Origin of the sequence: Saccharopolyspora elongata (assembly GCF_004348985.1) — a bacterium.
In the GTDB taxonomy this organism is placed as follows: Bacteria; Actinomycetota; Actinomycetes; order Mycobacteriales; family Pseudonocardiaceae; genus Saccharopolyspora; species Saccharopolyspora elongata.
This window is the reverse complement of sequence record NZ_SMKW01000015.1, coordinates 1-113995: the sequence shown is the minus strand read 5'-3', so window position 1 is coordinate 113995 and position 113995 is coordinate 1. Positions and strand designations below refer to the sequence as shown.

Below are 113995 nucleotides of genomic sequence, written 5' to 3'. Positions count from 1 at the left end.
GCCGAGTCCCGCGAGCTCGCGGAACACGTGCTCGCGGCGCTGCGCCAGGTGGCTTCGGCGTTGGGGGAAGCGGAGAACGAGTTGGGTGCCATCGACGCCGTGGCGGGCGACGGCGACCACGGCCGCGGCATGGTCCGCGGCATCGGCGCCGCGCTGGCCGCCGCCGAGGAGGCCCAGTGGGCCGGGGCGGGAGCGGGGGACTGCCTCGCCGCCGCCGGGGACGGCTGGGCGGCGCGCGCGGGCGGCACGTCCGGCGTCCTGTGGGGCGCCGGGCTGCGCGCCGCTGGGGAGGCCATCGGCGACCGCGGCGGCAGTGCGGAAGTCGCGGCCGAGGCGGTAGACGCCCTGACCACCCGCATTACAACGCTCGGCGGCGCGGCGGTCGGAGACAAGACGCTGGTGGACGCACTGGAACCGTTCCGGGCCGAACTGCTGTCCGCCGTCGCTGCCGGTGCTCCGGCGGCCGTCGCGTGGCCGAGCGCAGCTGAGGCCGCCGACAAGGCGGCCCGGAACACCGCGGAACTGGTGCCGCGCAAGGGACGGGCCCGGCCGCTGGCCGAGCGCAGCATCGGCACGCCCGATCCCGGCGCGGTGTCCACTGCCCTGATCGCCCGGACGATCGCCGACCACCTGACGGGAGAACTCCGATGACCTACCGGATCGCGATCGGCTGCGACGACGCCGGACTGGACTACAAGGAACGCCTCGCCGCCGACCTGCGCGCCGATCCCCGGGTGACCGAGGTGATCGACTTCGGCGTGCATCGCGACGCCGACGACGTGCACCGCCCGTACCCGGAGATCGGGCTGGCCGCGGGCGAGGCCGTGCGCGCTGGCACCGCCGACCGGGCCGTGCTCGTCTGCGGCACCGGCATCGGGATGGCGTTGTCGGCCAACAAGGTGCCCGGCGTGCGGGCCACCACCGCCCACGACTCGTACTCGGTGGAGCGGTCCGTGCTGTCCAACAACTGCCAGGTGCTGGCCCTCGGGCAGCGGGTGGTGGGGCTCGAACTGGCCCGCCGGCTGGTGCGCGAATGGCTCGGTTACGAGTTCGACCACCGATCGCCCAGCGCGGCGAAGGTAGAGTTGATTGCCGAGTACGAACGGTGCTGAGCGCCGTCGGTGGCGCGGAACCGAGGAGGCTGCGAGTGGTGAGCCGTCAGGCGCAGGCAGGCCGGAACCTCCGGCAGATGGCCGTCGACGCCCTGCGGAAGGCGATCACCACCGGCACGTTCCCGCCGGGCACCCACCTCGGCGAGGTGCAGGTGTCCGACCAGCTCGGCATCAGCCGCGGCACGCTGCGCGAGGCGCTGCGCGAACTGCAGCAGGAGGGCCTGGTCTCCTACGGCGATCGCGGCCGGGTCGCGGTCCGGCAGATCGACGAGAAGGACATCATCAACACCTTCACCGTCCGGGCCGCGCTGGAGGCGGTGGCCGGTGAGACGCTGGCCTCCAGCTACTACCGGGAACAGCACTGCCAGAGCCTGCGCGCCGCCGTCGACGACATGGCGGCGGCCGCGCAGGTCTCGCTGGAGGCGCAGATCGAGGCGGACCTGGCCTTCCACGAGCTGCTGTGCGAGCTCACCGGGAACGACGCGCTGCTGCGGTCGTGGAAGCTGCTGGAAGGCTCGATCCGCATGTGCATCATGTACCGCGGCCTGGAGCGAGCGCTGAGCAACATGAGCGCCGACCGCCACCTGGAGATCGTCACGGCGATCGAATCGGGCGACCCCGTCAAGACGCAAACGGTGATCCAGGACCACATGGTGGCAACGGCGCAGGCACTGCTGTTCGGGACCGTCCGCAGCCGCAGGCCGATCAACATCCTGGGCGAGGCCCCGCCGACCGGCCAGGAAGAACGACCGGAGAAGCACGCCTGACGAACGCCCGGCCCCGGCCGGGCGTTCGCCGTTCCGGCGATGTCCACTGTGGATTCGATCCGCCGGCGGCCCGAAAGCGCGCCACGGCACAGGGTTCCCCCCGTCGCTCGGCCGCGATGATCGAAGTCGTCGTCTGGGCAGGAGGTTGGGCTGATGTGGCCTACCTGCTCGACGGAGACGTGACCAGCCTCTGCCCGGAGTTCCAGGACGTCGACGGCGCCTACGCCGCCGTGGTGAAGAACGTCGCGGACTTCCTCGCCTGAGACCTGCGCAATCAGCTGGTGACCGACGCCAGGACGGTGGGTTGCGGGATGCTCCGCGCAGCTGGAACCGGCGCGTCGAAGGTATTGCGGTCCCGCGGGCGGGGTACCAGGGGTGTGATGGGCGCGTCGAGGGGGCGGCGCGATCGGAGCTCACTTGCTCGTCCCTCCCCGGTGCCCGTTGCCGCGTGGAGGTGGTCGATGGCAGCGCCGTCCTCGAAGTCCCAGGTCACCCGGCGCGTTTACGCGCTGGGGTCGCCGGCGGCGATCCTCTTCGGTTACGACAACGGGATCATCTCGGCCGCCATCCTGTTCATCCCACACGAGCTGCCGCTCACCCCGCTGCTCAAGGGCGCCGTCGTCAGCTCGACCGCCGTCGGGGCGATGGTGGGGGCCTTGGGCAGCGGGCCGGCGGCCGACCGGCTCGGGCGGCAGCGCGTCCTGCTCGCCGCCGGGGTCGTGTTCACCGGCTACGCCGCCGCGGGCGTGATCGTCTGGTGGTGCGTGCCGGAGACCAAGCAGCGGAGCCTGGAATCGCTGGAGCGGGCCTTCCGGCGAGGCGCCCGCTTCCGGCCGGAGGGATGACGTGGACCGGCGCGAGTTCGTCAAGCTCTCGCTCGCGGGTGCGGGCGCGGTGCTCCTCGGCGGCGTGCCGCGCGCGGGCGAGGCGCAAGGCCTGACCGTCGCCGATCCGGCCAGCACGTTCTTCGCGACCGCGTTCAGCGAGTACGCCGCCACCGTCACCACCGACAGCACCGGTGACCTGTGGCCGACCTGCTGGGCGGACGACGATTACGTCTACACGGCCAACGGAGACGGCCAGGGCTTCGGCGACGATCCGATGGCGGCCATCGTGGTGAACCGGATCGCCGGAACGCCCGAGACCGGCCTGCGCGGCGAACGGCTGGCCGCCGGCGACGCGGTCGCCAAGCCCCACGCCGATCCCAAGCTGTACAACGCGAAACCCACCGGCATCGTCGCCGTCGACGGCAACGGCGACGGCCGGGACGAGCTGTACCTGGCGGTGCAGGACCTGCGCTTCGCGCCCGCGTCCACCGCGTTCGACGACGCCGTGGACGCCACCGTCGTCAAGTCGGAGGACTACGGGCTCACCTGGCAGCAGTCGTCCGAACCGATGTTCACCGGCCACGTCTTCACCACCGTGATGTTCCTCGACTTCGGCCGCAGCCAGGAGCACGCCCGGTCGCTAGGCCCGGAGAACGCCGGGTACGTGTACGCCTACGGCCTGGACGGCAACTGGCGCGATTCCTACAGCAACGAGGTGACTTCGCCGACGAGCCTGTACCTGGCCCGGGTTCCCCGGAACTCGATCCAGCAGCGGGACACCTGGCGGTTCTACGCCGGGGCGGGGAGCGACGGCAGTCCACAGTGGAGCGCAAGCATCGGCGAGAAGGCGCCGGTGCTCACCGACGAACGGCGGCTGTACGCCGACCTGCACGGCGAAGGCCGCCGCGATCTGACCGTGGTCTCCCAGGGCGGCGTCCTCTACAACGCCCCGCTGCGCCGGTTCATCTACACCTCGTGGACCGAGTACACCTTCGAGTTCTACGAGGCACCGGCGCCGTGGGGGCCTTGGCGGCTGTTCATGTCGAAGGACTTCGGCGCCCAGCCCTGGTTCGGCCGCCCCGGCCGCGCCCGGCTGCTCCCCGTGCCGGGCGGCCACGACGTGCCGACGCCGGAGACCGGCGAACCGAAGCCGGCCTGCGCCGGGCCGAAGAACGGCGGCTACGCGCCCACCATCCCGGCCAAGTTCGTCTCGGCGGACGGGACGCGGATGTGGTTGCAGTCCAACTGGTTCCTGAACGTGGCGTGCGGGCTGCCCAACTACGAGTTCTCGCTGCGCCGGTTCCACGTTTCCCCGCGCAGGCCCGGCGATCCGGGGCAGAACCCGCCCGACCCGGCGGACAACCTCGCCGCTCCCGGGAGGAGGCCGTTCCCCATCGAGAAGTCGGCCCACTACGGCCACGGCGACTACCTCAACAACGGCGTCCGGGGGGAGAGCGAGGACAGCTTCGACGGCGCCCGCAAGCAGGCCGACTTCTGGGGGTACGTCTGGCAGGACGAGTACTGGATCGACCGCGTCGTCTACACGACCGGCAGCATGTTCTCGGATGGCGGCTGGTTCGCCCGCGACCTGACCGTGCAGGTCCGCCAGGGCGCGAACTGGGTGGGCGTCAGCGGCCTGACGACCGCTCCCGCGTACCCCTACGACAGCACCGCGGGCCCGAACAAGACCTACGTGCTCGCGTTCGACCCGATCGCCGGGGACGGCGTCCGGATCACCGGAATCCCCGGCGGCACGGCGACGTTCACGTCGATCGCCGAGCTGGAGGTGTACTTCGACGGCCGGTGACCTAGCGCTGCGGGGCGAACTGGGCGAGCAGGCCCCCGACCGGGTCGGCGCCGTCGTCGGGCATGTGCAGGTGGACGGCACCGTGGTTGTCGAGGAGCCGCGTCCCTTCGCCGACGGGGTTCTCGAAGAGCATCGCGGTGTAGGCGGTGAACAGCTGCTCCAGGCGCTCGCGCCAGTCGCCGCCGGACGGGCGGATCGATGCTGCCCAGGACCTCGTCCAGGATCGCCGCGTGCAGCTCGGCTCGTGAGTGGTTTGGGTCGCTATGGCGCTCCAAAATGCTCACGACCGAGGTACTGGTCTCTTCCGGTAACCGAGGCACTGAAGGTGAGTACGCTTCGTGGAGTAGGAACGCGTTTCCGGGCGAAGGGGGAACTTCGTGGGTTCGGAGCAGGCCGGGCGGGCGCCCGAGGACGCTGATGCGGTGCGTGCCGACTCCCTCGCCCGCGAGATCTTCACGGGCGTGGCCAGCAAGTGGTCGCTCCTGATCATCGAGGTCCTGCGGGACCGCACCCTCCGCTTCAGCGAACTGCGGGACGAGGTGGAGGGCATCAGCCACAAGATGCTCACCCAGACCCTGCGAAGGCTCGAACGCGACGGCGTGGTGCACCGCACGGTGCACCCCACCGTGCCGCCGCGCGTCGAGTACCGCCTCACCGATGCGGGCCGGTCGCTCCGCGACACGGTCAACGGCATGTGCGCGTGGAGCCGCATGCACCTCGACGAGATCGAGGCGTCCCGCCACCGCTTCGACGCGCAGCAGCACGCCTGACCCAGTCGCCGGGCGACTTCAACGGGTGAGGAGTTCGCGCAGGGCCTTGGTGACCTCCGCCGGGGCTTCTTCGGCCATGAAGTGGCCGCAGGAGACCGGGACGTGGCGGAGGTCGGGCGCCCATTCGCGCCAGAGGGCGGCGGCGTCGAAGCCGAGCACGGCGCCCCAGTCTTGCTGCAGGACGGTCACCGGCATCCGCAGCCGGTTCCCCGACTTCCGGTCGGCCTCGTCGTGCTCGACGTCGACGTGAGCCGAAGCGCGGTAGTCGGCGACGATCGAGGTGACCGCTTCGCGAGAGGCCGTCAGGTAGGCGGCGCGGACGTCGGCGGGGATGGCGCCGGGGTCCTGGGCCCAGATGTCGAGGAAGTGGCCGAAGAACGCGTCGGCGCTGGCGCTGATCATCTGTTCCGGCAGGCCGGGCGGCTGGGCCATCAGGTAGAGGTGGAAGCCCACCGCGGCCGAGGTGCCGTGCATGACGTTCCACATGTCCAGCGTCGGCAGGACGTCGAGCGAGGCGAGGTGGGTGATCGTCTCGGGGTGGTCGAGGCCGGCGCGGATGGCGACCAGGGCTCCTCGGTCGTGCCCGGCCAGCGCGAAGCGCTCGTGGCCGAAGGCACGGGCGAGGGCGACGACGTCGGCGGCCATGGTGCGCTTGGAGTAGGTCCGGCCGGCGGTGTCGGCGGGCTTGTCGCTGTCGCCGTATCCGCGCAGGTCGGGGCAGATGACGGTGTGGTCGGCGGCGAGGTCGGCGGCGACGTGCCGCCACATCAGGTGGGTCTGCGGGAAGCCGTGCAGCAGCACGATCGGGCTGCCCGAGCCGCCCACGGCCGCGTTGAGCGTCACGCCGTCGGCGACGGTGACGCGCTGGTAGTCGAATCCGGTGATCGTCGGTGCCATGGTGGGCCTTCCTCGTATCGCGTTGACCCGTCGAGCCTGCGCGCGGCCGATCAACAACCGGTCAACGGCGGCTCAGCGCCCGGGTTCGCGCGGCGGCTTATACAGTGCGTGGCGTGTCTGTGCAGGTGAGTGCGTCGAGGGTGACCTTCGGTGTGCTCGGTCCGCTGGAAGCGGTCGGTGCGAGCGGCCCGGTCGACCTCAAGGGACCGCTGCACCGCGCCGTGCTGGCCCGGCTGCTGATCGCCAGGGGCCGGGTCGTGCCTCTCACCCGGCTCATCGACGACCTGTGGGACGACCCGCCGGAGAGCGCGGTCGGCACCGTCCGGACCGTCGTCTCCAGCTTGCGCCGAGCTCTCGAACCGGACCGGCCGCCCCGCTCGCCCGCCCGGCTGCTGGTGACCGCGGCGCCGGGCTATGCGCTGCGCGCGGCATCCGGATCGGTGGACGCCCAGCGGTTCGAGGCGGCGGTGGGCGACTCCGCGTCCATGCTCGCGGCGGGGCGGGCCGATACTGCGCTGTCCACTTTGGACGAGGTCCTGGCGCTGTGGCGGGGGCCCGCGCTCGCTGAGTTCGACGACCGGGCCTGGGCGCGTCACGAGATCTCGAGGCTCGACGAGCTGCGGCTGCTGGCCGTGGAGCGGCGGGCGCAGGCGGCCTTGGCGCTGGGGCGGGCCGCCGAGGCGGTGCCCGATCTGGAAGGCCAGGTCGCCGAACACCCCTGGCGCGAGACGGCCTGGCAGCTGCTGGCGCTCGCGCTCTACCGCAGCGGTCGGCAAGGCGACGCCCTGGGCGTGCTCCGCGAGGCGCGGAAGGTCCTGGCGACCGAGCTGGGCGTGGATCCCGGCCGGGACCTGCAACGGCTGGAGGCGGACATCCTCAGCCAGGCGCCGCACCTGTCCGCGGCGCCCGTCCCGGCCGAGGCACCGGCCAGCGCCGACCAGCCGGTCGAGCCGCCGATCGTCGGCCGCGCGGCCGAGCTCGCGCAGCTCGCGGCCGCCGGCGCACGCGGCCGCCTGGGGCTGGCGCTGATCTCCGGCGAAGCCGGGGCAGGCAAGACCGCGCTCGCCGAAGCCCTGACCGACGAGCTCGCGGCAGCCGGCTGGATCACCGCCTGGGGGCGCAGCCCGGAGCAGGACGGCGCACCCGCCGGGTGGCCCTGGACGGAGATCACCACCGCCCTCGCGGCCGCGGGGCATCCGCCGCCCGTGCCACCGGCGGCGGGCGAAGACCCTGCTGCGGCGCGGTTCCGGATGCACCGGGCGGCCGCCTCCTACCTGTCCGCCGTCGCCGAGCGCGCACCCGTGCTGCTGGTCTTCGACGACCTGCACCGGGCCGGCGAGGAAACCCTTTCCCTGCTGGCATTCCTGGCGACGACGCCCGTCGACCGGCGGGTGCTGGTCGTGGCGACCTACCGCAGCACCGAGATCTCCGCAGCGCTCACCGACGCGCTCGGCCGCTTCGCCCCGGCCGAACCGACCCGGGTCTACCTGGGCGGCCTGGCGGAAACCGAAGTGGACGAGCTCGCCCGCGCGGTCACCGGCCGGGAACTGGATGCCGCGACCACCCGCGCGATCCACCGGCGCAGCGGCGGCAACCCGTTCTTCGTCCGGGAGCTCACGCGGCTGTTCGACGCGGAGGGGAGCAAGGCGCTCTCCGGGGTTCCGGCGGGCGTGCGGGACGTCATCCGCCGTCGCCTGGCCGGGCTGCCGCAGCCGGCGCGCACGGTCCTGCGCCAGGCCGCGGTCGTCGGCCGCGACGTCGATCTCGATCTGCTCGTCCCGCTGGCCGGCGACGAGGACCTGGTGCTCGACGTGGTCGAATCGGCGCTGCTCATGGGATTCGTGGCCGAACCGGGCCCGAACCGGCTGCGGTTCACCCACGAGCTGATCCGCGACACGCTCTACGAGGAAGCGCCGCGCCTGCGCCGGGCCCGCTGGCACGCCGCCATCGCGGAGACGATCGAGCAGCTGCGGCCCGGCGAGGTGGAATCCCTGGCGCACCACTACTTCCACGCCGACGACCGCCGGACGGCGGGCCGGGCCGCCCGCTACGCCAAGGCGGCGGCCGAGGCGGCCGAGCGGCGGTTCGCCCCGCACGAGGCGGCGCGGCTGTGGCGGCAAGCGATCGCGGCCCACGACCATTCCGGGAGCGGCGACGCGCGCGCCCGGCTCGGGCTGATCACGGGCCTGGTGCGAGCCCTCGCGGTCGCGGGCGGGCTCGACGAGGCCCGGCGGCACCGCGCCGAAGCGATCGCCGCGGCCGACGAGCTCGGCGATCCCGATCTGACGGCGCGGGTGATCGGCGCGTTCGACGTGCCCGCGATCTGGACCCGCAACGATGACGAGGACGTTGCGCGGCAAGTCATCGAGGCCACCGAGCGCACCCTGGCGGCCCTGCCGGACGGCCGGGCCGAAGCACGCAGCCAGCTGCTCAGTACACTCGCGCTGGAACTGCGCGGCACGCGGGCGCAACGCGGGCACGAGGCCGCCGCCGAGGCCGAGGCGATCGCCCGCGAGCTGGACGATCCGGCGTTGATCGCGTTCGCCCTCAACGGCCGGTTCATGCAGTGCTTCCAGCGCGCCGGGCTCGCCCCGCAGCGCGCCCGCATCGGCGCGGAGCTGGTCGAGCTGGCGGAACGCCACGGCCTGGTGACCTTCGAGGTGCTCGGCCGCCTGATCCTGATCCAGGCCCACTGCGCGCTGGCCGAGTTCGCCGCCGCCGACGAGCACGCGGCGGCAGCCGACCGGCTGGCCCAGCGCCACGAGATTCCCCTGGTGGGTGTATTCACCGAGTGGTACGCCGCGCTGCGGCTGGCGGTTTCCGGCGAATCGGCGGGGGCGGAGGCCGCTTACCGCGCGGCCACGATCCGGTTGCGGGGCACCGGGATGCGGGGTGTGGAGCAGGGCGCCCTCCCGCTCGCCCTGCTGGGCCTGCGCCTGCCGGATCTGTCCGAAGTGGACTGGAATGCGGACTGGGGCCCGTACGAGGACTGGGTGCGCCCGCTGGGCCTGCTCGCCGCCGGTCACCGCGAGCAGGCCCGGGACGCGGCGCGGGCGCTGCCAGACTCGCCCCGTGATCTGCTCTACGAGGCACGCCTGTGCCTGGAAGCCGTGCTGGCCATCGGGCTCGCGGACCGGCCGATGATGGCGCGGGTCTACGAGCTGCTGCAGCCCGCCGCGGGCGAACTCGCAGGTGCGGGCAGCGGCCTGCTCGTGCTCGGCCCCGTCGCGCAGTACCTGGGCGACCTCGCCGCCGCGCTGGACCGGCGCGAAGCGGCCGGGAACCACTACCGGCAAGCGGCGGCCGTCGCGCGGCAAGCCGGGGCGCCGCACTGGATCGCCGCCGCTCGCGCCCGCCTGACCTGAGGAGTCGTTTCCGAGTGGTGTGCGGGCACGTGTGGACGTGGCCGCCCGGTGAGCAGGGCGCCGGTTTCGCGCGAAACCGGCGCCCTGCCCCACGTGGAATGGCGGTTTCGCGCGAAACCGCCATCGGCGCCGAGGGCCTTCGCGGTGAGTCGGCGTGGCCATTCCGAAACGGCCTCTGAGTCAGGCCAGCGCGGCCGGTGGCGTGTCGGCGCGTCGCCCGGCCTGCACGGCCGCGAAAGCCTCGGCGATGCCGTCGATCCCCGCCGTCATCGCCGCGGCGTCCAGCGAGTAGGGCAGTCGCACGAAGCTCTCGAACGCGCCGCCGATCCCGAACCGCGGCCCGGCCGCCAGGCGCACGCCGAACTCCGGGGCCACGGCGGCCAGCGCCGAGCTCGCCGGCTGGGGGAGCCGCGCCCACACCGACAAGCCGCCCGCGGACGGGCTGGTCGTCCAGTCGGGCAGGCGCGCGGCCAGCAGGTCCAGCAGCAGGCCACGGCGCAGCCGGAGGTCGGCAAGCCGGTCCGGCAGGAGCCTGTCGATCTCGCCCAGCAGCTCGGCGCACGCGAGCTGTTCCACCACCGGCGTGCCGAGGTCGATCCCGGACCGCGCCTGCCCGAGCCGCTGGACGAGATCGGCGTCGGCGCGGATCCACCCGACCCGCAGGCCGCCCCAGAAGGTCTTGGCCGCCGAGCCGATCGAGATGACGCCGTTGCGGTGCGCGGCCAGCGGAACCGGCGGATCGACGTCGAGGGCGAGCTCCGCCATCGTCTCGTCCACCACCACCGGACAGCCCGGCCGCAGCTCCGCCCGGTCCCGCTCGGGCAGGCAGAGGCCGGTCGGGTTGTGGAAGTCCGGCAGGAGGTAGGCCATCGCGGCGCCGCGGGTGGCCGCGGACAGGCTCTCGACGTCCCACCCGGTGTCGGTGACCGGGACCGGAACGACCCGGCACCCGGTCGCGCGGAAGACCTGCAGCGCATGCGGATAGGTGGGGTGCTCGACGACGACCCGGTCTCGCAGCAGCGTGCGCGCGATCAGCCCGAGGGCGTGCTGCGCGCCGCTGGTGATCAGGACCTGGTCCGGGGTCGTCGACAGCCCGCGGTCGGTGTACCGCCGGGCGATGGCGGTGCGCAGCTCGGGCAGCCCGAGCTGCGAATAGCCGTGGCGCGGCAGGTGGCGGGGGAGCTGGTCCAGCGCCCGGCGGTACGCCTGGTGCAGGGCCTCGCCGGGAGCGGGCGGGGCCGCGTGGGAGAAGTCGATCAGGTCCCGGCCGGTGGTGTCCGGCTCCGGTCGGTCCCCGCCCGGCGGAACCCGGGTCCGGCTGCGCGAGCGAGCGCGAGCGCTGAGATAGCCCTGCTCGCGCAGCGCGGCGTAGGCCGTGGCCACCGTGGTGCGGCTGATCCCGAGCACCGCGGCCAGATCTCGCTCGCCCGGCATCGTGGTGGCCAGCGGGAGGCGGCCGTCGAGGATCAGCAGGCGGATCAGGTCGGAGAGCCGGCGATGCGCGGGCCCCGGGCCCGCGGACCAGTCGCCCAACAGCCGGGCGAGCGCGTGGCTGCTCGTGTGCATGAGGCCAGAGTCTACGATCTGGCCCTTTCATCCGATGCCAGATGGCGGGCACGATCGTCGGCGTTGATCCAGAACCGACGTTGAGGACACCCGTGGCTTCGATCTCGCAACCGAAAAGCCGCCGCCATTCGGTGGCCCGCCGGATGACGGCCGCCGAGCAGCTCCGCGCCGAGAAGAAGGCGTGGCGGTTCCCGCAGCTGGTCGTGGGGCTGATCGGGTACGGCACGTCCCTCACGTTCCTGGTCCAGTCGTCGCTGGGGGCTTCGAGCTGGAGCGTTCTGGCGGAGGGCATCTCGCTGCGCTCGGGGATGACGTTCGGCTGGGCGACGAACCTGACGGCCGTCGCCGTGCTGCTCTGCTGGATCCCGCTCCGGGAACTGCCGGGGGTCGGCACCTTCCTGAACGTCGTCCTGGTCGGAACGTCCGCGGACGTCGCGGCTTCCTTCTTGCCGATGCCCGCTTCGCTGCCGCAGCAGCTCGGCTACTTCGTCCTCGGGCTGCTGATGCTGACCTTCTTCGACGCCGTCTACCTGGGGGCCAGGTTCGGTTCGGGGCCGCGGGACGGGCTGATGACCGGCGCGGTGCGCATCACCGGCAGGCCGATCTGGATGGTCCGCACCGGGATCGAGGTGGTCGTCCTGGCCGCCGGCTGGATCCTGGGCGGCACGGTCGGCTTCGGCACGCTGCTGATCGCGTTCTGCATGGGCCCGATGGTGCAGAACTTCCTGCGCTTCACGACCGTTCGCCTCGCCGGCGACCACGAGTGACCACAGTGGGCGGACCCGAGAGTCTTCGGATCCGCCCACTGTGGACGTTCCTACTGCTGTGCGAGCGAGTGCGCCGGGGCGTCGATCCGGCGGAGTGAGCGCTCCTTCGTTTCCGGCAGCAGCAGGCCGCAGACGATGCTCAGCACGTCGTACACCCCTAGCATCACCCCGATGGCGTTGCTGCCGTACGCGGCGGCCAGGCCCGCGGCGAGGACGGGCGGCACACCGCCGCCGATGATGGTCGCCACGTTGTAGCTCATGCCCGCCGCGGTGTAGCGGTGCCCGGTGGCGAACAGCTCGGCTAGGTAGGCGGCCGCCGGGCCGAGGACGATCCCGCCCCCGATCATCAGCAGGCACAGGCCGATCCCGACGAGCGCGGTGTTCGCGGTGTCGATGACCGGGAAGGCGATCAGCCCGCAGGCGAAGGTGACCACGTTCCCGACGAGGACCACGCGGCGCCTGCCGAACCGGTCCGATGCGGCCGCACCGGCCGCCGTGGCCGCGGCCAGCACGATCCCGCCGACCACGCCGAGCGCGAGCATGGTCGGGCGCGGGATCGCCAGCACCGTGCTGCCGTAGGTGGTGAGGTAAACGGTGCCCATGTAGTTCAGCGCGAACGCCGCGGCCACGGTGCCCCCGGCGAGCAGGATCAGCCGGGTGTCGCGGCCGAACGCGGCGCGCAGCGGCGCGGCGTCCCGGATCCGGCGTTCCCGCTCGGCGTGCAGCTCGCGGAAGACCGGGGTCTCCTCAATCCGCAGCCGCACGTAGAGGCCGATGCCGACCAGCAGGGCGCTGAGCAGGAACGGGATTCGCCAGCCCCAGGCCAGGAACGCGTCCGGGCTCAGCACCAGCTCGACCGCCAGGAAGGTCGCGCTGCTCAGGCCGAAGGCCGTGCCGGGACCGAGCTGCGGGAACATCCCGAAGCGGCCGTGCTTGCCGGGCGGGGCGTACTCCACCGCCAGCAGGGCCGCGCCGCCCCATTCGCCACCCACCGCGACGCCCTGCATGAACCGCAGGACCATGAGGATGACCGGCGCGGCGATTCCGAGCGTCGCCGAGCCCGGCAGCGCGCCGATGGCTACGGTCGAAAACCCCATCAGCAGCAGCGTGTAGACCAGGGTCCGCTTGCGCCCCAACCGGTCTCCGAGGTGGCCGAACAGCGCGGAGCCCAGTGGGCGGGCGACGAACGCCACCGCGACCGAGGCGAGCGAGGCGATCGTGCCCGCCGCGGTGCCGAGCGCGGGGAAGAAGACCTTGGGGAACACCAGCGCGGCCGCGGTGCCGTAGATGAAGAAGTCGTAGAACTCGATCGTCGTGCCGGCGAAGGAAGCGAGCGCGATCCGGCGCGTCGGTAACGCGGCTTCGCCGTCGTGGGTGGTCATCGGCAGTCCTCACGTGTCGGGATGGCAACGGGGCCGGAGCAAGATCATCGCCGGTCGCCCCGGAGGACCTCAAGCCGGAGTGCGTCGCCGTACCCGCTCGAGACCCTGCCGGGCCATCCTGCACCAGAGGTGCGACAGGCGGCGCCGCGGCCGCCTGTGCCGGGCGCTGATTTCGCGCGAAATCGGCATTTCACGTGGGGGAGGGATGGCGATTTCGCGCGAAATCGCCACCGGCGTCTTCAGCAGGCGGATCCGGTTTCGCCTGAAATTGGGCGTTTCCGGCCGACGGAAGTCACGGGTCGATCACGAGAGCTCCGGCTGGGCTAGGGAGTTCCGGCAGTGTCGCGCGGTCGGATTTCGCCCGTGAGATCGACCGAATCTCCCTTTTCGGCCAGGGCGGGTTCGCGCGCGGCCATCCACTGTGGTCAGCGGGGAACCACCGCGACCGGGCACGGCGCGCGGTGCAGGACGCCTCTCGCCACCGAACCCAGCCGCAGCGCGGTGAATCCTCCGCGCCCGCGCTGGCCGACCACCAGCAGCTGCGCGTGCTGGGCGGCGTCGCACAGGGCCGTCACCGGCGGGACGTTCGACACGATCCGGCGCACGGCGACCTCCGGGTAGGCGTCGCTCCAGGCCGACACCTGCTCGGCGAGGCGCAGTTCGGCCTGGGTGAACAGCTTGTCGCGGTCCGGGCCGTCGTGGGGTCCGGGGGTGAAGTAGCTGTTCGGCAGCGCCTGCACGGCGACCAGTTCGCTGCTCCGCCGGTTGGCGGCGTCGAAGGCGTAGTGCAGGGCGGTCCGGCTGCCCGGCGAGTCGTCGACCCCGACGACGACCGGGCCGGACTTCGCCGGGCCCACACCGCGCACCACGACGACCGGCGACGTGGCGTGCGCGGCCACCGCAGCGCTTATCGAACCGAGCAGCGCGCCTCGGAGGGCGCCGTGCCCGTGGGAACCCACCACCAGCAGCCGGGCGGATTCCGACCGGTGCACCAGCTCCGCGGCGGGATGGCCGTAGGCGACCTCGTCGACGATGTCCAGCTCGCCGGCGGCGTGCCGGCAGCGGGCGTCGATGTCGTGGACCAGCTCCTTGGCGTAGGGCTCCCGCGCCGGATCGTCGCTGACCAGCACGAGCCGCAGCGGAACCGACAACCGAACGGCTTCCGCGGCCGCCCAGAGCGCCGCCCGCGCCGATGCGCCGGAGCCGTCCACTCCGACCACGACGGACTGTTCTTCTCGAGCCATGCTCCGCGCCCCCACGAGGTTCCTGCGCGACCGTGCCAGCAGGACGGGCGTGCCGCTAGGGCCGATCGGCCCTACCGGCGCGTACGGGAGCGCGCCCCTGGTGACCATCTCCTCTGGACGGGGCGGCGCGGCGGGCGCAACCGTCGATCCGGGAGGCGACCGCGGCGATGACGGGTCTGTGCACCGATCTCTACGAGATCAGGATGGCGGCCGGCTATCTGCGCCGGGGCATGACGTTGCCCGCGACGTTCAGCCTGTTCGTGCGGGAACTGCCGCGCGAGCGCGGATTCCTGGTGGCCGCGGGGCTCGCCGACTGCCTGGACTTCCTGGAACGGCTGCATTTCGCCGCCGAAGACCTGGCCTACCTCGGCGACGTCGTGCACCTGCCGGAAGGCGATCTGGCCGCGCTGGCGGAACTGCGCTTCACCGGCGACGTGCTGGCCGTGCCCGAGGGCCGGGTGGTCTTCGCCGGTGAACCCCTCCTGGAGGTCACGGCGCCGCTGCCGCAGGCGCAGCTGGTGGAGACGGCGCTGCTGAACTTCGCGACGTTCCAGACGGCGGTGGCGGCCAAGGCGGCCCGCTGCCGGATCGCCGCGCCGCACGCGGACCTGGTCGACTTCGCCGCCCGCCGCACGCACGGGCTGGGGGCGGCCCGGGCGGTCGCTCGTGCCTCGGCCATCGCCGGGTTCGCGGGCACCAGCTACGTCGCGGCAGCACGCGAGTTCGGGCTGTGGGCGGCCGGGACGATGGCGCACTCCTACGTCGAGGCGTTCCCCGACGAGCGCACCGCGTTCCGCGCGTTCGCCGCCGATTTCCCTGATGCCGTGGTGTTCCTGGTCGACACCTACGACACCCTGCACGGCGTGCGCGCCGCGATCGACGTCGCGAGGGAGCTTCCCGCCGGCAGCCGCATCGGGATCCGCCTGGATTCCGGCGACCTCGGCGCGCTGGCGGTGCAGGCGCGACGGTTGCTGGATGACGCGGGATTCCCGGGTGCCCGGATCATGGCCAGCGGCGGGCTCGACGAACACGCGCTCGCCGAACTCGCCGCCGCACCGATCGACATGTTCGGCGTGGGCACCAAGATGGGCGTTTCCGCCGACGCGCCGTCCCTGGACAGCGCCTACAAGCTGGTCGAATACGGCGGGACGCCGGTGATGAAGCTGTCCGTGGGCAAGCTGACCGCGCCTGGCGCGAAACAGGTCTACCGCGGCGAGCCCGGACAGCCCGACCTGCTCGCACTGCGCACCGAGGACCCGCCAGCGGGCCGTGAACCGCTCCTGGAGCCCGCCATGCGCGGTGGCGCGCGGGTGGATCAGCCGGAGGCGGTCCGGGCGGCGCAGCGCCGGTTCGAGCACGACCTCCGGTGGCTGCCCGAACCGGCCCGTCGGCTCGTCGGCCCCGAGCCGGTCGAGGTGCACGCGACGCCGATGCTGCTGCGGTCCGCCGAATCCGTCCGGCACCGGCTGGAACAGGCGTTGTGAGCGGTCAGCGCGGCCGGCCGGGATACCACCAGTTCGGCGGCGGGGCCTGCCGGTTCGCTTCGCGTTCCACCGTCGCGGGCAGGATGACGTGGACGCCGCGCGCCGCGACGGCGCGGTCGATGTCCGACGGCGCGACGATGCCCACCAGCCGGCCGGCGTCAAAGATCAGGACGTGCCCGTCGGTGGACTCCGACAGCCGGGGCAGGACCGCCGCCAGCGGCTCGTCCGGTGCCGCGGTGGGCACGTGGGCCATCGGGCAGGCGGCGTCGCGCAGCGTGGCGGGTGGCTGGCCGCAGGCGGTCAGCGAGCGGATCCGGCGGAGGGAGACCAGTCCGTCGACCCCGCCGTCCTCGCGCACCACGGGGAAGCTGGCGTGCGCGGGGCGGCGGTCCAGGAACTCGCCGGTCGTCGAACGGCCGTCGACGGTCTCGACCGGATGCGACATCACGTCCCGCATCAGCACCCCGGACAGCGCCATCCCCGCGCGGGCCTGGCGCTCCTCGGCGAAGGCGATGCTCGCGATGAAGAGCCCCAGCAGGATCCACCACATCCCCTCGGGTCCCTGGAGGATCGACTGCGCGAATCCGGCGGCGACCAGCAGGCCACCGAGCCCGAGCCCGGCGCGGGCCGACCACGCGGCCGCCTCGAACCGGTCGCCGCGCCATCGCCACAGCGCGGCGCGCAGCACGCGGCCGCCGTCCAGCGGAGCGGCCGGAACGAGGTTGAACACCGCCAGCACGAGGTTCAGCAACGCCAGGTAGGTCAGCACGCCCACGACGAGGCCGCCCGCACCCACCCGGGCCGCGCCCCAGGCCAGCACCCCGAATGCCACGCCCACCACGGCGCTGGCGACGGGCCCGACGATCGATATGCGCAGGTCGGCGCCGGGACTGCGCGCCTCGTCCCGCAACTGGGCGATCCCGCCCAGCAGCCACAGCGTGATGCCCTCGACCGCGACACCGTTGCGGCGGGCCACGATCGCGTGCGCGAGTTCGTGCGCCAGCAGCGAACCGACCAGGAGGACCGCGGCGGCCAGCCCGGCCAGCGCGTAGCCGACGGCGGAGTGCCCGGGGAACGCCAGCGGCAGCTGGTAGCCCGCCAGCCCGATGGCGACCAGCACGACGATGCCGAGCACGCTCCAGTGCAGCCCGATCCGCACCCCAGCCACTCGTCCCACCGGGACCGTTCCGCGCATGACCGCACCTCTGCCGGATTGAGCCTCACCTCCAGTGTGCCTCCCCGCTCCCAGGATCACGCCGAGCCGGAGCGGCGGTGCGAGAGCGCGACGAACCGCGATCCAGGTGGGGAGGGTGTCTCCTGGATCACGTGTTCGACGAAGTCCTCACGTCTTCTGGGGTGTGATCGCTAGCCTGTCCGGTCATGGCTCGCACCCGCGTGTACCGCAACGGCATCCTCGACGCCGAAGACTTCCCCGTAGCCGACGTTTCCGACCACCTCGCCGACACCGCCGCGACGGTGTGGCTGGACTTCTGCGCACCCACGGCCGAGGACCTGGCCGCCATCAGCGAAGAGCTCGGGCTGCACGAACTGGCGGTGGAGGGTGCGATCCACACCCAGGAGCGGGCCAAGCTGGAGTGCTTCCGCGCCCACTCGCTGCTCACCGCCTACGCGGTGCGGATGAACCCGCAGACCGGGCACCTGCGCACCTCGGAGCTGGCGGCCTTCATCACCGACCGCGCGCTGGTCACGGTCCGCAAGGACGAGCACTTCGACATCGACGCCGTCGTGCACCGCTGGGACACCGCGCCGGAGGGGTTGGCCAAGAGCGGAGCCGGTTTCCTGCTGCACGGGCTGCTGGACTACATCGTCGATGGCCACTTCGAGGCCGCGCAGGTGCTGGACGACCAGATCGAAGCGCTGGAAGATCTGGTGTTCAACGACAAACCGGACCACGACGCCCTGCAACGGCGCTCGCTGCACCTGCGCAAGAGCCTGGTGCGGATGCGGCGCGCGGTCGTGCCGATGCGGGAGGTGCTGAACACGGTCGCGCGGCCGGACATGCGGCTGGTCGACGAGACCCTGGCGCCGTACTTCCACGACGTCCAGGACCACGTGCTGCGGGCCTCGGAGTGGACCGAGTCGCTGCGGGACCTGATCACGACGGTGCGGGAAACCCAGCTCAACCTGCAGGGCCACCGGCTGAACATGATCATGAAGAAGGTCACCGGCTGGGCCGCGATCATCGCCGTGCCCACGGCGATCACCGGCTTCTACGGGCAGAACGTGCCGTACCCGGGTGCCCAGCAGCCGTGGGGTTTCTGGGTCTCGGCGTCGGCGACCGTGGTGCTGTGCATCGCGATCTACGCCCTGTTCAAGAAGCGGGACTGGCTGTAGCGCAAGGCGAACCGGCGCGGTCCGCCGTCGCTTACCTCGAGCCACTGTCCCTTGTGGATGGTGCTGATGATTCCGGGTGATCGCGGCACGGGCTGTCCCGGAGCGATGAAGCGAAGCTCCTCCGAGGGATCGATGTAGTCGATATCTTCAGTATTGAATGAAATTTATCCTTTGGGTACGGCCAGCCTTCGCGGATGCGACCGAGTCCCGGCGCGGCAAGGCCCCGGTCGCCGTGGGCGGCCGGGGCCTGCGGCTCCTCGCGCGGGGCTGTCAGCTCTTCGGGTCGTCGCGCTGCTTGTCGTCGACCTGCTGCGGGCTGGGCTTGCCGGAGTCCAGCTTGTCCTGGTCGCGCTCGGCTGCGGCCTTCTCGTCGTCCTTCAGGCCGCGCGCTTCGGCTTTGAGCACGCGGGCGGACTGGCCGAGCGAGCGGGCCATCTTCGGCAGCTTCGCCGATCCGAACAGCAGCAGGACCGCGGCGAGCACGATCAGCCAGTGCCAGGCACTGAGCGAACCCATGGGCGTACTTCCATTCGCTGTCGTGGAAACCTGGGCCCCGCGACGCCGCCGTCGTCCGGTGCGGGAGTCCGTGGCGTGCCGGTTCCCGTGGGACCAGGTGACCCGTCGTTTCCCAATGGCTCGGAGTATACGCGGACCCGGCGCATCCCCGGCCGAGCGCCCGATTCCTGACCAGGGCGAATCCACTTCGGCGCGACCGGATCGAACACGTGGCGGCAGCCCGGAATCCAGGTGAACACCCGGCATCTTCTTGTCTACTGTGGATGATCATCCTGCGGGCAGGGGTGCAGCAGCTCGGCCCGGCCCCGGTCTTGCGGCTGGACGGCACCGCGTGCCCGGCTCCCGCGACGCCGGGTGACGACGCCATCACCGCAGGTCCCGGCGAGACGCCGCCCTTCGACGTCGAGGCCACCCGTGAACCCGCACCTCCGGGTCGGTGACAGAACTTCCACAACTTCCGATAGGTGCTAAAGCGAGACGCCGCGTGGTGCCGTGCGGCACCATCACCCACCACCCGGTCCAGGAGACCGGTGTCACAGTGAGGTGATGATGCGGAAGTTGAAAGTGGTCCTGGCGGTGCTGGGCGCGGCGCTGCTGGTGTTGCTGGTGCCGCCCCTGGTCAGTTCGGGGGGCGATGCCCCGGGCTCGCAGATCCGCGGCCTGCGGGTCATGGTGCCCAACACACCGGGTGGCGGTTACGACATCACGGCGCGCACCGCGGTGAAGGCGATCGAGGACACCGGGCTGAACGGGCCGACCGAGGTGTTCAACCTGCCCGGCGCGGGCGGCACGGTCGGGCTGGGCCGGCTGGTCAACGAGTCGGGCAACGGCGCGATGGTGATGTCGATGGGCCTGGGCGTGGTGGGCTCGGTCTACACCAACCACTCGCCGGTGTCGCTGCAGAACACCACGCCGATCGCGAAGCTCACCGAGGAATCCGACGTCATCGTGGTGGCCAAGGACTCCCCGTACCAGAACATCGCCCAGCTGATCGCGGCGTGGAAGGCCGACCCCGGCGCGGTTCCGGTCGGCGGCGGCTCGTCGCCCGGCGGCCCGGACCACCTGGCGCCGATGCTGACCGCGAAGGCCATCGGCCTGTCCGCGAAGCAGGTCAACTACGTGCCGTTCGACGGTGGCGGCGAGCTGATGGCCTCCGTGCTCGGCAGCAAGGTCGCCTTCGGCGTCTCCGGGATCGGCGAGACGCGCGACCAGATCGCGGCCGGCGAGCTGCGGGCGCTGGCGGTGACCAGCCCGGAGCGGGTGCCCGGCATCGACGCGCCGACCCTGCGGGAGTCCGGTGTGGACGTCAGCTTCACCAACTGGCGGGGCATCGTCGCGCCCCCGGGCATCACCGAGCAGGAGCGCGAGAAGCTGATCTCGCTGTTCACCGAGCTGCACGCCAGCGAGCAGTGGCAGCAGGCCATGAAGCTCAACGGGTGGTCCGACGCCTTCCAGACCGGCGATGACTTCGGTGCGTTCCTGGCCTCCGAGAACGACCGCGTCGCGTCGGTGCTGAAGGAGTTGGGGGCGGCATGAGTTCCACTGTGGACAAGACGGAGTCGCCGGCGGAGCCGGTGCGCGAGAGCTGGTGGCGCACGCACTCCGAGCTCGGCATCTGCGTGCTGCTGCTCGCGGTGGGCGCGCTCGTGCTCGTCGACGCGGCCCTGATCCCGACCGATTTCGCGCAGCGCGGCCCGGTCGGGCCGAAGGCGGTGCCGGTCGTGGTCGGTTCGCTGCTGGTGCTGGTGTCATTGCTGCTGGCGCGGGACGTGCTGCACGGCGGCCGCGGCGAGGCCGAGGCCGGCGAAGACGTCGACCTCGACGCGCCGACCGACTGGCGCACGCTGCTGTTGCTGTCCGGGTTCTTCCTGCTCAACGCGGCGCTGATCAACATCATCGGGTTCCCGGCCTCGGCCGCGATCATGTTCTGGGGTGCGGCCTACGCGCTGGGCAGCCGCAACCTGGTGCGGGACCCGCTCATCGCGGCCGCCATCTCGGTGCTGACGTGGCTGGCGTTCAACGAACTGCTCGGCGTTCCGCTGCCCGGTGGCCCGCTCATGGGGGTGCTGTAACCGATGGACCTGACGAACCTCCTGGGCGGTTTCGCCACCGCCCTGACCCCGCAGCACCTGCTGTTCGCCGCGATCGGCGTGGTGCTGGGCACCGCCGTCGGCGTGCTGCCGGGCATCGGCCCGGCGATGGCGGTGGCCCTGCTGCTGCCGGTGACCTACGCGTTGGATCCCACCGGCGCGTTCATCATGTTCGCCGGCATCTACTTCGGCGGCATGTTCGGCGGATCGACCACGTCGATCCTGCTCAACACCCCCGGCGAGAGCGCCGCGGTGGTGGTGGCCATCGAAGGCAACAAGATGGCCAAGAACGGCCGGGGCGCGCAAGCGCTGGCGGCGGCGGCCGTCGGGCACTTCGTCGGCGGCCTGGTCGGCCTCATCCTGCTGGTGCTGCTGGCACCGGTCATCGCGGGCTACGCGGTCGACATCGGCGCGCCGGACTACTTCGCGTTCATGGTGCTGGCGTTCGTGGCGACCTCGACGGTGCTGGGCAGCTCGCGGATCCGCGGCTTCGCCTCGCTGCTGATCGGGTTGACCATCGGGCTGGTCGGGCTCGACCAGATGAGCGGGCAGGCCCGGCTGACGTTCGGTTCGCTGCAGCTGGTCGACGGCATCGACGTGGTGCTCGTCGCGGTCGGCCTCTTCGCGGTCGGCGAGTCGCTGTGGGTCGCCGCGCACCTGCGCCACACCCAGGAGAAGCCGATCCCGGTCGGCCGGCCGTGGATGTCCCGGCAGGACCTCGGGCGGGCGTGGAAGCCCTGGCTGCGCGGCCCGCTGATCGGTTTCCCGTTCGGCGCGATCCCGGTCGGGGGCGCCGAGGTGCCGACCTTCCTGTCCTACACCGTCGAGCGGCAGCTGGGCCGCCGCAAGGGCACGTGGGGCAGCAAGGGCGCGATCGAGGGCGTCGCCGGCCCGGAGGCCACCTCGACGTCCAGCGCGGCGGGCACCATGGTCACGATGCTCACCCTCGGCCTGCCGACCACCTCGGTGGCCGCGGTGATGCTGGCGGCGTTCCAGCAGTACGGCATCCAGCCCGGTCCGCTGCTGTTCCAGCGCGAATCGGACCTGGTGTGGGCGCTGATCGCGAGCATGTTCGTCGGCCTGGCGCTGCTGCTGGTGATCAACCTGCCGCTGGCGCCGGTGTGGGCGAAGCTGCTGCAGATCCCGCGGCCGTACCTGTACGCGGGCATCCTGTTCTTCGCCAGCGTCGGTGCGTACGCGATCGGTGGCGAGGCAATGGATCTGGTGCTGCTGTTCATCATCGGGGCGATCGGCTTCGCGATGCGCCGCTTCGGCCTGCCGGTGCTGCCGGCGATCATCGGCGTCATCCTGGGCCCGACCGCGGAGCTGCAGATGCGCCGGGCGCTGCAGATCAGCGACGGTGACCTGACGGGCCTGGTGAACTCGCCGCTGGCGATCGTGGTCTACGTGATCATCGCGATCCTGCTCACGTACCCGCTGTGGGGCCGCCTCGTCCGCCGCACGCCGAAACCGGCGGAACCGGCGGACCGGGTCGACGCCTGACCTACCCGGACGAAGGGCGTCTTCGGGCACATCCGCCCGAAGACGCCCTTCGCGCATGTTCAGGAGCTCATCGCCGGGGCTTCCTCCGCCCCGTCGACCAGGGGGTGGCGCGTCGTGCCGAGCCACTGGGTCTGATCCGTTCTCGGTGCTCCGCAATTTCCATTGAAATTGAACCTTCGATTTCAATGGAAATTGCGGACTGATGCACTCCGGCGCCGCGTTCGGGTGGGGGGCTCAGCTCCGGGGCTTGCCGAAGATCAGGCGGTAGCCGACGAGCAGGATCAGTGCTCCCAGCACCGCAAGTCCCCAGGTGCGCAGGTCGAAGAACGTGCCGAGCTCGACGTGGAAGAGGGTCTTGCCGACCCAGCCGCCCACGAAGGCGCCCGCGACGCCGAGCAGGATCGTGACGATGCAGCCGCCCGGGTCCCGTCCCGGCATGAGCGCCTTGGCGATCCCGCCCGCGATCAGTCCCAGCACGATCCAGCTGATGATGCCCATCGGCGTCCTCCCTGACGTTTCGTCCTACGGCGGGCGCAGCATTCCAGATCACCGGATCGGGGTCCGCCCCCGATCGGACCGTCGTGACGTTGATCTCAGAAATCCGCACGATCCATTGTGGACCCGATGCGGCGTCCGGCCGAAAGTCGCGTTGTCGCGGTGGCCAATCGGCTACGGTGCGTGTGGATCACTTGGTTCGACAGCGATGGAGAGCACGCCGTGCCGGGCAGACCGTGGGACAACGGTGGACCGCAGACCGCCGCCGAGCGGCGCTTCGACGAGCTGCTCAGGCCCAGCAGGGCGCCGGCTCAGCCCGCCGACGAGCCCGTGCCGGGCGAGGGAAACGGCCAGGTCGAACCCGCGGAGCGGGTGATCCGCGGCGAGTACTTCACCCGTCGGCTGATCGACTCCCTGGAGGAGGGCGGCTGGCGGTTGTTCAACCGGCGCGGCGCCCAGCCGCTGGTGATCGCGGTCGAGAACGCGCTGCTCACCGGCCGGGTCGAGCTGCGCAACGCCGACCTGCCCTACCTGCTGGAGTTCGTCGGCTGCCGGTTCGAGACGGCCCCGGACCTGCGGCAGGCCCGGCTGGCCGGGCTGGTGATGTGGAACTGCCGGTTCCCCGGGATCAACGCGCGCAACCTCTCGGTCAGCAACGACACCGTGCTCCGCCGGTGCCGGAGCATCGGCGGCATCGTGGACCTGGCCGACGCCGATCTCGGCGGCTCGCTGCTGCTCAACGACAGCGAGCTGCGCAATCCCGGGCGGCGCGCGATCTACGGCGACCGGCTCAAGGTCTCCGGCGCGCTGCTGGGCATCCGCCTGCAGGTCGCGGGCGAGATCCGCATCCCCGGCGCGCAGGTGGGCGGGAACCTGACGCTCTCCGGCGGAACCCTGCGCAACCGCGGCCGGAACGCGCTCAACGCCACCGGCATCCAGATCGGCGGCTCGCTGCGGTTCGACGTCGACCGGAACACCGACCGGGCGTTCACCGCCGCCGGCCGGCTCATGCTGCCGAGCGCGCGCATCGCCGGTGACCTGCGGCTCCGGAACGCGCTGCTCGAACCGGGCGTTCAGCCGCCGCGCCGCGGCGACTCCCAGCACGACGACCCGGCCGCCACCCTGGTCGCCGACCGCGCCGACATCCGCGGTGACATCCAGTTCGACCAGAACTTCCGCAGCGGCGGAACCCTCCGGCTGGTCAGCGCCACAGTCGGCGGCGACCTGCGGATGGCGGGCGCGCAGATCGATCTGCGCTGGCTGCGCCCGCCCGCCGCCTCGGTGGAGCAGCCGCTGCGCGCGGCGCACCTCGACGGCATGCAGATCTTCGGCAACCTCGACGCCCGCAACGTCGTCGTGCGAGGCCAGTTCCGGATGACCGACGTCACGGTCAACGGCAGCATCCAGTTCAACAACGCGAAGCTGGTTGGGCCGCGCACCGACGTCCTGCGGGCCAGCCGGGCGGTGGTGGGCAGCAACCTGGAATGCCGCGAGGCCGAGATCATCGGGTCGCTGCAGCTGCAGGGCGTGCGGGTCGGCGCGAACGTCGACCTGCGGTCGGCGCGGCTGACCAAGCCCGCCTGGCACCAGCACCGCAAGGGCTACAAGGCGTCGCTGGACCTGCGCGCGGCCCAGATCGAACGCGACCTGGTGTGCGCCGAGGGCTCGCGAACGTTCCGCGCGGAGGGCGCGGTGGAGCTGCGCTGGGCCACGATCGGCCGGCACCTCAACTTCTGGGGCTGCGAGCTCGGCGACGGCTTCTCCCCGGCGGCGCTCAACGCCTTCGGCGTGGTGGCGCAGGAGCTGACGCTGCTCCCGCACAGCGCGCCGCAGGGGCGGATCACGTTGCGGCAGGCGCGGTGCGAGCTGCTCGCCGACAACGCCGTGCTCTGGTCGGCCAGGGGAGGGCTCGACTTCGAGGACTTCGGCTACGAGAACTTCTCCGAGTCCTTCGAGCTCACCGACCAGGACCGGGTGCAGGAGCGGCTGGGCTGGCTGCGGGCCACCTCCGGCGGCGCCTACCAGCCGGGTCCGTACGACCAGATCGCCAAGGTGTTCCGCGCCAACGGCCTGGAAGAGCACGCCGTCACGGCGCTCATCGAGAAGCAGCGCCACCGCTACGCGGCGACCAGCGCCACCACCCGGCCCGGGCTGCGGTGGACGGTGCGGTTGTGGAGCCTGCTGCAGCGGATCACCGTCGGCTACGGCTACCGCCCGCTGCGGGCGCTGGCCTGGATGCTGCTGTTCGCGACCGCCGGCACGGCCTGGTTCGCCGTCCACCCGCTGATCCCGATCAACGAACAGGACCATCCGGTGTGGAACCCGCTGCTGTACACATTGGACCAAATGCTGCCGGTGGTGACCCTCGGCCAGGACGACATGTGGCAGGCCCGCGGCGCTTCGCAGTGGGTGACCGTCGTCCTCGTGGCCGTCGGCTGGACGCTGGCGACGACCGTCGCGGCGGGCATCAGCAGGGGCCTGCACCGGGAACGCTGACCGGCGGACCGGACGACGGACGCCGCAAGAGCAGGAAACCGGAGGAGAGCCAGTGAGACGATATCGGGTTGGCCGCCGCATCGCGGCGATCGGGACGGTGGCGCTGGTCGCCGCGGCGTTGCCGGTGGCGGCGAACGCCCAGCCGGAGCCCACGACGGAGGTCCGGCTGATCGCGTTCAACGACCTGCACGGCAACCTGGAGCCGCCGGCCGGTTCGTCCGGGAAGGTGACGTTGCCCGACGGCGGCACGGTCGACGCCGGTGGCGCCGCGTTCCTGGCCACCCACGTCGCCCGGCTGCGCGCCGAGAAGAGCAACTCGCTGGTGCTCTCGGCGGGCGACAACATCGGCGCGTCGCCGGTGAACTCGGCGCTGTTCCACGACGAGCCGACCGTCGAGTTCCTCAACGAGCTCGGGGTCGCCGCGGCGGTCGTCGGCAACCACGAGTTCGACGAGGGCTACGCCGAGCTCCAGCGCGTCCAGTCCGGCGGCTGCCACCCGGCCGACGGGTGCCAGTTCCGCGATTCCTACGGCGGGGCCGACTTCCCGTACCTCGGCGCGAACGTCGCCTTCGACGACGGCCGGCCCGCCCTGGCACCGTTCAGCGTCGAACGCGTCGGCGGGGTGCTGATCGGGATCATCGGCGTGACGCTGGAAGACCTGCCGGCGATGGTCACGCCCGAGGCGATCAAGGGCCTGAAGTTCGGCGACGAGGTCGAGGCCATCGACCGCACGGCGGACCTGCTGGACAGCGCCGGGGTGAAGGCCCAGGTGGTGCTGCTGCACCAGGGCGACAACACCGAGGGCGGCGGACCGGACGACTGCCGGGTGCCGCCGGGTCCAGCGACGGAAATCGCCGCCAACGCCTCGCCGAAGGTCGACCTGATCTTCACCGGGCACAGCCACCAGCAGTACAACTGCGTGGTCGACGACCCGGCGGGCAACCCGCGCACCGTGCTGCAGGGCGGCTCCTACGGCCGGCTGCTGTCGGTGGCGGACCTGAGCGTCGACCGGCGGACCAAGGACGTCGTGCGACCGGCGACGAAGGCGCACAACGAGATCGTCACCCGCGACGTGCCGCCGGACCCCGCCGCGCAGAAGCTGATCGACGAGGCCGCCGGGAAGGCCAAGCCCATCGCGAACCGCCAGGTCGGCACGATCACCGCGGATCTGCTGCGGGAGCCCGTGCCCTCCGGCGAGTCCGCGCTCGGCGACGTGCTCGCCGACGCGCAGCTGGAGGCCACCACCGGCAACGGCGCGCAGGTGGCGATCACCAACCCGGGCGGGATCAGGACGGACCTGGTGCACGCCTCCTCGCCGGAGGGCGAGGGTGACGGGGTGGTCACCTACGGAGAGGCCTACGCGGTGCAGCCCTTCGGCAACGTCATGCAGACGATGACGCTGACCGGGGCGCAGCTGAAGAACGTCCTGGAACAGCAGTGGCAGCCGAACGCGACGCGGATCCTGCAGGTCTCCTCGACGCTGCGCTACACCTACTCCGCGTCCGCGCCCGTCGGTTCGAAGGTCTCCGGCATCACCATCGCGGGCAAGCCGGTCGACCCGAACGCGCCCTACCGGGTGTCGGTGAACAACTTCCTCGCCTCCGGCGGGGACGGGTTCACCGAGTTCGCCGGGGGAACGGAAATCGCCGGTGGACCGATGGACCTCGACGCGCTCGTCGGCTACCTGGGCGCGCACGCCGGGCTGGCGCCGCCGCCGGCGGATCGCATCGCGGTCGCCCCGTAACGCGGCCCGTGGGGCCCGTGCACCGCGGGCCCCACGGAGTCGTTCAGGGACAACGCGTTTCGGCCCCCGATGTCCGAATTCTCCGGCTGCTTGGCCGGATCGTGATCTTCGCCGACCCGTCGCCGCGCGAACCGGCGCGATAATGGGCTTGATGATCATGAGCCGACCACTGGGGGTGGGCCTGTCGTGGGAACCCGATCGGATGCGCCGCGCGAAGACCTCCGCGCCGGGACGCCGTGCTGGATCGAACTGATCACCACCAACGTCGAAAAAGCCTGCGAGTTCTACTCCGGGCTGTTCGGCTGGGAGTACGAGACGCACCGCGATCCGCGGGCCGGGCTGCACGTGATCGCCCTGCAGGAGGGCTTCCCGGTGGCCAGCATCCGCGAATCCGCCGACGACCGCTCGCAGTGGCGGTTGTTCCTCGCCACCGACAACAGCTCGGCCACCGCCGCCGCTGCCGGGAAGCTGGGCGCGCAGATCATCGTGCCGCGCAGCCGGGTGCCGGAGCTGGGCGTGAAGCTGGTGCTGTCCAGCCCCGCGGACGACGAATTCGGCCTGCTGGAGCCGGACGAGGCCTGGCAGTTCGACGTCGGCCTGCCGGGCACCCTGGTGTGGGCGGAGCTGGTGACCATCAAGGCCCAGACCGCGGACCACTTCTACGGCGAGCTGTTCGGCTACAGCGCGGAGCAGTTCGGCACGGAACACCGCACCGGGTACGCGGTCTGGTACCTCGACGACGAGTCGATGCTCGCCCGCGTCAGCATGATCCGCGAGCTCATGAGCACCCAGGCCCGGCCGCACTGGCTGCTCTACCTCGGCGTCGACGAAGCCGTCGGGACCGACGACGTGGTGCACCGGGCGATCGCCCTGGGCGGCCGGGTCCGGGTCGATCCCTACGATTCGAGCCTCGGCCGCGCGGCCGTCCTGCGGGATCCGACCGGGGCGCGCTTCGCGCTCGTCGACCCCAGCCAGGCCAGCGAGTACGGCACCGCGGCCAACGACGATCCCTACGACGACTGAGACCGGGTCAGCGGTTGAGGCGCTTTCGCCCGGTGACCTTGTTGTAGACGACCAGGACGATGACGGCGCCGATGATCGAGCCGATCCAGCCGGCGGGCTGGAAGCCGCGGAAGCCGACGGTGAGCAGGCCGAACAGGAAGCCGCCGACGACCGATCCGGCGACGCCGATCACGATCGTCATCAGCAGGCCGATGTTGTCCTTGCCCGGCACCACGGCACGGGCGATGAAGCCCGCGATCAGCCCGAACACGATCCACCCGATGATCGTCCAGAACATCGCACTCACCCCATCGTCGGTGGTCCATCTCTGCCGGATCAACGCTACCGGATCGCGCAACCACGAGGCGCCGCCGCGACCGCCGACCGTCCTGTTTCGACAGTGGCGATCCGGCGCGCGCCCGGTGATTTCCCACGTCAAACGGCCATTCGCGGACGAACGTGGGGGAGGTAACAGCCCTTGTCCAGCTGTTCATCTCGCCGTCCCCGCGGCGTTGGGCGGCCGTCGCCCCGCGCAAATCCGGCCGGGTGTGAATGGGTCGGTCCTGTGGCGAGCGGCCGGTCGAATTCCCGCTTTCGCCGGTCTTCGGGCGGGTGGGCCTGGCACGATGGCTCGACTTCGTCGAAGGAGGAGCATGGACCTACCGTCGGTTCCCGCCAGCGTCACCGCCCTGATCGGCTCCGGGAAGCTGCCGCCGGAGATCGCCGCGTTCTTCACCGCTTCCGGCGGACTGGCCGAGGAAACGGGTTGGGGGCACGTCTCGTCGGCCGTGGAGGAGCTGCTGGCGGCCGGGGACGTGGCGGAGGACGTTCGAGGTGTGCTGGCGCTCGCCGGCGCGTACGGCCGCCTGGACGAGCTGGAAGACTGCGTGGACCCGGACGAGATGGACGAGGACAACGACCGGGCCGTGGAGCTGTTGCAGGCAGCCGAAGCCGGCGGCGTCGACGAGGACGAGACCGCCGAGCTGTGGTGGTACTCCGACCACCTGCGGGCGTCCGCGGACCGCATGCGCGACTACATCGAGGAGATGGAAGCCTACGTCGCCAAGCACGGGGCGACTCCGCGCGGGCGGCTGGAAGCGAAGCTGGGGCCGGCCAACGACCTCTACGCCGCCGGCGATCGCGCCGCGGCGGTCGCGTTGTTCCGCGAGGTCGCGGAAACCTCCCCCTGGGACTCCGATTTCAGCGGCTGCTCCGACCTGATCGGCGTCGGCTGGTGCCGTCTGCTGCACGACGCGGCCCACACCGACGGCCCGGAGGCGGCGCGGAAGACGTGGCAGGAAGCCAGAACCCACTTCCGGGCGGCGCGGTTTCCCCAGGAGGTGCACGCCTGGCCGTTGGTCGAGATGCTGTTGGGCACCGGAGTGCCGGACATCATCGAGGTGATCATCCGCAGGTGGATCGAGGCGGCCGAGAAGGCAGGCGAGGCGGACGTGCCGGTGACCGAGGAGCAGCAGCGCATCTTCGAGCTCGCCCTGGCCGAGATCGAGGCTGCTACCGGGACGGCCTAGCGGATCCCGTTGCAGGTCAACGGGATTGCCGCCCGGCCTGCGCGATGGCTTCCGCGGTGGTGGTGACGGCGGGGGAGGCCCACCTGCGCTGGTTCGTCACCAGGTGCAGCGGGGTTTCGGACAGTTCCGGGCCGTTCACGCGGCACAGCGATCCGTTCGCCAGCTGGTCGACGACGGCGAGGCGGGGCAGCACGGACAGGCCGAGTCCGGCGGCCACGCAGGAGCGGGCCGCTTCGATGCTGCCGAAGCGGGTGATCCGCGGCCGCGCCGCCGACGCCGCCGTGAGATCGCGCAGGAACCGGTCCGTGTAGGAACAGCCTTCCTCCAGCAGGAAGTACTGGTACGCGGCGAGGTCCTGCCAGTCGTGGTGTCCGCCGGCGGCCGGGTGCCCCGCGGCGGCGACGAGCTCGATGGCCTGCCCGCCGATCGTCCGTGCGGCGTACTCGATGGCGACGTCGTCGTCGAGCAGCAGCGCGATGTCCAGGCCGCCTTCCGGGCGCCCCAAGCCCTGCAACGCGTTCGCGGTGCTCAGTGGTTTCAGGTGCACCTGGATGTCGGGGTGCGTGGTGGCCAGCGCCGAGATCACCTGTGGAAGCAGGTACGCGCACAGCGATTCGGTGGCCCCGATGACGACCTCGCCGGCGATGGTGCCGCCGCTGCTCGCCGAATCGTGCAGCCGTCGCTCGACGTCCAGTAGATCTCGGGCGTGCGTCGCGACGCGCCGACCCGCGTCGGTCAGGCGCGCCCCCTGCGGGAGGCGGTCGAACAGCCGCACGTCGAGCTCGCCCTCCAGTGCTTTGATGTGGCTGGTGACGGTGGATTGGACGACGTGCAGCTCCGCGGCGGCGGCGGTGAAGCTTCCGGTGCGGGCCAGGGCCATGAAGGTCTGCAGGAGGCGGGTGTCCACGGGTGGGAGTCTATCGAGTTTTGAAATAGGGTCAATCGAAATCAATCGTTGGACGCGATAACTCCCTGGTGGCAGAGTTCTTGGCATGACCGATGTGCAGCGCTTCTCCGCATTCACCACCGACCCCAGCGGCGGCAACCCCGCCGGTGTCGTGCTCGACGCCCGTGAGCTCGACGACGCCACCATGCAGCGGATCGCGGCCGACGTCGGCTACTCCGAAACCGCCTTCCTCGCTCCGATCGAGGCCGCCGAGCGCCGCTACCGGCTCCGCTTCTTCAGCCCGCTGGCCGAGGTCGCGTTCTGCGGTCACGCCACGATCGCCACCGCCGTCGCGCTGGCCGAGCGCGACGGGATCGGCGACATCGTCTTCGAAACGCCCGCGGGCACCATCGGGGTGAGCACCGACGAGCGGGAATCGATCGTCGCCAGCCTCACCAGCGTGCCCGCCCACTCGCGGCCGGCGACCGCCGACGAGCTCGGCCGCGCCCTGGAGGCCCTGCGCTGGTCGGCCGACGACCTCGACCCGGCCTGGCCGTCGCACGTCGCGTTCGGCGGCAACAACCACCTCGTGCTCGCCGCGCGGTCGCGCGAGCGCCTGGCCGATCTCGACTACGACTTCGACGCGCTCGCCGACCTGATGCGCGAGTACGACTGGACCACGGTGCACCTGTTCTGGCAGGACGAGGCGGGAGTCGTGCACGCCCGCGACCCGTTCGCGATCGGTGGCGTGGTCGAGGACGCGGCGACCGGCGCCGCGGCGGCCGCCTTCGGCGGCTACCTCCGGACCCTGGGGAAGGTCTCCGAGCCGGAGCGGATCACCATCGTGCAGGGGCAGGACATGGGGCGGCGCAGCGAGCTCATCGTCGGCATCGACCCCGAGGACCCGCGGGTGACCGTCACCGGCGCCGCCGTGCCGATCGTGCAGTAGCCGCATCAGCCGCCGAGGTTGTCCGCGCATCTGGCGAGCAGGGCCGACAGGCGGTCCTGCTCACCGGCGGAGAGTCCGGCGAGCATCCGCGTCTCGGTCTCGGTGACCACGATTTCGGCCGTGCGCAAGCGCTTTCGGCCTTCGACGGTGAGCGCGACCGGCCGGGCGCGTCCGGTCGTCGCGCGCTCGGCGACCGACACCAGGCCGGCCTTGCGGAGTCCGTTGAGGACGTCCCGCAGCGACTGGCGGGTGACGAAGCAGAGTCGCGCCAGCTCCGCGGCCGGGATGTCCGGGTGGTCGGCCAGGGCGCGCAGCACCGCGTACTGCGACATGGACAGCTCGACCGGGCGGAGTCCTTCGTCGCAGGCCTGGCGGAGCAGCTGCTGGACCCGTTTGACCAGGTAACCGGGCCGGTTCTGGGTGGGGGCTTGACTCATGTCAGGAACCTTACACATACTGGTTGATGTAAGGAACCTGACACAGGGGAGTGCGCATGACCACCACGACGATCGACCCGAACGCCGACGTCGCCACGCTGATCAACACCTTCACCGTGGTGCCGGAGCGGCAGCGCGAGCTGGTGGACCTGCTGGTGCGCGCGACCGAAGAAGTCATGCAGCACCGGCCGGGATTCGTCGCGGCCAACATCCACACGAGCCTCGACGGCACCCGCGTGACGAACTACGCGCAGTGGGAGAGCGTGCAGGCGTTCCAGGAGATGCTCGCCGACCCGGTGTGCCAGGAGCACATGTCGGCGGCGCGCGAGATCGCCGACGCGGAACCGTTCCTCTACGAGGTGGCGTCGGTGCACCACAGCTAAAGCCTGTTTCCAGGCTCGTTTTGCGTGGCGGTGCGGGTGGTGGCCCCTCAGGCGTCTTCTCGCTGTGGGAGCCCCGACATCATGAATGACCAATTCACCACGTCGGGGCTGTCCTCGCTGGGAGAACCCCGCAGGGGTGGGCGCCGTGAACCCGCGGCGGTGCCGGTTGCGAGGGTGGGCTAAGCACCTTCGGCGCTTCAAAGACAATGACCTGCGCTACCACAGCCCACGCTCGGCGTATCCAGACAGCCTCTGCAGGCACCCGTGCGCTGAACTGCTTCCCGTTCGCGCCACGGGTGCCCTTCCGCCTTTGGTCAGATGCGTTCGAAGACGGCGGCGAGGCCCTGGCCGCCGCCGATGCACATCGTTTCCAGGCCGTAGCGGGCCTCGCGGCGGTGCATCTCGCGCGAGAGCGTCGCGAGGATGCGGCCGCCGGTGGCGCCCAGCGGGTGGCCCAGCGAGATCCCCGAGCCGTTGACGTTGAGCCGCTCGAAGTCGGCGGGCTTGAACTCCCACTCGCGGGTGCAGGCCAGCACCTGCGCGGCGAACGCCTCGTTGAGCTCGATCAGGTCGACATCGGCCAGCCCGATTCCGGCGCGCTGCAAGGCCTTCGCGGTCGCCGGCACCGGTCCGATGCCCATCGTGCGCGGCGGCACCCCGGCCCGCGCCCAGGACACCAGCCGCACCAGCGGCCGCAGCCCGAGCTCGGCCGCGCGCTCCGGCGTCGTCACCACGCACACCGCGGCCGCGTCGTTCTGCCCGCTGGCGTTGCCCGCGGTGACCGTCGCCTCCGGATCGGCCTTGCCCAGCACCGGCTTCAGCGCCGACAGGGTGTCCATTGTGGTCTCCGGGCGAGGGTGCTCGTCGACGTCGACCACGGTGTCGCCCTTGCGGGAGCGCACCGTCACCGGCACGATCTCGTCGGCGAAGAGCCCGGCCTGCTGCGCGGCACCGGCGCGCTGCTGCGAGCGGACCGACAGCTCGTCCTGCTCGGTGCGCGAGATTCCGTATTCGCGGCGCAGGTTTTCGGCCGTTTCGAGCATTCCGCCCGGCACCGGGAAGTTCTTGCCGCCCGCGGTCACTCGGCCGCGAGCCAGCGCGTCGTGCAGTTCCAGCCCGCTGCCGCGGATTCCCCACCGGGCCTCGGTGGTGTAGAACGGCGCGCTGCTCATGCTCTCCGCGCCGCCGGCCAGCACCACGTCGCTGACGCCGGTCTGCACCTGCATCGCGGCGTCCAGCACGGCCTGCAGGCCGGAGCCGCAGCGGCGGTCCACCTGGGTGCCGCCGACCTCGACGGGCAGGCCCGCGTCCAGCGCGGCGACGCGGCCGATCGCCGGGGCGTCGGAGTTCGGGTAGCACTGGCCGAGGATCACCTCGTCGACCGCATCGCCGGGCAGCCCGGTGCGCGCCAGCAGCGCCTCGATCACCGTCGCCGCCAGCTCTACGGCCGGCACGGTCTTGAACACCCCGCCGAACCGGCCGATCGGGGTCCGCAGCGGTTCGCAGATCACCGCTTCGCGCATCGCTTGCTCCTTCGAGTCCCGGTGGCGGCCGCTCCGCCGCCGTTTCGTTCGTAGCACAGCGCCGGGGTGTGCCGAAACGCTCGGCGATTAAGTCCGATCACGTCTTACTGATAGGTCAATTCAGTATTGGACGGTATTGGCAAGCCGTGCGATGGTGCGTCGGAGGAAACCTTGGGAGGTCGGCCATGCAGTGGGCGCAGCGGGTCAACACCGTGCGGGTGATCGGCACCGGCGTGATGGGGCGCGGCATCGCGCAGCTGGCCGCGGCCGCCGGGCTGACCGTGGAGCTCGCCGACGCCCGCCCCGAGGCCGTGTCCGCCGCGGTCGACCAGATCGGGCAGATGTTCGACAAGCTCGCCGGCAAGGGCCGGATGACCGGTGCCGACGCCGCCGCGGCGCGGAACCGGCTGCAGCCGGTCGACAGCCCGCTGGCGCCCACCGGGTGCGACCTGGTGATCGAGGCGGTCCGCGAGGACCTGCCGACCAAGCGCGAGCTGTTCGCCGAGCTGGAGAAGATCTGCCCGGCGCACACCGTGTTCGCCACCAACACCAGCTCGCTGTCGGTGACCTCGATCGCCACCGCGCTCGCCGACCCCGGCCGGCTGGCCGGCCTGCACTTCTTCAACCCCGTCCCGCTGATGCCCCTGGTCGAGGTGATCCCCGGCGCCCGGACCGCCGAGTGGATCCCGGGCGCGCTCGTCGACCTGGTGCACCGGCTGGGCCACCAGCCGGTGCGGGCCACCGACACGCCGGGCTTCCTGGTCAACCACGCCGGCCGCGGCCTGATCACCGAGGCGCTGCAGATCCTGGGCGAGGGCCTGGCCGCGCCCGCCGACGTCGACCGGATCTGCCGCGACGTGCTGGGCCTGCGGATGGGTCCGTTCGAGCTGATGGACCTCACCGCGCTGGACGTCACGCACCCGGCGACGGAGAGCATCTGGTCCGGCTACTACGGCGATCCCCGGCTGCGGCCGTCGCCGATCACCCGCTCCCGCCTGGAAGCGGGGCTGCTTGGCCGCAAGGTCGGCGAAGGCTTCTACCCCTACACCGACGGCGCGAAGCAGGAGCCGCCCGAACCGCAGGCTCCGCAGGCGGAGACGCACCCGATCTGGTCGGACAACGCGGAGCTGCTCGACGCGCTGGGCGCGGCGGGCGTGCCGGTGGAGCGTGGCGACGAGCCCTCCGAAGCCGCCGTCATCCTCCTCGCCCCGTACGGTCACAGCGCCGCGACGGCCGCGCTCTCGGCCGGGCTGCCTCCGGCGCGGGTGTGCGGCGTGGATCCGCTCAGCACGGAGAAGCGGTTCACGCTGACCGTGCACCCGGCGACCGATCCGGCGCTCGCGCGCTCGGCCTGGGCGGCGCTGGCCGCGACCGGCCGGGCGGTGACCGTCGTCCGCGACGGCGCGGGCATGATCGCGCAGCGGCTGCTGGCGTCGATCGTGAACACCAGCTGCTTCATCGCCGAACAACGCCTCGCCACGCCCGGCGATATCGACACGGCGGTGCGCCTCGCGCTCGGCTACCCGCGCGGTCCCCTGAAATGGGGACAGCACGTCGGCCCGCGCCGCGTGCTGGCGGTGCTGCGCGCCCTGCAGTCGGCCACCGGCGACCCGCGCTACCGGCCCAGCCGCTGGCTTGTCGAACGAGCCGGACTCGGCCTCGACCTCACCGAAACCGGCACCACGCCGCAAGACCTGCTCTCGTGAGCGCTCGTTCCGGCAAGTAGCTGAAGCGAACGGCCTGTTCACCTCGTAGATCGAGACAAACGGTCCGTTCACCTCGAACCTGCAGGCGGTTCCCTTGGAGGGGGCGGCCTGCCGGGGTCGTTGGAGTGAACGGCCTGTTCGCCTCGTCTAGCGGGATGAACGGTCCGTTCACCTCGAACCTGCAGGCGGTTCCCTTGGAGGGGGCGGCCTGCCGGGGTCGTTGGAGTGAACGGCCTGTTCGCCTCGTCTAGCGGGATGAACGGTCCGTTCACCTCGGAGCGGTAGACGGGCGTGTGGCCGGACAACATGAAGCGCGAGATGTAAGAGGACACTGTGGACTTTGAACTGACCGACACCCAGGTCGCCTTCCGGGAGATGGCGGCCCAGTTCGTTGACGCGGAGATCGTGCCGCACGTGCGCGAGTGGGACCGCCGCGAGGAGGTCGACCTCGGGATCGTGCGCAAGCTCGGCGAACTCGGCTTCCTCGGGCTGACGCTCCCGGAGGAGTACGGCGGAGTCGAGGCCGACATGGTCAGCTACGCGCTGGTCATCGAGGAGCTCGGCCGCGGCGATTCCTCGGTGCGCGGCATCGTCTCGGTGTCGCTGGGACTGGTGAGCAAGTCCATCGCCACCTACGGCACCGAGGAGCAGAAGCAGCGCTGGCTGCCGATGCTGACCAGCGGCGAGGGCCTGGGCTGCTTCGCGCTGACCGAGCCGGACGCCGGCTCCGACCCCGGCTCGCTGACCACCCGCGCCCGCCGCGACGGCGAAGACTGGGTGATCACTGGCCAGAAGATGTTCATCACCAACGGGACCTGGGCCAAGGTCGCGCTGCTGTTCGCGCGCACCAGCGACGACGGCGGCCGCGGCATCACCGCGTTCCTGGTGCCCACCGACTCGCCCGGCTTCACCGCGAACACCGTGCACGGCAAGCTCGGCCTGCGCGGGCAGGCCACCGCGGAGCTGGTGCTCGACGAGGTGCGGGTGCCGGATTCGGCGCGGCTCGGCGAGGTCGGCAAGGGCCTGGGCATCGCCCTGGGCGCGCTGACGAAGGGCCGGATCTCGGTCGCGGCCGGTGCGGTCGGCGTGGCGCAGGCCGCGTTGTCCGCTGCGACCCGGTACGCGGGGGAGCGCGTGCAGTTCGGCAAGCCCATCGCGGCCCGGCAGCTGGTGCAGGAACTGCTCGCCGATTCCGCCGTCGAGGTCGAGGCCGCCCGGCTGCTGACCTTGCGGGCCGCGTCGCTGGCCGAGCGCGGGGTGTCCCGCCAGGAGCTGACCACCGCGTCGTCGATGGCGAAGCTGCACGCCAGCGAAACGGCCGTGCGGGTGTCCAACAACGCGTTGCAGGTCTTCGGCGGGTACGGCTTCATCGACGAGTACCCGGTGGGCAAGTACGTCCGCGACGCGCGCGTGCTGACCCTCTACGAGGGCACCAGCCAGGTCCAGAAGCTGATCATCGGCCGCGCCCTCACCGGCGTCGACGCACTCATCTGATCCGCGTTCACGCATCTGAACGAAGGGCACCCCCGCTCGGCATCGCCGACTGGGGGTGCCCTTTTCGCATGGGTGGCAAGTCCCTGTTCCGGGGTATTGACGGTGTTTTGCCGGTATCGCTATCGTGACGCGAACTGGAAACTAAGTTTCCTGTTTCCCGCCGCCAGGATCGGGAGCCGCCACCGCGGCTCTGCTCTTCGACCGAGGAGATTTCGATGAGGTGGCAGAACTCCGCACGCGCCGTCACGATCGCCGCGGCCCTGCTGTTGACCAGCACCGCGGCCCAGGCCACAACCCAAGAGCCGGAACTGGATCCCGTTGTCACCAACGGGATTTTGTCTGTCTGCGGCAAGACGCTGTGCAACGACAGCGGAGCTCCGGTGCAGCTGCGCGGCATGAGCACGCACGGCCTGCAGTGGTACAGCCAGTGCGTCAACGACGCGTCGCTGGACGCGCTGGCCGACGACTGGCAGGCCGATGTGCTGCGGATTTCCATGTACATCCAGGAAGGCGGCTACGAGGACGACCCGGCCAAGTTCACCGAGCTGGTCGACAAGTACGTCGAGGCGGCCAGTCAGCGCGGCATGTACGCGATCATCGACTGGCACATGCTCGATCCCGGTGACCCGAACTACAACCTGGACCGCGCCAAGACGTTCTTCACCGAGATGGCCAAGCGGCACAAGGACAAGACCAACGTCCTCTACGAGATCGCCAACGAGCCCAGCGGCGTCGAGTGGTCGCAGATCAAGAGCTACGCCGAGGAGCTCATCCCGGTGATCCGCGAGCAGGACCCGGACTCGGTGGTGCTGGTCGGCACCCGCGCCTGGTCGTCGCTGGGGGTTTCGGAGGACTCCAACGAGCAGGAGATCGTCGACAACCCCGTCAACGCCGACAACATCATGTACACGTTCCACTTCTACGCGGCGTCGCACGGCCAGGAGTACCTGGACACGTTGTCGCGCGCGGCCGACAAGCTGCCGATGTTCGTCACCGAGTTCGGCACGCAGGAGGCCACCGGCGACGGCGGGAACGACTTCGACATGGCCCAGAAGTACATCGACCTGATGGCGTCGAAGAACATCAGCTGGACCAACTGGAACTACTCCGACGACTCCCGCTCCGGCGCGGTGTTCAAGGAGGGCACCTGCGAGAACGGGCCGTACCCGGGCACCGGCCAGCTCAAGCCCGCGGGCGAGTGGGTCCGCGAGCGGGTCAAGTGAGGTGATCCCGGTGCGGAAACTGCTCCGCGCGGGCACGGCGCTCGCCGCGGTGCTGGGGCTGGCGTTCACCGCGACGGATGAGCTGCGGGTGCCGGAACCGGCGCCGGCCGTGGCGGCGGACCCGCAGGTCCAGGCGCCCGTCTGGACCGCCGAAACCGACCGCGGCACTTCGGTCTTCGAGGGGATCGAGACCAAGCCCGGCAGCGTCGAGGTGGTGGCCGATCCGCAGGGCGAGCACGACGACGTGTACCGGCTGCACACCTCCGGCGTGCCCGAGGGCTCGGAGCGGGTGCGGGTGGAGTCACGCGGCCACAAGACGCCGGACGGCGGCCGGCTGCGGTTCACCGAGGGCGACACCTACTACATCGGGTGGCGTTCGATGTGGGAACCGCTGCCGACGAAGACCGGGGAATGGGTGGCGTTGTGGCAGCTCAAGGACTACGGGTCGGGTGCTGGCACGCCGCCGCTGTCGCTGCGGGCCCGCGGCGACGTGCTCGACCTGGAGTACTGCGACCCGGACATGAAGACCACGCAGCTGTGGAAGATCCCGCTGCCCAGGGACAGCTGGAACAGCTTCGTCGTCGGGGTGCACGTCTCCAGCGATCCGGGCAAGGGCTGGGTCAAGTTCTGGCACAACGGCGAAGAACAGGTCCTCAATGGACAGAATCAGTTCCCGGCGGCGACGCTGCGCGCCGACTTCGTGACCGACAAGTGGGGCGTGTACCGCTCCGACGGCATCACCGGGGAGGCCACGGCCTACCTCGCCGACGCCAAGGTCGGGAGGTCGTACGCGGACGTGGCCGGGTGACGTCCGGGCAAAAGGGGCCGTGCGTGTTTTGTGTTGCTGTAGAGCCTGTTTCCAAACTCATCTTGAGTGGCGGTGCGGGTGGCGGAACCTCAGGCGCCTTCTCGCTGTGGGATCCCCGACATCATGAATGACCAATTCACCACGTCGGGGCTGTCCTCGCGAGAAAGCACCTGAGAACCCGCGGCGGTGCAAGCTGCGAGGGTGGGCTAAGCGGCTGCGCCGCTTCAAAGACAAGACCCCGCGTTACCGTGCCTCACACCACGACAATCAAAACAGCCTCTATAGCAGCACAAACACGCACGGCCCGCTTTGATCTGGCTGCCGCACGGGTTCGATGGGAGTCCACATCGGTCGGCCGAACTCAGCCGTGCATGTGAGTGAAAGCGCTGGTGCATAGGGGTTTCTGCCGTCGGTGGCGGGGTCTTCACGCCGGAACCGAGGCGGTAGGTGGTCGGGTGGGGGTTCGCTCCCGCCGCCAGACATGAACGAACCCCCGGCTGGTGGACGCGGATTCCGCGTCACCTCCGACCTTGGTGTCAAAAGTAGGGCAGTCGATCGGGTCGCGTCAAGTATGTGACGCACATTCAAGAATGTGAATTCTGTGAAATACTTGGGAAATCCGGTCAGAAGTATGTCTACTGTGGACGCATCGTCGCATGATGAGTCGCGCGTGGTCCGATTGTCAGCGTCGGTTGAGGGCACTCGGCCGGAGTCGCCAGGGCGGATTCCGGGATCCGCTCGACCGCGTCGGCAGCAGCGGCGCAGCGCGCATGCTCGCCGGCCTCCCCGGCTACGTTCGGCGACACCTTCCGCGGCAGGACACCGGCGGTGCGGCTCCGGCCGTGGGTCCAGCCCGGCCGACCGCTTGCGCTGCGGAGCAGTTCTCGTCGACGCTCGACCAGGTAGTCCATCGGTGCCCTGAGCTGGCCTTCGCGTGGTCGTCGCCGGTTGGATAGGATTGCGCGGGAAGTGCGATCGGCAAGGCGGCGGATGAGCGTGGAAGACAACCGAGGATCCTCGGTTTCGGGGGCCCAGACCCTCGACAGGGGAATCCGGGTCCTGTGGCACCTCGCCCGACGGCCGGACGGCGAGACGCTGACCGAAATGGCGCGCTCGTTGGGGCTCAACCGCAATGCGCTGCACCGGATGCTGGAGGCGCTCACCGCGCACAACCTGGTCCGGCGGACCGAGGACAAGCGGTACCACCTGGCCTACGGTCTCGTGGAGTTGGCATCGGCGGTGGACAGTGATCTGCGCGGCTTGGCCTACCCGATCATGGCGGGGCTCGCCGACGCCGTCGATGCGACGGTGCACCTGATGGTGCCGGTCAGCGATGCCGAGGTACAAGCGGTGCTGGTGGTCGAGCCGAGGCTCGCCGCGGCGCACATCGCCTTCCGGACAGGTCAGCGCCACGCGATAGACCGCGGCTCAGGCGGTATTGCGATCTTGGCGGGCCGCCCACCCCGTGATGACGACCCGGCCGAGGTGGTGGCGGCCCGCGAGCAGGGCTACGCCGTTTCCACCGGTCACGTGATCCCAGGAGTCATCGGGGTTTCGGTGCCGGTGGAGACACCTCCGACGATGTCGGACGTCAGCATCGGTGTGTCGCTGGTCGATCCCGCTGCGGTCGAGCAGGTGGCGCCGCGGGTGGTGGAGGCAGCCCGCGAGGTGAGCGCGCAGCTGTTCGCCTCACGCTCGCGGGTGCGCTGACGCCGCGGACCATCACTGCCGGTAGACCGGATCAGTGGCGTCCCTCCTGGAGCGGACCCAGCCGGGGTCGAGGCTGTCGGTGATGGCCTGTGCGCGGAACTCGTCGAAGACGACGACCCGGTCGGCGATGCGCCACTGGCCGCTGCGCCGTTCGAACCGGTCCACGTAGCGGCATCGGATGATGGCCAGTTCCTGCTCGGTCGCGCCGTCGACCGGCGCCTGTCTGAGGTAGCAGAGGCAGTAGGACTCGACCTCGGCCGCGTCGTCGCCGGTGAAGTCGATGAGCACGTTGCTGATGAAGTGCTGGGACGAGTCGATCGTGGTGTGCCGCCGACGGATGTCCTCGATCAGGCCGCTCACCGGCCCGTGGTAGCCGCCGTGGTTGTCGATGGCGTCGGGGAAGTAGCAGTCCCGGATGCCGTCGTAGTCGAGCCGGTCCACCGCCCTCGCGTAGCGGTAGAGCACCTGCTCGATGGCGACCCGATCGTCCGATGTGGTCATTCGCCGCTCCCTGCGTCGTTGAGCCGTTGTGCTGCTTCCTGCCCGGCGAGCCGACCGAGCACCAGGGCGTGAGCCACGGAATTCCCGCCGCCCACGTAGCGTTCCCCGAGGATTCCCCCGGCCGCTTCGCCCGCCGCGTACAACCCCGGAACGACGTGGCCGCCGATGTCGAGCACGCGGGCGCGGCTGTCGATGCGCAGGCCGGTGTGCGTGCACACCAGCTCCGCGGGGAGCATCCGGACCGCGTAGAACGGACCGGTTCCCACCGGTGGCAGCCGGGGGTCGACCTGCTTGGCGGCCAGCGACTCGTGCCGGAGGAAGTCCTCGTCGTGACCCCGCTCGAACAGCGCGTTGAACCGCTCGACGCTCCGGATGAGGTTGGCGGCCGGCACGCCGATCCGCGCGGCGAGTTCGGGCAGCGTGTCGGCGCACCGGACGACGCCTTTGCCGACCTCTTCGAGGACCCGGCCCGCCGCCCAGTCGGCGTAACCGGTCGGCAGGCCGGTGCGGGCCGCTTCGTCGAAGACCGCCCAGACGAATCCGCCGTGGTCCTTGAGGATTCCGGGACTGACCGCATAAGGGGCGTCCTCGTCCATGCACCGGTGGCCGTCGGCGTTGACGTGGATCCGGGACGCCGGCGGGAATCCGCTCTGCCAGTGGTGGAACCGCTGGAACTCGGCGGTGACCAGCAGCAGACCCCAGCCGTGTCCGAACAGCGACAGGTCGTGCCGCTCGGCCAGCGCGATGTGATCGCCCCGGCTGCCGGGGGCGGCGACGACGAACAGGCTGTCGCCGGCGATGCCGGCGTCCGGGAAGTACTCCCGCACCAGCTCGGGGTTCTGCGCCAGCCCACCGCAGGCCACGACGACGGAAGGCGCGGTGACCTCCGCGCCGTCGACGACCACCCCGCGCACCGCCGGCCCGTCGCGGAGCAGGTCGGTGGCGCGGCTGCCGAGCGCAAGATCGACCTTGAGCCGTCGGCGGGCGCGGTCCAGGGCCTGGACGAGCCCGTACCCCTGGTCCTTCGGCACGTGGCCGCGCCAGACGTCCTCGACGCCGGCGCGGGTCAACCCAGGCATGTGCGCGTTGCGGGACAGCTGGGCGGGGATCTCGACGCCGAGGTCGAGCAGCCAGTCGATGAGCGCGCTCGACTGCTCGCAGAACATCCGCGTCGGGCCGGGCAGCACGCGCCACTGGTTGAGGTCCATGTAGTGCTGGAACATGCGTTCCGGCGAGTCCTCGACACCCAGCGCCCGCTGCACGCCGGTGGCCGCGGCGGTCAGCATCCCGGCGGAGAGCTGCGTCGACCCGCCGATCTCGGCCTCGGATTCCAGCACCAGCACCCGCAGCCCGTGCTGCGCCGCCGATACCGCCGCCGCCAGCCCGGCGCCCCCGGCGCCGATGACGACGAGGTCGTAGTCGTAACCCATGGATCTACCTCAGATGTGTTGGGAGCCGCCGTCGACCGGGATCACCGCGCCGGTGATGTACCGCGCGCTGTCGGACAGCAGGAAGTACAGGGCGCCGAAGACCTCGATGGGCGCGCCGACCCGGTGCAGCGGCACGGTGCTGAGCGCGCGGTCGAGCGCCGCCGGGTCCTCCCGCACCCATCGCGTCATCTCGGTGTCGACGAAGCCGGGCGCGATCGCGTTGACCCGGATGTTGTCCGAGCCCAGTTCCACGGCCATGCAGCTGGTCAGGTGCCGCACGGCGGCCTTGGACGAGTTGTAGGCCGCGCGGGTGGCGCGCACCCGGACTCCGGCCACCGAGGCCATGTTGACGATCGCGCCGCCGCCGTGTTCGCGCATGTGCCTGGCGGCGGTCTGCGCGCCGTAGACGACGCCGTTGACGTTGACCTGGTAGGTGGAGGTGAGCTGCTCCGGCGGGATCTCGGTGAACTCGGCCTGCGGGAAGATCCCCGCGTTGTTGACCCAGAAGTCGACTCGACCGAACTCGTCGAGCCCGGCGCGCAGCAGGCCGTCGTGGCCGGCGGGGTCGGTGACGTCGGCGCGGTGGCCGACGACCCGCCCGCCGTCGGTGATCTGCCGGTTGACCTGCTCGGCGACCTCGGGCGCACCGGTGAGGTCACCGGCCACGACGTTGATGCCGCGCCGGGCGAGCTCGGTGGCGAAGACCGCGCCCATGCCGCGACCCGCACCGGTCACGACGGCGACCTTGCCGACGAGTTCGGGGTAGCTCGCGGCGATGGGGCTGTCGTCCGCGCGCGTCGGGTTGGCCTGGTCGTTCGGTGCCGTCATCGGGGATTCTCCAGGTGTTCGCAGGAAGAGGTGGTTCAGTCGCGGGTGACGACCCGCTCGGCGATCCGCCAGAGCCCGCCGTGGCGGACGAAGCTGTCGTCGATGGTGGTGACCCGGTCGATGGCCACCGCGTCGGAGCTCGTGGTCCGCACGATGAGCAGGTTGGCCTTGACGTGGCACTCGTCCGCGCTGATCTCGCGGTCGATGCAGACGTTGGTGACGATGTGGTGGGCTCGGGGGTTGTTCGCGGCGAAGGCGGCGGCGAACTCGGTGAGCGCTTCCCGTCCGCGGACGGGTTCGGGATAGGTGGGGGAGCGGAACACACCGTCGGGGGTGAAGGTCTCGGCCCACTGCCGGGCCGCGCCGCCGTCGATGGCGTGGGCCTGTTTTCCCAGCAGGTTCAGGATTTCGAGGAGTGCGCCGGTCATGAGGCGTCCTCGGCGAGCGCGGTGGTGATGCGGTGGTAGGTGCCGCCGGACACCAGGCCGCCGTCGACGACGAGCTCGGTGCCGTTGATGTAGGACGCCTCGTCGGAGAGCAGGAAGGCGACCGCCCCGGCGATCTCCTCGGGCGCGGCCACCCGGCCGGCGGGCACGGATCGGAGGCTCTCGTCGACGAACCGGTGGTCACCGGAATGCAGCAGGGGAGTGTCGACCAGCCCCGGGTGGACGGAGTTCACCCGGACGCCCTTGGCGGCGAATTCCAGGGAGCCCACTTTGGACAGCCCGCGCACACCCCACTTGCTCGCCCCGTAGGAAGCGGAGAAGTAGCCGACCATCCCGGCGATCGAGGACACGTTGACCACCGACGCGCCCCCGGCTCGCGCCAGCGAGCCCGAGAGGAACTTCATCCCGAAGAAGACGCTGGACAGGTTGATGTCTACGACCCGGCGCCAGTCGTCGACCGACGTCTCGGCGATGCCTTTCCGGAAGCTCACACCGGCGTTGTTCACCAAGCCGTGCAACGCCTTCCCGTCGAGCGCCGTCGCGAGTCCTCGCCACGCATCGGGATCGGCCACGTCGAGGTGGTGAGCCCGGCCGGTGCCTCCCGCCGCGGTGATTTCGTCGGCGACGGTGCGGGCGGCGGCCAGATCGATGTCGGCGAGCAGCACATCGGCGCCTTCCCGGGCGAGGCAGAGGGCCTCCGCCCGGCCCATGCCGCTTCCGGCGCCGGTCACCACGATCCGGCGATCGCGAAACCTGGCTGTCATAGTGCGAGTTCCCTTCCCTTGGTCTCCTTGAGGAAGAAGGAGGTGACGAGGCTGATCAGGGCGCAGGCGACGAAGTACCCGGCTGGGGCGAGTTTGTTGCCGGTCGAACTCACCAGCAGCGTCGCGACGAACGGCGCAGTGCCGCCGAGCAGCATGTTGGTCACGTTGTTGCCCAACGCGATTCCGCTGTACCGGAAGCGGGCCCGCAGCATCTCGGCGTACGTGGCGAACGAGACGCCGTTGACCACCGAGACGCAGATGAACAGCACGGCCGGGCCCAGGATCGCCAGCGGCGCCGGGCCGTCGGCCATCAGCATGAACATCGGCACCCCGAGCAGCACCCCGGCCGCGGATCCGCCGATGAACACCGGTTTGCGCCCGATCCGGTCACCGAGGTAGCCCGAGATCGGCAGGGTGATCACGCCCAGGACCATCGCGATGCAGGTCGCGGCGAAGGCGAACTGGGGCGAGCGCTGCCCGGCGGTCTGCAGGTAGGTCGCGGCGTAGACCGAGGCGATGTAGTAGCCGCCGGTGATCACCGCGCCGAGCAGGATGATGGTGAGGACCTGCCGCCACGCGGTCGAAAGCACCGCGAACAGCGGGACCTTCACGACCTCGCTCTGCTGCTGGACGTCCTCGAACTGCTCGGTCTCATCCAGCGAGTTGCGGATCCACAGCCCGACCACGCCGATGACCAGGCTCAGCAGGAACGGGATTCGCCAGCCCCAGGCCGCGATCTGCTCGGCCGACAGCCCCGTGGTCAGCGCGAGCGCCATCAGGGATGCGCACAGCGACCCGATGTAGGTGCCGGAGTTGACCATCGATGTCTGAAAGGCGCGCCACTTGGGCGGAGCGTGCTCGGAGACGAACGAGTTGGCGCCGCCGAGCTCACCACCGGCGGCGAAACCCTGCAAGCAGCGCGAGAGCGTCAGCAGCGCGGTCGCCCAGACGCCGAGCGTGGCGTAGGTGGGCAGCAGGCCCATCAGCGCGGTGGCCACCGCCATCAGCAGGATCGTCCAGGTCAGCGCCTTCTTGCGGCCGTACTTGTCGCCGATGTGGCCGAAGAAGATCCCGCCCGGCACGCGGAGGAAGAACGCCACGGCGAACGCGGCGAAGGTGCCGAGCAGCGCCGCGGTCGGATCGTCCTGGACGAAGAAGTGGGCGCTGACCATGGTCGCCATGTAGCCGTAGATGCCGAAGTCGTAGTACTCGACGACGGTGCCCAGGATGGCGGCGCGGATAACTTTGGCGTGCGACTGCGCAGGTCGCGCGCCCGCTTGGTCGGTGGCTGTGACGCCGTCGGTGGTGGAATTCGCCATTGAATGTCCTTCGGTGCGGCTCGTCCGGGACGAATGAGCGCAGTATGCTCAAATAGTGAGCGCGATGCTCACTAAATGGGAGTATATGGATCCGTCCCGTTCCTTGGCAACGGTCAACAGGCGCAACCGCGGGGCAGCACGAAGGTGGCCGCTCCAACTGCGTGCAGCGGCCCGGCGTCACGACCAGGACATCTGCCGTACGACAACACCAATCCGCTGGTGGTTCTCAGCATGATCGTCAACGGGGGATGTCGCGGAATCAGCAGACCGGGCCGATCGGTGAGCTGATCAGCGGGCTGACGGTGAAGGATCCAGCGAGTCGGACGCCGCTGGAGAGGTGCGCCGTCTCGTGCGCCCGCTCTTGCCGGAGGTCGGCACGAACCCGTTCGCGCACCTGCTGGATCCGCGCGCGAAACGGCGCTCTGCGTGAGGGCGGGGTGGCGATTTCGCGAAACCGCCACCCCGTCAGGCGCCGGGCGCATCCGGGGGAGCCTGTCCTCGGAGATTTTCTGGCGCGACCCCGCTGGCGGGATCGGGCTCGGTTCAGTCCGGCGCGTTGGCGGCGCGGAGGGTGCGCATGGCCTCGGCGAGGGCCGCCGAGTCGGCATTGCCGAGCGGGGCCAGGACCCGCTTGCGCAGGATCTCGGCGCACGCCGCGCGGGAGCGCTCGGCGATGTCGCGGCCGTGGTCGGTGAGGACCGCGTAGGTGACCCGGCGGTCGGCCTCGCACGGCTCGCGGCGGATCAGGTCGGCCTTGGCGAGGCGGTCGGCGACCTTGGTGAAGCCGCCGCTGCTCAGCGCCGCCTCGCGGGCGAGCTTGGTCATGGGCATCCGGTGGTCGGGCGTACGGACCAGGCGGAGCAGGATCTCGAAGGAGGCCGGTGGGAGCCCGAAGCGCTCGCCGATCTCGGCGTCGATGTGCTCCTGCGTGACGTGGTAGCCCTCGATCACCAGTCCCCACCAGGTGATGATCTCGTCGTCATCGGTGCACGGATCCGGGCCGGTCTTGCTGTTCACCGGGATGCTCCCTCCTGCGATTGCGGCCCCGCCAGTCTACCTGAAACAGCTCGCAAGGAAATCTCTTGCGGAGAAGATGCAGCACGAGTATTGTCTTCCATGGAAGAGATGAGCGACTGGTTCCGACGCAGCCGCCCAGCCCCTTGAACAGGAGTCAGACAGTGAGCACCCCCGTGAAGGTCAGCGTCATCTACTACTCGGCCACCGGAACCGGCACCGAGATCGCCAGCACCCTGGCCGCCGAGGCCGAGGCGGCCGGCGCAGAGGTGCGGGTGCGGCGTGCCCCGGAGCTGGCGCCCGACGCGGCGATCGACAGCAACCCGGCGTGGCGCGCCAACGTCGAGGCCACCAAGTCCATCCCCGAGGCCACCCCGGACGACGTGGTGTGGGCCGACGCGGTGCTGTTCGGCTCGCCGACCCGCTTCGGCAACATCGCCTCGCAGCTCAAGCAGTTCATCGACACCCTCGGCGGCCAGTGGGCGCAGGGGCAGCTGGCGGACAAGGTCTACAGCGGCTTCACCTCCAGCTCGACCGCGCACGGCGGCCAGGAGTCGACGCTGCTGGCGCTGTACAACACGTTCCACCACTTCGGCGGCATCGTGGTCGCCCCGGGCTACACCGATGGCGCGAAGTTCGCCGACGGCAACCCGTACGGCACCAGCCACGTCGACGCCCAGGGCGCGAACAAGGTCGACGACGTCACCCGCGCGGCGGCTGCCGTCCAGGCCAAGCGGGTCGTGACGGTCGCCAAGGCCCTCAAGGCCGGTGCCGACGCCTGATCGACCTCAGGCCCAGGAGTGAAGGGCGTCTCCCGTCGGGAGGCGCCCTTCACGCGTTCGACCGGGTCGCGGCGATGGCGGAGACGACGAGGCCGTCGCGGACCAGCCAGCGGCCGGTGAACGCCGTCAGCGGGCGGCCCGCCAGTTCCGCGCCCTCCTTGCGCAGGTGCGCGGTGAACGTTCCGGTGCCGAGTTCGAGCCGGGCGTCTTCGAAGCCGAGCCAGCGGCGGGTGATCGGATACCACGCCTTGTACACGGTTTCCTTGCAGCTGAACAGGATCCGGTCCCAATGCATGTCGGGTCGCGCCGCGGACAGCCGGACCAGTTCGGCGCGTTCCGCTTCCAGGGACACGACGTTGAGCACGCCGTCGGGCAGCGGGGCGTGCGGCTCGGCATCGATGCCGACGGTGTGCACCTGCTCGGCGCGCGCCACGACGGCGGCCCGGTAGCCGGCGCAGTGCGTGATGCTGCCGAGGATCCCGGCCGGCCACTGCGGCGCTCCGCGCTCGCCGCGCAGCAGGGGAGCGGGCGGCACGCCGAGCCGGCTCAGTGCCTGGCGCGCGCACCACCGCCCGGTAGTGAACTCCCGGCGGCGCTTGTCCCGGGCGCGCGCGATCAGCGCTTCCTCTTCAGGGAACAGGACCACGCCCGGTGGATCGGCGAAGGCTTCGGCGGAGCTGACCCCGGCGGGCAGCAGTTCCTCGATCACGAACGGCCTCCAGGACGCCTGCCCGCTCGCATCTCGGTGACGGGTCGGCCCGACCCGCTGGAAAGTTCCGGCTGCACCGGTCCACGGTAGCGCCGGGCGAACCGCCCGAGGCGCCCGCGGGTCGCGCGAAGGACCTCCGCCGGTGCGGATCCGATCACAATCCCAATCCGTGGAGTTGGGTTTACACGATCCGGGCGTCCGGTTACGGTCTTGGGCATGATCCGGACAGCGGCCCTGACGACACGAGGTTACGTGGACTTCGTGCGCGTGTCCTCCGCACTCTGTTGCCGGTAACGGTTTTCTCCGCTTCTTCGCGCGCGTCGTAGCGCGACCACCTACAGCTCCGCCGGAGCTCCCCCGCACAGCGTCTCCGCTGGTCGGCACCCGTGCGTGGTTTTTGTCGCCATAGCAGCAAAAAGTACGCACGGCACCTGAGCAGCGGAACCGGGGCTCCGGTGATCCTCCAGCACGGCCCATCCGTCGTGGCCGTGCTGCGCCCTCATGCCCTCCGGAGAGTGCAGATGACTGTATCCACCGAGCGCGCGCCCACCGGCGCGCCGACCGATCGAGACCCGATCCCCGTCGCCACCGTGCAAACGCGCACCGCGCGGCGCGAAAACCGCGTGCCCCGTTGGGTTTTCAAGCTGATCAGCCCCATCGCGCTGGTGGCGCTCTGGCAGGTCCTCAGCAGCACCGGGGTGCTCAGCGACGACACCCTCGCCTCGCCCGCCACGGTCGCCGGGACCGCCGTGGAGATGTGGGACGAAGGGCGGCTGCAGGAGGCGATCGCCGCCTCGCTGCAACGCGTCGGCGCAGGCCTGGTGGTCGGCGTCGTCGTCGCGATCGTGCTGGCGACCCTTTCCGGCCTGTTCCGCCGCGGCGAGGACCTCATCGACGCGCCGATGCAAATGCTGCGCACGGTGCCGGTGATCGGGCTCATCCCGCTGCTGATCATCTGGTTCGGCATCGGCGAGCAGCCCAAGATCGTGCTGATCGCGCTGGCCGTGACCTTCCCGCTGTACATGAACATCTACGGCGGCATCCGCAACGTCGACGCGGGCCTGGTGGAGGCGGCCAAGACGCTCGGGCTCGGCTGGTTCGCCCAGGTGCGGCACATCATCCTGCCCGCCGCGATGCCCAACGCGCTGGTGGGGCTGCGGTACTCGCTGGGTTCGGCCTGGCTGGCGCTGGTCTTCGGCGAGACGATCAACGCCACCGCGGGCATCGGCTACGAGATGAACATGGCCCGCGAGTTCTTCCAGACCGACGTGATCGTGGTCTGCCTGGTGCTGTACGCACTGCTCGGCCTCGTCGCCGACTTCATCGTCCGACTGCTGGAAAGGACCCTGCTGGCATGGCGACCGGCGTTCAGCGGAGCGTAGTGAAACCCGCCTCGGTGCGCGGCCTGAGCCGCCGCTTCGGCGACCGCACCGTGCTCGAAGACCTAGACCTGGACATCGAGCCCGGCCAGTTCGTGGCGTTGCTCGGCCCGAGCGGCTGCGGCAAGAGCACGCTGCTGCGGATCCTGGCCGACCTCGACCGCGAAGTGACCGGCGAGGTCGAGGTGGCCGTGCGGCGCGCGGTGGCGTTCCAGGCGCCGCGGCTGATGCCGTGGAAACGCGTGTGGCGCAACGTGATCCTCGGCCTGCCCGGCCGCCCGGATAAGAAGCGGGCGGTGGCCGCGCTGGAGGAGGTCGGCCTCGGCCACCGGGTGGACGTCTGGCCGAAGGTGCTTTCCGGCGGCGAGGCGCAGCGGGCGTCGCTGGCGCGTGCGCTGGTGCGCGAACCGGACCTGTTGCTGCTGGACGAGCCGTTCTCGGCGCTGGACGCGCTGACCCGCATCAAGGCGCAGCAGCTGGTCGGCGAGCTGTGGCAGCGCCACGGCTGCGCGATCTTGCTCGTCACGCACGACGTGGAGGAGGCGCTGCTGCTGGCCGACCGGGTGCTGGTGATGCGCGACGGCCGCATCGGCTACGACCAGGTGCTGGACCTGGACCGCCCGCGCGATGTCACCGACCCGGCCTTCCTGGCGCTGCGCGCGGAGTTGCTGTCCTGGCTGGGTGTCGGGACCGGAGAGGGGAGTTCGTCATGACCGTCGAGTTCATCGGGATGATCGGGGCGCAGCACGTCTCGGAGATCCACGCCGCGGACGGACCGGCGGTCAACCCGGCGTTCCTGCGGAAGTTCGCGCAGGCGCACGAGACGGCCGGGTTCGACCGGGTGCTGATCGGTTATGGGTCGAGCAGCCCGGAGAACACCCAGCTCGCCGCCTACGCCGCCGCGCACACCGAGCGGCTGGGCTTCCTGATCGCGCACCGCCCGGGCTTCGTGGCGCCGACGCTGGCGGCCCGCACCTTCGCCACCGCCGACCACCTCACCGGCGGCCGGATCGCGGTGCACATCATCACCGGCGGCAACGACGCGGACCAGCGCCGCGACGGCGACTACCTGGGCAAGGACGAGCGCTACGCACGCACCGACGAGTACCTGGACGTCCTCCGCCGGGTGTGGGCCGCCGAGGAACCGGTGAGCCACGAGGGCGCGCACTACCGCTTCGAGGACTACAACGCCGCCGTCCGCCCGGTGCGGCAGTCCGGGATCCCGCTGTACTTCGGCGGTTCGTCGGAGGCCGCTCTGCGGGTCGGCGGCAAGCACGCCGACGTCTTCGCGATGTGGGGCGAGCCGCTGGCAGAGACTGCGGAGCAGATCGCCGCGGTCCGGAAGGCTGCCGCAGAAGCGGGGCGGGCGGAACCGCCGCGGATCAGCGTGTCGTTCCGGCCGATCCTGGGCGCGACCGAGGAGCAGGCGTGGGAGCGGGCCCACCGCATCCTCGACCGGATCAACGCATCGCGCGGTGGCCTGGCGTCATTCACCGGGCCCAAGACGCTGAACCCGGGCCAGCAGGTCGCCAACGTCGGTTCGCAGCGACTCCTCGCCGCCGCAGCGGCGGGGGAGCTGCACGACCGTGCACTGTGGACACCCACGGCGGCGGCCACCAACGCGGCGGGCAACTCCACGGCGCTGGTGGGCACCCCGGAGACGGTGGCGGCGGCACTGCTGGACTACGTCGACATCGGCGTGACGACGCTGCTCATCCGCGGCTACGACCCGTTCGACGATGCGGTGGACTACGGCCGCGAGCTGATCCCGCTGGTCCGCCAGGAAGTCGCCCGCCGCGCCGCCGCGTGACCCTCGTCGATTTCGCGCGAAATCGACGCCTGCCAGGCGTGCCGAACGGCGATTTCGCGCGAAATCGCCATCAGCCAGTGCGCGGAGACACCAAGAGGAGAACACCATGACCACTGTCGCACCCGGGCGATCCGAGTTCGCCCGGTCGCTTTCCCCACGGCAGAACAGCTTCCCCGCCCGCCCGGTCTTCGACGACGTCGAGGACGAACGCCGGTTCCGCAAGCAGCGGCTGGCCGCGGCGCTGCGGATCTTCGGCAAGCTCGGCTACAGCGAGGGCGCCGCCGGGCACATCACGGTCCGCGATCCCGAACTGCCGGACCACTTCTGGGTCAACCCGCTGGGCCGGGCCTTCAGCCGGATCAAGGCGTCCGAGCTGCTGCTGGTCAACCACGAAGGCGAGATCGTGCACGGGGACCTCCCGGTCAACCAGGCCGCGTTCGCCATCCACTCGCAGATCCACCAGGCCCGCCCGGACGTCGACGCGGCCGCGCACAGCCACTCCATCTGGGGCAAGGCGCTCGCCGCGCTGGGCACCGAACTGCTGCCCATCTCGCAGGACAGCGCCCAGTTCTACGAGGACAACGTGATCGTGCCGGACTTCTCCGGGGTCGTGCTCGACCTGGAGGAGGGCCGCCGGATCGCCGCGACGCTCGGGCAGCGCAGGCTGGCGATCCTGGCCAACCACGGGCTGCTCACCGTCGGCCGCAGCCTGGAGGAGGCGGTGTCGCTGTACGTGGCCGCCGAGCGGAATTCGAAGGTGCAGGTCGTCGCCCAGGCGGCCGGGCAGCTGCAGCTGATCCCGCACGAGATCGCGCGGCACACCAGGCAGCAGTACCAGCAGCACCGAGACCCGGGCTGGGTGACCTTCGCCCCGCTCTTCGAAGAAATCGTGCACGAGCAGCCGGATCTGCTCGACTGAGACTGGAGACAACGGAGTGCGTACGACCAGAATCCTGGTGTCGGTGCTGGCCGCTGTGCTGCTCGCCGTGGCGGGCTGCGCCGGGAGCAGCGAGCCCAAGTCGCTGTCCGACGTGACCCTGGTGCTCGGCGACCAGGCCGGCGGGCTGCGAGCCAGGGTAGAAGCGTCCGGGGCGTTCGAGGACGCCCCGTACAAGATCCGCTGGGCCAACTTCCAAGGCGCGGCACCGCTTTTCGAGGCCATGCGCTCCGGAGACGTGGACACCGCGACCGCCGCGGACGCGCCCACCGTGCAGGCCATCGCCGGCGGCGTGCCGGCGCGACCGGCCGTCGCGACCGCGGCGTCCCCGTCATCGACGGCGATCATCGTGCCGCCGGGCTCGCCGATCCGCACCGTGGCCGACCTGCGCGGCAAGCACCTCGTGGTGTCCACCGCGCCGGGCAGCGTCTCGCACTACACCGCGCTCGGCGCGCTGGAGGAAGCCGGGCTGACGCAGCAGGACGTGCAGATCACCTTCAGCCTGCCGACCGACGCTCAGGCGGGCTTCAGCGCCGGGCACATCGACGCCTGGTCGACCTTCGACCCGTACCTGTCGATCGCGGAGCACGCCGGGGCCCGGGTGATCCGCGACGGCCAGGGCATCAACGGCCGCAACGGCATCCTGTCGGTGTCCACGGCGTCGGCTGCCGACCCGCTCAAGCGCGAGGCGCTGGCCGACGCGATGCGGCGGTTCGAGGCGGCGTGGCGGTGGAGCGACGAGAATCCCGAGGAGTACCAGCGCGTCTACGAGAAGCTGACGTCGCTGGAGCCGCCGGTGGCGCACCAGATCCTGACCCGGACCAAGCAGGAGGTCCGGCCGTTGACCGATGATGTGGTCGCCGATCTGCAGGCCGTGGCGGATCGCTATCTCCAGGCGGGCGTGCTGCGCGAGAAGGTGGACGTGGCGAAGGCCTGCGAGCGGGATCTGTACCCCGGCAAGTGAATCCTTGTTCTGTGCGAGAAGGTGGACGTGGCGAAGGCCTGCGAGCGGGATCTGTACCCCGGCAAGTGAATCCTTGTTCTGTTAAGAAGCGGCGGCAGCCGCTTGCGGTGTGAAACTCAACTTGCACCGCTGCGGGTTCTCAGGCGTCTTCTCGGGAGGACAGCCCCGGCGTGGTGTATTGGTCATACATGAGTCGGGGATCCCGGACCGAGAAGGCGTCTGAGGTTCCGCTACCTGCACCGCCACGCAAGCCGCTTTCGAAACAGTTCAGTGAGAGGAGCCTGAGATGACCCGGAACTGGGTGCCGGACGGGCCTTGCCGCGGCACCGTGGTGGTGCTGCCGGGCAGGGGCGAGAACCCCGCCGTCTACCAGCGCTTCGGCCGGCGGCTGTCCGCGGACGGCTACGCCGTGGTGGTGCCGGACCCGGACAGCGGTCCCGAGACGTGGTTCCGGCCCGGGGCGGCGCGATTCCTGGCCGGCACCGATGTCGGGGCGCTGCGCGCCTGGGCGCTCGCGCTGGAGGTCGAGGTGGACGGCCTGATCCTGGCGGGCACCCCGCTCGCGCAGGGGCAGCAGCCTGCCGACCGGGACGAAGAGATCGGGGTGCGCACGTCGTGCCCGGTGCACCGCGAACTGCTGGAGAACGACCCGGAGTTCCAGTGGGGCCGGTTGACCGGCGACGTCCCCGAGCCGCCGAAGCGGCTTCCGGACGTGCCGACCCTGCTGCTGCACGGCGACGCGGACACGCTCGCGCCGGTCGCCCCGGTGACCTCGCTGGCGGCCAAGCACCCGCAGAGCTCGGTGGCGGTGTTCAAGGACGGCGTGCACGACATCCTCAACGACAAGTTCCACCGGAGCGTGGCCGCGCGCATCGTGCTGTTCTGCGAGGAGGTCGCCAAGGGTGCGGTGCTGCTGCCCGAGACGCCGGCAGCGCCGCGGGCCCGCCGGTCGGCCCCGGTGCACATCTCGGCGCGCACCGACTATTCGGTGCGGGCGCTGCGCGACCTGGCGGGCAGCGGCCCCGAGCAGGTCAAGTGCGAGGTCATCGCCCGGCGGCAGGGCATCCCGCTGAACTCGCTGGTCAACCTGATGATCGAGCTGCGGCGGGCCGGGCTGGTCACCAGCCAGCGCGGATGCGACGGGGGCTACTCGCTGGCGCGACCGGCCGGCGAAATCACGATCGGCGAGGTTGTGCGCGCGGTGGAGGGTGGGGTTACCTCGGTGCACAACGATTCACCCGGCGCCGAGGTGTGGCGCGAACTCGGCCGGCAGGTCGGCGAGTTCCTCGACGGGGTGCCGCTGGTCGGCGATCGGTGAACAAGGAAGGATTCTGATGACCCAGCACGACGCGTTCCACCCCGATCTCTCGACCCGGGTGTCCGAGGAGCAGCGCCGCTCGCTGCGCACCCGGCTGCACCACGTCCGGGCCGCCGATCTGGACAACAAGACGGCGCAGACGGAAGGCATGCGGCGGCTCGCGGCGATCAGCGGCGACCTGGTCGGCTCGGAGCGGATCTGGATGGGCGAGACGCACGTCGGCCCGTCGACGGCCTCGGACAACCACCACCACGGCGAGTCGGAGACGGCGATCTACGTGGTCAGCGGTCACCCGGAGTTCGTCTTCCACGACGGCACCGAGGAGGTGCGGATCAAGACGGAGCCGGGCGACTACATCTTCGTGCCGCCGTTCGTCCCGCACCGCGAGGAGAACCCGGACCCGAACGACCCGGCGGAGGTGGTGATCGCCCGCAGCACGCAGGAGGCGATCGTGGTTAACCTCCCGGAGCTCTACCACCTGGAGCCGGGGGAGAGCTGACGCACGCGGGTGCTCGGGGCCGGCCCCGAGCACCCGCTCAGGACGCCGTCGTCACCTCGGTTCCGCGATGGCCGGGCTCCTCGCGGGCGACCAGCGCCGCTCCTGAATCGCCCCGGTGTTGACACCCGCCTGGTTCTTCACGAGGCTGGGCTCCGGGAACCGACTGGTCGGTATGCGTCGGTCCGGCAGGCGCAGTGCGGCGCGTAGGAGGCGTGGATGGGCATCGGGGAGCCGTTCGGGACGTTGCTGGTCGCGAACCGGGGCGAGATCGCATTGCGGGTCTTCCGCGCCGCGGCGGTGCTGGGCACCGGCACGGTCGGCGTGCACGCGGCGGATGACGCCGACTCGCTGCACGTGGCCCGCTGCGACGAGGCCGTGCCGCTGCCCGAGAATGGTGCCGCCGCCTACCTCGACGTCGCCGCGATCATCGAAGCGGCCCGCAAGACCGGCGCCCAGGCCATCCACCCCGGATACGGGTTCCTCTCGGAGAACCCCGCCCTGGCCAGGGCCTGTGCCGACGCGGGCATCGCGTTCGTCGGCCCGGACCCGAACGCGCTGGAACTCTTCGGCGACAAGGCGAAGGCCCGCGCGCTCGCCGGCGAACTGGAGATCCCGACGCTGCCCGGCACGGCGGTGGCGACGCTCGCCGACATGGAACGCTTCCTGGACACCCTCGAACCGGACCTCTCGCACGGGCGCAGCGCGGCGGTGATCAAGGCCGTCGCCGGTGGCGGCGGCCGGGGCATGCGCGTGGTGCGCGGCCGGGACGAGCTCGCCGAGGCGTACCGGGCCTGCGAGGCGGAGGCGCTCGCCGCGTTCGGCTCCGGAGAGCTCTACATCGAACGGCTGCTCACCGACGCGCGGCACATCGAGGTCCAGGTGATCGGCGACGGCCAGCGGGTCGCGCACCTCTGGGACCGCGACTGCAGCGTGCAGCGGCGGCACCAGAAGCTGATCGAGGTCGCGCCCGCCCAAGGACTCGACCGGCAGCTGCGGCAGAGCGTGCTGCAGGCCGCGACCCGGCTGGTCGGCGCCGCCGGCTACCGGGGCGTGGCGACCGTGGAATTCCTGGTCGGCGGCCAGGAGTTCTTCTTCATGGAGGTCAATCCGCGGCTGCAGGTGGAGCACACCGTCACCGAGGAGGTGCTCGGCCTGGACCTGGTGCGCAGTCAGCTGGAGATCGCCGCCGGCGCGAGTCTCGCCGACCTCGGTCTCGACCAGGATCGAGTGCCGTGCCCGCGCGGCAGCGCGATCCAGATCCGGCTCAACGCCGAGACGATGACCGCCGACGGGCAGGTCCTGCCGCAGTCGGGCGTCCTCGATCGCTTCGGGATGCCCGCGGGGCGCGGCATCCGCGTCGACACGGCCGGCTATCCGGGATACCGCACCAACCCGGGTTTCGACTCCCTGCTGGCCAAGGTCGTGGTGCACGACGCGGCGGGGTTCACGGCGGCCCGCAGGCTGGCGGTCCAGGCGCTCGACGAGCTGCAGATCACCGGCGTCGCCACGAACCTCCCGCTGCAGCAGGCGATCCTGCGCTCCGACGAGTTCGCCGCCGGACGCTGCTCGACGTCCTATGTGGATGGCAATCGAGCCGCGTTGCTGGAGGCCGCGCCGAACGCCGTGCCGGACGCGCCCCTCGGCGCCACCGTCGCGCCGATGAGCGGCTCGGTCGTCGCGGTGGAGGTGTCCCTCGGCGACGTGGTCGCGCGCGGGCAGGTCGTGATGGTGCTGGAAGCGATGAAGATGCAGCACGTCATCCGCGCGGAAAGCGGCGGCGCGGTGACGCAGGTCCGCTTCCGGGAAGGCGACGTGGTCGACGCCGGGGAACCGGTGGTGATCGTCTCCGGCAACGACGAGATCGGCGTCGCCGACCTCGCGGACGAGCGCATCGACCCCGACCACATCCGGCCCGACCTGGCCCGCGTGCTGGAGCGAAAGAGCCTGTGGGCCGATGAGAGCCGGCCCGAAGCGGTGCGCAAACGCCACTCGCGAGGCATGCGCACCGCGCGCGAGAACGTGGCCGACCTGGTCGACGAGGGTACTTTCACCGAGTACGGCGGCTTCGCCATCGCGGCGCAGCGCAAGCGCCGCGAGCTCGACGACCTGCTGCGCAACACGCCCGCCGACGGCATGATCACCGGCGTCGGCCAGGTCAACGGCGCGCAGTTCGGGCCGGAGCGCAGCACCTGCGCGGTGCTCGCCTACGACTACACCGTGCTGGCGGGCACGCAGGGCTACTTCAACCACCGCAAGACCGACCGGATCCTGGAGGTCGCGCGGCAGCGGCAGTACCCGGTGGTGCTGTTCGCCGAGGGCGGCGGCGGCCGGCCGGGCGACGTCGACATCCCCAAGGGCGGCGGACTGATCACCCCGTCGTTCCTGGCGCTGGGCGAGCTCAGCGGCAGGGTTCCGACGGTCGGCATCGCGGCGGGCCGCTGCTACGCGGGCAATGCCGCGCTGCTGGGCACCTGCGACGTGGTGATCGCGACCCGCGACGCCAACATCGGCATGGGCGGCCCGGCGATGATCGAGGGCGGCGGGCTCGGCGTGTTCGCCCCCGAGGAGATCGGCCCGATCGACGTGCAGACGGCCAACGGCGTGGTCGACGTGGCGGTCGACGACGAGGCGGAAGCGGTCGCGGTGGCCAAGCGCTACCTGTCCTACTTCCAGGGCGATGTCACGGACTACTCCGAGCCGGACCAGCGCGGACTGCGCCACGTGGTGCCGGAGAACCGCAAGCGCGCCTACGACGTGCACGCCGCGATCGACATCCTCTGCGACGAGGGCTCGATGCTGGAGCTGCGGCCGGAGTTCGGGCGCTGCACGATCACCGCGCTGGTGCGCATCGCGGGCCGGCCGATGGGGCTTATCGCGAACAACCCGATGGTGCTCGGCGGTGCGATCGACGCCGATGGCGCCGACAAGCTGGCGCGGATGCTGCAACTGTGCGAGGTGTTCGGGCTGCCGGTGGTTTCGCTCTGCGACACACCGGGATTCATGGTCGGCCCGGAGTCGGAGAAGACGGCGACGGTGCGGCACTTCGGCCGGATGTTCGTGCACGGTGCGCGCCTGACGGTGCCGATGGCGACGGTGGTGCTGCGCAAGAGCTACGGTCTCGGCGCGATGGCCATGGCAGGCGGCACGATGACTAAACCGGCGCTGACGGTGGCGTGGCCGAGCGGCGAGGTCGGCGGCATGGGTCTGGAAGGCGCGGTGCGCCTGGGCTTCCGCCGCGAGCTGGAGGCGATCGCCGACCCGGAGCAGCGCCAGCAGCGCTACGAAGAGCTGGTGGCCCAGATGTACGAAACGGGCAGCGCGATCAACACGGCGATGCACCTGGAGATCGACGACGTCATCGACCCGGCCGACACCCGGGACCTCCTGCTCCGAGCCCTCCCACCGGTCGCGCGAGCGGGCTGGACCAACCCCCAGGCCCGAGCCATCGTCGACGCCTGGTAACGGCTTTGGACGGGTGCCGTGAGTGCTTTGGTCGCTGTAGAGGCTGTTTTGAAGGTCTGGCTGAAGCGAACGGACCGTTCGTCTCGCCTATCGAGGTGAACAGTCCGTTCGCTCCACCCCATCAGCCTGGGGCCTGCGCATGCTGAATGGAGTGAACGGACCGTTTATCCCGTCTATCGAGGTGAACGGTCCGTTCACTTGACCCCGGCTGGCGGGGCGGAACCAGGTCGCTCGCTGGGGCTGCCCGCGGAAACCTCCAGGTAGGCCGAGTTCCCAAACAGCCTCTATAGCACCGAAAAGCACTCACGGCACCCGACCTGGCCACACAATCCGCTAGCCGTAGCCTTCGGCTACTGCTCCTCTTGCGTCCTGAGCTCGCGGAGTTCCCGAAGGGCGTCGGTCGCCTTGGCGACGAGTTTTGCGAGGCCCGCCTCGGTGGTGAAGAGATCGAAGCCGGACTGACCGCCGATCTCGAACTCGACTTCGTCCTGGCAGACCGTATAGCTGGTCGAGCACTCGTGCATGCTGACCCAGGTGCCTACCTTGGTTCCGCTCATGGTCCGCTCCTTCGCTTCTGCGGCTCGCTGACACCGCCGCGACCTGGCCTTGTATCGTCGAGCCCTGCTTTGACCGGCGGATCCGACGTTGCCCTTGAAATCAAACAGTTCGGAATCGATACGGGCAACGCGACGGGCAGGGCACTTCTTGGGCTCTGATGACGTTTCCGCCATCGTTGCAGGGCCATCCGGGCCTGGTTTATCCCGACCTGTTGGGAGAAGCTCGCTACGTGGACGACCGGGACGCCGTCGACACGTTTCGCCGCACGTGGCGTCACGTGCTCGGCGCTGCGGCGTCGGCCGACCGGTCATTGCAACTGATCCGTGAGGCGAGGAAGAAACAAGGTGGCAAACAGTAGTCAGTTCACAGGTTGGCGGAAGTCGAGCCGCAGCAACGAAACGCACAACTGCGTTGAGATCGGATTTGCGCCGGGCCTCGTCGGAGTTCGCGACACCAAGGATCGTGATGGTGGAACGTTGGCCTTCGGCCAGTCTGCCTGGCTCGACTTCGGCGCCAAGCTCCGCTCCGGTGCGTTCGACGAGCGTTGATGCGGGTGTGCGGGGCGTCGGCAGAGGACGCCCCGCACACCTGAGGCTCACTCTGCGGAGACGACGGCGATGAGGTCGCCTTCGTTGACCGCGTCGCCTTCGGCGACCGCCACGCGGGTCACCACCCCGTCGGTTTCGCTGAGCACCGGGATCTCCATCTTCATCGACTCCAGGACGGCCAGCTCCTGGTCGGCTTTGACCGCCGTGCCCTCGGTCACCAGCACCTTCCAGACGTTGGCGACCATTTCGGCCTTGATCTCCATGTTGTTCCCTTCAGATCAGCGGGCGGCGATGATCCGGTCGACCACGCCGGTGTCGTAGTTCCCGGCGACGAACTCCGGGGCGTCCAGCACTTCGGCCAGGAACGGCAGGTTGCACTTCGGGCCCCGCACGACGAACTCCTCGACCGCCCGCCGCGCCCGTGCCAGGGCGTCCGCGCGGTCGGCGCCGTGCACCACGATCTTCGCCAGCAGCGGGTCGAAGTGCGGGCTCACCTCGGTGTTCGCCGCGTAGCCCGACTCGACCCGCACCCCGGCCGGCTCGGTCCAGCCGGTGATCCGCCCGGGCCGGGGCAGGAAGCGGACCGGGTCCTCGGCGTAGAGCCGCAGCTCGACGGCATGCCCGCGCGGTGCGGGGAAGTCCGCCGGAACGTCCGCCCCCGCGGCGATCCGCAGCTGGAGCTCCACCAGGTCCACGCCGTGCACCTCCTCGGTGATCGGGTGTTCGACCTGCAGCCTGGTGTTCACCTCCAGGAAGAAGAACTCCCCGGTGCCGGGATCGAGCAGGAACTCCACGGTGCCCGCGTTGCGGTACCCGACGCTCTCGGCCGCCCGGACCGCAGCCGCGCACAGCCGGGCGCGCAGCGAATCATCCACGGCCGGGGAAGGGCATTCCTCCACGACCTTCTGGTGCCGCCGCTGCACCGAGCAGTCCCGCTCGCCGAACGCGCGCACCGAGCCGTCGGGCATGCCGACGACCTGCACCTCCACGTGCCGGGCGCGCGGCACGTACCGCTCCAGCAGGATCCGGGCGTCGCCGAACGCGCTCCCGCCCCGCGACAGCGCGGTCCGCACCGCGCGTTCCAGGGACGCGGCATCGCGAGCGACGCCCATCCCGATACCGCCGCCACCCGAAACCGCCTTGACCATCAACGGAAAACCCAGCTCCGAAGCGGCGGCGTCGGCTTCGGCGGCCGACGCGATCCCGGAACTGCCCGGCAGCACCGGAACCCCGGCCGATGCCATGTGCGCCCGCGCCGCCGCTTTGTCGGCGAGCAGCTCCATCGCCTCCGGCGACGGACCGACCCAGACCAGGCCCGCTGCCGCGCAGCGGCGCGCGAAATCCGGATTCTCCGACAGGAAGCCGTAGCCCGGATGCACCGCCGTCGCCCCGGTCTTCCGCGCCACCGCGAGGATCGCCTCCGCCGAGAGGAAGTCGCGCGGCGCGTCCAGCGGGACCGCCTCGTCGGCTTCGGCGACGTAGGGCAGCCCGGTGTCCACTTCGGAATGGATCGCGATGGTCCGCACCCCGAGCCGGCGGGCGGTCCGGATGATCCGCCGCGCGATCTCGCCCCGGTTGGCCACCAGCAGGCCGTCGATCACGAGGCCCTCCCCGTGACGTCGTCCCGGCGCAGCGCGCTGATCCGCTCCGCCGAGTACCCGAGTTGCGCCAGCACCTCGTCGGTGTGCTCGCCCAGCCCCGGCGGGCGTTCGGGGGAGCGGGCCGGGGTGTCGGCCAGCCGCAGCGCCGGGCCGGGCAACGTCGCGTGCACGCCGTCGCGCAACGGCACCTCCACCGCGATGCCCCGGGCCTGGACCTGCGGATCCGACACCAGATCGGCCACCGACTGCACCGGCCCGCACACCACCCCGTCGGCCTGCAGCGCCGCCACGACCTCGGCCTTCGTGCGGCCGCGGGTCCACGCGACGACCTGCGCGTCGATCCGCTCGCGCTCCCGCACCCGCCAGCCGCTGTCGGCCGCCTCCTGCTCCGCCCACTCCGGGTGGCCGAGAAGGGTGCTGAAGGACTCCCACATCTTCGGCGTGATCGGCGCGATGTACACCCAGCCGTCGCCGGCCGGGTACAGCCCGGAGTAGTTCGTCGGCAGCGCCGAACCCCACCGCGTCGGCTCGCCGATGCCCGCCGCCGCGACCGAGAGGTGGTGCGCCAGCAGCGGGACCATCGAATCCAGCATGCCCACGTCGATCAGCTGGCCCCGGCCGGTGCGTTCCCGCGCCAGCAGGCCGAGCATGGCCGCCATCGCCGCCTGCATGCCGGTGACGTTGTCGGCGACGAACGGCCCGGCGATGGTCGGCGCGCCCTCGGGCTCGCCGGTCATGTCGGCCAGCCCGCTCATCGCCTGGATGATGCCGTCGTAGGCCACCCACGACGAATACGGCCCGGTGCGGCCGAATCCGGTGATGTGCACCATCACGGTCCGCGGGTTGATCCGGTGCACCTCGTCGAAACCGAAACCGAGCCGGTCCGGTACGCCGTTGGCGTAGTTGGTCACCAGCACGTCGGCCCGGCCGATCAGCTCGTGCAGGACCTCCTTGCCCTGCTCGCTGCGCAGGTCGAGGGCGATGGCGCGCTTGTTGCGGTTGTTCGCGGCGAAGTAGAGGCTGTCGCCGTCGTGGACCGGCTGGGCGCGGCGGCCCATCTCGCCGTCCGGCGGCTCGACCTTGATCACCTCGGCCCCGTGGTCGGCGAGGATCTGGCAGCACTGCGGTCCGGCGATGTAGTGCGCGATCTCCAGCACGCGCACCCCGCTCATGGCGCTGATCATCACGTCACCCCCGGAAATGCCAGGTCGAAGGGCCTGCGGCGCGCAGCGGTGCGGCCAGTTCGGCGAACTCGCACAGGAGCGGTCTCGTGTCGCGGGGATCGATGATCTCCTCGATGTTGAACGCCTCCGCCGTGCGGAACGGGGAGCGGATCGCGTTCATCTTCTCGGTGATCTCGTCCAGCAGCGCCTGCCGGTCCTCGGCGGCGTCCAGGTCGGCCCGGTACGCGGCCTCGACGCCGCCCTCGATGGGCAGGGAGCCCCAGTCCGCCGACGGCCACGCGTAGCGGTAGTGCACCCGCGCGGCGTTGGTGTGCGCGGCACCCGCGACGCCGAAGACCTTGCGCAGGATCACCGACGCCCACGGCACCTTCGCCTGGTAGACGGCGTTGAGCGCGCGCACGCCGTAGCGCATGGTGCCCGCCTTCTCGGCCTCCACGCCGATGACGAAGCCGGGCTGGTCCACCAGGTGCACCACCGGCAGGTGGAACGTCTCGGCGAGGTCCACCAGCCACTCGATCTTGCGGCTGGAGTCGGCGGTCATGCCGCCGCCGTAGACCATCGGGTCGCTGGCCAGCACCGCCACCGGCCAGCCGTTCAGCCGCGCCAGGCCGCCGACCGCCGACCGGCCGAAACCCCTGCCCAGCTCCAGGAACGAGCCCTGGTCGACCACGGCGTTGATGATCGGGCGGATGCGGTAGGGGCGGCGCCGGTCGCGGGGGATGGCCTCGATCAGCCAGTCCTCGCGGCGCTCTGTGTCGTCGCCGCACTCCGCGCGCGGCGGCAGTTGGTGCACCGACGGCGGCAGGTAGGACAGGAAGCGGCGGGTGCGGTCGAAGGCCTCCTTCTCGGAGTCGACCACGTCGAACACCACGCCGTTGCGGCCGTGGATGTCGCTGCCGCCCAGCTCTTCCTTTGTGACGGCCTGTCCCAGCCGCGCCACCAGCGGTGGCCCGGCGGCGAAGACCTGCGAGATGCCGCGCACCATCACCGAGTAGTGGCTGGCGGCCACCCGCGCGGCGCCGAGCCCGGCGACCGAGCCCAGGGCCAGCGCAACCACCGGGATGGTGCCCAGGTTCGCCGCGACCCACTCCCAGCCCGGGTTGGCCGGGACGTAGGTGCGGCCGATGGTCTCCAGCGAGCGGATCGACCCGCCGCCGCCGGTGCCGTCGACCAGCCGCACCAGCGGGATCTGCAGCTCGTTGGCCAGCTGCTCGGCCATGATCTGCTTCTCCCGGATCGAGGCGTCCGACGCGCCGCCGCGCACCGTGAAGTCGTCGCCGCCGACCACGACCGGCCTGGCGTCCAGCCGCCCGCGGCCGAACACGAAGTTCGCGGGCTGGAACGCGCCGTCCGGCTGGAACTTCCCGGCGATGCCGCCGATCTCGTGGAAGCTGCCGGGATCCAGCAGCTCGTCGATGCGTTCCCGGACGGTCAGCTTGCCGTGGTCGTGCTGCCGCTTGACCTTCTCCGGCCCGCCCATGCGCTGCGCGAGCTCCTCGCGCCGCCGCAGTTCGTCGATTTCCGGCTGCCAGGACAATGTCCCTCCAAAGTGGTCACGTGGATCGGTCGGTGGAGGCGCGTCAGCTCGCGGCACGCGGGCCGAGGGGGGCGACGTTTTCGCGCGAAATCGGCGTTCCGCACGCGTGGCATGCGACGTTTTCGCGCGAAAACGCCAACTCGCGAGCGGGTATGAGGACGGGTGGACGGCGTGGTGTTGGAAGCGTTGCGCGACGCATTCGGGTTAGCTCCTAGCGGTTCCGGCGTGGATCGAGGGCCTGTTGCGCGACATCGCCGAGGACGTTGAACGCCAGCGCCGTCGCCGCGATCGCGATGCCGGGCACCAGCATCTGCAGCGGCGCCTGGTAGAGGAACGTGTAGGCGCGGGCCAGCATGGAGCCCCAGCTCGGGTCGGGTGGCTGCACGCCGAGGCCGAGGAAGCTCAGGCTGGCCTCGGCGATCAGCGCGTGCGCCAGCAGCAGGCTGGACTGCACGAGCACCGGCTGGATCGAGTTCGGCACCAGGTGCCGCAGCACGAGGTGCCGGCCCCGGCTGCCGAAGCTGCGCGCCGCCTCGACGTAGGTCTCCTCCTTCACCGCGAGGACCTGCGCGCGCATCAAGCGGGCCACCGAAGGCGCGAACACGATGCCGACCGAGATCATCGAGTTGACCAGGCTCGGCTGCAGGGCCGCCGTGATCGCGATCGCGAGGATGATCGCCGGGAACGACAGCAGCGTGTCCACCACGCGCATCACCGCGCTGTCGACGATGCCGCCGAGGTAGCCCGCGGCCAGCCCGAGCGGGATGCCGATCAGCAGCGCCACCCCGACCGCCAGGAAGCTCGCCAGCAGCGACGCCTGCGCGCCGTGGATCAGCCTGCTGAGCACGTCCCGGCCGAGGTCGTCGCTGCCCAGCAGGTAGCCGGGCGTGCCGGCCGGGGCGAGGATGGCGTCGAAGTTCTGCGCGTTGGGTTCGTGCGCGGTCACCACCGGCGCCAGCAGCGCCAGCGCCACCAGCACCGCGAGGTAGCCGGCGGACGCCAGGCCGCGCCAGTCCCGCACGACCAGCCACAGCCGGTTCTCCCGGCGCGGTGGGGAAAGCGTGGTCATGGCATCACTCCGAGATACGCGGGTCGATGAACCGGTAGGCCAGGTCGACCACCAGGTTCGTGAGCAGCACCAGCAGCGCGGTGATCAGCACGACGCCCTGGATCACCGGGTAGTCGCGCTGGGTGGTCGCCTCCACGACGAGCGTGCCGAGGCCGGGAATCGCGAACAGCGTCTCCACCACGACGCTCGCGCCGAGCACCCGGCTGACCAGCAGCCCGATGATCGTCGCCAGCGGTAGGCCGGCGTTCTTCAAGGCGTGCTGCCAGACCATCGTCCGGTGCGACAGGCCCTTCGCCCGGTGGGTGCGCATGAAGTCCGACCGCAGCACCTCGATCAGCGCGCTGCGCAGCTGGCGGCACACCTCGGCGGCCCCGACCATGCCGAGCGCGATCGCGGGCAGCACCACGTATTGCAGCGTCTGCACGGGATTCTCGGTGAGGCCGACGAATCCCGTCGCGGGCAACCACTGCAGCTGGACGGCGAAGACCAGCACCAGCACCATGCCGATCCAGAAGTTCGGCACCGCGATGCCCAGCGTCGCCGCGCCGGTGATGGCGGTGTCGGCCGGCCGCCCCTGCCGCAGCGCGGCGGCCACGCCGAGCGGAACGCCGAGGGCGACGGCAACCAGCAGCGCCGCCGCGCCGAGCGTCAGCGTGGTGGGAAGTCGTTGCCAGATAAGCGATCCCACGCTCTCGCCGGTGCTCAGCGAGGAGCCGAGATCACCGGTGATCGCGTGCCGCAGCCAGTCGAGGTACTGCACCGCGAACGGTTGGTCCAGCCCGAGCTGGGCGCGGATCTCGGCCAGTCGCTCCGGGGTGGCGTGCTCCCCGGCGATGGCCTGCGCGGGGTCGCCGGGGATCAGGTGCAGCAGGCCGAACACCACGAACGTCGCCAGCACCAGGGTCGGGACGGCCATCAAGACCCGCCGGCCGATCATGCGCAGCAGCGCGGTGTCCCGGCCCGGTCGCAAAGCCAGCGCGGTCATCGTTGGATCCTCACGGTGGTGAACTTGGGTTTGCCCAGCAAGTTCGGTTCGAAGCCCTGCACGTGCTCGCGGTAGGCGGCGACCGCGTCCGGGAAGATCAGCGGCACGAAGAGCGACTGATCGGCCACGATCCGGGCCACCGCGCCTAGCTTCTCCGACCGCTGGGCCAGATCCGCGGTGCTGTTCGCGGCGTTGAGCGCCTCGTCGATGCCGGGCGTGGCCACGTGCCCGGCGTTGTAGTAGCCGCGCTCGGTGAACATCAGCTTGTAGGTCAGGCCCGGGTCCGGCCGTCCGGTCCAGGCCGACAGCAGCGCCGGGTACTTGCGCTCGTTGAAGAACTCGCTGCTGGCCTGGGTCAGCTCGGTCGGGATCAGGTCGATCTGCACGCCCACCTTGCCGAGCTGGTACTTCAGCACCTCGGCCAGCCGCACGTTGACCGGATCCGGGTAGGTGAGCAGCGGGAACCGCAGGCCGTCGGCGTGACCGGCATCGGCGAGCAGCCGCCGGGCCCGGTCGGGGTCGTGCGGGTAGGTGGGCACCGCGGACTTCGGGAACGCCCAGTGGTCCGACGGCAGCGGCGTCCAGCCCGGTTCGCCCTGCCCGAACTGCGTGACCTTCAGGATCTGCTCGCGGTCCAGCGCCAGGTTCAGCGCCTCGCGGACCCGCTGGTCGCGGAACACCGGCGCGCTCAGGTCCAGGTAGATGATCAGCTGGTACAGCTGCGGGCCGGCGGCGACCTTGGTGCCCTTCGCCGCGCTGAGCAGCCCGACGTCCTGCGGCGGTGGGTTGAACACCATGTCCTGCTGGCCGGAGCGCAGCGCGTTCACCGCGGTCGAGCCGTCCTTCATGATCGTGAAGTCGATGCTGTCCAGGTGCGGCAGCCCGCGCTGCCAGTAGCCGGGGAAGCGCTCCACCCGCACCAGCTGGCCGTAGCGCCATTCGACGAACTTCCAGGGCCCGGCGCCGACGGGATTGCGTTCGAAGGCGTCGCCCTCGCGCTCGGCGGCGGTGGGTGAGACCAGCATCCCGGCGCGGTCGGCGAGGGTGAGCAGCAGCGAGCTGTCCGGCCTGGCCAGGTTCAGCCGCACCGTCCGCGCGTCGAGCACGTCGACGCCGGTCACGGCGGCCACATCGGACTTGATGTTGGACTTGGGGCCCTTGGCGCGCTCGATGTTGTACTTGACGGCCTGCGCGTCGACCGGTGTGCCGTCGTGGAACCGCACGTCCGGACGCAGGTGCAGCACCAGCGCGGTCGGGTCGTCCTGGTTCCAGGACTCGGCCAGTCCCGGCGCGGGCTCCAGCGTCTTCGGGTCGAACGACACCAGGGTGTCGTACATGGTGTAGAGGATCGCGTGGTCCGATCCGGAGTTGCCGCGCTGCGGGTCCAAAGAGGACGGATTGGACCGCCACGCCACCCGAAGGTGCTGGCCGCCCTCGGCGGCTCCGCTGCCGCACGCGGTCAGCGCCAGCAGCAACACCCAGACCACTGCGGCGATGCGCTTCACGCCTGGCCTCCTTCGACGCCGCGCAGCGGCAGGGATTCGGGGAAGTGGCACGCGGACCAGCGGCCCGGTTCGACCTCCGCCCACTTCGGGACCTCCTCGGCGCACCGCTGCTGCGCGTAGCGGCACCGGGTGCGGAACCGGCAGCCCGACGGCGGGTCCACCGGACTCGGGATGTCGCCTTCGAGGACGATGCGGTCCCGCTGCTGGGCGCCGATCCGCGGCTGCGCCGAGACCAGTGCCTCGGTGTAGGGGTGCAGCGGCCGCTCCACCACCTCGTCCACCGGGCCGAGCTCCATCAGCCGGCCCAGGTACATCACCGCGACCCGGTCGGCGATGTTCGAGACCACCGCCAGGTCGTGGGTGATGAACAGGTAGGACAGCCCGAGGTCGGCCTGCAGCCGGCGCAGCAGGTCGAGGATCTCCGCCTGCAGCGCCACGTCCAGCGCCGACACCGGTTCGTCGCAGACCACCAGCGCGGGATCCAGGACGAGCGCGCGGGCGATGTTGACCCGCTGCTTCTGGCCGCCGGAGAGCTCGTGCGGGTAGCGCCCGCCGTGTTCGGCCGACAGGCCGACCGACTCCAGCGCCGCCAGTGCGCGGGTCCTGCGCTCGGCGCGATTCCCCTTGCCCTGCACCACGAGCGGCTCTTCGACGCTGGCCGCGATGCGCATCCGCGGGTCCAGCGACGCGTTCGGGTCCTGGAACACCATCTGCAAGCGGGTCAGCGCTTCGCGCCGGGCCCGGCCGCGCAGCGCCGCCAGGTCCGCGCCCGCGAGGCGCACCTCGCCGCCACTGGGGCGCACCAGCTGCAGCAGCGCGCGGCTCAGCGTGGACTTGCCGGAGCCCGACTCGCCGATCAGGCCCAGCGTTTCGCCTTCGCGCAACGCGAAGGAAACACCGTCGACGGCGCGCACCCGCTCGCCCTTGCGCTTGGTCGCGAACGACACCGCAAGGTCATCGACCTGAAGCAACTCGCTCACCTCGCGACCCCCGGCAGCGTCAGGTCGGCGGTTCGGCCGCAGCGCACCGTGCGCGCGCCGGCGACCGGGAGCAGCTCGGGCCGGTGGTCCCGGCAGTCGTCGGTGGTGAAGTCGCAGCGCGGGTGGAAGACGCATCCCGGCGGCGGGGCGTCCGGCGGCGGCACCCGGCCGGGGATCGCCTTGAGCTCGGCGTGGCGGGCCTCGATCCGCGGGATGGCCTGCAACAGCCGCGAGGTGTAGGGGTGCCGGGGCGCGCCGAGCACGCCGGAAACGGGCCCGCTCTCGACCGTTTCGCCCGCGTAGAGGGTGACCATCCGGTCGCAGAGCTCGGCGACGACGCCGAGGTCGTGGGTGATGAACAGGACCGCCGTGCCGTGCTGCCGCGTCAGGTCCCGCAGCAGTTCGAGGATCTGCGCCTGGATCGTCACGTCGACGGCGGTGGTGGGTTCGTCGGCGATGAGCAGCCGGGGGCGGCAGATCAGCGCGATCGCGATCATCACGCGCTGCCGCATCCCGCCGGAGAGCTGGTGCGGGTACTCGCCGAAGCGCTGCTCCGGCAACGGGATCCCGACGGCTTCGAGCATCTCGACCGCGGCCGTGCGGGCGGCCCGCTTGCCCATGCCGCGATGCGCCAGCAGGCATTCGGTGAGCTGGTGGCCGACGGTGAACACCGGGTCCAGCGCGCTCATCGGTTCCTGGAAGACCATGCCGAGTTCGCTGCCGCGCAGCCGTTGCCGCTCCGGCTGCGAGAGGCGGAGCAGGTCGGTGCCCGCGAAGCGGATCCGGCCGTCGATCACCGCGGGCGGCGTGGGCAGCAGACCCATCACGGCGAGCGCGGTCAGCGACTTGCCGCTGCCGCTTTCGCCCGCCATGCCGACGATCTCGCCGGCACCGACGTCGAAGGACACGTCGCGCACGGCGGTGGTGCGGGATTTCCGGCCGAGGAAGGAGATGTTCAGGTGCTCGACTTCCAGCACCGGGTCCGGGGATTTGCGGGGGAGTGTCAACGCTGGCCTCCCGAGGGTGTGTGACGCCGGGCACTCTAAGCCGTGTGTAAAACTGACGTCAATATCAGTTTTTAGATGTGCGCTAAGTTGGCGCATCTCTGTACCGAGTCACCAGGAGGTAGCGGTGGCCGTTGAGCGGCTGCAACCGGTAGCCAGCCCGAAGACGCCGAAGGGGCGCGGCTCGAAGGAATCGCTGCTGCGCGCGGCGCGCACGGTGTTCGGCCGGTCGGGCTTCGCAGCGTCGCGCGTCGCCGACATCGCGGCCGAGGCGGGCATGTCCAACGGCGCGTTCTACCGGTACTACACGGACAAGCGCGAAGCACTGGTCGAGCTGATGACGGAGCTGCTGGACGGCCTCTTCGACCAGTCGCGCGCCCGGTGGAACCCGGGAGACGCGATCGAGTCCGTGGTGATCAGCACGGAGCGCTACTTCCGCTACTACGAGGACAACGCCGACCTGTTCCGGGTCCTGCACGAGACAGCGCAGACGGACCCGGAGATCGAAGCGATGCAGGCCGAGAGCCGGCGCACGTTCCACGACCGCATCACGCGGATGGCCCGCAAGGGCATCGAGCGGGGCCTGATCCGCCCGAGCCTCGACCCGGAGCTCAGCGCGGCGTTCCTGGGCGGCATGACGGAGCACTACGCCTACACGCGCTTCGTCCTCCACCGCTACCCGGAACGTGAGGTCCACGAGGTGAGCCGGGAACTGGCGAACTTCTGGGCCCACGGCGCCCTGACCTGAGCCGCGAACCGGAAATGCGCGCGATCTCTCAGCCGCGTGGGCCGGCCTGAGCACTTGCTGTCCGAAACCGGACGGGTCGTTCTCGGCTCTGCTGCCGCAGACGATTCGTCTTCACAGACGTCGTCGTGGATCATCCACGCTGATAATCGTCCACAAAGGCCGGACATCGAGCGAGATGGGGCGCGCTGTTGAAGCGTGTGGTTCCACCTGCCCCACAAGCGGTCAGCGGGACAGGTGGAGCGGCCGGATGAGCCGCGCGAACATCACGCCTCGGGCATGCTGGACTGGTGACGCAAGAACGCCCCATGCATCCCCAGGCGGGGCATCCCGGCGCCTTGGACGGCGATTCAGCCGCCAGCCCGGGCGTGCCCCTGTTCCGGGTGGGCGTCAGACCGGATATCGGACGCGCTTGGACCAGACGTGCCCGCTGCGCGCAACGGTGATCGGTCCCCGGTAGGCCGTGCGGGCAGCTGCTTTGGCATCCGCCGGAGTGACGTTCTTCATCAAGTACAGGTGGGTCAGCATGAGTTCCGCGGCGCCTGCCCTGGTCGCGAAGTTCCCCGACGTCCACGGCGCTGCACATGTTGCCACGATCGCGTTCGGGAACTTCCTTGGTGTACATCGCTTGTGCGAGGAAGAGGTCGGCGTCCTCGGCCAGCTCGACGAGTTCCTCGGCGGGCCCGGTATCACCGGTGTACGCGACCGTGATGCCGCCTGCACTGATCCGAAAGCCGATGTTCGGTTCGTAATGGGGCAGGGCGACAGTTCGCACCCGGAACGGGCCGAGGTCGAACGCGTGCGGGGGATCGATCACGTGCACGGTGTACGGATGGCCGACGAACTCCTCCCGGTCGAGCCCGAGCACCGCGTCCAGAGCGCCGGATGGTGCGTACAGCGGCACTGGCGGCAGGTTGAGGTCGCGTCGGAATGCCCGCGCGCGCAGGAATGGGCTGAGGTCGGCGACGTGGTCGGGGTGGCCGTGACTGATCAGCACCGCGTCGACCCGCTCAGGGCCGCAGTGCCGCAGCAGGGCCGGGAAGGACGCGTACCCGAAATCGAGGACCAGCCGGTATCCAGCGCATCAGGAATATCGCGAGTGGAAATCGTGCGTGGCGGGCGATTGCGCGGTCCAGGCGCACGATTGGATGCGAGAACGCCGAGCACCTTGCCGATCACGGCAAGCCGGTGCGTCCGGTCGGACACGATCGTAGTCGGGTTTCCCCATATGGTGGCGAATTCGCGTACTGGAACGAGAGGACCACGGGGTGCCGACCATGCGCGCCTCCACTGGCTCGCCTTCATTTTCCGAACAGCATCAACGCCGGTGGTGCAGTTCACCAGTTCCCCACCTCCGAAGGTGTCTCAAATGCCAGACACGCCTCGTCGTACCTTGGCTGCGGTGAAGGTCGACGAGACTCGCTGCGACTCGAGATGTGCACGGGGCGAGGGGGTGGCAGGCGAGGAGTTCGTACGACTTCTGTTCGATGGACAGGACTTCTTCGGTCCTGGGGGTGCGGGAGCCGGGAACTCGCCAACTTCTGGACCCACGGCGCCCTGGCCTGACGAGGGTTCGGCGAAACCCGCTCCACTGAACACCGGGCTTGCGTACTGTCGATCTCGTTCCCGTCCGAGATCTTGAAAGGCTGAATTGTGGGCGTCGATGCGAGCTTCCGGAGCGCCACCGAGCAAGAACTGGACCGCGCCCGCCGGGATGCGGCCTATGCCGCGCGTCTGTTGAACGAACCCGTGGCGGGAGACGAGACCCCGGGAGGCTCCAGCCTCAGCGTGCAGCGCCGCACCTTCTACATCCAGCGGTTCTCCCTCGACACGTGGGAGCACCTGGTCGCGGACGCGCCGGTGAACGTCTTCAAGGGAGAGGACTACGTCGACCTCGACTGGGACTACAACGAGGATGCGGAAGAGGACGACGACGGCCCCAGCCAGGCCATGGAGATCGACCCGGGCCTGATCGAGGAGCTGGCCGGCTGGCTGCGCGATGCGGAGCCCGAGGACATCTACGACGGAATGGACGAAGACGAGCGGGAGTTCGTCGAGGCCGAATTCGAAGACTTCCGCACGTTCGTCCTAGCGGTCGCCGAACGCGGCGAGGGCGCGCTCCTCCACGTCGCGTAGGGCCCGCGCTCCTCCAGTGCGCACCGACCGGTTCGCGGGCGCGGGGTTCTCCGCAATTTCAATGGAAATCGGACCTTCGATTTCCATTGAAATTGCGGGCCGTCTGCTGGCAGAGGGTGTCAGTGGACCGGGCCTAGTACGGCAGTCGGACTTCGTGGGCTGATACCAGCACTGACCTTGCGTCAGCCAACCGGTCCCGTTGTCGCGTGCGGTCGGACCGCTGGATCGAGCAGCGACAAGGTCCGTTGCTCCGCATCGAGAGCGACACGGACGCCGACGGGCATCGGCAGGTTCGGGCCGGCGTGTCCGAAATCGACGTTGCCGAGTACCGGGATATCACGCTTGCCGAGGACGTCGAAGACGATCTCGGGGAGGGTCGGCGAGGCATCGGACGAACCGAGCCCACCGATCCGGCATGGAACACCGACGACCATGCCGGAGATGCGATCAAGGATGCCGCAGTGCCGCAGCACGTGCAGGTCGCTCCACACCCATGACGCCTCGCCGCCAAGCTCCTCCCAGAACAACACCGCGCCGTCGAACCAGTCGAGCGGCAGCGCGTAACGCGTCGCCTGCGCCCTCATGATGCGATTGAGCACCCCGCCGATCAGCGGCCCTTCGGCACGCCCGGCACGCCAGCACTCCCACGACGGCTCGGTAGGCAGCGTGCCGATCGCCTCGGTACCGGTCAGCAGCGTTGAATAAAGGTCCTCAAGCTCCCCTCTGCGCGCGGCGGGGACGGCCTGCCACGCCCCGCCGAGGCCGGGCGTCGCCAAGTCGGCGTGGAATCCCACCAAGCCTGTGCGCGAATAAAGCACCAGATGCAGCAACGAGATGTCGCTGTAGCCGAGGATGGGCTTGGGATCGGCTGTGACCGCTTCGATGTCGACAAGGTCGAGGTAGCCGAGGACTGTCTGCCCCCCCGTCATGCGCGATGATCGCCCGCACCTCGGGATCCCGCAGCAGAGTGTTGAGCTCCTCGGCGATCTCCGCCGACGGGGCCGAACTCCACCAAGGCCTCCGCCCGGGTTCGAGCAGCGGCGCGCGACGCGGCCCGCACTGGTTCGAGCCGCCCATGTGGTGTTCGGCCGGAGCTCGCAGGTCGTGAAGGCCACCGGCAAACGCTTCGAGATGACCTTCGCCCTGCACCTCACGGTGGAGGGCGGCCTGATCGCCCGCCATCACATGTACGAGGACAGAAGTCAGCGTCGTCAACGACGACTTCGCCGGATGCCTCCGCGTGCATGCGGGTTGTCTCTGCACGCAGTAGCCGGGGAGTTATGGCAGTCCGAAGTGCTCACGGGTCGGAGCGGTCGCCGCGAGGAGTTCGTAGGCAGTGTGCTCGGTGTCGAGGACTTCTTGGGTTCGGACGTTCCGGTGCCAGAGTTCGCCTTCGGCGACCGCGTGGGCGTCGCGGAGTGCGAAGAGGGAGCGCGCCAGGCGGGAGCGGACACCGTCCACAGTAGTCTCTTGGTGTGAAACGGCTTCGCGGAGGGATTCCTGAGCCCGGCGGCACTCGGCGATCGCCGCTTCGAGGCGGCGGGTGGTTTGGCGGTTGATCAGCAGGAGGCTCACCGCCGCCGCGATCAGCGCGCCCAGCACCGTGGTGCCGATCCGCTCGGCGACCAGGGCGTTGTGCGCCGCCGGGTTGCCTAGCGAGCTGAGGCCGAGGGCCAGGGGAGTCACGAACATCAGCCCCAGGGCGTAGTTGGCCTGCACCACGAGTTCGGCGACCAGCTGGCAGACCACCACCAGGACGAGGATCGCCATCGGGCGCGGGTGGAAGCCGAACATCACCAGCGCCAGCAGGGCCCCGGCGATGGTCCCGGTCGTGCGCTGGACCGTCCGGTGCCAGGTGCTCGTCGCGTTCGCCGACTGCAGCACCGCGCTGGCCGACACGATCGCCCAGTACTCGTGCCCGAGCCCCAGCGCGCCGGTGATCAACCCGGCGAGCAGGCAGGCGATGACCATCCGCCCGGCGCCGGGCAGGAACGGCGCGATCCGCCGCAGCCGCTGGGTGGTCCGCAGTTTCAATTGAAACCGCGAACCGCGCGTCCTCGTCGACGGTTTCAATTGAAACTGCGGTTCCAGTGGACGGTTCCGGGGGGCCGGGACTCGGCCGCGGTGGATCTTCCGGGACAGCGCGCGCAGCTCCGCGGCGGCGTCGGTCGGGTGGTGGAGCAGGGTTTCCGCCTGGGCCAGGTGGGCGCGGATGCGGTCGAACGTGCCGCGGTGGGGCTTGCCGCGCAGCGTCGCCATCGCCCGGTGCACCGCGAGGTGCGCGCGGTGGCGGGTGGCGTGGCCCGGGGTTTCGAGGTGGTCCGCGACGGCCGCCAGGGCGCGGGCGGCGGCCACCCGGTGGGGCCCGGTCGGGTGCAGCAGGTTGCCGAGCAGGCTCAGCGCCACCGACAGCACTGCCGATGCGGCGGTGACCCCGATGTGCAGGCCGACGGTGGACCAGCCGTGCGAGGCGTACGCGGCGGCGCCGGCCGCGAAGACGAACATCAGGCCGCCGGGCGGGCCGAAGTCGAGCAAGTCCGACGCCAGCTTCCCCAGCGCCGCGATCGCCGTGAGCACGAGGACCCCGGCCAGCGGGTCGTCCGTGGCGGCGGCGATCATCGTTGCCGCCGCCACGCTCGCGACCAAGCCCAGCGCGATCAGCGACAGCAGGCGCGCCCGGCGGGACCACGTGTCCACCCGGCAGTACAGCGACGTGAAGGCGCCGAACGCGGCGAAGGGGACGAGGTCGATGCGGTCCAGCGCCACCAGCGCGACTATCGGCGTGGCGAACGACACGCCGACGCGCGCCGCGGGCACCACTACGCCGCCGACCGTCCAGTTGAACCGCAGCGCTTCGCGGGTGCGCAGGGTCCGGCGGAGACGGGAGACGGCGGCGCGGGAAAAGACGTTCACTAGTAAAATATTACCAGATGGTTTACTTGTGAAGGAGTTGCGTTGGGCGACGTGGTCGGACGGATCAGCGCGCAATGGCGCGAGCAGCGCCCGGACCTGGACGTGTCCCCGATCGACGTGATCGGCAGGGTGCGGCGGCTGGGTGCGCTGACCAACCAGCTCGACGAGTCCGCGTTCGCCGACTCCGGGCTGTCGCGGATGGAGTTCGAGGTGCTCAGCGCGCTGCGGCGGGCCGGCGGCGGGCTGCGCCCCAGCCAGCTCACCAGGGAGACGCTGTCCTCCGGCGCGGCCACCACTAAGCGGCTGGCCCGGCTGGAGACCGAGGGGCTGATCACCCGCACCTCGTCCCGGCGCGACCGGCGGGAGATCGACGTGCGGCTCACCGAGCGCGGGCTGGAGCTGATCGACCGGCTGTTCCCGGCGCAGCTGGAGCGCGAACGCGACCTGCTCGCACCGTTGGCACCCGACGAACGGGAGAAACTGGGCGAGCTGCTCGCCAAGGTGCTGGAATCACTCGACGGAACCGCGCGATGACCCGCTGTCCTGCGGCGAGGCGAGTGCGGGCACCTGATCTCGTTGGGTTAGAGTTCTTCGGTTCATCACGGGTGTTTCCCGCGACCTGGCGAACTCGGAGTGATCGTTCGATCACGAAGCGGTGGTCGACGTCGGTCGCCTGATCGAGAGGACCCAGTTGGCCACGGTGCAGTTCGAGTCCGGCCGTGCTGTCCTGAACCTCGGCGGCCTGCCGGACCGGCTTCGCGGAATCGTCGTGAACCACTCCCGCGCCGTCATCGCGGTCTCGGTGCCGCTGCTGATCGCGTCCTTCGCGCTGCTGGTGCTGATGCGGCGGGCCGGGCTGGACCAGGGTTCCGGCATCGACTACCAGGTGTACCGCTGGGCGGTGCACACCTGGCTGGCCGGCGGCGACATCATGAACACCGCCCCGACCGTCAGCATCGGCCGGGTGCTGCCCTGGGTGTACCCGCCGTTCGCGCTGCTGCCGCTGCTGCCGTTCGCGCTGCTGCCGTTCGTCGCCGGGCTGGTCGCGCTCTACGTCGTGGACCTGCTCGCCATCGGCGCGGCGCTGTACCTGGTCACCCGCCACCTGTGGCCGGTGGTCGGCAAGCGCGGCGCGCTCGCGGTGGCGATGGCGCTGCTGCCGTGGACGTTGTTCCTGGAACCGGTGTACGCCTCGTTCGGGCTGGGCCAGATCAACATCGCGCTGATGGGGCTGGTCATCGTCGACTGCCTGGCGCCCAACCCGCGCTGGCCGCGCGGCATGCTGATCGGCATCGCCGCGGCGATCAAGCTCACGCCCGCCGCCTTCCTGCTGTTCTTCCTGTTCCGCAAGGACTTCCGCGCCGTCGGTGTCGCGGTGGCGACGGCCGTGCTCGGCACGCTGGCGGGCTTCGCGCTGAACTACCGGGCCGCCGTGGAGTACTGGTTCGGCAAGGGCCCGGCGCACGGCGTCAGCGGCTCCGCCTTCCACACCAACCAGTCGATCATGGGCGGGCTGGCCCGGCTGGAACTGGGCCCGGTGGCGCAGAACGGGATGTGGCTGGTGCTCGCGCTGGCCTGCACGGCCGTCGTGGCCTACGCGATCCGGCGGACCGAGCCGGCGCTCGCCGTGGTCGCCAACGGCCTGCTCGCGCTGCTGGTGTCGCCCACGTCGTGGTCGGATCACTGGGTCTGGTGCGCGCCGGGGCTGCTGGTGCTGCTCGGCTACGCCGTTCGGCTGCGCAGCCCGGGCTGGCTGCTCGCCGCCGGGGTGACCCTGGCGACCGTGCTCGTCGCGTCGTTCCGGATGCTGCCCACGGGCCCGCCGTGGACGCCGTTGCAGCACGTGTTCGGCAATCCCTATCTGCTGCTGGGATTTGCGCTACTTGTGCTTCTCGGTCGTTTTGCCCGGAATCAACCGCGGCCGACTGCGCCGGAAGAACCACTCGCTGCGGCCGCGTTGCGGAGTTGAGCCGGGCGTCCTGCTCGACAGTGGACGGTCTGCGATCGCGAACTCGTTGCCAATCGGGTGAGTTCGCCGTGGTGCACCCGGGGTGTCCGGGCGAACACGGAAAGCGCTTGTTCTGAACCGAATCCGAACTCGTAGTGCGGCGATTCGGTGGTGCGCAAGAAGATCGTGAACAATGCCACTCGGGGCGTGGAACAGTCGCGTATGGACATTGTCGTGGTGCAGAATTCCCGAGCCCGCCGGGTTTGCGACAACGGTGTCCCAATGGCTGGGAGCTCCGCAATCTTCGTTTAACTTCGCGTTACTCAGCGGTAGCTTTCCGGCTGCTCGCTATGTAGAGTGCCTCAAACTGACCAAGAGTGCAACGGCGCATCCTTTTGTCAGTGCCCCCAAAGGCTCTTGCGGGATCGCAGTGGGTGAGTCATGCCCTGCTGCGACCTGCGGCCTGACGACGGGAGGTCTGATGCCCCAATCCCACCATGCAAGAATGATGGCGCAGCGCAGCGCCGCTTCCCAGGGTCTTTACGACCCGGCCTACGAACACGACGCTTGCGGTGTCGCATTCGTCGCCGACCTGCGCGGTCGGCGCAGTCACGACCTGGTGACCAAAGCGCTGACGGCGCTGCGCAACCTGGAGCACCGAGGTGCCAAGGGTGCCGACCCGGACACCGGGGACGGCGTCGGGCTGCTGACCCAGATCCCGGACGAGTTCTTCCGCGCCGTCGTACCGTTCGACCTGCCCGAGCGCGGCGGCTACGCGGCGGGTACCGCGTTCCTGCCCGCGGACCCCGACGAAGCGGCACGGGCCGCGGCGGACATCGAGCGGATCGTGGCCGAGGAAGGCCTGCGGCTGCTCGGCTGGCGCGAACTCCCGGTGGAGCCCAGCTGCGCCGGCAGTTCGGCGCGCGAGACCATGCCGAGCTTCCGCCAGTTATTCCTCGGTCCCCTCTCCTTTGTTGACGGCACCGATGCCGCGCACGGCGAGACGGCGCTGGAGTTCGAGCGGCGTGCGTTCTGCGTCCGCAAGCGGGCCGAGCACGAAGCCGACGTGTACTTCCCGAGCCTGTCGGCGCGCACCATCGTCTACAAGGGGATGCTGACCGAAGCGCAGCTCGGCGCCTTCTACCCCGACCTGCACGACGAGCGGTTCGCCAGCGCGATCGGCCTGGTGCACAGCCGCTTCTCCACCAACACGTTCCCGTCCTGGCCGCTGGCGCACCCGTACCGGTTCATCGCGCACAACGGCGAGATCAACACGGTCAAGGGCAACCGCAACTGGATGCGGACCCGCGAGAGCATGCTGGCCACCGATCTGATCCCCGGTGATCTGCAGCGGCTGTTCCCGATCGCGACGCCGGGCGCCAGCGACTCGGCGACCTTCGACGAGGTGCTGGAACTGCTGCACCTGGGCGGCCGGTCGCTGCCGCACGCGGTGCTGATGATGATCCCCGAGGCGTGGGAGAACCACGCCGAGATGGACCCGGCCCGCCGCGCGTTCTACGAGTTCCACAACTACCTGATGGAGCCCTGGGACGGCCCCGCGCTGGTGGCGTTCACCGACGGCACCCAGATCGGCGCGGTCCTCGACCGCAACGGGCTGCGGCCCGGGCGCTACTGGGTCACCGAGGACGGGCTCGTGGTGCTGGCCAGCGAGGTCGGCGTGCTGGAGGTCGACGCGGACAAGGTCGTCCGCAAGGGCCGCCTGCAGCCGGGCCGGATGTTCCTCGTCGACACCGGCGAGGGCCGCATCATCGACGACGACGAGATCAAGGGCGAGCTGGCCGCCGAATTCCCGTACCAGGAGTGGCTGGACGAGGGCGTGGTGCACCTGGCGGACCTGCCGGAGCGCGAGCGCGAGCTGCCCTCGCACGACTCGCTGATGCACCGGCAGCAGGTCTTCGGCTACACGCAGGAAGAGCTGGGCGTCCTGCTCAAGCCGATGGCCACCACCGGAGCCGAGCCGATCGGTTCGATGGGCAACGACGTGCCCTTCGCCGCGTTCTCCGAGCGGCCTCGGCAGCTGTTCGACTACTTCACCCAGCTGTTCGCGCAGGTCACCAACCCGCCGCTGGACGCGATCCGGGAAGAACTGGTCACCTCGCTGAGCACCCACGTCGGGCCCGAGCACAACCTGCTCGACCACGACCCGCGGGCCTGCCACAACCTGGCGCTGCCGTTCCCGGTGCTGGACAACGACGAGCTCGCCAAGATCGTGCACGTCGACGACGACGGCGACCACCCGGGCCTCAAGCCCGCGGTGATCGATGCGACGTTCCACGTCGCCGGTGGCGGCGAGGCGCTGCGCACGCGCCTCGACGAGATCTGCGACGAGGTATCGGCCGCGGTGGCGAGCGGGGCGCACGTGCTGGTGCTCTCGGACCGCTCGGCCGACGTCGAGCGCGCGCCGATCCCGTCGCTGCTGACGACCGGCGCCGTGCACCACCACCTGGTGCGCGAGAAGAAGCGCACCCAGGTGGGCCTGATCGTCGAAGCCGGCGACGTCCGGGAAGTGCACCATGTCGCTCTTCTCATCGGTTACGGCGCCGCTGCCGTTAACCCGTATGTGGCGATGGCCACCGTCGAAGATCTGGTGCGCGGTGACGTGATCAAGGGCGTCGACGCCAAGCAGGCCACCGCGAATCTCATCAAGGCGCTGGGCAAGGGCGTCCGCAAGACCATGTCCAAGATGGGGGTGTCCACTGTGGCCTCCTACACGGGCGCGCAGATCTTCGAGGCCATCGGCCTCGGCGACGAGGTCGTGCGGCAGTGCTTCACCGGCACCACCTCGCGGCTCGGCGGCGTCGGGTTCGACGTGCTGGCCGAGGAGGTCGCCGACCGGCACCGGCGGGCGTACCCCGCCGACGGCGTCGTGGCACCGCACCGGGTGCTGCAGACCGGCGGCGAGTACCAGTGGCGGCGCGAAGGCGAGCCGCACCTGTTCAACCCGCAGACGGTGTTCAAGCTCCAGCACTCCACGCGCAGCGGCCGCTACGAGGTGTTCAAGGAGTACACCCGGGCAGTCGACGACCAGTCGCAGGAGCTGATGACCCTCCGCGGGCTGTTCAAGTTCCGCTACTGCGTGCGCAAGCCGGTGCCGATCGACGAGGTCGAGCCGGTGTCGTCGATCGTCAAGCGGTTCGCCACCGGCGCCATCTCCTACGGGTCGATCTCGCAGGAGATGCACGAGGTGCTGGCCATCGCGATGAACCGGTTGGGCGGCAAGTCCAACACCGGTGAGGGCGGCGAGGACGCCGATCGGTTCACCCCGGACGCCAATGGCGATTCGCGGCGCTCGGCGATCAAGCAGGTCGCCAGCGGCCGGTTCGGCGTGACCAGTGAGTACCTGGTCAACTCCGACGACATCCAGATCAAGATGGCGCAGGGCGCGAAGCCCGGCGAGGGCGGGCAGTTGCCCGGCCACAAGGTGTACCCGTGGGTGGCCAAGACCCGGCACTCCACGCCGGGCGTGGGACTGATCTCGCCGCCGCCGCACCACGACATCTACTCGATCGAGGACCTGGCGCAGCTGATCCACGACCTGAAGAACGCCAATCCCAGGGCGCGGATCCACGTCAAGCTGGTGTCCGAGGTCGGCGTCGGCACGGTCGCCGCGGGTGTGTCCAAGGCGCACGCCGACGTGGTGCTGATCTCCGGCCACGACGGCGGGACCGGCGCCTCGCCGCTGTCGTCGATCAAGCACGCCGGCGGTCCATGGGAGCTCGGGCTGGCCGAGACGCAGCAGACGCTGCTGGCCAATGACCTGCGCGACCGGATCGTGGTGCAGACCGACGGCCAGCTCAAGACCGGGCGCGACGTGGTGATCGCGGCCCTGCTCGGGGCCGAGGAGTACGGGTTCGCCACGGCGCCGCTGGTGGTCTCCGGCTGCATCATGATGCGGGTCTGCCACCTCGACACCTGCCCGGTGGGCGTGGCGACGCAGAACCCGCAGCTGCGCGAGAAGTTCACCGGCAAGGCCGAATACGTGGTGAACTTCTTCGAGTTCATCGCGCAGGAGGTGCGGGAATACCTGGCGGAGCTGGGATTCCGGTCGCTGGCCGAGGCGATCGGGCACGCCGACCTGATCGACACCTCCGATGCCGTGCGGCACTGGAAGACCCAGGGCCTCGACCTCACGCCGATCACGCACGTGCCGGAACTGCCGCGCGGCGCGGCGCGGCACCAGACCACCGAACAGGACCACGGTCTGGAGAAGGCGCTGGACAACACGCTGATCCAGCTGTGCGAAGGGGCGCTGAAGGAAGGCACCCCGGTGCGGCTGGACATCCCGGTGCGCAACGTCAACCGCACGGTCGGCACCATGCTCGGCTCGGAGCTGACGCGGCGGTGGGGCGGCGAGGGCCTGCCGGACGACACCATCGACGTGACGTTCACCGGCTCGGCCGGGCAGTCCTTCGGTGCGTTCGTGCCGCGCGGCATCACCCTGCGGCTGCTGGGAGACGCCAACGACTACGTCGGGAAGGGCTTGTCCGGTGGGCGGATCGTCGTTCGCCCGGACGCGTCCGCGCCGTTCGCGGCCGAGCAGAACATCATCGCGGGCAACGTGCTGCTCTACGGCGCGACCGGCGGTGAGCTGTTCGTTCGCGGTGTCGTCGGCGAGCGGTTCTGCGTGCGCAACTCCGGCGCCGTGGCCGTCGTCGAAGGCGTCGGCGACCACGGTTGCGAGTACATGACCGGTGGTCGCGTGGTGATCCTCGGCGAGACGGGGCGCAACTTCGCGGCCGGCATGTCCGGCGGCGTCGCGTACCTGCTGGACCTGGACGCCAGGCGGATCAACCCCGAGATGGTCGACCTGGACCCGCTCGACGACGCCGACCGCGAGTTCCTGCACGACCGGGTTCGGCGGCACTACGAGCAGACCGAGTCGGCGGTGGCGCGCGAGCTGCTGGCCGACTGGGACACAGCCGTCGAGCGCTTCGGCAAGGTCATGCCGAGGGACTTCAAGCGGGTGCTCGCGGCCCGGACCGCCGCCGAACGCGACGGGCGCGACGTCAACGAGGCGATCATGGAGGCCGCACATGGCTGATCCCAAGGGATTCATGACGACGCCGCGGGAAACGCCGCGGCGTCGCCCGGTGGACGTGCGCATCAAGGACTGGCGCGAGGTCTACCTGGAGTTCGAACAGCCCAAGCTGCAGAAGCAGGCCGGCCGCTGCATGGACTGCGGGATCCCGTTCTGCCACCAGGGTTGTCCGCTGGGCAACCTGATCCCGGAGTGGAACGACCTGGTGTGGCGGGACGACTGGCAGGAGGCCGCGGAGCGGCTGCACGCCACGAACAACTTCCCGGAGTTCACCGGGACGTTGTGCCCCGCGCCGTGCGAGGCCGCCTGCGTGGTCGGCATCAACTCCGACCCGGTCAGCATCAAGCAGGTCGAGATCACCATCATCGACAAGGCCTGGGAAGCCGGTCACGTCCGCCCGCAGCTGCCCCGCGCGGGCACGGGCAAGAAGGTCGCCGTGGTCGGCTCCGGGCCCGCCGGGCTCGCCGCGGCGCAGCAGCTGACCCGCGTGGGCCACAGCGTCGTGGTCTACGAGCGGGCGGACCGCATCGGCGGGCTGCTGCGCTACGGCATCCCGGAATTCAAGATGGAGAAGCAGCGGCTGGACCGGCGGCTGGGCCAGATGCGGGCCGAGGGCACCGAATTCCGCACCGGCGTGAACGTCGGCGTGGACGTGACGGTGGAGCAGCTGCGCGACGACTACGACGCGGTGGTCCTCGCCGGTGGTGCGACGCAGGCGCGCGATCTGCCGGCGCCGGGGCGCGAGCTGGACGGCGTGCACCAGGCGATGCAGTACCTGCCGCTGGCCAACAAGGTGCAGGAGGGCGACCTCGCGCGCTCGCCGATCCACGCCGAGGGCAAGCACGTGGTCGTCATCGGCGGCGGTGACACGGGCGCGGACTGCGTCGGCACGGCGCACCGGCAGGGCGCGGCTTCGGTGACGCAGCTGGAGATCATGCCGATGCCGCCGGAGTCGCGTTCCGAGGCCCACCCGTGGCCGACCTACCCGATGATCTACCGGGTGTCCTCGGCGCACGAGGAGGGCGGCGAGCGCCTGTACTCGGTCAACACCCAGGAGTTCCTGGGCGACGACCAGGGCCGCGTGCGGGCGTTGCGGCTGGTGGAGGTGCGGCGCACCGACACCGGCTTCGAGCCGGTCGAGGGCACGGAGCGGGAGCTGCCCGCGCAGCTGGTGCTGCTCGCGATGGGCTTCGTCGGCCCGGAGCGAGCGGGTCTGCTGGAGGATCTGGGCGTATCCCTGGACGCCCGCGGCAACGTTGCCCGGGACGAGAACTTCATGTCCAGTGTGGACGGAGTCTTCTCGGCGGGGGACATGGGCCGCGGCCAGTCCCTGATCGTCTGGGCGATCGCCGAGGGCCGCTCCGCGGCGGCCGGGGTCGACCGCTACCTGGCGGGTCGCAAGATCCTGCCGTCGCCGATCGCTCCCACCGATCGTCCGATGGTGTGATCGAAAGCTGTTCGCCGTGAGGCGAGGGGCGCCCCTGACCGAGCCGGTCAGGGGCGGCCCTCGCCTCGTGCGGAGCCCCGGCCTGGACGAGACCGCGCCGGAGCGATCGGGGGTCGTGAGCGTTTTGGGCCGCCATAGCAGTCCAAAACGCTCACGACGTCGGCTGCCGCCGTCAGGCGAAGGCGTCGACGCCGGTCAGCTCGGCGGAGAGCGCCCACAGCCGGGCCGCCTGGCCCGGGTCGGTCACGTAGTCGCGCACGCCGGTCCAGCCTTCGGTGCTGTCGGTGGGTTCGGCGATGTCGCAGTCCTCGCAGTAGGCGCCGCCCATCCCGGCCAGCCGCGGGGACGTCGCCGCCCAGACCTGCGTCGCCGCGCCCTGCTCCGGCGTCTTGAAGTCGCTGTTCACCAGGTTGCCCGCCGCGTCGATCCAGCCTGCCGCGACCATCTCCTCCTTGGGCAGGTGGCGCACCAGCGGCGTGAGGATGGCGCCGGGGTGCAGCGAGAACGCCCGCACGCCGCGATCCCGGCCGAGCGCGTCGAGGTGGGTGGCGAACAGCGCGTTCGCGGTCTTCGACTGGCCGTAGGCCAGGAACCTGTCGTAGCCGCGCTCGAAGTGCGGGTCGTCCCACCGGATCCCGGAGAACTGGTGGCCCGCCGAGGACACCGAGACGACGCGCGCACCCGGCGCGATCGCCGGCCACAGCAGGTTGATCAGCGCGAAGTGGCCGAGGTGGTTCACCGCGAACTGCATCTCCCAGCCCGGACCGACCCGAGTCTCCGGGCAGGCCATGGTCCCGGCGCTGTTGATGACCAGGTCGATGCGGCGGCCGGAGGCGAGGAACCCTTCGGCGAAGCCGCGGACGCTGTCCAGATCGGCGAGGTCCATCCCGGCCACCTCGACATCCCCGAGGGCTTCCCGCGCCTCGGCCACCCGGCGGGCGGGGACGACGACGTGAGCCCCCGCGTCGGTGAGCGCGCGGGTGGTCGCCAGACCGATGCCGGAGTAGCCGCCCGTGACGATCGCGAGCTTGCCGGTGAGGTCGATCCCGCGCAGGACTTCGGCGGCGGTGCTGCGGGCGCCGAACCCGGATCCGATCCTGCCCTGCGGTGTTGCGGTTGCTGTCATGCGGCGGACGCTATGAGCTAGAGCCCGCTCTAGGTCAAATCAGTAGGCTCGCGGCATGACCCACAGCGCCTCGGAGCTCAGCATCGGACAGGTCGTGGAACGCACCGGGCTGAGCGTGCACGCCCTGCGCTTCTACGAACGCGAGGGCCTGCTGATCGGCCCGGTGCGGCGCAATTCCAGCGGTCGCCGCGTCTACCGCCGGCTGGACGTCGAGTGGCTGGTCAACTGCACCAAGTTCCGCGCCTCGGGGATGCCGCTGGCGACCATCCGGCACTTCGCCGAGCTGGTCCGCAGCGGACCCGGCAACGAGGACGAGCGGCTCGCGCTGCTGCGCGAGCACCAGCGGCAGGTCGTCGACCGGATCAACGAGCTCACCGACTGCCTCGCTCTGATCGACCACAAGGTCGCGGTCTACGAGGAGCACGTCTCCAACGGCACCGCGAGCGGCCTCTGGAACCTGCCGGAATCCGCCGATCAGGCGGGCTGACGCGGAGTCCGGATCGAGTACTGCTCGACGGGCCATCTGACCAAGTTCGTCAAGCCCGGCGCGGTGCGCAACGTCGCCTGGCGCGACCCGGACGGCTCCGAGGCGCTGATCGCCTTCAACGCCACCGATGCCACGTAGAACGTGGTGGTGAACTGGGCGGGCCAGTCCTTCGCCTACGACCTGCCGGGCCAACACGGCAGGGAGGTCCACATTGGATCTTGAATGGAACTCCCGTCTGGCGCGGTGGATTGCGCCGCCGGAGGCGGTGTGCGCCGTGAAGCAAGCGCGTTCACCGATCCGGACGAAGCCTTGGTCCGAAGGTGTTGCAGATGATCAGCGGGCCTCGGAAACCCGGGCGCGCTGCCAGAATCGAGGCATGTCGCAGTCCAGGGGAAACAGGACGCCGTTCGACGAGATCTACGACCAGCCCGACCCCCGCGCCTACTTCCGCAGCCTCGGCCGGTACGGCTACCGGACGCCGCACCACGCCCAACCGGTGTTCCGCCGCCTCCTGGCGGAACGGGCGAGGTCCGGGCGGGTGACGGTGCTGGACCTGTGCTGCTCCTACGGCATCAACGCCGCGCTGCTCAACCACGACCTGACCTTCGACGACCTCCACGCCCACTACACCTCGCCGGACGTGGCCGAGCTGGGGACCGCCGAGCTGATCGAGCGCGACAAGGACTTCTACGCCGCCCGCCGCTGCGCGGACGCAGTCCCGGTGGTGGGCCTGGACATCGCCGCCCCCGCGATCGACTACGCGGTGGCCGCCGGCCTGCTCGACGCCGGTTTCACCGAGAACCTGGAGACCGCGTCCGCGTCCCCGGCGTTCTTGCGGGCCGTCGCTCCGGCGAACCTGATCACCGTGACCGGCGGCGTCAGCTTCCTCTCCGCCCGGACCTTCCACCAACTGCTGCACGCGGCCGCCGATCCGGTGTGGGTGGCCGCTTTCGTCCTGCGCACCGGGACCTACCGGCCGATCGCCGACGCCCTCGCCGAACACGGGCTCGTCACCGAGGTCGACGCGGACCGCACCTTCGTGCAACGCCGGTTCACCGACCCGGATGAGCAGCACTACGCCATCGCGGCCGTCGAGGCCACCGGAGCCGACCCCGCCGGGAAGGAGGCCGGGGGCAGCTACCACGCCGCACTGCACCTGTCCCGCCCGCCGCAACACCTGACCACGCCTTACGGCCGCATCATCGCGCCCGGAGCCTGAACCGCCGCCGCAGGTTGTGCGGCGGCGGCTGCGGCGCGTTCAGGCGGTCTTCAACGCTCCGGTGTTGTGGGCGATCCGCCCGCCGACGACCGTCGCGCCCACCGTGAGCTCACCGATGCGTTCCGGCGCCACGCTCAGCAGATCGTCGCTGAGGACCGTGAAGTCGGCGAGCATGCCCCGGGCGAGGGTGCCCTTGATGTGCTCCTCGTGGACGGCATGGGCCGAGCCGATCGTGTAAGCGCGCAGGGCTTCGTGCGCCGTCACGGCTTCGTCCGGGCCGATCGGCGCGCCCGAGGCGGTTCGCCGGTTCACCATGTCGTGGATGCTCAGCAGCGGGTCGGGGGCGACCACCGGTGCATCCGTGGAACCCGGCAGCACCACTCCCGCGTCCAGGAACGAGCGCATCCGGTAGGCGAGCTGCCCCCGCTCGGGCCCGAGGGCCGCCAGCATGCCGTCGCCGATCTCCGACAGGAACCGGCCCTGCGGCACCGGGATCAGGCCGAGCTCGGCGATCCGGGCGACCTGCTCGGCGCTCGTCACCGCCGCGTGCTCGATCCGGTGCCGTACATCCGTGCGCGGGTGCAGCCGCTGCGCCTCCTCGTAGGAGTCGAGGACGACGTCGAGGGCGGCGTCGCCGATGGCGTGCGTGGCGACCTGCCAGCCGCAGCGGTGCGCCTCGACGATGTAGCGGCGGATCTGCTCCCGCTCGTACTGCAGCAGCCCGCTGTTGCCGGGGGAGTCGTGGTAGTCGCAGCACATCGCCGCGGACCGGCCGATCAGCGAACCGTCGGAGAGGATCTTCGTCGGCCCGATGCGCAGCCACTCGTCGCCGAACCCGGTGCGCAGGCCGAGGTCGAGGCCGTACCAGGTGTTGCCCGGCTCCAGCGCGCCGCAGTCGTGCAGCGCGGTGATGTAGGGCATGACCGTCATCCGGACGCCGAGCAGCCCCCCTTCCCGCGCGCGCATGTAGGCGTCCAGGTCGGCGGGGCCGTTGCCGATGCCGTCGACGACGCCGATGCCCGGCTCCGTCGCGCTGGTCAGCCCGATCGCGAGCGCAGCCTCCGAGGCGGCGGCGATGTTGGCGACCCACTCCTCGGTCGGCTCCGGCCGGAGCACGTGCTCGACCAGCTGCATCGCGGTCTCCTGGAGCAGCCCCACCGCGCGCCCGCCCGCGTCGCGCACGACGTGGCCGCCCGGCATGTCGGGCACGTCCGCGAGGTCGGTGAACCCGGCCCGCTTGAACGCCTCCGTGTTGGCCACGGCCATGTGGTGCGAGGTGTGCATCAGCCACACCGGGCGACCCCGTGCGGCCCGGTCGAGCGCTTCGGCGGTCGGGTGGGCGCCGATCTTGTTCTGGTCGTAGCCCGAGCCCGTCACCCACGCGTCGGCCGGCAGCGTCGCCGCCCGCTCGGCCACCGCCTGGTAGAGCGCGTCGAGGCTCGGCGCGGCCTCGTAGGAGACGTCCAGCTCGCGCAGCCCCTTGCCGACCAGGCTGAGGTGGTGGTGTGCGTCGTTGAAGCCCGGCACTGCGTGCGCGCCGCCGAGGTCGACCACCACGTCGGACGTGCAGCCCGCCACCTCGTCGTCGAGCGCGGCGATCCGGCCGCCCAGGACGCCGACGGTGTGGGCCGCCGGTCGGTCCGGGTCGAGGGTGGTGAACCGTCCATTGTGGAAGATCGCGTCGAGGCGCACGATTGGTCAACTCCTTCTCTGGATGGGTCAGGCGATGGCTTGGGCGGGCTGTTCCTGGGCCGCTCGCCGCGCGCCGAAGCGGGCAAGACCGTCGACGCTCGCGGTCGTGATCAGCAGCAGGGCCACGTAGAACGCGGCCACCGGCCAGAAGGAACCGCCGCTGGAGGTCAGCAGGGCCTGGGCCGCGAACGGCGTCGTGCCGCCGATGAGCGTCGAGCAGAGCTGGTAGGCCAGCGAGATCCCGGTGTAGCGGATCCGGGAGGGGAAGGCGCGGGCGAGGAAACCGGCCAGCACGGCGTAGTACCCGGAGCCGCTGACGGTGGCGAGCGCGATGCCGGCGAAGACCAGCAGCGGCTGCGCGGTGTTGATCAGCAGGAACATCGGGACGGCGACGACGGCGTTGACCAGCAGCGAGCACACCATGAACCGGGCCTCGCCGACCCGCTCGGAAATCAGCGCGGCGACCGGCTGCCACAGGAACTGCACCACCGAGATCGCGAGCAGGACGTAGAGCATCGTCTGCCGGTTCATGTGCAGCTCGTTGGTGGTCCAGGAGAGCACGAACGTGTTGGTGAAGTAGGCGGTCGAGATGCCCATGATCGAGGCGCCGATGCCGAGCAGCACGGTCCGCCAGGCGGTGCGCAGCACCTCGGCGACCGGCAGCCGCACCACGTCGCCGCTGGACTTGACCCGCTCGAACTCGCCGGACTCCTCGACCTTCATGCGGATCAGCAGGCCGACCACGACGAGGACCCCGGACAGCAGGAACGGCACGCGCCAGCCCCACGCGAGGAAGGCGGCGTCGTCCAGGGTGCCCGCGGCCAGGAAGACCAGCGTGGCCAGGATCGCCCCCGCCGGGGAGCCCTGCTGCACCAGCATCGCGAAGAAGGAACCCCGGCCCTTCGGCGCGTTCTCGGACGCCATCAGGACCGCGCCGCCCCACTCGCCGCCGACGGCGATGCCCTGGACGGCGCGCAGCAGCGCCAGCAGGAACGGGGCGGCGACGCCGATCTGCGCATGGGTGGGCAGCACGCCGATCAGGAAGGTGGCGACGCCCATCAGCAGCAGCGTGGTGACCAGCGTGCCCTTGCGGCCCATGCGGTCGCCGAAGTGGCCGAAGATGATCCCGCCCAGCGGCCGGGCGAGGAAACCGACCCAGAAGGTCGCGAAGGAGGCGAGCACACCCGCGGCGGGCGACACCGCGGGGAAGAACAGCTTCCCGAAGACCAGCGCGGACGCCGTTCCGTAGATGTAGAAGTCGTACCACTCGATGGTGGTGCCGACGAAGGAGGCGAGACCCGCGCGGCGGGCCTGGCTGGAGGCGCGGGCAACCCCGGCGGGGCGTGGGACGTTCATGGGGTCTCCGGCGGTAGCGGAGCCTTCGGTGCGGGTTCTCACCGGAGGAGCCGGGCGGGTGTGTTGGACAGCCCATAGTTTGAGTTCGGCCTCCGATGTCGTCTAATACTTGATTGCTAGCAATCCGATGCCTCGGAGGCATGATGGGAAGGGAGGCCGACGTGGAGCTGCGAGTGTTGCGCTACTTCCTCGCCGTCGCCGAGTCCGAATCGGTCACGGCTGCGGCCCGCATGGTGCACGTCGCGCAGCCCTCCCTGTCCCGCCAGCTGAGCGCCCTGGAGCGGGACCTGGGGGTTTCGCTGTTCACGCGCCGCCCCGGGTCGCTGACGCTCAACGCCGCCGGCCGCCGCTTCCGCCCGGTCGCCCAGGACCTGGTGCGCCGCGCCGAGCAGGCCGCCGAGACGATGGCCGCCATGGGCGAGGGGGAGGAGGCGGCGCTCACCGTGGTCGCCGCGCCCGCCACGGTCGCGTCCCTGCTGGCCCCGTTCATGGCGGGCGGCGGCGCGGCGGGGCCCACGCTCCGCGATGCCATCCAGGAGGAGCCGAGCCGGGTCTTCGAGACGCTGATGCGCAGCGACGCCGACATCGGCATCTCGACCTTCCCGGCCCCGGCCTCGCTGGAGTCGGCCTTCCTGGGGCGCACCCCGGTGCTGGCCCAGGTCCCCGCCGAGCACCCCCTGGGCGGGCGCACCACGATCGACCTCGCCGAGCTGGTCGCCGAGCCGCTGATCGTGATGACCCGGTCGAACGTGGCCCGGCTGGTCGTCGACGAGGCCATCAGCCGGGAGGGCCTGACGCCGGCCGGTGTCGTCGAGACCGGCTCCTCGGCCTTCGCCCAGGCCCTAGCCGCGGCGGGCCGGGGGATCTGCCTGGTCACCGACGAGGCCCGGTTCGGCCTGCGGGACCTGATCGTGCGCACCGCCGAAGGTCCGCTGACGGTGCCCCTCCACGCGGGATGGGACGCCGCCCACTACGCGCGGCCTTCCATCCAGGCCCTGGTCGACGGCCTGCGCGTCTACTGCGTGGATCGCACGCGGCGGTTCCCGGGGCTGCAGCCCTGAGCCCAGCGTCCCTTGTGGACGCTCATCGCGAGGTGGTGGCCTTCGCGCGGCGCGATCCGCCCACCACGAACAGGGCGAGGACGGCGAGCGCCGCGCCGAACCACAGCACGCTCGTGGTGCCGATTCCGTCGACGGCCAGGCCGCCGACGAGCGAGCCGAGCGCGATGGACAGGTTGAACGTCGAGACGTACAGCGAGGATGCGGCCTCGGTCGTCTCCGGCGCGGCCTTGAGGATCCAGGTCTGGAAGGTGACCGGCAGCGCGCCGTAGCCCGCGCCCCACAGCACCAGGACGGCGGCTGCGGTGACGGCGGTGTTGTCGACGACGGCGAGGACGACCATGGCCAGGGCGAGGATCGCGGCGATGCCCGCGGCGGTCTGCCGCATCCGCCTGGCGATGAGGGCGCCGGCGACGAAGTTGCCGCAGATCCCGGCGAGGCCGAACGCCAGCAGCAGCACGCCGATCAGCGCGCCGTCGACGCCGTCGGCCTGGAGGATCGGCCGGATGAACGTGTAGGCCAGGAAGTGGCCGGTGACGCCGAGGAACGTGATGGCGATGCCGGCCCGCACGCCCGCGTTGCCCAGGAAGACCCGCGGTAGGTCGGCGAATCCGATCGTCCGCCGGGCCGGCACCTTCGGCATCAGCAGGGCGATGCAGACCAGGGAGACGAGTCCGAGGACGCCCACCGCCGCGAACGCGTTGCGCCAGCCGGTGAGGTCGCCGAGGAACGTGCCGATGGGAACGCCGAAGACGGACGCGGTTTCGACCCCGCCGAAGATGACCGCGGTCGCCCGGGGCGCATGCCGCTCCGGGACCAGGCGCAGCGCGATTCCGCCGGAGATGGACCAGAAGCCGCCCACACTGATGCCGATCAGGAAGCGGGCGATCAGGACGGTGGTGAAGCCGGTCGCGAAGGCGGAGGCGAGGTTGGCGGCGCCGACCAGGCCGATCAGGGCCGCCAGCACGACGCGGCGGTCGAGCCGGCCGGTCGCGACCGTGACCAGCGGCGCGGAGACGGTGGCGACGAGGCCGGGAACGGTCAGCATCAGGCCCGCGGCGCCCTCCGACACGTCCAGCTCGGAACCGACCGGGGACAGCAGACCCACCGGCAACAGCTCGGAGGTCATCAGGGAGAAGATGCCCAGGGACACGGCCAGCACCGCGAGCCAGCCCCTGACGGTCGACCGGCCGGTCGCGGACACCGGATCCTCGCAGGTCGTCACGACTCCAGAAACCTTTCTCGGACAAAGCGATCCGCAGCGCGCCGCCGGTGGGAACCAACGGTCACGCGATGACGAGGACGACGGAGGAATCCATGCGCTGTGGCACCGGGAAAGCCGTCACACCACGACCCTAAGCGCTGGAACGACCGCGGATCTGGTGCATTCGCGGGCGGGGAACACGGGTCAATTCGCCGCGGCCCGGTCAGCCCGGCGGCTGGAACTCGCGCCCGCGGGAGCGGACCAGCCGCAAGTTGCGCAGGTCGTCGACTCCGTGCCGTGGGCGTGCCGCCCGGGTCAGGTTCTCCAGGAAGTGCGGCGCGGCGTCGAAGCAGAGGTGCACGTGCGCGTTGATCAGCCCGGGCAGCAGCGTGGACGTCGTGGGGAAGTGCGGCGCGGCCTGCTGCTCGATCTCCCGGCGGTCGCCGACGGCGACGATGGTGTCGTCCTCGACCAGCACGCCACCGTCCCGAATCCGCTGCCCGGGCCGATGAGCACCTGTCCCGCCGTGATCACCTGCTGCACGTCCTCGTCCTCTCCACGCCCGGCCTGTTGTCACGTAGCGCAAACGTAGGCCCGGGGACGGACGGCGTTGGGGCGGACCACGGCCGGCGGGCACGAACGGGCTAACCGCGCCACCCGAACAGCGCCGCTCGGTGCCCGGGTTTCGTTCGGCGCCAACGGGTTCGCGCTGGGCGGTCGACGGCAGGCGCCGACACGAACCGGTCGGGCCGTCGCGGTCGGGAGCGCGTCAGCGCCTGGCGGTGAAGTGGACCCGCCGATCGTTGCCGGTGCAAGGGAATTGGGCTCCGGATCTTGTGGTGCGGCCGTTCGGCGGGGCAGACTCCTGCGTCATGGTGAAGTCGACGCGCATAGCGCTGCTTTCCGTTGTCGTAGCGGTCCTTTCCGTCCTGGGGTTCGTCGCGCCTTCGCAGGCCGCGCCGCCCGGCCGGGTAGACCCGCGGCCCAGCACGGAAGAGCTCGCCCGGGAGCTGCAGGAGCTCCAGTGGCGCAGCCGCGGCGCGATCCGGGTGGACGCGATCGGCGAGTCCAACCAGGGCAGGCCGGTGTGGAGCGCGCGGGTCGGCGACGGGCCGTTGCGCATCCTCTACGTCACGCAGCAGCACGGTGACGAGCCGCTCGGCACGCCCGCCGCGCTGGAGTTCCTGCGCGACGTCGGCGTCGACCGGAGCGACTACCAGCGCTGGTTGCGGTCGCAGGTGACCGTCGACATCGTGGTGCGGGCGAACCCCGATGGCCACGAGCAGAACTGGCGCTACAACTACGCGCCCGACGCCGACCCCGAGTACGGCGAGGCGGGCAAGGGCTACGACATCAACCGCTACCACGACCCCGCGGTCGCGCCCGAGGACAACCCCGCCACCGAGGCCGGCCTGATCCAGCGCCACTACGCGGAGTTCCAGCCGCAGATCGTGGTCGACTACCACATGCAGGGCCGCTACGTCGACGGTTCGGGGCGCGAGATCACCGCGTCGCTGCTGTGGCCGACGACCCCGGGCGTCGAAGCGGACGACATCGAGCTGGCCAAGCAGATCTCGGTGGTGGCGCAGCGGTCGATGACCGAGGGCGGCGCGAACGTGTCGCAGTACCCGGGCGGCGACTACCAGGGCATCGCCCGCAACGCCTACGGGCTGCGCGGCAGCGGTAGCGTGCTCATCGAGCTGAGCGACATGGGTGCGGAGCACGAGCAGGCGCAGATCGACTCGGCGCTGCGGTCGATGCTGGCCATCGCGCACAGCGCGGCCGACGGCTCGCTGGCGGCCGTCGATCCGGCCGAGGCCGACGCGATCCCGCCGCGCGGGACGCCGCTGCCGCAGGCCGCGGCGAGCGGCGCGCACGCCGACTGAGTCGGTAGCAGAGCACACGGCCTGTGCGCAGGTCGTGTGCTTCTTCGTTTCCGGACGCAGGTGCGCTAGCGATTCGCCGGCACGCCGAAGGATTCCAGCGCGGTGTCCACATAGGACTTGACGTCCTCGGGTGCGGCGGCGGCGCTGCTCAGCGCGGCCGCGCCGAGGTAGACCGCGTACGCGGCGGCCGACGGGTTCGTCGTGACGTTCCGGGGCGCTGTGGAGCCGGAACTGTTCGGGCGTGAGTGGCGGATCCGGCTGGGCGGCGATTTCGCGCGAAATCGCCGCCGCGCCCTCACGTGGAGCGTCGATTTCGCGCGAAATCGACGCGCTCGCGTTCCGGGCGGTCACGCCTTGCGCGGGCCCGCGCCACTTTCGGAAACGACTCCTGAACCCGTGGGTCACGGGCACTGCGCTGGGCTGACTGCGACCTGGTCAGCCCGCCGTCAGCGCGGTGGTCAGGTCGTCCAGGTCGTCGAACCGCCAGTCGAAGGTGTCGGAGCTCGTCGGCGGATCTCCTCCCGGCCGGTGGACGTAGGCGGTCCGCATGCCGGCCGCCTGGGCCGCGCGGAGGTCCCAGGCGTGGGCGGCCACCATGAGCACGCGTTCTGGCGGGCAGCCGGCGGTGTCGATCGCGAGCCGGTAGACCTCCGGCGCAGGCTTGTAGGCCAGGGCGGCTTCGCCGGGCAAGGCCTGGTGCCAGCGCAACCCCGCATGCGCGCTGAGCCGCATCAATGCGGTGCGGCTGGCGTTGGAGAGCCCGAGCACGGCGAAGTGCTTCGCGAGCCGCTCCAGACCGGCGACGGTGTCGCCCCAGGGCGGCAGCCGCTGACCCGCCGTGGCCAGCCGGGCGATGGCCGCCGGATCTGTGAGTCCGGCGCTGTCGGCCACCAGCCGAGCGGCCTCTCCGTCGATGATCTCGGAGTTGGCGTACGCGCGATGTCCTTCCGCGATGCGTTGCTGTTCGAGCTCGACGTGCTCCAGCCACGAAGCGAGCAGCTCGTCGACCGTCGCATCGTCGGACGCGGGCACCGCGTCGCGAATCGCCGCTCGCAGTCCGCTGGGTTCGTCGACCAGTGTTCCGAGGACGTCGAAGACGACGACCTCGATGTCGCGGATCTCTGCCACGCGATCTCCTCCTGGGGCTGGCGTCACCGGTTTGACAGGTGACGATGTTGCCCCCAGGTTCGTCACCGGTCAAGATGGTGACGTGGATTTCGCATTCGTGAGCGGCAACCCGGCCCTCGACCTGGCCGGCACCGTGGGGTCTCGCCGGGACGAGCCCATCGATGCCCTGGCCGCGCCCGCAGACCTGGAGCGGTGGGTGGCCGAATGCGCCGAGCTCCCGGAACGGGTCACCGCCGACTTCGCAACCTTCGAGTTCGCGCTGTCACTGCGCGAAGCGCTCTACCGGCTCGCCCTCGATCGCGTGCTCGACCGGCCCTTCGACCCGGGCTGCCTGCAAATCGTCAACGGCGCGGCCGCCGCGCCGTTGCCCTCGATCAAGCTCAGCGACGCGGGGCTGCACATGTCGGGAGATCTCCGTGCAGTGCTGGCTCACATAGCCAGGAGCGGTATCGCCGTGCTCGGCGATCCCCACGCCTGTCTCAAGGAATGCGGTCGCAACGACTGCACCCGCATCTACCTCGACCGCTCGCGCGGCGCCCGGCGCACCTGGTGCGGGATGGACGAGTGCGGCAACCGCGTCAAGGCCGCGGCCTACCGGGCTCGCCGACGGGCCAAGGCCTGAACGATCGTCAGTCCTCCACGACGATGGCCAGCGCCGGGCACAGCACCGCGGCCTGCTGGACGTCCTCGGCGAGTTCGGCGGGCGGATTCGCGTTGAGCAGCACCACGACGCCGTCCTCGTCGCGCTGGTCGAAGACCTCTTCCGCGGCCAGCACGCACTGACCGGACGAGACGCACTTGTCCTGGTCGATGGTCACCTTCATCGGAACTCCTCGGGTCGGCCGGTCACCAGGTGACCGGCAGGCGGTAGACGCCGTAGACGGAACCGTCGTGCTTGAACGGGATCTGCGCCAGGTCTTCGGCCAGCCGCAGGGTGGGGATGCGCCGGTAGAGCGTGCTGTAGACGACCTGCAGCTCCATCCGCGCGAGCGGCTGCCCGAGGCACTGGTGCACGCCGAAGCCGAAGGCCACGTGGTGGCGGGCGTCGCGGGTGAGGTCCAGCCGGTCGGGATCGGGGAACGCCTCGGGATCGCGGTTGCCGATGTCGTTGGCCATGATCAGGCCCTCACCGGCGCGGATGACGTGACCGCCGATCTCGATGTCCTCCAGCGCCACCCGGCGCCGCCCGTTGTGCGTGATGTGCAGGTAGCGCAGCAGTTCCTCGACCGCGCCGGCGACCAGCTTCGGGTCGTCGGACTCGCGCAGCAGCGCCAGCTGTTCCGGGTGCTCCAGCAGGGCGAGCGTGCCGAGGGCGATCATGTTCGCGGTGGTCTCGTGCCCGGCGATCAGCAGCAGCACGCCCATCCGCGCCGCTTCGTCCCGGGCCAGTTCCCCGGCCGCGACCCGCTCGGTCAGCCGGGACAGCAGGTCGTCGCCGGGGTTCGCGAGCTTCGCGCCGACGAGTTCGTCCAGGTACCCGGCCAGCCGGCCCATCGCGGCGGTGCGGTCGTCGGGGCTCGCGTCCCGCTTGATGATGGTCTTGCTGTTCTCCTGGAAGAAGTCGTGATCGGAGTAGGGGACGCCGAGCAGTTCGCAGATCACCAGCGACGGCACCGGCAGCGCGAACGCCTCGACCAGGTCCACCGGGTTCGGGCCGGCGAGCATTTCGTCGATCAGGTCGTCCACGATCTTCTGCACGGCCGGGCGCATCGCGGCCACCCGCTTGACGGTGAACGGCGCGGTCACCATCCGCCGCAGCCTGGCGTGCTCGGGATCGTCCATCAGGATGAAGCTGACGCCGGAACCGCCCGGCCTGACCGGCGCCGAGCTGGGGTAGCCGGGGCGAGTGATGTCGGCGCTGACCCGCGGATCGGCCAGCAGCGTCCGCTGCTCCGCGTAGCGGGTTACCAGCCAAGGGGTGCTGCCGTCCCACAGCCGGACCTTCGCGAGCGGCCCCGCCTCCTGCCGGGACCGCAGGTCTGGCGGCGGGTCGAACGGGCAGCCCGCCGCCCGGGCCATCGGGAACTCCGGGACATCCGCCGATTCCTCGCGAACTGGGATCATCACTTGCCCTTCCTGGATCGTCACCGGACCGGTGCGGACAGCGCCTCGACGACCTCGCCGCGGCGCAACCGGGTCTGCTTGGGCATGTTCCAGCCCAGCACGCCCACGGCCTCGCCATCGCGGTGGTACATCGCGACGAATCGCCCGTCCGCCGGGTCTCCGTCCACGATGGTCGCTTCGGCGGCGGCCGTGGGCAGGCCGTGGACCTGGATCTTGGTGTCGTACTGGTCGGTCCAGAAGTGCGGCACGGGGGAGTAGGGCTGGTCCTCGCCGAGGATGTTGGCCGCGACGGCGTTCGCCTGCATGGTGGCGTTGGTCCGGTTCTCCAGCCGCAGCGGGACGCCGAGCGCGTCGTGCTGCCAGCGGGCCACGTCCCCGGCGCCGTAGATCCCTTCCGCCGCACGGCAGCGGGAGTCGCAGACGAGCCCGTTGTCCAGCTGCAGCCCGCTTTCCGCGAGCCATTCCGTCGCCGGCGCGGCGCCGAGCGCCACCACGACGACGTCGGCGGGCAGTTCGTCGCCGGTGTCCAGGCGCACGCCGGTGACCCTGCCGTCCCGCCCGGTCAGCCCGTCGACGGCCGCGCCCAGCCGCAGCCGGACGCCGCGCTCGGCGTGCAGTTCCCCGAGCAGCCCGCCGACCAGGGTGCCGAACTGGCTCGCCATCGGCGCCGGCTGCGGGCCGACCAGTGTCACGTCCGCGCCCATTCCCCTTGCCGTGGCGGCGATTTCGGTGCCGAGGACGCCGTCCCCGACGACGACCACCCGCGTCGCGCTCAGCAGGGCGGACCGCAGCGCCAGGGAGTCGTCGACGGTGCGCAGCACGTGCACGCCGGTCAGGCCGTCCTGGCCGGGCAGCGTGCGGGGCCGCAGCCCCGTCGCCACGACGATGGTTCCGGCGGTCAGGGTTCGGCCGGAGGCGGTGCGGACGGTGCGGGTCGCCGGATCCAGGCCGACCGCCGGGTCGCCGAGGATGATGTCGGCGTCCAGTTCGGCCAGCTTCTCCGGCGACCGGAGCCGCACCCGCTCGGCCTCCCAGGTCCCGGAGAGGACCTGCTTGGACAGCGGCGGGCGGTCGTAGGGCAGATGCGACTCGGCGCCCAGGAGGGTCAGGGAATCGTGATATCCCTTGCGGCGCAACGCATCTGCGGTGGCGATGCCGGCGGCGGACGCGCCGACCACCAGCACGCCTGCGGGCGCGCTCACGCGTTCTCGCCCAGCTCGATCGCCGCCGCCGGGCACACGCCGGCCGCCTCGCGGACCGCGGCGTGCAGCGGCTCGGCCGGTGCCGCGTCGAGCAGGATCACGACCCCGTCGTCCTCCCGCTGGTCGAACACCTCGGGGGCGAGCAGCGCGCATTGCCCTGCGCCGCAACACCTGTCCTCGTCGACGGTCACCTTCACGAGCATCCTCCTCGGGCGGAATTCGGCTGGTCCGAACGGAAATCAACGCGTGACCGGTGCCAGCCACATCCCGACGATAGCGTCGATCAAGCCGCTCGCGGCGCCCTGCCAGTTGTTCCGCGGTGTGGCGGTGCCTTCGGCGAGAGCGCGTTCGCGCTCGGCGCACATGTGCACCATGAGCTGGCGGGCCATGTCGCCGCGCTCCAGCCGCACGTCGACCGGCAGGTCGGGCAGGCACCGGTTGAGGCCGTCGAGGACCGTCAGCAGCGACGGCGCGGTGAGGGACTCGTCGATCATGATCTCGCGCAGCGCGGGATCGGTCATGACCTGCGCCCCGAACCGGGCGAACCAGGTGGGGCTGCCGAGGGCGGCCAGGTGCTCGGTGACCGGGCAGACCAGGCAGGCCACCCAGTCCCGCACGTCGGTGGAGCCGTCGGCCTCGGCGACCATGGTCAGGCGCAGCCGCTCGATCTGCTCGGAGTGCCGGCGCGCGATCGCCCGCACCAGGTCGGCCTTGGTGCCGAAGTGGTAGCCGACCGCGGTGTTGTTGCCCTGCCCCGCGGCCTCGCTGACCTGGCGGTTGGACACGGCGAACACCCCGTGCTCGGCGAAAAGCCGTTCCGCCGCCGCCAAGATCTGTTCCCGCGTCGCGTTGACCCGCTCCGCCCGGACGGTCTTCCCGGCCATCGTCACCACCGCACCGGAAGTTCGCGGAGGCCGCCGACGGCGAGGCCCTCGACCCGGTTGAGGTCTTCCGGCGCCACAGCGAGCTCCAGCGTGGGGAGCCGGCGGAGCAGCACGTCGAGCACGGCCTGCAGCTCGGTGCGGGCCAACGCCTGCCCCAGGCAGGAGTGCGCCCCGGCGCCGAAGGCCAGGTGCGGGTTCGGGCTGCGGCCGAGGTCCATCTCGTCGGCGCCGTCGAACGCCGTGGCGTCGCGGTTGGCCGCGGCCATGCTGCACACCACGGTCGTCCCCGCGGGCAGCTCGATGTCGGCGACCTCGGCGTCCTCGCCGATGTAGCGCGGCATGCCGAAGCCGGGGTTGGCATCGAACCGCAGCGCCTCCTCCACCGCGGTGCGCACCAGGGAGCGGTCCGCGAGCAGCCGTTCCCACCGCGTGCGGTCGGCCAGCAGCATCGCCACCATCTTGCCGATCATGTTCGCCGTGGTCTCGTGCCCGGCGACCAGCAGGCCCTGGCCGGTGCCCACCAGTTCCGCGTCGCTGAGCCGGCGGCCCTCGGCGTCGGTGCCCGCGATCAGCTCGCTGAGCAGGTCGTCGCCCGGCGCCGCGCGCTTGGCGGCGATGTGGGCGGCCATGTACTCGACGAACTCGGCCTGCGCCGCGTCGATCTCCGCCTGCTCGTAGCGGGTCAGGTTGAGCAGTGTGTCGGACCAGTGCGCGAACTTGTCCCGGTCGCTGTCCGGCACGCCGAGCATCGTGCAGATGACCCACACCGGCAGCGGGAAGCCGAGGCTCGCCTTGAGATCCGCGTGGTCGCCGCGCGCCACCATGTCGTCGATGAGCCGCTCGGCCATCGCCTCGATCTCGGGTCGCAGCGCGGTCATCCGCCGCGCGGTGAACCACTTGCCGACCATCCGCCGCCACCGCTGGTGCGCGTCGCCGGACTGGGGGAGCGAGGTCGCCAGCGAGCTGTTGAACACGCCGCCCGACTCGTTGGCCGAGATTCGGGCCGCGCCTTCGGCGCTGAGCTGCCGGGTGAACCGCGGGTCGGAAAGCACCCGCTTGACGTCGTCGTAGCGGGTGAGCAGCGACGCCTCGTCGCCGCTGGGCAGCGACACCCGCGCCACCGGGCACCCCTGCCGGAGCTGCGCCCACTCCGCGGGCGGTTCCAGCGCCGCCGCGCTGGGAATCGGGTAGTCCAGCAGCTGTTCGCCCTCGACGGTCATGCGTGCTCCTCCCGGTCGGTCTGCGACCAGTTAACCGATCCCGCTACTTTAAGTCAATCAACTGATTTAAAGTAGCCGACCGGCAACGCCGATCACCCCGACGGAGGCCCTGCCATGCCCCACGCCCCAGCCCGAGCCGCCGACGCCGTGGTCTCGGGCCCGCCGCGCGCGAACACCGTCGTGGCGGTGCTGGCCTTCGGCGGGATCGTGGTCTCGCTGATGCAGACCCTGGTCATCCCGCTGATCCCGGTGCTCCCCGCGCTGCTGGGCGCGTCCGCGTCCGACGCCGCGTGGGCGATCACCGCGACGCTGCTCGCCGGGGCCGTCGCGACCCCGGTCGTGGGCCGGCTGGGGGACATGTACGGCAAGCGGCGCATGCTGCTGATCAGCCTGGTGCTGCTGGTGGCCGGCTCCGCGGTCTGCGGCCTCAGCGACTCGTTGGCGCCCATGGTCATCGGGCGGAGCCTGCAGGGGCTGGCGGCGGGCGTCATCCCGCTGGGGATCAGCATCATGCGCGACGTCCTCCCGGCCGAACGGCTCGGCTCGGCCACCGCGACCATGAGCGCCTCGCTGGGCGTCGGCGGCGCGCTCGGCCTGCCCGCGGCCGCCTTCCTGGCCGAACGCGCCGACTGGCACGTGCTCTTCTGGACGTCGGCGGGCCTGGGAGCTGTCGCGACCGCGCTGGTGCTGGCATTCGTGCCGGAATCCGGCGTGCGCAGCGGCGGGCGCTTCGACCTCGTGGGCGCGATCGGGCTGTCGGCCGGGCTGATCTGCCTGCTGCTGGCGATCTCCAAGGGCGCGGAGTGGGGCTGGACCGCCACCCGAGCCGGGGGGCTGCTCGGTGCGTCGGCGGTGCTGTTCCTGCTGTGGGGCTGGTGGGAGCTGCGCGTCTCCCGGCCGCTGGTGGACCTGCGCACCACCGCGCGCCGCCAGGTCCTGCTCACCAACATCGCGTCCGCGGTGTTCGGGTTCGCCATGTTCGCGATGTCCCTGGCGCTGCCGCAGCTCCTGCAGTTGCCCGCGGCCACCGGCTACGGCCTGGCGCAGACGATGTTCGTCGTGGGGCTGGCGATGGGCCCGTCGGGTCTGGTGATGATGGCCATGGCGCCGCTGTCCGCGCGCATTTCGACGGCCCGGGGACCGAAGACGACGCTGATGCTGGGCGCCGTCGTGGTGGCCGCCGGCTACGTCCTGGGCATCGTGCTGATGTCCGCGGTCTGGCAGCTCGTGCTCGTCTCCAGCGTGATCGGCGCCGGCATCGGGCTCGCCTACGGGGCGATGCCCGCGCTCATCATGGCGGCGGTGCCCGTCGCGGAGACCGCGGCCGCCAACAGCCTCAACACCTTGATGCGCGCCATCGGCACCTCGGTCTCCAGCGCGGTGGCGGGCGCCGTGCTCGCGCAGCTGACCGCGACGTTCGGCGCGCTGACCGTGCCGTCCGAGGCGGGTTTCCAGGTGATCATGGCGATGGCCGCCGCCGCGGCCCTCCTCGCGCTCGCGATCGCCGCCTTCCTGCCCCGGCACGCAGCTCAGCGCGGCTGGTAGAGGGCGCTGCCCTTGATGTACTCGTCGTAGGGGATCGTCCAGTCCGGGATGTCGCCGTCGGCCGGGGTCAGCGGCCGGTCGGAGCCGACGATCTCCACCGGGTCGCCGATCTGCACGAAGTCGAAGTACCACTTGCCGTTGGCCGGCGACAGGTTGATGCACCCGTGCGAGACGTTGGCGACCCCCTGCTGCCCGACCGTCGCGGCGTTGACGTGCACGAACTCGCCGTTGTTGGAGATGCGCACGGCGTGCGGGAGCACCTCGTCGTAGTAGCCGGGCTGACCCTTCTGCGGCCCGCCCCAGGTGTCCGAGCGCATCCGCGTCGAGGTGTGCTTCTCGAAGGCCACGTGGACGCCGGACTGGGTCGGGTAGACGCTCCTGCCGTAGGAGGCCGGGAGCTCCCGGATCGGCTGGCCGTCCTGGAAGACGGTGAACGTGTGGGTGTTGACGTCACCGATCGCGCGCTGGTCGCGCCCGATGAGGAAGCTGGTCTCGGTGTCGTCGGTGCCCATCACGCCGCCGCCGGTGTCCACGCCGTACAGCTGCGCGCGCACCCGGACGATGGTGCCGGACTTCCAGAATTCCTTGGGGCGCCAGTTGACCTGCTCGTCGCTCATCCAGTGGAACGAGCCCTCGGTCGGCACCGACGGCTCGACCGACAGGCGGCGCTCGACGGCGGCCCGGTCGGTCACCGGCCGGCTGAAGTAGATCGACACCGGCATGGCGACGCCGACCGTGTCGCCGTCGGTGGGCCGGGTCCGCTCGACGGTGACGGTGTCCACGGGCTTGACCGTGCTGAAGGTCGAGTTCAGCGGTGCCGACGGCTTCCGCTCGACGTCCTCGGCCAGGGCGTGCACCCGGTAGGTGGTGCCGAACTCCAGCGGCGTCGTCGTGCTCCACCTGCGGCCGCCGTCGCGCAGCGAACCGGGGATCGTCCTTCCCCCGTCCGTGGTAACGGTGACCGAGGTGAGCGTGCCCGCGTGCGCGGTGACGACCAGCGGCTCGCTGGGCGCGACCTGCGCGGCGCGGTCCGGCACCGAGGACGTCACGGACGCGGCCGAAGGCTTCGGTGGAGCCGTGCACGAGGCCATCGCGCAGGCGAGCACGCCTCCGACGACGACCTGCCACGCTGTTGCTACCCGCATCCCCGGCCCCCGTCCCTTGCCGATGTGCCCGACATCGAAACCACTGTCCGGGGCGGGGGCGAACATCTCAACACGATCATGCGGCCGCGCCGCACCGGGCTACCGGCCGGGAAGCCGCCAGACGACCGGGTTCTCGTCGTAGTCGCCGCCGTCGTCCTTCGCGGCGACGACCTCGTCGCCCTCGCCCGCGGCGTCCAGCCGAGCCGCCGGAGTTCTCCAGGAGGTGGGCCGGTTTGAGTCCACATTGGTCAGGTGTGCGTCTTGGCCCGTGCGCACTTTGTGTCGCTACAGCAGCACAAAGTGCGCACGGTCGGCGCGGTGCCGCCGTCATCGGAGTGCACGACGATCCGCTGGCCCGCTACTCGTACCCGCCGCTGAGCGCGATCCGGGTCGACCTGGCGGCCGAAGCCCGGCGGCTGACCGGCGGCGTGCTGTCGGCGCTGGGGCGTCCCGCGCGAGCCGCGCCGCCGGCGGAAGGGCCGTTCGTGAACCTGGTGGTGCGGGATTCCGCCTGACGGGGACGGCGTGATCGGTGCTGATGGCACAGGGCCCCGGCGGTGCGATCCACCGCCGGGGCCCCGTGCCATCAGGAGATCACGCGATGACGCTGTCGATCCAGCCGCGGAAGTGGCCGACGCTGGTGTAGACGTCGGGCGACTCGCCGCAGACGTGGCCGACGCCGCGGCTGTCCACGCCGACGACCCGCCAGCGGTCGCCTTCCTTGACCAGCAGCGGCGAACCGGAGTCGCCGCCGCAGGGGCCGCGAACGCCTTCGGGGTTGTCCGCGCAGACGTCGCCGTCGTGGATGCCCCAGGAGGTGTCGCCGTCCGGGCCCGCCACGCACTTCGGCGTGTCGGACGGGATGATCGAGGTGTCGAGCTGCTGGAGCTGCGTCGGCAGCTTGGTCGGGTCACCGGCGTCGGCGTTGGAGACGTAGCCCCAGCCGATCTCGCGGACCGCGGTGCCCGGCGCGGTGAGCTCGTCGGCCATCGGCGCCGGCGCGTCGGCGATCGGCCCGTCGAGGTGCAGGAGCGCGATGTCCTTGCCCAGCTCGCGATCCTCGTACGAGTGGTACTCGGGGTGCACCACGATGTCCTGGAGCTTGGCGATGGTTCCGCCGGAGGTCCGGTCGTTGGAGCCGACGCGCACGTGCAGCAGCGCCGGGTCCATCACGACGTAGGCGCCGCCGTTCGGGTCGGGCGAGGTGACGCAGTGCGCCGCCGTCACGACCCACTCCGGGCTGATCAGCGCGCCGCCGCAGCGGTGCGAGTTCGGGTCCCCGTTGCGTTCGTACTCTAATGACGTCATGAACGAGTAGGTCTGGTCCGCGGGTGTGCCGCCGATGATCGAGGGCGTCACGTCGCCGGTCGGTTCGTCGGCCTGCGCCGTCCCGAAGCTCGTGAACGCGCCCGCGGCGGCGACCGCGGCGGCCAGCGCCGCGGTGCGCTTCAGCGACCCCGGCACCGGCAGGTTCTTGGTCATCTGCTGTTGTCCTCCGATTTCCCGCACGAAGATCACGTGCGATGTTGATCAAGGTAGCCCAGCCCGGGCGCGCGGAGGAGCGGATTCTGCAAGATCGGATTCGGGATCGAATTCCGGTGGCGGAGCTCAGGGTCGGCGGCCCATCAGGCGCAGCATCCGCTGCTGGCGGGTCTCGTCGGCGGGAGCCGCCGCGGCCGCCGCGAAGTAGCTGTGCGTGCTGCCCGGGTCGAGCGGCCCCTCGGCGACGCCGGTGTAGAGCCACTCGAAGTTGTCGTCGACCCACTCGACCAGCGACGGGTCCAGTTCCTCCGGGCCGCCGGTGGCGCGGGCGAGGTCCCAGCCGTGCACGACGGTGTCGGCGATGAGCAGGCCGAGCAGTTTGCGGCCGTCGACCGGGCCGAACGGGTAGTCCACGACCCGGTCCAGCGCGCCGGGCTCGCCGAAGGCGGCGAGGCAGCTCGCCGCGGCGGCGTCGAACGATCCGGCGGGGTCGTCGCCGAGCGCGTCCTGCTCGCGGATCACCAGGAACTGGGCGCTGTCGCCGCCGTGCAGCAGCAGCCGGTAGATAGCGTTCGCCTGCACCAGGTGGCTCACCAGCGCGCGCACGTCCCATTCGGCGCAGGGGGTCGGATCGGCCCACTGGCCGGGCTCGATCGACCGCACCCGGCGGGCGAAGTCCGCGTTGGTGCGGCGGAGGTGGGCGAACAGCACGTCGCCGGAAGCACGCATGAGTCGATCATGGTGGCGCCGCCGGCCCGTGTCCGGCGGGAATCGGCCCCGGTACTTCCGCGCGGTGTTCGAGTCCTGTGTGGACTACGAGGGTCGTCCCGACGCAGCAGTAGCTCCCGCCTCAATGCAGACGGGAGCTACCGGAAATGCTGGACTGGTCTATTGGGTTGGATGTGGTTACTGGTTGGAAGAGGTTCTCAGGACGTCAAAGCCGGCTCAGCGCCAGCCGTGACGGTTGCTGAAGATTGTGCTGATCTGCATCGTGATCCCTCGTTAATCCCGTGATGGGGATTGCCGCACCGGGCCCTTTCCGGGGCGCGAAGAGCCCACCGGGACTCCCGGTGCTTTTCTGCCGACCCCGGCGACGTGAGTACGTCGTCGGATTCACCGGCTTCTTGCCGGTACTTGTCACGGTATTGCCAGGAAAAGGCCGGTAAAGGGGTCTTTCGCCCCGAGTTCGATCCGTAGCGGATCAGTCACGCTGCGCATGCGGGCGGCGCCGGCGTCGGTCGAGGGTCGACCGGAGTGCACAGTGGACGGACGGTCAGGAGTTGGCCGGCGAGCCGGCGGCAGGTTCGGCGACGGGAACCGAGGGGCGCGCGGTGACCACGACCGGGCCGCCGCAGTTCCAGCATTCCGGCTCGTTCTCGGGCGCGGAACGTCCGGCGACGTCGCAGCCCGGGCACAGCCAGGCGGTCAGGATGATGTGACCGCGGGGATCGTGTCGGGGACGCATGGACAGCCACCCACTCTGATCGTGTCGGGTGCCGCCTGCATGCTGTGACCGCTCCGACGGGTGCTCACTCTGTTGGGTGGAAATTATTGGGTAGGCGGGCACGCGCAGTCAACAGTGCCGCGCGCCACGCCCAAGCCGATCGCCCGGGCCGCGTCTCCGCAGATCATGCCGCCCTTGACAGCGCACAGCACCGGGAGTCTCCTCGGGTCTGGGCCGCCGGTCCGCGATTTTCCGGCCGGCGACCGCAGACCGGGATCGCATCGGTCTCAGGTCTTCGGGGGAAGGGCCGGCCATGGCGACTTACGAGTACGACTGCCCTCGGTGCGGTCGATTCGAGACGCACCAGCCGATGGGGACGGCCTCGGCTACGCACGAGTGCCTCCACTGCGGGCGACCGGCCCGCAGGATCTTCTCCGCACCGCACCTCGCCGCCGTGCCCGCGCGGCTCGCCGCCGCGCTCGACCGGGCGGAGCGGAGCGGCGCGGAGCCGGAGGTGGTCACCGAGGTGCCCCGCAGGAAGCCGCCCGAGCCGCATCCGTCGCTGTCCCGGCTCCCGCGCCCCTGACCGGGCCCAGGCGCCAGCGGAGGTGTCATCGGTGGCATACGTGGGATTGCTGTACGTCGGCGCCGTGCTGTTCCTCAACGGCGTCATGCTGTTGGGCAAGGCCGACCCGAAGGCGATCGGCGTGTTCAACCTCTTCGTCGGGGCGCTCCAGGTGATCACCCCGACGATCCTGATCGCGGTGAACCTCGGGGACCCGGTCACGGTCCTCAGCGCGTCGGGCATCTACCTGTTCGGCTTCACCTACCTGTACGTGGGGATCGGGTTGCTCGGCGACTTCGACACCAGCGGAGTCGGCTGGTTCTCGCTGTTCGTCGCCATCATGGCGCTCGGCTACTCGTTCGCGAACTTCCGGCTGCTCGGGGACGGCCCGTTCGGCGTGATCTGGCTGTACTGGTCCTTCCTGTGGCTGCTGTTCTTCCTGTTGCTGGGCCTCAAGATGGAGCGGCTCACCCGCTACACAGGCTGGGTCGCCGCGATCGAGGGCTGGGTCACCGCCGCGATCCCGTCGTTCCTGATCATGACCGGTTACTGGCGGAACCCGAACGCCATCGCGATGGCGCTGGTGATCTTCGGCGTCGTCGTCTTCGTCGCGCTGTGGTTGTTCACCACCGGCGTGTGGTCGGTCCGGGGCTTCCGGTTGTCCGCGCCCCACCGTCCGGCACATCAGTGAGGAGGATTTCCCATGCCAGAAGTGATTTTCAGCGTCGACCAGTCGAAGTCGATGCGGGAGCAGGCGGTGCCGGGGCACAACCGCTGGCACCCGGACATCCCGCCGGCCGCGATGGTCCGGCCCGGCCAGGAGTTCCGCGTCGAATGCCGGGAGTGGACCGACGCGCAGCTCGGCAACAACGACTCCGCCAACGACGTCCGGGACGTCGACCTGGACCTCACGCACATGCTCAGCGGCCCCATCGGCGTCGAGGGTGCCGAACCCGGCGACCTGCTGATCGTCGACATCCTGGACCTCGGGCCGGTGCCGCAGGAGACCGGCGAGGCCCCGGGCCAGGGCTGGGGCTACACCGGCGTGTTCGCCAAGGTCAACGGCGGCGGCTTCCTGACTGACTACTTCCCGGACGCCTACAAGGCGATCTGGGACTTCCACGGGCAGCAGTGCACCTCGCGGCACCTGCCGGGAATCCGCTACACCGGCATCACCCACCCCGGCCTGATGGGCACCGCGCCATCGGCCGATCTGCTGGCCAAGTGGAACCGGCGGGAGCAGGCGCTCATCGACACCGACCCGAACCGCGTGCCACCGCTGGCCCTGCCGCCGACCGAGCCCGGGGCGCTGGCCGGTCAGGCGGACGGCAGCGAGGCGCAGCGGATCGCCCGGGAGGGCGCCCGGACGGTTCCGGCCCGGGAGAACGGAGGAAACCAGGACATCAAGAACTTCACCCGCGGGTCGCGGGTCTTCTACCCGGTCTTCGTCGAGGGCGCGAAGCTGTCCATGGGCGACCTGCACTTCAGCCAGGGCGACGGCGAGATCACCTTCTGCGGCGCGATCGAGATGGGCGGCTTCATCGACCTGCACGTCGACCTGATCAAGGGCGGCATGGACAAGTTCGGCATCACCACCAACCCGGTGTTCATGCCGGGCAACGTCGAACCGCGGTACTCGGAGTTCCTGTCGTTCTCCGGGGTTTCGGTGGACCACGACACGGACACCAACCACTACATGGACGCCACCACCGCCTACCGGCGTGCCTGCCTCAACGGCGTCGAGTACCTCAAGAAGTGGGGCTACACCGGCGAACAGGCGTACCTGCTTCTCGGTTCGGCGCCCGTCGAGGGGCGGATCAGCGGCATCGTCGACATCCCCAACGCCTGCTGCACGCTCTACGTCCCGGCGGCGATCTTCGACTTCGACGTGCGGCCGACTGCGGCCGGGCCCGCGCGCGAGGATCGCGGCCAGTGCGCCGTCACGTCCTGAGCACCGGCAGCGGCCCCGCACCGATTCGGGGAGGGCTCCCGGCCGGCCGTGGAATGCTGCGGGTGCGTTCGAGGAAGCGGAGGTGGCATGCGCGAGAACCTGCAGGTGGCCGGGGGTCGTCCGCTCGCGGCCGGGCACGGCAGCCTGGCGTTCGGGGTGCCCGGGTCGGCGCCGGGCACGATCTTCGCGTTGTCGGTCACCGGGGGCATCACGGTCCGGCCGCGGGAGGGGCGGACGATCGTGTTCGGCCGCAACCGGCCGGAGGTGCACGTCTGCGTCGGGGAGAACGACCGGCGGATCAGCCGCCACCACGGGCTGCTGACCCACCACCTGGACCACTGGTGGGTGCACAACACGGGGCGCCTCCCGGTCCGGTTCCCCGGCTCGCGGCTGCTGTTCGCCGACGACGAGCCGGTCCCGCTCACCACCGGGTACACGCCGCTGTTCCTGCGCGGTTCGAGCGGTCGCGAGCACCTGCTGGAGCTGTACGTGGCGGGGCCGGACGGGCAGCCGCCCGCGTCGCAGCACAGCGACCCGACGCAGCCGCCGAGGACGTGGAAGCTCTCGCCGACCGAGAAGCTCCTCCTGGTCGTCCTGGGCCAGCGCTACCTGATGCACGAGGCGTACCCGCAGCCGCTGTCCTGGCGGCAGGCCGCCGAACACCTCGCCGAGCTGCAACCGGATGCCGGGTGGACGGCGAAGCGGGTGGAGCACGACGTCGTCGACGTCCGCGCCAGGCTGTCGAAGAGCGGCGTGCCCGGGCTGACCCGCGACGAGGTCGGTGAGCCGGTCGGGAACACCTTGAACCACAACCTCATCCGCGAACTGTTGGAGAGCACGACGCTGGTGCCGCCGGACCTCCGGGTCCTCGACGCCTGAGCCGCAGGGCCTGTTTCCACGCTCGTCGTGCGCTGCGGTGCGGGTGGCGGCTCGCTGCGGGAGGTGCGACCGCCGTCCGGACTCCGCAATTTCCATTGAAATCGAACCTTCGATTTCAATGGAAATTGCGGACCCCCGATGCGCGCCGCACCCCGAGGAGGGGCTCAGGCGGGGAGGCCGGCGGCGGCCGGTTCGGCGAGGGCGGTGGCCAGTCGGCAGAGCTCGTCGGTGGGTTGCGGGCCCATCACGACGACGAGCAGCCGCTCGACCAGCTGGCCGTCCTCGCCGCGGTACTCGCGGTGGACGATGCCGGCCTGGCACGACTCCTCGCCGTAGCCCTCGGGCTCGACGAACGCCCGGTGGTCGCCGAACCGGACGGGCCGCCCGTCGTCGGCGGTGGGCGGCTGGTGCCGGTCGAAGATGAGCCGGAGCGTGGCCGGTCCGGTGGTGCTGTTCCACCGGCAGCTCCAGCCGCCGAAGCCCGGCTCCGGGCGGATGGCGTCGACACCGGGGAATCGCGAGAGCGCGTCGCCGTCGAGGAGGCCGCAGGCGTCGACGTTGATCAGCGAAGCGGGATTCGGCGCGGGCCGGCGCGGAACCTCGCCCCGGCCGAGCACCCCGGCCGCGGTCGTGGCCGCCGCCTCGGCCATGCCGCACAGATCGGACCGGCCCTCGCCGAGCTGGTCCGCGGTGATCACGATCCGGGTTCGCTGGTCGGGCATCGGCAGGATGCGGGCGCATTCGTCGCTTTCCTGCGGCTCCCGCACGATGTCCAGCGCGCCGATCTTCTCGATCCGGCCCTCCGGCGGCCCGTCGGCGGCGGAGAACAGCACCTCGACGTCCACCTCGCCGTCGCCGGAATCCACGATGACGTCGCACCGGTTGAAGTTGCCGTACTCGGCGTTCAGGTCGGTTTCGCCGAACCGGGTGAGCGTCACCGGGTCGAGCAGGGCGCAGGGGTCGGCTGTGCGGGGCTCGCCGATCGGCGACACCGGCTTCGGCGCTCCGGCCCGATCAGTCGCGGGGCGATCCGCAGACGTGGGCGGAAAGCCTGTCGCGACCAAGGCGCCGGCCGCCAGCACGCCGACGACGGCAGCGGACACCGCGACCACGCGACCGCGCCGCCGCTTCTCGACCGGCACGTCGGCGGCGACGTTCTCCAGCATCGTCCTGGCTTCCGCCGCGCTCGGCCGCTTCGCCGGATTGACCCGCAACAGCTGGGCGAGCACCGGCGTGAGCGGTCCGGCCTGGCTGGGCGCGGCGACCTTGCCCGCCGCGGCCTGCCGCAGCAGCACGAACGGATTGCCGGATTCGCCGAACGGCGTCACGCCCTCGATCGCGGCGAACAGGGTGGCGCCGAGCGAGAAGACGTCCGAGGCCGCAGTGGGTTCCGCGCCGTTGGCCACCTCGGGGGCGACGAAACCCGGTGTGCCGGAGAGCAGGCCGGTCTCGGTGAGGGTCACGTCGGCGTGCACGGCGCGCGAGATGCCGAAGTCGCCGAGCTTGGCGATGTCGTCGGCAGTGACGAGGACGTTCCCGGGCTTGATGTCGCGGTGCAGGATGCCCGTGGCATGCACCGCGGCCAGGCCAGCGGCCAGCTGCGCCCCGAGCCTGGCCACCCGCGCGGGCGGCAGCATGCGGTGGTGGGCCAGGTCCGGCGCGGGGAGGTATTCCATGACCAGCAGCCATTCGCCGCCCTCGTCCACCACGTCGTACAACGTGACGACGTTCGGGTGGTTCACCTTCGCCAGGATCTTGCCTTCGGTGCGCAGCCGCCGGATCCGCTCGGCGCCGTGCTCGCTGTCCCGCGAGACGGCGTGCTTGATCGCGACATCCCGGCCCAGTTCCTCGTCGACGGCGCGCCAGACCGTCCCGCCGCCGCCGGAACCGATCTGCTCCGCCAACCGATACCGGCCGCTGATCAACTGACCGATCCGCACCGCCACTCCCATCCACGAGCCGGGCCAGCCTCGGACGAGGTGGCGCAACCCTAATGCACGGCGAACCGCGGGCGGGACCGGTCCGGGAAAGTCGCGAACGCGTCACCAGCCGCGCAGGTCGACGGGCCAGACCTCGACGACCTCGTCGCCGTCGACGACGTGGATGCGCTCGTGCAGCGCGATGGTCGGGTCGACGTGCGCGGGGAGCACCCGGACCCGGTCGCCGACCTGGGCCGGGGTTTCCGGGGTGAAGGTCAGGTGCTCGTCGGAGCAGAAGTGCACGCGCGCGCCCGGAATCGCGGGATTGCCGTGGTCCATGCCGAGCGCCTTGAGCCCGACGTCGGCGACGACCCACTTCGGGGAGGCCGAGATGACGGTGCCGAGGACGGTCAGGGCCTGCCGGAACGGCAGGCCGAGCTCGGCGTAGGCGGTGTCCATCAGGGCGTAGGAGCCGGCCTGGATCTCGGTGGCCCAGGTGTTCACCGCGTACGTCCCGGTGCCGCCCGCGCTGACGAGATCGCCGCCGACGTCCTTGTGCGCGGCCAGCAGCAGCGCCATGCTCTCGGCCGCGCGCTCGGCGCGCTCCGCCGGGTCCTTGCGCAGCATGAGATGGCCTTCGTACCCCATCACGCCGCGAACGGAAAGTCCTTTGCTGCGAGCGAGATCGGCGAGCTCGCCCGCGGCGGCGGGGTCGATGCCGCAGCGCGGCAGGCCGACGTTGACGTCGACGACCACCTCGCGGACACCGCCGGACGCGGCGGCTTCGACGGTTTCCGGCGAGTCCACGGCCAGCGTCACCCGGGCGCCGCCGCGCACCACCGCACCGAGGCGCCGGGTGTCGAGAACTTCGTTGGCCAGCAACAGGTCTTCGCCGAGCCCGGCGGCGGCCATGCCCTCGACCTCGCGGACGGTGGCGCAGGTGAAGCCGCGATGCCCGATGTCCGCCTGGCGCCGGGCGAGCGCGGTCGTCTTGTGCGCCTTGACGTGCGGGCGCAGCCGGGCCTCAGGCAGCGCCTCGGCCATCGTCCGCAGGTTGGCGTCGAGCAGCGCGGCGTCGACGACGAGCGCAGGGGTCTGCAGGTCCAAGAGGTGCAACGTCGTCTCCCTCGCCGGTACCGGTCTTCCCGCCCGGATCATACGGTTCCGCCGACGGCGTTCCCCGTCATCGGGACGAGGTGGGCAGGCGTTCCCCGTCGAGGTCGACCGCGGCCGACAGCTCGAAGAACTTGGCCACCAGCGGGAGTTTCGCGCGGTCGGGCCGGCAGACGATCGCGATCCGGGACACCGCGTCGGGGTGGTCCAGCCGCGCGTAGGACAACCCGGGCAGCCGCAGGTGGCGCAGCGAGCTGGGCACCACGGCGATCCCCTCACCGGCCGCGACCAGGCCGAGGATGGTCGGGAACTGAACGGCTTCCTGCGCCGGCCGCATGCGGAACCCGGCCTGGTGGCAGAGGGCCGCGATGTGGTCGTAGAGCCGGGAAACCTGGCTGCGCGGGAATCCCACGAACTTCTCCGCCGCGAGCTCGCCGAGCCGGATGGACCGCCGGCGGGCGAGCGGGTGGCTCTTCGGGAGCGCCACCAGCAGCGGCTCCTGCACGAGCTTGAACACGTTCAGCCCGGCCTGGGGCTCCAGCTCCCGCACGATCCCGACGTCCAGCGCGGTTTCGTTGATCGCTTCGAGCTGGCGATCCGTGGTCATCTCCTTGAGGTCCAGGTGCAGGTTCGGCCGGTTCGCCCGCAACGCGTGCACGATCTTGGGCACCAGGGTGAGCGCCGCGGAGCTCACGAAACCGATCCGCAGGGTGCCGATCTCACCGTGCGCGGATTGCTGGACCGCGTTCAGGGCCTGATCCGCCTCGGCCAGCACGCGCCGCCCGTTCTCCAGCAGCACCGACCCGGCCGCGGTGAGCTCCACGCGGCGCGTCGTGCGGATGAACAGGGGTGTCCGCAGCTGCTGCTCCAGGCGGCGGATCTGCTGGCTCAGCGCGGGTTGCGCCACGTGGAGGCGCTCCGCCGGGCGCACGACGACGGTCGCATCGCGGTCCTGCTCGGTTTCCAGAGTGCGAGCTGATAAGCCGCTCGCACCAGCGGGGAGCGTCGTGAGGATGGTGCTCCCTCCAGCCAAGTGACCAACATGGCTGGTCCCCTAGGGCACATGCTCGCCGGGTAACTAGCGGGTGTGAAGCTGCCTGACAAGAAGCCCCAAGGTGTCGACGGGTCGTCGTCGGCGACAGGGTAAGGGGAAGACCTGAAGGGCGAACGCAAGTGAACTCCTGATGAGGCTTCGTCATCGAAAACCG

108 protein-coding genes and 1 pseudogene (1 of these 109 cut by a window edge) are annotated in these 113995 nt (G+C 70.8%); 55 read left to right on the top strand and 54 right to left on the bottom strand.

The genetic code is table 11. The features are described 5' to 3' along the window. From E1288_RS14190 to E1288_RS14170, 6 genes are all read left to right on the top strand, one after another. Positions 1–651: the 3' portion of a dihydroxyacetone kinase family protein gene (locus E1288_RS14190; protein WP_132485110.1), read on the top strand. 1074 nt of this gene lie to the left of the window's left edge; only the last 651 of its 1725 coding nucleotides appear in the window; the start codon falls outside the window, past its left edge; its stop codon occupies positions 649–651. Further along, complete coding sequence (locus tag E1288_RS14185) at positions 648–1112, top strand: ribose-5-phosphate isomerase (protein ID WP_132485108.1); 465 nt, start codon at positions 648–650, stop codon at positions 1110–1112. The genes E1288_RS14190 and E1288_RS14185 overlap by 4 nt, the downstream gene beginning before the upstream one ends. Before the next feature lie 35 nt (positions 1113–1147). After that, the gene (locus E1288_RS14180; protein ID WP_235883540.1) at positions 1148–1879 is read left to right on the top strand and encodes a GntR family transcriptional regulator; all 732 of its coding nucleotides are present in this window, start codon (positions 1148–1150) and stop codon (positions 1877–1879) included. Positions 1880–1995: 116 nt separating this feature from the next. Next, the gene (locus E1288_RS46920) at positions 1996–2142 is read left to right on the top strand and encodes a hypothetical protein (RefSeq protein WP_165968110.1); all 147 of its coding nucleotides are present in this window, start codon (positions 1996–1998) and stop codon (positions 2140–2142) included. A gap of 198 nt (positions 2143–2340) precedes the next feature. Beyond that, a complete protein-coding gene (locus tag E1288_RS14175) occupies positions 2341–2724 on the top strand; it encodes an MFS transporter (protein ID WP_165968109.1) in 384 nt (127 codons plus the stop codon). A gap of 1 nt (position 2725) precedes the next feature. Beyond that, a complete protein-coding gene (locus E1288_RS14170; protein ID WP_132485104.1) occupies positions 2726–4513 on the top strand; it encodes a DUF4185 domain-containing protein in 1788 nt (595 codons plus the stop codon). 1 nt (position 4514) lies between these two features. On the opposite strand, the gene E1288_RS49830 is transcribed toward E1288_RS14170, so the two are convergent. Next, a complete protein-coding gene (locus tag E1288_RS49830; RefSeq protein ID WP_268951831.1) occupies positions 4515–4646 on the bottom strand; it encodes a hypothetical protein in 132 nt (43 codons plus the stop codon). 244 nt (positions 4647–4890) lie between these two features. Here E1288_RS49830 and E1288_RS14160 point away from each other — a divergent pair, with 244 nt between their 5' ends. Beyond that, complete coding sequence (locus E1288_RS14160; protein WP_132485102.1) at positions 4891–5283, top strand: winged helix-turn-helix transcriptional regulator; 393 nt, start codon at positions 4891–4893, stop codon at positions 5281–5283. A gap of 18 nt (positions 5284–5301) precedes the next feature. Here E1288_RS14160 and E1288_RS14155 read toward each other — a convergent pair whose 3' ends face one another. Beyond that, complete coding sequence (locus tag E1288_RS14155) at positions 5302–6180, bottom strand: alpha/beta fold hydrolase (protein WP_165968108.1); 879 nt, start codon at positions 6178–6180, stop codon at positions 5302–5304. Between the two features lie 113 nt (positions 6181–6293). Here E1288_RS14155 and E1288_RS14150 point away from each other — a divergent pair, with 113 nt between their 5' ends. Then, complete coding sequence (locus E1288_RS14150; protein ID WP_235883539.1) at positions 6294–9545, top strand: BTAD domain-containing putative transcriptional regulator; 3252 nt, start codon at positions 6294–6296, stop codon at positions 9543–9545. 180 nt (positions 9546–9725) lie between these two features. On the opposite strand, the gene yczR is transcribed toward E1288_RS14150, so the two are convergent. Beyond that, entirely contained in the window at positions 9726–11111 is a 1386-nt protein-coding gene (gene yczR, locus E1288_RS14145) for a MocR-like transcription factor YczR (protein WP_235883538.1), read from the bottom strand. Positions 11112–11203: 92 nt separating this feature from the next. On the opposite strand from yczR, the gene yczE reads away from it, so the two are divergent. Next, positions 11204–11878, top strand: a complete 675-nt coding sequence (gene yczE, locus E1288_RS14140; protein ID WP_235883537.1) for a membrane protein YczE — start codon at positions 11204–11206, stop codon at positions 11876–11878. Positions 11879–11928: 50 nt separating this feature from the next. Here the strand turns inward: yczE and E1288_RS14135 are convergent, their stop codons facing one another. Further along, on the bottom strand, positions 11929–13260 hold the full coding sequence (locus tag E1288_RS14135; RefSeq protein WP_132485098.1) for an MFS transporter: 1332 nt from the start codon (positions 13258–13260) through the stop codon (positions 11929–11931). A 425-nt stretch (positions 13261–13685) separates the two neighbouring features. Next, positions 13686–14504: a universal stress protein gene (locus E1288_RS14130; protein ID WP_132485096.1), complete on the bottom strand. Its 819-nt coding sequence runs from the start codon at positions 14502–14504 to the stop codon at positions 13686–13688. Positions 14505–14671: 167 nt separating this feature from the next. On the opposite strand from E1288_RS14130, the gene E1288_RS14125 reads away from it, so the two are divergent. Then, complete coding sequence (locus tag E1288_RS14125; protein WP_132485094.1) at positions 14672–15988, top strand: nicotinate phosphoribosyltransferase; 1317 nt, start codon at positions 14672–14674, stop codon at positions 15986–15988. 4 nt (positions 15989–15992) lie between these two features. Here E1288_RS14125 and E1288_RS14120 read toward each other — a convergent pair whose 3' ends face one another. Then, positions 15993–17183 carry a site-2 protease family protein gene (locus tag E1288_RS14120; RefSeq protein WP_132485092.1) on the bottom strand — a complete coding sequence of 397 codons (1191 nt, stop codon included), beginning with the start codon at positions 17181–17183 and terminating at the stop codon, positions 15993–15995. A 185-nt stretch (positions 17184–17368) separates the two neighbouring features. Here E1288_RS14120 and E1288_RS14115 point away from each other — a divergent pair, with 185 nt between their 5' ends. Further along, positions 17369–18343 carry a magnesium transporter CorA family protein gene (locus E1288_RS14115; protein WP_132485090.1) on the top strand — a complete coding sequence of 325 codons (975 nt, stop codon included), beginning with the start codon at positions 17369–17371 and terminating at the stop codon, positions 18341–18343. A 270-nt stretch (positions 18344–18613) separates the two neighbouring features. Here the strand turns inward: E1288_RS14115 and tatA are convergent, their stop codons facing one another. Beyond that, positions 18614–18859 (bottom strand): Sec-independent protein translocase subunit TatA, encoded by a 246-nt coding sequence (tatA, locus tag E1288_RS14110; protein ID WP_132485088.1) that lies wholly within the window; start codon positions 18857–18859, stop codon positions 18614–18616. A gap of 263 nt (positions 18860–19122) precedes the next feature. Between tatA and E1288_RS46915 the strand changes: the two genes are divergently transcribed. The 4 genes from E1288_RS46915 (at position 19123) to E1288_RS14095 (ending at position 22452) form a co-directional block, all read left to right on the top strand. Then, positions 19123–19299: a hypothetical protein gene (locus E1288_RS46915; protein WP_165968107.1), complete on the top strand. Its 177-nt coding sequence runs from the start codon at positions 19123–19125 to the stop codon at positions 19297–19299. Between the two features lie 109 nt (positions 19300–19408). Then, on the top strand, positions 19409–20395 hold the full coding sequence (locus E1288_RS14105; RefSeq protein WP_132485185.1) for a Bug family tripartite tricarboxylate transporter substrate binding protein: 987 nt from the start codon (positions 19409–19411) through the stop codon (positions 20393–20395). Then, positions 20392–20931 carry a tripartite tricarboxylate transporter TctB family protein gene (locus E1288_RS14100; protein ID WP_132485086.1) on the top strand — a complete coding sequence of 180 codons (540 nt, stop codon included), beginning with the start codon at positions 20392–20394 and terminating at the stop codon, positions 20929–20931. Before E1288_RS14105 ends, E1288_RS14100 begins: the two co-directional genes overlap by 4 nt. Before the next feature lie 3 nt (positions 20932–20934). Beyond that, positions 20935–22452, top strand: a complete 1518-nt coding sequence (locus tag E1288_RS14095; protein ID WP_132485084.1) for a tripartite tricarboxylate transporter permease — start codon at positions 20935–20937, stop codon at positions 22450–22452. A gap of 234 nt (positions 22453–22686) precedes the next feature. Here E1288_RS14095 and E1288_RS14090 read toward each other — a convergent pair whose 3' ends face one another. Beyond that, the gene (locus tag E1288_RS14090; RefSeq protein WP_132485082.1) at positions 22687–22950 is read right to left on the bottom strand and encodes a GlsB/YeaQ/YmgE family stress response membrane protein; all 264 of its coding nucleotides are present in this window, start codon (positions 22948–22950) and stop codon (positions 22687–22689) included. 219 nt (positions 22951–23169) lie between these two features. Here E1288_RS14090 and E1288_RS14085 point away from each other — a divergent pair, with 219 nt between their 5' ends. From E1288_RS14085 to E1288_RS14075, 3 genes are all read left to right on the top strand, one after another. Continuing rightward, positions 23170–25443, top strand: coding sequence for an oxidoreductase (locus E1288_RS14085; RefSeq protein ID WP_132485080.1), 2274 nt, complete (start codon positions 23170–23172; stop codon positions 25441–25443). 52 nt (positions 25444–25495) lie between these two features. Beyond that, on the top strand, positions 25496–27187 hold the full coding sequence (locus tag E1288_RS14080) for a bifunctional metallophosphatase/5'-nucleotidase (RefSeq protein WP_132485078.1): 1692 nt from the start codon (positions 25496–25498) through the stop codon (positions 27185–27187). 186 nt (positions 27188–27373) lie between these two features. Next, positions 27374–28210 carry a VOC family protein gene (locus tag E1288_RS14075; protein ID WP_132485076.1) on the top strand — a complete coding sequence of 279 codons (837 nt, stop codon included), beginning with the start codon at positions 27374–27376 and terminating at the stop codon, positions 28208–28210. 7 nt (positions 28211–28217) lie between these two features. Here the strand turns inward: E1288_RS14075 and E1288_RS14070 are convergent, their stop codons facing one another. Continuing rightward, entirely contained in the window at positions 28218–28487 is a 270-nt protein-coding gene (locus E1288_RS14070; protein ID WP_132485074.1) for a GlsB/YeaQ/YmgE family stress response membrane protein, read from the bottom strand. Positions 28488–28842: 355 nt separating this feature from the next. Between E1288_RS14070 and E1288_RS14065 the strand changes: the two genes are divergently transcribed. Then, positions 28843–29718, top strand: a complete 876-nt coding sequence (locus tag E1288_RS14065; protein WP_132485072.1) for a hypothetical protein — start codon at positions 28843–28845, stop codon at positions 29716–29718. Positions 29719–29734: 16 nt separating this feature from the next. On the opposite strand, the gene E1288_RS14060 is transcribed toward E1288_RS14065, so the two are convergent. Continuing rightward, complete coding sequence (locus tag E1288_RS14060) at positions 29735–30625, bottom strand: LysR family transcriptional regulator (protein ID WP_132485070.1); 891 nt, start codon at positions 30623–30625, stop codon at positions 29735–29737. An 85-nt stretch (positions 30626–30710) separates the two neighbouring features. On the opposite strand from E1288_RS14060, the gene E1288_RS14055 reads away from it, so the two are divergent. After that, positions 30711–31553 (top strand): PhzF family phenazine biosynthesis isomerase, encoded by an 843-nt coding sequence (locus E1288_RS14055; protein WP_132485068.1) that lies wholly within the window; start codon positions 30711–30713, stop codon positions 31551–31553. A 5-nt stretch (positions 31554–31558) separates the two neighbouring features. Here the strand turns inward: E1288_RS14055 and E1288_RS14050 are convergent, their stop codons facing one another. Continuing rightward, positions 31559–31990, bottom strand: a complete 432-nt coding sequence (locus E1288_RS14050; RefSeq protein ID WP_132485066.1) for a MarR family winged helix-turn-helix transcriptional regulator — start codon at positions 31988–31990, stop codon at positions 31559–31561. 56 nt (positions 31991–32046) lie between these two features. Between E1288_RS14050 and E1288_RS14045 the strand changes: the two genes are divergently transcribed. Continuing rightward, a complete protein-coding gene (locus tag E1288_RS14045) occupies positions 32047–32373 on the top strand; it encodes an antibiotic biosynthesis monooxygenase family protein (protein WP_132485064.1) in 327 nt (108 codons plus the stop codon). Positions 32374–32687: 314 nt separating this feature from the next. Here the strand turns inward: E1288_RS14045 and E1288_RS14040 are convergent, their stop codons facing one another. Beyond that, positions 32688–33896 carry an acetyl-CoA C-acetyltransferase gene (locus E1288_RS14040; protein WP_132485062.1) on the bottom strand — a complete coding sequence of 403 codons (1209 nt, stop codon included), beginning with the start codon at positions 33894–33896 and terminating at the stop codon, positions 32688–32690. A gap of 185 nt (positions 33897–34081) precedes the next feature. On the opposite strand from E1288_RS14040, the gene E1288_RS14035 reads away from it, so the two are divergent. The 5 genes from E1288_RS14035 (at position 34082) to E1288_RS14015 (ending at position 40837) form a co-directional block, all read left to right on the top strand. Then, on the top strand, positions 34082–35602 hold the full coding sequence (locus tag E1288_RS14035) for a 3-hydroxyacyl-CoA dehydrogenase (protein WP_132485060.1): 1521 nt from the start codon (positions 34082–34084) through the stop codon (positions 35600–35602). 333 nt (positions 35603–35935) lie between these two features. Further along, positions 35936–37096, top strand: a complete 1161-nt coding sequence (locus E1288_RS14030) for an acyl-CoA dehydrogenase family protein (RefSeq protein WP_132485058.1) — start codon at positions 35936–35938, stop codon at positions 37094–37096. Positions 37097–37311: 215 nt separating this feature from the next. Further along, positions 37312–38319, top strand: a complete 1008-nt coding sequence (locus E1288_RS14025) for a glycoside hydrolase family 5 protein (protein WP_132485056.1) — start codon at positions 37312–37314, stop codon at positions 38317–38319. A 10-nt stretch (positions 38320–38329) separates the two neighbouring features. Further along, positions 38330–39127, top strand: a complete 798-nt coding sequence (locus E1288_RS14020; protein ID WP_165968106.1) for a heparin lyase I family protein — start codon at positions 38330–38332, stop codon at positions 39125–39127. Between the two features lie 990 nt (positions 39128–40117). Further along, positions 40118–40837: an IclR family transcriptional regulator gene (locus tag E1288_RS14015; RefSeq protein WP_132485052.1), complete on the top strand. Its 720-nt coding sequence runs from the start codon at positions 40118–40120 to the stop codon at positions 40835–40837. Positions 40838–40849: 12 nt separating this feature from the next. On the opposite strand, the gene E1288_RS14010 is transcribed toward E1288_RS14015, so the two are convergent. The 7 genes from E1288_RS14010 to E1288_RS13980 all read right to left on the bottom strand — a co-directional run bounded on the left by E1288_RS14010 (position 40850) and on the right by E1288_RS13980 (position 47142). Next, positions 40850–41338 (bottom strand): nuclear transport factor 2 family protein, encoded by a 489-nt coding sequence (locus E1288_RS14010; protein WP_132485050.1) that lies wholly within the window; start codon positions 41336–41338, stop codon positions 40850–40852. Then, positions 41335–42768: an FAD-dependent oxidoreductase gene (locus E1288_RS14005; protein ID WP_132485048.1), complete on the bottom strand. Its 1434-nt coding sequence runs from the start codon at positions 42766–42768 to the stop codon at positions 41335–41337. Before E1288_RS14005 ends, E1288_RS14010 begins: the two co-directional genes overlap by 4 nt. A 9-nt stretch (positions 42769–42777) precedes the next feature. Continuing rightward, a complete protein-coding gene (locus E1288_RS14000; protein WP_132485046.1) occupies positions 42778–43596 on the bottom strand; it encodes an SDR family NAD(P)-dependent oxidoreductase in 819 nt (272 codons plus the stop codon). A 35-nt stretch (positions 43597–43631) separates the two neighbouring features. Then, entirely contained in the window at positions 43632–44024 is a 393-nt protein-coding gene (locus tag E1288_RS13995) for a nuclear transport factor 2 family protein (protein ID WP_132485044.1), read from the bottom strand. Further along, a complete protein-coding gene (locus tag E1288_RS13990) occupies positions 44021–44806 on the bottom strand; it encodes an SDR family NAD(P)-dependent oxidoreductase (RefSeq protein WP_132485042.1) in 786 nt (261 codons plus the stop codon). The genes E1288_RS13995 and E1288_RS13990 overlap by 4 nt, the downstream gene beginning before the upstream one ends. Further along, positions 44803–46125, bottom strand: a complete 1323-nt coding sequence (locus E1288_RS13985) for an MFS transporter (RefSeq protein WP_132485040.1) — start codon at positions 46123–46125, stop codon at positions 44803–44805. Before E1288_RS13985 ends, E1288_RS13990 begins: the two co-directional genes overlap by 4 nt. Before the next feature lie 543 nt (positions 46126–46668). Beyond that, positions 46669–47142, bottom strand: a complete 474-nt coding sequence (locus tag E1288_RS13980; protein ID WP_132485038.1) for a MarR family winged helix-turn-helix transcriptional regulator — start codon at positions 47140–47142, stop codon at positions 46669–46671. Between the two features lie 161 nt (positions 47143–47303). Here E1288_RS13980 and wrbA point away from each other — a divergent pair, with 161 nt between their 5' ends. Further along, positions 47304–47921, top strand: a complete 618-nt coding sequence (gene wrbA, locus E1288_RS13975) for an NAD(P)H:quinone oxidoreductase (protein WP_132485036.1) — start codon at positions 47304–47306, stop codon at positions 47919–47921. 49 nt (positions 47922–47970) lie between these two features. Here the strand turns inward: wrbA and E1288_RS13970 are convergent, their stop codons facing one another. After that, on the bottom strand, positions 47971–48630 hold the full coding sequence (locus E1288_RS13970) for a 4'-phosphopantetheinyl transferase family protein (RefSeq protein WP_132485034.1): 660 nt from the start codon (positions 48628–48630) through the stop codon (positions 47971–47973). Positions 48631–49151: 521 nt separating this feature from the next. Between E1288_RS13970 and E1288_RS13965 the strand changes: the two genes are divergently transcribed. The 8 genes from E1288_RS13965 to E1288_RS13930 all read left to right on the top strand — a co-directional run bounded on the left by E1288_RS13965 (position 49152) and on the right by E1288_RS13930 (position 58999). Continuing rightward, a complete protein-coding gene (locus E1288_RS13965; protein ID WP_132485032.1) occupies positions 49152–50012 on the top strand; it encodes an ABC transporter permease in 861 nt (286 codons plus the stop codon). Beyond that, positions 49985–50722 carry an ABC transporter ATP-binding protein gene (locus E1288_RS13960; protein ID WP_132485030.1) on the top strand — a complete coding sequence of 246 codons (738 nt, stop codon included), beginning with the start codon at positions 49985–49987 and terminating at the stop codon, positions 50720–50722. The genes E1288_RS13965 and E1288_RS13960 overlap by 28 nt, the downstream gene beginning before the upstream one ends. Next, a complete protein-coding gene (locus E1288_RS13955; protein WP_132485028.1) occupies positions 50719–51819 on the top strand; it encodes an LLM class flavin-dependent oxidoreductase in 1101 nt (366 codons plus the stop codon). The genes E1288_RS13960 and E1288_RS13955 overlap by 4 nt, the downstream gene beginning before the upstream one ends. 106 nt (positions 51820–51925) lie before the next feature. Continuing rightward, positions 51926–52738: a class II aldolase/adducin family protein gene (locus E1288_RS13950; RefSeq protein WP_132485026.1), complete on the top strand. Its 813-nt coding sequence runs from the start codon at positions 51926–51928 to the stop codon at positions 52736–52738. Positions 52739–52754: 16 nt separating this feature from the next. Then, the gene (locus E1288_RS13945) at positions 52755–53720 is read left to right on the top strand and encodes an ABC transporter substrate-binding protein (protein WP_165968105.1); all 966 of its coding nucleotides are present in this window, start codon (positions 52755–52757) and stop codon (positions 53718–53720) included. Between the two features lie 286 nt (positions 53721–54006). Then, positions 54007–55038 (top strand): Rrf2 family transcriptional regulator, encoded by a 1032-nt coding sequence (locus E1288_RS13940; RefSeq protein ID WP_132485022.1) that lies wholly within the window; start codon positions 54007–54009, stop codon positions 55036–55038. A 16-nt stretch (positions 55039–55054) separates the two neighbouring features. Next, positions 55055–55537, top strand: a complete 483-nt coding sequence (locus tag E1288_RS13935) for a cupin domain-containing protein (RefSeq protein WP_132485020.1) — start codon at positions 55055–55057, stop codon at positions 55535–55537. A gap of 216 nt (positions 55538–55753) precedes the next feature. Then, a complete protein-coding gene (locus tag E1288_RS13930) occupies positions 55754–58999 on the top strand; it encodes an acetyl-CoA carboxylase family protein (RefSeq protein ID WP_132485018.1) in 3246 nt (1081 codons plus the stop codon). A gap of 350 nt (positions 59000–59349) precedes the next feature. Here the strand turns inward: E1288_RS13930 and E1288_RS13925 are convergent, their stop codons facing one another. Further along, positions 59350–59556 carry a hypothetical protein gene (locus E1288_RS13925; RefSeq protein ID WP_132485016.1) on the bottom strand — a complete coding sequence of 69 codons (207 nt, stop codon included), beginning with the start codon at positions 59554–59556 and terminating at the stop codon, positions 59350–59352. Positions 59557–59675: 119 nt separating this feature from the next. Between E1288_RS13925 and E1288_RS46910 the strand changes: the two are divergent. Next, positions 59676–59915, top strand: a pseudogene (locus E1288_RS46910) (Scr1 family TA system antitoxin-like transcriptional regulator); the annotation flags it as partial. After that, positions 59902–60105 (top strand): DUF397 domain-containing protein, encoded by a 204-nt coding sequence (locus E1288_RS13920; protein WP_132485014.1) that lies wholly within the window; start codon positions 59902–59904, stop codon positions 60103–60105. The pseudogene E1288_RS46910 and the gene E1288_RS13920, both read left to right, overlap by 14 nt. A 47-nt stretch (positions 60106–60152) precedes the next feature. Here the strand turns inward: E1288_RS13920 and E1288_RS13915 are convergent, their stop codons facing one another. The 9 genes from E1288_RS13915 to E1288_RS47950 form a co-directional block, all read right to left on the bottom strand. After that, positions 60153–60368 (bottom strand): biotin/lipoyl-binding carrier protein, encoded by a 216-nt coding sequence (locus E1288_RS13915; protein WP_132485012.1) that lies wholly within the window; start codon positions 60366–60368, stop codon positions 60153–60155. A 15-nt stretch (positions 60369–60383) separates the two neighbouring features. After that, positions 60384–61706: an acetyl-CoA carboxylase biotin carboxylase subunit gene (locus E1288_RS13910; protein ID WP_132485010.1), complete on the bottom strand. Its 1323-nt coding sequence runs from the start codon at positions 61704–61706 to the stop codon at positions 60384–60386. Continuing rightward, on the bottom strand, positions 61703–62878 hold the full coding sequence (locus tag E1288_RS13905; protein WP_165968103.1) for a CaiB/BaiF CoA transferase family protein: 1176 nt from the start codon (positions 62876–62878) through the stop codon (positions 61703–61705). Before E1288_RS13905 ends, E1288_RS13910 begins: the two co-directional genes overlap by 4 nt. Positions 62879–62894: 16 nt before the next feature. Beyond that, positions 62895–64427 carry an acyl-CoA carboxylase subunit beta gene (locus E1288_RS13900; RefSeq protein ID WP_132485006.1) on the bottom strand — a complete coding sequence of 511 codons (1533 nt, stop codon included), beginning with the start codon at positions 64425–64427 and terminating at the stop codon, positions 62895–62897. Positions 64428–64638: 211 nt separating this feature from the next. Continuing rightward, a complete protein-coding gene (locus E1288_RS13895) occupies positions 64639–65496 on the bottom strand; it encodes an ABC transporter permease (RefSeq protein ID WP_132485004.1) in 858 nt (285 codons plus the stop codon). Positions 65497–65500: 4 nt separating this feature from the next. Then, positions 65501–66481 (bottom strand): ABC transporter permease, encoded by a 981-nt coding sequence (locus tag E1288_RS13890; RefSeq protein WP_132485002.1) that lies wholly within the window; start codon positions 66479–66481, stop codon positions 65501–65503. Continuing rightward, entirely contained in the window at positions 66478–67986 is a 1509-nt protein-coding gene (locus tag E1288_RS13885) for an ABC transporter substrate-binding protein (protein WP_132485000.1), read from the bottom strand. The genes E1288_RS13890 and E1288_RS13885 overlap by 4 nt, the downstream gene beginning before the upstream one ends. Further along, the gene (locus E1288_RS47955; protein ID WP_207954348.1) at positions 67983–68966 is read right to left on the bottom strand and encodes an ABC transporter ATP-binding protein; all 984 of its coding nucleotides are present in this window, start codon (positions 68964–68966) and stop codon (positions 67983–67985) included. Before E1288_RS47955 ends, E1288_RS13885 begins: the two co-directional genes overlap by 4 nt. Beyond that, positions 68963–69973 carry an ABC transporter ATP-binding protein gene (locus E1288_RS47950; protein WP_235883536.1) on the bottom strand — a complete coding sequence of 337 codons (1011 nt, stop codon included), beginning with the start codon at positions 69971–69973 and terminating at the stop codon, positions 68963–68965. The genes E1288_RS47955 and E1288_RS47950 overlap by 4 nt, the downstream gene beginning before the upstream one ends. Positions 69974–70097: 124 nt before the next feature. On the opposite strand from E1288_RS47950, the gene E1288_RS13875 reads away from it, so the two are divergent. Next, complete coding sequence (locus E1288_RS13875; protein ID WP_165968102.1) at positions 70098–70718, top strand: TetR/AcrR family transcriptional regulator; 621 nt, start codon at positions 70098–70100, stop codon at positions 70716–70718. Positions 70719–70848: 130 nt separating this feature from the next. Here the strand turns inward: E1288_RS13875 and E1288_RS13870 are convergent, their stop codons facing one another. Next, complete coding sequence (locus E1288_RS13870) at positions 70849–71784, bottom strand: MBL fold metallo-hydrolase (protein ID WP_132484996.1); 936 nt, start codon at positions 71782–71784, stop codon at positions 70849–70851. 584 nt (positions 71785–72368) lie between these two features. On the opposite strand from E1288_RS13870, the gene E1288_RS13865 reads away from it, so the two are divergent. Further along, positions 72369–72851, top strand: coding sequence for a hypothetical protein (locus tag E1288_RS13865; RefSeq protein ID WP_132484994.1), 483 nt, complete (start codon positions 72369–72371; stop codon positions 72849–72851). A 182-nt stretch (positions 72852–73033) separates the two neighbouring features. Here E1288_RS13865 and E1288_RS13860 read toward each other — a convergent pair whose 3' ends face one another. After that, entirely contained in the window at positions 73034–73780 is a 747-nt protein-coding gene (locus tag E1288_RS13860) for an LD-carboxypeptidase (RefSeq protein WP_207954342.1), read from the bottom strand. Positions 73781–74129: 349 nt separating this feature from the next. Then, positions 74130–75764: an FUSC family protein gene (locus E1288_RS13850; protein ID WP_132484992.1), complete on the bottom strand. Its 1635-nt coding sequence runs from the start codon at positions 75762–75764 to the stop codon at positions 74130–74132. A gap of 51 nt (positions 75765–75815) precedes the next feature. Between E1288_RS13850 and E1288_RS13845 the strand changes: the two genes are divergently transcribed. The 4 genes from E1288_RS13845 to E1288_RS13830 all read left to right on the top strand — a co-directional run bounded on the left by E1288_RS13845 (position 75816) and on the right by E1288_RS13830 (position 84218). After that, on the top strand, positions 75816–76298 hold the full coding sequence (locus E1288_RS13845) for a MarR family winged helix-turn-helix transcriptional regulator (protein ID WP_235883544.1): 483 nt from the start codon (positions 75816–75818) through the stop codon (positions 76296–76298). Between the two features lie 121 nt (positions 76299–76419). Continuing rightward, a complete protein-coding gene (locus E1288_RS13840; RefSeq protein ID WP_132484990.1) occupies positions 76420–77733 on the top strand; it encodes a glycosyltransferase family 87 protein in 1314 nt (437 codons plus the stop codon). A 484-nt stretch (positions 77734–78217) separates the two neighbouring features. Further along, positions 78218–82774, top strand: coding sequence for a glutamate synthase large subunit (gltB, locus tag E1288_RS13835; RefSeq protein WP_408013339.1), 4557 nt, complete (start codon positions 78218–78220; stop codon positions 82772–82774). Beyond that, the gene (locus tag E1288_RS13830; protein ID WP_132484986.1) at positions 82767–84218 is read left to right on the top strand and encodes a glutamate synthase subunit beta; all 1452 of its coding nucleotides are present in this window, start codon (positions 82767–82769) and stop codon (positions 84216–84218) included. Before gltB ends, E1288_RS13830 begins: the two co-directional genes overlap by 8 nt. A gap of 172 nt (positions 84219–84390) precedes the next feature. Here E1288_RS13830 and E1288_RS13825 read toward each other — a convergent pair whose 3' ends face one another. Continuing rightward, entirely contained in the window at positions 84391–85344 is a 954-nt protein-coding gene (locus tag E1288_RS13825) for an SDR family NAD(P)-dependent oxidoreductase (RefSeq protein ID WP_132484984.1), read from the bottom strand. A gap of 55 nt (positions 85345–85399) precedes the next feature. Between E1288_RS13825 and E1288_RS13820 the strand changes: the two genes are divergently transcribed. The 3 genes from E1288_RS13820 (at position 85400) to E1288_RS13815 (ending at position 87050) form a co-directional block, all read left to right on the top strand. Next, positions 85400–85831, top strand: coding sequence for a MerR family transcriptional regulator (locus tag E1288_RS13820; protein WP_132484982.1), 432 nt, complete (start codon positions 85400–85402; stop codon positions 85829–85831). A gap of 12 nt (positions 85832–85843) precedes the next feature. After that, complete coding sequence (locus E1288_RS50125) at positions 85844–85969, top strand: hypothetical protein (RefSeq protein ID WP_328592460.1); 126 nt, start codon at positions 85844–85846, stop codon at positions 85967–85969. A gap of 238 nt (positions 85970–86207) precedes the next feature. Then, complete coding sequence (locus E1288_RS13815) at positions 86208–87050, top strand: hypothetical protein (protein WP_132484980.1); 843 nt, start codon at positions 86208–86210, stop codon at positions 87048–87050. A gap of 39 nt (positions 87051–87089) precedes the next feature. Here E1288_RS13815 and E1288_RS13810 read toward each other — a convergent pair whose 3' ends face one another. After that, entirely contained in the window at positions 87090–88742 is a 1653-nt protein-coding gene (locus E1288_RS13810; RefSeq protein ID WP_132484978.1) for an amidohydrolase, read from the bottom strand. Positions 88743–88769: 27 nt separating this feature from the next. Then, entirely contained in the window at positions 88770–90098 is a 1329-nt protein-coding gene (locus tag E1288_RS13805; RefSeq protein WP_132484976.1) for an MFS transporter, read from the bottom strand. 161 nt (positions 90099–90259) lie between these two features. On the opposite strand from E1288_RS13805, the gene E1288_RS13800 reads away from it, so the two are divergent. Then, on the top strand, positions 90260–91159 hold the full coding sequence (locus E1288_RS13800; RefSeq protein WP_132484974.1) for a LysR family transcriptional regulator: 900 nt from the start codon (positions 90260–90262) through the stop codon (positions 91157–91159). Positions 91160–91181: 22 nt separating this feature from the next. On the opposite strand, the gene E1288_RS13795 is transcribed toward E1288_RS13800, so the two are convergent. Next, positions 91182–92381 carry an MFS transporter gene (locus tag E1288_RS13795; RefSeq protein ID WP_235883535.1) on the bottom strand — a complete coding sequence of 400 codons (1200 nt, stop codon included), beginning with the start codon at positions 92379–92381 and terminating at the stop codon, positions 91182–91184. Between the two features lie 202 nt (positions 92382–92583). Then, the gene (locus tag E1288_RS13790) at positions 92584–92838 is read right to left on the bottom strand and encodes a hypothetical protein (RefSeq protein WP_132484972.1); all 255 of its coding nucleotides are present in this window, start codon (positions 92836–92838) and stop codon (positions 92584–92586) included. 394 nt (positions 92839–93232) lie between these two features. Between E1288_RS13790 and E1288_RS13785 the strand changes: the two genes are divergently transcribed. Beyond that, positions 93233–94246: a M14 family zinc carboxypeptidase gene (locus E1288_RS13785; protein WP_132484970.1), complete on the top strand. Its 1014-nt coding sequence runs from the start codon at positions 93233–93235 to the stop codon at positions 94244–94246. Between the two features lie 65 nt (positions 94247–94311). Here E1288_RS13785 and E1288_RS13780 read toward each other — a convergent pair whose 3' ends face one another. Next, positions 94312–94545, bottom strand: coding sequence for a hypothetical protein (locus E1288_RS13780; protein ID WP_132484968.1), 234 nt, complete (start codon positions 94543–94545; stop codon positions 94312–94314). 136 nt (positions 94546–94681) lie between these two features. Next, complete coding sequence (locus E1288_RS13775) at positions 94682–95374, bottom strand: haloacid dehalogenase type II (RefSeq protein WP_132484966.1); 693 nt, start codon at positions 95372–95374, stop codon at positions 94682–94684. 82 nt (positions 95375–95456) lie between these two features. On the opposite strand from E1288_RS13775, the gene E1288_RS13770 reads away from it, so the two are divergent. After that, positions 95457–95996, top strand: a complete 540-nt coding sequence (locus tag E1288_RS13770; RefSeq protein ID WP_165968101.1) for a CGNR zinc finger domain-containing protein — start codon at positions 95457–95459, stop codon at positions 95994–95996. Positions 95997–96003: 7 nt separating this feature from the next. On the opposite strand, the gene E1288_RS13765 is transcribed toward E1288_RS13770, so the two are convergent. Genes E1288_RS13765 through E1288_RS13740 form a run of 6 tightly spaced genes read right to left on the bottom strand, consistent with a single transcriptional unit; the run spans position 96004 to position 100744 of the window. After that, on the bottom strand, positions 96004–96198 hold the full coding sequence (locus tag E1288_RS13765; RefSeq protein WP_132484962.1) for a ferredoxin: 195 nt from the start codon (positions 96196–96198) through the stop codon (positions 96004–96006). Positions 96199–96220: 22 nt separating this feature from the next. Next, positions 96221–97438: a cytochrome P450 gene (locus tag E1288_RS13760; RefSeq protein ID WP_132485181.1), complete on the bottom strand. Its 1218-nt coding sequence runs from the start codon at positions 97436–97438 to the stop codon at positions 96221–96223. A gap of 20 nt (positions 97439–97458) precedes the next feature. Then, positions 97459–98640: an NAD(P)/FAD-dependent oxidoreductase gene (locus tag E1288_RS13755; RefSeq protein WP_132484960.1), complete on the bottom strand. Its 1182-nt coding sequence runs from the start codon at positions 98638–98640 to the stop codon at positions 97459–97461. After that, positions 98637–98837, bottom strand: coding sequence for a ferredoxin (locus tag E1288_RS13750; RefSeq protein ID WP_132484958.1), 201 nt, complete (start codon positions 98835–98837; stop codon positions 98637–98639). Before E1288_RS13750 ends, E1288_RS13755 begins: the two co-directional genes overlap by 4 nt. A gap of 42 nt (positions 98838–98879) precedes the next feature. Beyond that, entirely contained in the window at positions 98880–99524 is a 645-nt protein-coding gene (locus E1288_RS13745; protein WP_132484956.1) for a TetR family transcriptional regulator, read from the bottom strand. A 2-nt stretch (positions 99525–99526) separates the two neighbouring features. Beyond that, positions 99527–100744, bottom strand: a complete 1218-nt coding sequence (locus E1288_RS13740) for a cytochrome P450 (RefSeq protein WP_132484954.1) — start codon at positions 100742–100744, stop codon at positions 99527–99529. 114 nt (positions 100745–100858) lie between these two features. Between E1288_RS13740 and E1288_RS13735 the strand changes: the two genes are divergently transcribed. Further along, the gene (locus E1288_RS13735; protein WP_132484952.1) at positions 100859–102289 is read left to right on the top strand and encodes an MFS transporter; all 1431 of its coding nucleotides are present in this window, start codon (positions 100859–100861) and stop codon (positions 102287–102289) included. Here E1288_RS13735 and E1288_RS13730 read toward each other — a convergent pair. Together E1288_RS13730 and E1288_RS46905 are read right to left on the bottom strand one after the other, a co-directional pair. After that, positions 102274–103500 (bottom strand): L,D-transpeptidase, encoded by a 1227-nt coding sequence (locus E1288_RS13730; protein WP_235883534.1) that lies wholly within the window; start codon positions 103498–103500, stop codon positions 102274–102276. The two genes, E1288_RS13735 and E1288_RS13730, sit on opposite strands and share 16 nt — an antisense overlap. A 33-nt stretch (positions 103501–103533) precedes the next feature. Then, on the bottom strand, positions 103534–103710 hold the full coding sequence (locus E1288_RS46905; RefSeq protein WP_165968100.1) for a hypothetical protein: 177 nt from the start codon (positions 103708–103710) through the stop codon (positions 103534–103536). A 59-nt stretch (positions 103711–103769) separates the two neighbouring features. Between E1288_RS46905 and E1288_RS46900 the strand changes: the two genes are divergently transcribed. After that, positions 103770–103949, top strand: a complete 180-nt coding sequence (locus tag E1288_RS46900) for a hypothetical protein (RefSeq protein WP_165968099.1) — start codon at positions 103770–103772, stop codon at positions 103947–103949. Between the two features lie 79 nt (positions 103950–104028). Here E1288_RS46900 and E1288_RS13720 read toward each other — a convergent pair whose 3' ends face one another. From E1288_RS13720 to E1288_RS13710, 3 genes are all read right to left on the bottom strand, one after another. Further along, positions 104029–104916 carry a S1 family peptidase gene (locus tag E1288_RS13720; RefSeq protein ID WP_132484946.1) on the bottom strand — a complete coding sequence of 296 codons (888 nt, stop codon included), beginning with the start codon at positions 104914–104916 and terminating at the stop codon, positions 104029–104031. Positions 104917–105042: 126 nt separating this feature from the next. Beyond that, positions 105043–105645, bottom strand: a complete 603-nt coding sequence (locus E1288_RS13715) for a TIGR03086 family metal-binding protein (RefSeq protein WP_132484944.1) — start codon at positions 105643–105645, stop codon at positions 105043–105045. Between the two features lie 544 nt (positions 105646–106189). Then, the gene (locus E1288_RS13710) at positions 106190–106381 is read right to left on the bottom strand and encodes a hypothetical protein (RefSeq protein ID WP_132484942.1); all 192 of its coding nucleotides are present in this window, start codon (positions 106379–106381) and stop codon (positions 106190–106192) included. A 292-nt stretch (positions 106382–106673) separates the two neighbouring features. Here E1288_RS13710 and E1288_RS13705 point away from each other — a divergent pair, with 292 nt between their 5' ends. From E1288_RS13705 to E1288_RS13690, 4 genes are all read left to right on the top strand, one after another. Then, entirely contained in the window at positions 106674–106946 is a 273-nt protein-coding gene (locus E1288_RS13705; RefSeq protein ID WP_132484940.1) for an FmdB family zinc ribbon protein, read from the top strand. A 31-nt stretch (positions 106947–106977) separates the two neighbouring features. Beyond that, positions 106978–107616 (top strand): AmiS/UreI family transporter, encoded by a 639-nt coding sequence (locus tag E1288_RS13700; protein WP_132484938.1) that lies wholly within the window; start codon positions 106978–106980, stop codon positions 107614–107616. A gap of 12 nt (positions 107617–107628) precedes the next feature. Continuing rightward, positions 107629–108876, top strand: a complete 1248-nt coding sequence (gene fmdA, locus E1288_RS13695) for a formamidase (protein ID WP_132484936.1) — start codon at positions 107629–107631, stop codon at positions 108874–108876. An 87-nt stretch (positions 108877–108963) separates the two neighbouring features. Next, positions 108964–109755 carry an FHA domain-containing protein gene (locus tag E1288_RS13690; RefSeq protein WP_132484934.1) on the top strand — a complete coding sequence of 264 codons (792 nt, stop codon included), beginning with the start codon at positions 108964–108966 and terminating at the stop codon, positions 109753–109755. Positions 109756–109919: 164 nt separating this feature from the next. Here E1288_RS13690 and E1288_RS13685 read toward each other — a convergent pair whose 3' ends face one another. The 3 genes from E1288_RS13685 to E1288_RS13675 all read right to left on the bottom strand — a co-directional run bounded on the left by E1288_RS13685 (position 109920) and on the right by E1288_RS13675 (position 113820). Then, complete coding sequence (locus tag E1288_RS13685) at positions 109920–111695, bottom strand: serine/threonine-protein kinase (RefSeq protein WP_165968098.1); 1776 nt, start codon at positions 111693–111695, stop codon at positions 109920–109922. Positions 111696–111797: 102 nt separating this feature from the next. Beyond that, on the bottom strand, positions 111798–112790 hold the full coding sequence (locus tag E1288_RS13680; protein ID WP_207954341.1) for an alanine racemase: 993 nt from the start codon (positions 112788–112790) through the stop codon (positions 111798–111800). Positions 112791–112857: 67 nt separating this feature from the next. Further along, a complete protein-coding gene (locus E1288_RS13675; RefSeq protein WP_235883533.1) occupies positions 112858–113820 on the bottom strand; it encodes a LysR family transcriptional regulator in 963 nt (320 codons plus the stop codon). Positions 113821–113995: the final 175 nt, after the last annotated feature.

What these genes read in the sequence shown, in the direction of transcription:
- E1288_RS46920 (WP_165968110.1), top strand. Translation starts at nt 1,996, where the DNA reads ATGATCGAAGTCGTCGTCTGGGCAGGAGGTTGGGCTGATGTGGCCTAC.
- yczR (WP_235883538.1), bottom strand. Translation starts at nt 11,111, where the DNA reads ATGCACACGAGCAGCCACGCGCTCGCCCGGCTGTTGGGCGACTGGTCC.
- E1288_RS14005 (WP_132485048.1), bottom strand. Translation starts at nt 42,768, where the DNA reads ATGGGTTACGACTACGACCTCGTCGTCATCGGCGCCGGGGGCGCCGGG.
- E1288_RS13960 (WP_132485030.1), top strand. Translation starts at nt 49,985, where the DNA reads ATGGCGACCGGCGTTCAGCGGAGCGTAGTGAAACCCGCCTCGGTGCGC.
- E1288_RS13830 (WP_132484986.1), top strand. Translation starts at nt 82,767, where the DNA reads ATGGCTGATCCCAAGGGATTCATGACGACGCCGCGGGAAACGCCGCGG.
- E1288_RS14120 (WP_132485092.1), bottom strand. Translation starts at nt 17,183, where the DNA reads ATGCGCGGAACGGTCCCGGTGGGACGAGTGGCTGGGGTGCGGATCGGG.
- E1288_RS13715 (WP_132484944.1), bottom strand. Translation starts at nt 105,645, where the DNA reads ATGCGTGCTTCCGGCGACGTGCTGTTCGCCCACCTCCGCCGCACCAAC.
- E1288_RS13765 (WP_132484962.1), bottom strand. Translation starts at nt 96,198, where the DNA reads ATGAAGGTGACCATCGACCAGGACAAGTGCGTCTCGTCCGGTCAGTGC.
- E1288_RS14115 (WP_132485090.1), top strand. Translation starts at nt 17,369, where the DNA reads ATGGCTCGCACCCGCGTGTACCGCAACGGCATCCTCGACGCCGAAGAC.
- E1288_RS13825 (WP_132484984.1), bottom strand. Translation starts at nt 85,344, where the DNA reads ATGACAGCAACCGCAACACCGCAGGGCAGGATCGGATCCGGGTTCGGC.
- E1288_RS14000 (WP_132485046.1), bottom strand. Translation starts at nt 43,596, where the DNA reads ATGACGGCACCGAACGACCAGGCCAACCCGACGCGCGCGGACGACAGC.
- E1288_RS14040 (WP_132485062.1), bottom strand. Translation starts at nt 33,896, where the DNA reads ATGCGCGAAGCGGTGATCTGCGAACCGCTGCGGACCCCGATCGGCCGG.
- tatA (WP_132485088.1), bottom strand. Translation starts at nt 18,859, where the DNA reads ATGGGTTCGCTCAGTGCCTGGCACTGGCTGATCGTGCTCGCCGCGGTC.
- E1288_RS13740 (WP_132484954.1), bottom strand. Translation starts at nt 100,744, where the DNA reads ATGACCGTCGAGGGCGAACAGCTGCTGGACTACCCGATTCCCAGCGCG.
- E1288_RS13815 (WP_132484980.1), top strand. Translation starts at nt 86,208, where the DNA reads ATGTCGCAGTCCAGGGGAAACAGGACGCCGTTCGACGAGATCTACGAC.
- E1288_RS13905 (WP_165968103.1), bottom strand. Translation starts at nt 62,878, where the DNA reads ATGAGCGGGGTGCGCGTGCTGGAGATCGCGCACTACATCGCCGGACCG.
- E1288_RS13950 (WP_132485026.1), top strand. Translation starts at nt 51,926, where the DNA reads ATGACCACTGTCGCACCCGGGCGATCCGAGTTCGCCCGGTCGCTTTCC.
- E1288_RS14130 (WP_132485096.1), bottom strand. Translation starts at nt 14,504, where the DNA reads ATGGCTCGAGAAGAACAGTCCGTCGTGGTCGGAGTGGACGGCTCCGGC.
- E1288_RS13930 (WP_132485018.1), top strand. Translation starts at nt 55,754, where the DNA reads ATGGGCATCGGGGAGCCGTTCGGGACGTTGCTGGTCGCGAACCGGGGC.
- E1288_RS13785 (WP_132484970.1), top strand. Translation starts at nt 93,233, where the DNA reads ATGGTGAAGTCGACGCGCATAGCGCTGCTTTCCGTTGTCGTAGCGGTC.
- gltB (WP_408013339.1), top strand. Translation starts at nt 78,218, where the DNA reads ATGATGGCGCAGCGCAGCGCCGCTTCCCAGGGTCTTTACGACCCGGCC.
- E1288_RS14025 (WP_132485056.1), top strand. Translation starts at nt 37,312, where the DNA reads ATGAGGTGGCAGAACTCCGCACGCGCCGTCACGATCGCCGCGGCCCTG.
- E1288_RS14035 (WP_132485060.1), top strand. Translation starts at nt 34,082, where the DNA reads ATGCAGTGGGCGCAGCGGGTCAACACCGTGCGGGTGATCGGCACCGGC.
- E1288_RS13720 (WP_132484946.1), bottom strand. Translation starts at nt 104,916, where the DNA reads ATGACCAAGAACCTGCCGGTGCCGGGGTCGCTGAAGCGCACCGCGGCG.
- E1288_RS14105 (WP_132485185.1), top strand. Translation starts at nt 19,409, where the DNA reads ATGCGGAAGTTGAAAGTGGTCCTGGCGGTGCTGGGCGCGGCGCTGCTG.
- E1288_RS13690 (WP_132484934.1), top strand. Translation starts at nt 108,964, where the DNA reads ATGCGCGAGAACCTGCAGGTGGCCGGGGGTCGTCCGCTCGCGGCCGGG.
- E1288_RS13890 (WP_132485002.1), bottom strand. Translation starts at nt 66,481, where the DNA reads ATGACCGCGCTGGCTTTGCGACCGGGCCGGGACACCGCGCTGCTGCGC.
- E1288_RS13940 (WP_132485022.1), top strand. Translation starts at nt 54,007, where the DNA reads ATGACCCGGAACTGGGTGCCGGACGGGCCTTGCCGCGGCACCGTGGTG.
- E1288_RS14175 (WP_165968109.1), top strand. Translation starts at nt 2,341, where the DNA reads ATGGCAGCGCCGTCCTCGAAGTCCCAGGTCACCCGGCGCGTTTACGCG.
- E1288_RS14070 (WP_132485074.1), bottom strand. Translation starts at nt 28,487, where the DNA reads ATGTTCTGGACGATCATCGGGTGGATCGTGTTCGGGCTGATCGCGGGC.
- E1288_RS14125 (WP_132485094.1), top strand. Translation starts at nt 14,672, where the DNA reads ATGACGGGTCTGTGCACCGATCTCTACGAGATCAGGATGGCGGCCGGC.
- E1288_RS14045 (WP_132485064.1), top strand. Translation starts at nt 32,047, where the DNA reads ATGACCACCACGACGATCGACCCGAACGCCGACGTCGCCACGCTGATC.
- E1288_RS14095 (WP_132485084.1), top strand. Translation starts at nt 20,935, where the DNA reads ATGGACCTGACGAACCTCCTGGGCGGTTTCGCCACCGCCCTGACCCCG.
- E1288_RS13745 (WP_132484956.1), bottom strand. Translation starts at nt 99,524, where the DNA reads ATGGCCGGGAAGACCGTCCGGGCGGAGCGGGTCAACGCGACGCGGGAA.
- E1288_RS14135 (WP_132485098.1), bottom strand. Translation starts at nt 13,260, where the DNA reads ATGACCACCCACGACGGCGAAGCCGCGTTACCGACGCGCCGGATCGCG.
- E1288_RS13990 (WP_132485042.1), bottom strand. Translation starts at nt 44,806, where the DNA reads ATGACAGCCAGGTTTCGCGATCGCCGGATCGTGGTGACCGGCGCCGGA.
- E1288_RS14015 (WP_132485052.1), top strand. Translation starts at nt 40,118, where the DNA reads ATGAGCGTGGAAGACAACCGAGGATCCTCGGTTTCGGGGGCCCAGACC.
- fmdA (WP_132484936.1), top strand. Translation starts at nt 107,629, where the DNA reads ATGCCAGAAGTGATTTTCAGCGTCGACCAGTCGAAGTCGATGCGGGAG.
- E1288_RS14100 (WP_132485086.1), top strand. Translation starts at nt 20,392, where the DNA reads ATGAGTTCCACTGTGGACAAGACGGAGTCGCCGGCGGAGCCGGTGCGC.
- E1288_RS14185 (WP_132485108.1), top strand. Translation starts at nt 648, where the DNA reads ATGACCTACCGGATCGCGATCGGCTGCGACGACGCCGGACTGGACTAC.
- E1288_RS14090 (WP_132485082.1), bottom strand. Translation starts at nt 22,950, where the DNA reads ATGGGCATCATCAGCTGGATCGTGCTGGGACTGATCGCGGGCGGGATC.
- E1288_RS13760 (WP_132485181.1), bottom strand. Translation starts at nt 97,438, where the DNA reads ATGATCCCAGTTCGCGAGGAATCGGCGGATGTCCCGGAGTTCCCGATG.
- E1288_RS13965 (WP_132485032.1), top strand. Translation starts at nt 49,152, where the DNA reads ATGACTGTATCCACCGAGCGCGCGCCCACCGGCGCGCCGACCGATCGA.
- E1288_RS13805 (WP_132484976.1), bottom strand. Translation starts at nt 90,098, where the DNA reads ATGAACGTCCCACGCCCCGCCGGGGTTGCCCGCGCCTCCAGCCAGGCC.
- E1288_RS14010 (WP_132485050.1), bottom strand. Translation starts at nt 41,338, where the DNA reads ATGACCACATCGGACGATCGGGTCGCCATCGAGCAGGTGCTCTACCGC.
- E1288_RS14065 (WP_132485072.1), top strand. Translation starts at nt 28,843, where the DNA reads ATGGACCTACCGTCGGTTCCCGCCAGCGTCACCGCCCTGATCGGCTCC.
- E1288_RS13860 (WP_207954342.1), bottom strand. Translation starts at nt 73,780, where the DNA reads ATGACGGGGGGGCAGACAGTCCTCGGCTACCTCGACCTTGTCGACATC.
- E1288_RS13705 (WP_132484940.1), top strand. Translation starts at nt 106,674, where the DNA reads ATGGCGACTTACGAGTACGACTGCCCTCGGTGCGGTCGATTCGAGACG.
- E1288_RS13995 (WP_132485044.1), bottom strand. Translation starts at nt 44,024, where the DNA reads ATGACCGGCGCACTCCTCGAAATCCTGAACCTGCTGGGAAAACAGGCC.
- E1288_RS13820 (WP_132484982.1), top strand. Translation starts at nt 85,400, where the DNA reads ATGACCCACAGCGCCTCGGAGCTCAGCATCGGACAGGTCGTGGAACGC.
- E1288_RS14155 (WP_165968108.1), bottom strand. Translation starts at nt 6,180, where the DNA reads ATGGCACCGACGATCACCGGATTCGACTACCAGCGCGTCACCGTCGCC.
- E1288_RS49830 (WP_268951831.1), bottom strand. Translation starts at nt 4,646, where the DNA reads ATGCTCTTCGAGAACCCCGTCGGCGAAGGGACGCGGCTCCTCGACAAC.
- E1288_RS46915 (WP_165968107.1), top strand. Translation starts at nt 19,123, where the DNA reads ATGATCATCCTGCGGGCAGGGGTGCAGCAGCTCGGCCCGGCCCCGGTC.
- E1288_RS14050 (WP_132485066.1), bottom strand. Translation starts at nt 31,990, where the DNA reads ATGAGTCAAGCCCCCACCCAGAACCGGCCCGGTTACCTGGTCAAACGG.
- E1288_RS13915 (WP_132485012.1), bottom strand. Translation starts at nt 60,368, where the DNA reads ATGGAGATCAAGGCCGAAATGGTCGCCAACGTCTGGAAGGTGCTGGTG.
- E1288_RS13730 (WP_235883534.1), bottom strand. Translation starts at nt 103,500, where the DNA reads ATGTTCGCCCCCGCCCCGGACAGTGGTTTCGATGTCGGGCACATCGGC.
- E1288_RS13955 (WP_132485028.1), top strand. Translation starts at nt 50,719, where the DNA reads ATGACCGTCGAGTTCATCGGGATGATCGGGGCGCAGCACGTCTCGGAG.
- E1288_RS13710 (WP_132484942.1), bottom strand. Translation starts at nt 106,381, where the DNA reads ATGCGTCCCCGACACGATCCCCGCGGTCACATCATCCTGACCGCCTGG.
- E1288_RS14055 (WP_132485068.1), top strand. Translation starts at nt 30,711, where the DNA reads ATGACCGATGTGCAGCGCTTCTCCGCATTCACCACCGACCCCAGCGGC.
- E1288_RS13985 (WP_132485040.1), bottom strand. Translation starts at nt 46,125, where the DNA reads ATGGCGAATTCCACCACCGACGGCGTCACAGCCACCGACCAAGCGGGC.
- E1288_RS13935 (WP_132485020.1), top strand. Translation starts at nt 55,055, where the DNA reads ATGACCCAGCACGACGCGTTCCACCCCGATCTCTCGACCCGGGTGTCC.
- E1288_RS13895 (WP_132485004.1), bottom strand. Translation starts at nt 65,496, where the DNA reads ATGACCACGCTTTCCCCACCGCGCCGGGAGAACCGGCTGTGGCTGGTC.
- E1288_RS13735 (WP_132484952.1), top strand. Translation starts at nt 100,859, where the DNA reads ATGCCCCACGCCCCAGCCCGAGCCGCCGACGCCGTGGTCTCGGGCCCG.
- E1288_RS13925 (WP_132485016.1), bottom strand. Translation starts at nt 59,556, where the DNA reads ATGAGCGGAACCAAGGTAGGCACCTGGGTCAGCATGCACGAGTGCTCG.